86 protein-coding genes and 1 tRNA gene (2 of these 87 cut by a window edge) are annotated in these 115,343 nt (G+C 40.4%); 36 read left to right on the forward strand and 51 right to left on the reverse strand.

The features are described 5' to 3' along the window. Positions 1–562, forward strand: partial view of a cytochrome c peroxidase gene (locus AAG807_RS07890; protein ID WP_341902143.1) — the 3' portion only. 509 nt of this gene lie to the left of the window's left edge; 562 of the gene's 1,071 nt are visible here — the last part of the coding sequence; its start codon lies off the left edge, out of view; it ends in the stop codon at positions 560–562. Positions 563–618: 56 nt separating this feature from the next. On the opposite strand, the gene lon is transcribed toward AAG807_RS07890, so the two are convergent. Then, complete coding sequence (gene lon, locus AAG807_RS07895; RefSeq protein WP_341902145.1) at positions 619–3,036, reverse strand: endopeptidase La; 2,418 nt, start codon at positions 3,034–3,036, stop codon at positions 619–621. A 350-nt stretch (positions 3,037–3,386) separates the two neighbouring features. Between lon and AAG807_RS07900 the strand changes: the two genes are divergently transcribed. Then, the gene (locus AAG807_RS07900; protein ID WP_341902146.1) at positions 3,387–4,508 is read left to right on the forward strand and encodes an acyl-CoA desaturase; all 1,122 of its coding nucleotides are present in this window, start codon (positions 3,387–3,389) and stop codon (positions 4,506–4,508) included. A gap of 6 nt (positions 4,509–4,514) precedes the next feature. On the opposite strand, the gene AAG807_RS07905 is transcribed toward AAG807_RS07900, so the two are convergent. Beyond that, a complete protein-coding gene (locus tag AAG807_RS07905; RefSeq protein WP_341902147.1) occupies positions 4,515–5,000 on the reverse strand; it encodes an OmpA family protein in 486 nt (161 codons plus the stop codon). A gap of 255 nt (positions 5,001–5,255) precedes the next feature. Further along, positions 5,256–8,105 carry a T9SS type A sorting domain-containing protein gene (locus tag AAG807_RS07910; protein ID WP_341902148.1) on the reverse strand — a complete coding sequence of 950 codons (2,850 nt, stop codon included), beginning with the start codon at positions 8,103–8,105 and terminating at the stop codon, positions 5,256–5,258. 194 nt (positions 8,106–8,299) lie between these two features. On the opposite strand from AAG807_RS07910, the gene AAG807_RS07915 reads away from it, so the two are divergent. Further along, a complete protein-coding gene (locus AAG807_RS07915) occupies positions 8,300–8,962 on the forward strand; it encodes an ion transporter (protein WP_341902149.1) in 663 nt (220 codons plus the stop codon). A gap of 18 nt (positions 8,963–8,980) precedes the next feature. Here the strand turns inward: AAG807_RS07915 and AAG807_RS07920 are convergent, their stop codons facing one another. The 6 genes from AAG807_RS07920 to AAG807_RS07945 all read right to left on the reverse strand — a co-directional run bounded on the left by AAG807_RS07920 (position 8,981) and on the right by AAG807_RS07945 (position 16,187). Continuing rightward, a complete protein-coding gene (locus AAG807_RS07920; RefSeq protein ID WP_341902151.1) occupies positions 8,981–10,123 on the reverse strand; it encodes a putative sugar nucleotidyl transferase in 1,143 nt (380 codons plus the stop codon). Positions 10,124–10,286: 163 nt separating this feature from the next. Then, positions 10,287–10,958 (reverse strand): HAD family phosphatase, encoded by a 672-nt coding sequence (locus tag AAG807_RS07925; protein ID WP_341902152.1) that lies wholly within the window; start codon positions 10,956–10,958, stop codon positions 10,287–10,289. A gap of 89 nt (positions 10,959–11,047) precedes the next feature. Further along, on the reverse strand, positions 11,048–12,586 hold the full coding sequence (locus tag AAG807_RS07930; RefSeq protein WP_341902153.1) for a sodium:solute symporter: 1,539 nt from the start codon (positions 12,584–12,586) through the stop codon (positions 11,048–11,050). A gap of 91 nt (positions 12,587–12,677) precedes the next feature. Next, positions 12,678–14,030 (reverse strand): trigger factor, encoded by a 1,353-nt coding sequence (tig, locus tag AAG807_RS07935; protein WP_341902155.1) that lies wholly within the window; start codon positions 14,028–14,030, stop codon positions 12,678–12,680. A 78-nt stretch (positions 14,031–14,108) separates the two neighbouring features. Further along, a tRNA-Leu gene (locus AAG807_RS07940) sits at positions 14,109–14,190 on the reverse strand. A 362-nt stretch (positions 14,191–14,552) separates the two neighbouring features. Beyond that, positions 14,553–16,187: an alkaline phosphatase family protein gene (locus AAG807_RS07945; RefSeq protein WP_341902159.1), complete on the reverse strand. Its 1,635-nt coding sequence runs from the start codon at positions 16,185–16,187 to the stop codon at positions 14,553–14,555. 152 nt (positions 16,188–16,339) lie between these two features. On the opposite strand from AAG807_RS07945, the gene AAG807_RS07950 reads away from it, so the two are divergent. Beyond that, positions 16,340–16,930 (forward strand): tRNA-(ms[2]io[6]A)-hydroxylase, encoded by a 591-nt coding sequence (locus tag AAG807_RS07950; RefSeq protein ID WP_341902160.1) that lies wholly within the window; start codon positions 16,340–16,342, stop codon positions 16,928–16,930. 85 nt (positions 16,931–17,015) lie between these two features. Here AAG807_RS07950 and AAG807_RS07955 read toward each other — a convergent pair whose 3' ends face one another. From AAG807_RS07955 to AAG807_RS07970, 4 genes are all read right to left on the reverse strand, one after another. Next, a complete protein-coding gene (locus AAG807_RS07955) occupies positions 17,016–19,913 on the reverse strand; it encodes a histidine kinase (protein ID WP_341902161.1) in 2,898 nt (965 codons plus the stop codon). A 166-nt stretch (positions 19,914–20,079) separates the two neighbouring features. After that, positions 20,080–21,168 carry a hypothetical protein gene (locus tag AAG807_RS07960; RefSeq protein WP_341902163.1) on the reverse strand — a complete coding sequence of 363 codons (1,089 nt, stop codon included), beginning with the start codon at positions 21,166–21,168 and terminating at the stop codon, positions 20,080–20,082. Continuing rightward, positions 21,165–21,419: a hypothetical protein gene (locus AAG807_RS07965; protein ID WP_341902165.1), complete on the reverse strand. Its 255-nt coding sequence runs from the start codon at positions 21,417–21,419 to the stop codon at positions 21,165–21,167. The genes AAG807_RS07960 and AAG807_RS07965 overlap by 4 nt, the downstream gene beginning before the upstream one ends. 246 nt (positions 21,420–21,665) lie before the next feature. Next, positions 21,666–22,418 carry a LytTR family DNA-binding domain-containing protein gene (locus AAG807_RS07970; protein ID WP_341902167.1) on the reverse strand — a complete coding sequence of 251 codons (753 nt, stop codon included), beginning with the start codon at positions 22,416–22,418 and terminating at the stop codon, positions 21,666–21,668. A 327-nt stretch (positions 22,419–22,745) separates the two neighbouring features. On the opposite strand from AAG807_RS07970, the gene AAG807_RS07975 reads away from it, so the two are divergent. Beyond that, the gene (locus AAG807_RS07975) at positions 22,746–23,702 is read left to right on the forward strand and encodes an alkaline phosphatase family protein (protein ID WP_341902169.1); all 957 of its coding nucleotides are present in this window, start codon (positions 22,746–22,748) and stop codon (positions 23,700–23,702) included. Between the two features lie 28 nt (positions 23,703–23,730). On the opposite strand, the gene AAG807_RS07980 is transcribed toward AAG807_RS07975, so the two are convergent. Genes AAG807_RS07980 through AAG807_RS07995 form a run of 4 tightly spaced genes read right to left on the reverse strand, consistent with a single transcriptional unit; the run spans position 23,731 to position 29,108 of the window. Further along, complete coding sequence (locus AAG807_RS07980) at positions 23,731–26,769, reverse strand: VIT domain-containing protein (protein WP_341902171.1); 3,039 nt, start codon at positions 26,767–26,769, stop codon at positions 23,731–23,733. Positions 26,770–26,824: 55 nt separating this feature from the next. Further along, positions 26,825–27,208, reverse strand: coding sequence for a YchJ family protein (locus AAG807_RS07985; RefSeq protein ID WP_341902173.1), 384 nt, complete (start codon positions 27,206–27,208; stop codon positions 26,825–26,827). Beyond that, positions 27,205–28,446: a serine hydrolase domain-containing protein gene (locus tag AAG807_RS07990; RefSeq protein WP_341902174.1), complete on the reverse strand. Its 1,242-nt coding sequence runs from the start codon at positions 28,444–28,446 to the stop codon at positions 27,205–27,207. Before AAG807_RS07990 ends, AAG807_RS07985 begins: the two co-directional genes overlap by 4 nt. 41 nt (positions 28,447–28,487) lie before the next feature. Next, on the reverse strand, positions 28,488–29,108 hold the full coding sequence (locus AAG807_RS07995) for a hypothetical protein (RefSeq protein WP_341902177.1): 621 nt from the start codon (positions 29,106–29,108) through the stop codon (positions 28,488–28,490). A 54-nt stretch (positions 29,109–29,162) separates the two neighbouring features. On the opposite strand from AAG807_RS07995, the gene AAG807_RS08000 reads away from it, so the two are divergent. Beyond that, on the forward strand, positions 29,163–29,636 hold the full coding sequence (locus AAG807_RS08000; protein ID WP_341902179.1) for a hypothetical protein: 474 nt from the start codon (positions 29,163–29,165) through the stop codon (positions 29,634–29,636). Between the two features lie 41 nt (positions 29,637–29,677). Here AAG807_RS08000 and AAG807_RS08005 read toward each other — a convergent pair whose 3' ends face one another. After that, entirely contained in the window at positions 29,678–31,501 is a 1,824-nt protein-coding gene (locus AAG807_RS08005; RefSeq protein WP_341902181.1) for a gliding motility-associated C-terminal domain-containing protein, read from the reverse strand. A gap of 146 nt (positions 31,502–31,647) precedes the next feature. Between AAG807_RS08005 and AAG807_RS08010 the strand changes: the two genes are divergently transcribed. Then, positions 31,648–32,886 carry a DEAD/DEAH box helicase gene (locus tag AAG807_RS08010; RefSeq protein WP_341902182.1) on the forward strand — a complete coding sequence of 413 codons (1,239 nt, stop codon included), beginning with the start codon at positions 31,648–31,650 and terminating at the stop codon, positions 32,884–32,886. Positions 32,887–32,918: 32 nt separating this feature from the next. Here AAG807_RS08010 and AAG807_RS08015 read toward each other — a convergent pair whose 3' ends face one another. The 3 genes from AAG807_RS08015 to dinB form a co-directional block, all read right to left on the reverse strand. Next, on the reverse strand, positions 32,919–33,446 hold the full coding sequence (locus tag AAG807_RS08015) for a hypothetical protein (RefSeq protein WP_341902183.1): 528 nt from the start codon (positions 33,444–33,446) through the stop codon (positions 32,919–32,921). 134 nt (positions 33,447–33,580) lie between these two features. Then, a complete protein-coding gene (gene dnaE / locus AAG807_RS08020) occupies positions 33,581–36,526 on the reverse strand; it encodes a DNA polymerase III subunit alpha (protein ID WP_341902184.1) in 2,946 nt (981 codons plus the stop codon). 470 nt (positions 36,527–36,996) lie between these two features. Beyond that, positions 36,997–38,217 (reverse strand): DNA polymerase IV, encoded by a 1,221-nt coding sequence (gene dinB, locus AAG807_RS08025; protein WP_341902186.1) that lies wholly within the window; start codon positions 38,215–38,217, stop codon positions 36,997–36,999. 331 nt (positions 38,218–38,548) lie between these two features. On the opposite strand from dinB, the gene AAG807_RS08030 reads away from it, so the two are divergent. Then, a complete protein-coding gene (locus tag AAG807_RS08030; protein ID WP_341902188.1) occupies positions 38,549–38,944 on the forward strand; it encodes a hypothetical protein in 396 nt (131 codons plus the stop codon). Positions 38,945–38,995: 51 nt separating this feature from the next. Continuing rightward, the gene (locus AAG807_RS08035) at positions 38,996–39,805 is read left to right on the forward strand and encodes an alpha/beta fold hydrolase (protein WP_341902190.1); all 810 of its coding nucleotides are present in this window, start codon (positions 38,996–38,998) and stop codon (positions 39,803–39,805) included. Positions 39,806–39,835: 30 nt separating this feature from the next. Here AAG807_RS08035 and AAG807_RS08040 read toward each other — a convergent pair whose 3' ends face one another. The 7 genes from AAG807_RS08040 to AAG807_RS08070 form a co-directional block, all read right to left on the reverse strand. Beyond that, entirely contained in the window at positions 39,836–41,479 is a 1,644-nt protein-coding gene (locus AAG807_RS08040; RefSeq protein WP_341902191.1) for a serine hydrolase, read from the reverse strand. A 645-nt stretch (positions 41,480–42,124) separates the two neighbouring features. Continuing rightward, entirely contained in the window at positions 42,125–42,472 is a 348-nt protein-coding gene (rplT, locus tag AAG807_RS08045; RefSeq protein WP_294859496.1) for a 50S ribosomal protein L20, read from the reverse strand. Positions 42,473–42,623: 151 nt separating this feature from the next. Then, positions 42,624–42,821: a 50S ribosomal protein L35 gene (rpmI, locus tag AAG807_RS08050; protein WP_294859497.1), complete on the reverse strand. Its 198-nt coding sequence runs from the start codon at positions 42,819–42,821 to the stop codon at positions 42,624–42,626. 106 nt (positions 42,822–42,927) lie between these two features. Next, entirely contained in the window at positions 42,928–43,473 is a 546-nt protein-coding gene (gene infC, locus AAG807_RS08055) for a translation initiation factor IF-3 (protein WP_341902195.1), read from the reverse strand. An 8-nt stretch (positions 43,474–43,481) separates the two neighbouring features. Next, complete coding sequence (gene thrS / locus AAG807_RS08060; RefSeq protein WP_341902197.1) at positions 43,482–45,425, reverse strand: threonine--tRNA ligase; 1,944 nt, start codon at positions 45,423–45,425, stop codon at positions 43,482–43,484. A 61-nt stretch (positions 45,426–45,486) separates the two neighbouring features. Continuing rightward, positions 45,487–45,990, reverse strand: a complete 504-nt coding sequence (locus tag AAG807_RS08065) for a hypothetical protein (RefSeq protein WP_341902199.1) — start codon at positions 45,988–45,990, stop codon at positions 45,487–45,489. A 6-nt stretch (positions 45,991–45,996) separates the two neighbouring features. After that, positions 45,997–46,851, reverse strand: a complete 855-nt coding sequence (locus AAG807_RS08070) for a hypothetical protein (RefSeq protein WP_341902200.1) — start codon at positions 46,849–46,851, stop codon at positions 45,997–45,999. Positions 46,852–46,964: 113 nt separating this feature from the next. On the opposite strand from AAG807_RS08070, the gene AAG807_RS08075 reads away from it, so the two are divergent. After that, positions 46,965–48,908 carry a ComEC/Rec2 family competence protein gene (locus tag AAG807_RS08075; protein WP_341902201.1) on the forward strand — a complete coding sequence of 648 codons (1,944 nt, stop codon included), beginning with the start codon at positions 46,965–46,967 and terminating at the stop codon, positions 48,906–48,908. 108 nt (positions 48,909–49,016) lie between these two features. Here the strand turns inward: AAG807_RS08075 and AAG807_RS08080 are convergent, their stop codons facing one another. After that, positions 49,017–49,901 carry a hypothetical protein gene (locus AAG807_RS08080; RefSeq protein ID WP_341902203.1) on the reverse strand — a complete coding sequence of 295 codons (885 nt, stop codon included), beginning with the start codon at positions 49,899–49,901 and terminating at the stop codon, positions 49,017–49,019. Positions 49,902–49,941: 40 nt separating this feature from the next. On the opposite strand from AAG807_RS08080, the gene AAG807_RS08085 reads away from it, so the two are divergent. Together AAG807_RS08085 and AAG807_RS08090 are read left to right on the forward strand one after the other, a co-directional pair. Then, complete coding sequence (locus AAG807_RS08085) at positions 49,942–52,395, forward strand: DUF5916 domain-containing protein (protein WP_341902205.1); 2,454 nt, start codon at positions 49,942–49,944, stop codon at positions 52,393–52,395. Between the two features lie 193 nt (positions 52,396–52,588). Beyond that, positions 52,589–52,951 (forward strand): GxxExxY protein, encoded by a 363-nt coding sequence (locus AAG807_RS08090; RefSeq protein ID WP_341902527.1) that lies wholly within the window; start codon positions 52,589–52,591, stop codon positions 52,949–52,951. 51 nt (positions 52,952–53,002) lie between these two features. Here AAG807_RS08090 and AAG807_RS08095 read toward each other — a convergent pair whose 3' ends face one another. The 5 genes from AAG807_RS08095 to AAG807_RS08115 form a co-directional block, all read right to left on the reverse strand. Next, on the reverse strand, positions 53,003–53,905 hold the full coding sequence (locus tag AAG807_RS08095; protein WP_341902207.1) for an EamA family transporter: 903 nt from the start codon (positions 53,903–53,905) through the stop codon (positions 53,003–53,005). Beyond that, positions 53,898–54,269: a hypothetical protein gene (locus AAG807_RS08100; protein ID WP_341902209.1), complete on the reverse strand. Its 372-nt coding sequence runs from the start codon at positions 54,267–54,269 to the stop codon at positions 53,898–53,900. Before AAG807_RS08100 ends, AAG807_RS08095 begins: the two co-directional genes overlap by 8 nt. 106 nt (positions 54,270–54,375) lie before the next feature. Continuing rightward, on the reverse strand, positions 54,376–55,041 hold the full coding sequence (locus tag AAG807_RS08105) for a hypothetical protein (protein ID WP_341902211.1): 666 nt from the start codon (positions 55,039–55,041) through the stop codon (positions 54,376–54,378). A 3-nt stretch (positions 55,042–55,044) separates the two neighbouring features. After that, positions 55,045–56,742: a DUF349 domain-containing protein gene (locus AAG807_RS08110; protein ID WP_341902213.1), complete on the reverse strand. Its 1,698-nt coding sequence runs from the start codon at positions 56,740–56,742 to the stop codon at positions 55,045–55,047. 36 nt (positions 56,743–56,778) lie between these two features. Beyond that, positions 56,779–57,708 carry a PfkB family carbohydrate kinase gene (locus AAG807_RS08115; protein ID WP_341902215.1) on the reverse strand — a complete coding sequence of 310 codons (930 nt, stop codon included), beginning with the start codon at positions 57,706–57,708 and terminating at the stop codon, positions 56,779–56,781. A 214-nt stretch (positions 57,709–57,922) separates the two neighbouring features. Between AAG807_RS08115 and AAG807_RS08120 the strand changes: the two genes are divergently transcribed. From AAG807_RS08120 to AAG807_RS08130, 3 genes are all read left to right on the forward strand, one after another. Further along, positions 57,923–59,767: a VWD domain-containing protein gene (locus AAG807_RS08120; protein ID WP_341902217.1), complete on the forward strand. Its 1,845-nt coding sequence runs from the start codon at positions 57,923–57,925 to the stop codon at positions 59,765–59,767. A gap of 411 nt (positions 59,768–60,178) precedes the next feature. Next, entirely contained in the window at positions 60,179–62,857 is a 2,679-nt protein-coding gene (locus AAG807_RS08125; protein ID WP_341902219.1) for an AsmA-like C-terminal region-containing protein, read from the forward strand. A 111-nt stretch (positions 62,858–62,968) separates the two neighbouring features. Next, the gene (locus AAG807_RS08130) at positions 62,969–63,640 is read left to right on the forward strand and encodes a MarC family protein (protein WP_341902220.1); all 672 of its coding nucleotides are present in this window, start codon (positions 62,969–62,971) and stop codon (positions 63,638–63,640) included. A 102-nt stretch (positions 63,641–63,742) separates the two neighbouring features. Here the strand turns inward: AAG807_RS08130 and AAG807_RS08135 are convergent, their stop codons facing one another. Beyond that, a complete protein-coding gene (locus AAG807_RS08135; RefSeq protein ID WP_341902222.1) occupies positions 63,743–67,498 on the reverse strand; it encodes a PKD domain-containing protein in 3,756 nt (1,251 codons plus the stop codon). Positions 67,499–67,818: 320 nt separating this feature from the next. On the opposite strand from AAG807_RS08135, the gene AAG807_RS08140 reads away from it, so the two are divergent. From AAG807_RS08140 to AAG807_RS08150, 3 genes are all read left to right on the forward strand, one after another. Then, positions 67,819–69,744, forward strand: a complete 1,926-nt coding sequence (locus tag AAG807_RS08140) for a T9SS type A sorting domain-containing protein (RefSeq protein WP_341902224.1) — start codon at positions 67,819–67,821, stop codon at positions 69,742–69,744. A 176-nt stretch (positions 69,745–69,920) separates the two neighbouring features. Continuing rightward, positions 69,921–70,442 (forward strand): RNA polymerase sigma factor, encoded by a 522-nt coding sequence (locus tag AAG807_RS08145; protein ID WP_341902226.1) that lies wholly within the window; start codon positions 69,921–69,923, stop codon positions 70,440–70,442. Then, positions 70,435–71,793: an SUMF1/EgtB/PvdO family nonheme iron enzyme gene (locus tag AAG807_RS08150; protein ID WP_341902228.1), complete on the forward strand. Its 1,359-nt coding sequence runs from the start codon at positions 70,435–70,437 to the stop codon at positions 71,791–71,793. The genes AAG807_RS08145 and AAG807_RS08150 overlap by 8 nt, the downstream gene beginning before the upstream one ends. Before the next feature lie 73 nt (positions 71,794–71,866). Here the strand turns inward: AAG807_RS08150 and AAG807_RS08155 are convergent, their stop codons facing one another. Then, a complete protein-coding gene (locus AAG807_RS08155) occupies positions 71,867–72,793 on the reverse strand; it encodes a lipid A deacylase LpxR family protein (protein WP_341902229.1) in 927 nt (308 codons plus the stop codon). 309 nt (positions 72,794–73,102) lie between these two features. Between AAG807_RS08155 and AAG807_RS08160 the strand changes: the two genes are divergently transcribed. From AAG807_RS08160 to AAG807_RS08170, 3 genes are all read left to right on the forward strand, one after another. After that, complete coding sequence (locus AAG807_RS08160; protein ID WP_341902231.1) at positions 73,103–74,434, forward strand: peptide-N-glycosidase F-related protein; 1,332 nt, start codon at positions 73,103–73,105, stop codon at positions 74,432–74,434. A 276-nt stretch (positions 74,435–74,710) separates the two neighbouring features. Then, positions 74,711–76,099: a class II fumarate hydratase gene (gene fumC, locus AAG807_RS08165; protein ID WP_341902233.1), complete on the forward strand. Its 1,389-nt coding sequence runs from the start codon at positions 74,711–74,713 to the stop codon at positions 76,097–76,099. 91 nt (positions 76,100–76,190) lie between these two features. Further along, on the forward strand, positions 76,191–76,730 hold the full coding sequence (locus AAG807_RS08170; protein WP_341902235.1) for a hypothetical protein: 540 nt from the start codon (positions 76,191–76,193) through the stop codon (positions 76,728–76,730). 47 nt (positions 76,731–76,777) lie between these two features. Here the strand turns inward: AAG807_RS08170 and AAG807_RS08175 are convergent, their stop codons facing one another. Together AAG807_RS08175 and AAG807_RS08180 are read right to left on the reverse strand one after the other, a co-directional pair. Continuing rightward, the gene (locus AAG807_RS08175; protein ID WP_341902236.1) at positions 76,778–76,957 is read right to left on the reverse strand and encodes a hypothetical protein; all 180 of its coding nucleotides are present in this window, start codon (positions 76,955–76,957) and stop codon (positions 76,778–76,780) included. 64 nt (positions 76,958–77,021) lie between these two features. Continuing rightward, on the reverse strand, positions 77,022–79,880 hold the full coding sequence (locus AAG807_RS08180; protein ID WP_341902238.1) for an outer membrane beta-barrel protein: 2,859 nt from the start codon (positions 79,878–79,880) through the stop codon (positions 77,022–77,024). Between the two features lie 235 nt (positions 79,881–80,115). On the opposite strand from AAG807_RS08180, the gene AAG807_RS08185 reads away from it, so the two are divergent. Next, a complete protein-coding gene (locus AAG807_RS08185) occupies positions 80,116–81,369 on the forward strand; it encodes a T9SS type A sorting domain-containing protein (protein WP_341902240.1) in 1,254 nt (417 codons plus the stop codon). A gap of 12 nt (positions 81,370–81,381) precedes the next feature. Here AAG807_RS08185 and AAG807_RS08190 read toward each other — a convergent pair whose 3' ends face one another. Continuing rightward, positions 81,382–81,906: a hypothetical protein gene (locus AAG807_RS08190; RefSeq protein ID WP_341902242.1), complete on the reverse strand. Its 525-nt coding sequence runs from the start codon at positions 81,904–81,906 to the stop codon at positions 81,382–81,384. 192 nt (positions 81,907–82,098) lie between these two features. Between AAG807_RS08190 and AAG807_RS08195 the strand changes: the two genes are divergently transcribed. The 8 genes from AAG807_RS08195 to AAG807_RS08230 all read left to right on the forward strand — a co-directional run bounded on the left by AAG807_RS08195 (position 82,099) and on the right by AAG807_RS08230 (position 93,491). After that, complete coding sequence (locus AAG807_RS08195; RefSeq protein ID WP_341902244.1) at positions 82,099–84,114, forward strand: hypothetical protein; 2,016 nt, start codon at positions 82,099–82,101, stop codon at positions 84,112–84,114. A gap of 4 nt (positions 84,115–84,118) precedes the next feature. Next, positions 84,119–87,001: a hypothetical protein gene (locus AAG807_RS08200; RefSeq protein WP_341902246.1), complete on the forward strand. Its 2,883-nt coding sequence runs from the start codon at positions 84,119–84,121 to the stop codon at positions 86,999–87,001. Between the two features lie 314 nt (positions 87,002–87,315). Then, positions 87,316–89,454, forward strand: coding sequence for an AAA family ATPase (locus AAG807_RS08205; protein ID WP_341902248.1), 2,139 nt, complete (start codon positions 87,316–87,318; stop codon positions 89,452–89,454). Further along, positions 89,451–90,398 carry a hypothetical protein gene (locus AAG807_RS08210; protein WP_341902250.1) on the forward strand — a complete coding sequence of 316 codons (948 nt, stop codon included), beginning with the start codon at positions 89,451–89,453 and terminating at the stop codon, positions 90,396–90,398. Before AAG807_RS08205 ends, AAG807_RS08210 begins: the two co-directional genes overlap by 4 nt. Positions 90,399–90,401: 3 nt before the next feature. Further along, on the forward strand, positions 90,402–90,917 hold the full coding sequence (locus tag AAG807_RS08215; RefSeq protein ID WP_341902252.1) for a hypothetical protein: 516 nt from the start codon (positions 90,402–90,404) through the stop codon (positions 90,915–90,917). Positions 90,918–91,384: 467 nt separating this feature from the next. Then, positions 91,385–92,062, forward strand: coding sequence for a hypothetical protein (locus tag AAG807_RS08220; protein WP_341902253.1), 678 nt, complete (start codon positions 91,385–91,387; stop codon positions 92,060–92,062). A gap of 201 nt (positions 92,063–92,263) precedes the next feature. Beyond that, on the forward strand, positions 92,264–92,830 hold the full coding sequence (locus AAG807_RS08225) for a hypothetical protein (protein ID WP_341902254.1): 567 nt from the start codon (positions 92,264–92,266) through the stop codon (positions 92,828–92,830). A 37-nt stretch (positions 92,831–92,867) separates the two neighbouring features. After that, on the forward strand, positions 92,868–93,491 hold the full coding sequence (locus AAG807_RS08230; RefSeq protein WP_341902256.1) for a hypothetical protein: 624 nt from the start codon (positions 92,868–92,870) through the stop codon (positions 93,489–93,491). Positions 93,492–93,513: 22 nt separating this feature from the next. Here AAG807_RS08230 and AAG807_RS08235 read toward each other — a convergent pair whose 3' ends face one another. Further along, positions 93,514–94,035 carry a hypothetical protein gene (locus AAG807_RS08235; RefSeq protein ID WP_341902258.1) on the reverse strand — a complete coding sequence of 174 codons (522 nt, stop codon included), beginning with the start codon at positions 94,033–94,035 and terminating at the stop codon, positions 93,514–93,516. A gap of 114 nt (positions 94,036–94,149) precedes the next feature. Between AAG807_RS08235 and AAG807_RS08240 the strand changes: the two genes are divergently transcribed. After that, complete coding sequence (locus AAG807_RS08240) at positions 94,150–94,662, forward strand: hypothetical protein (protein WP_341902260.1); 513 nt, start codon at positions 94,150–94,152, stop codon at positions 94,660–94,662. Positions 94,663–94,689: 27 nt separating this feature from the next. Here the strand turns inward: AAG807_RS08240 and AAG807_RS08245 are convergent, their stop codons facing one another. Together AAG807_RS08245 and AAG807_RS08250 are read right to left on the reverse strand one after the other, a co-directional pair. Beyond that, complete coding sequence (locus tag AAG807_RS08245; RefSeq protein ID WP_341902262.1) at positions 94,690–95,637, reverse strand: hypothetical protein; 948 nt, start codon at positions 95,635–95,637, stop codon at positions 94,690–94,692. 62 nt (positions 95,638–95,699) lie between these two features. Beyond that, a complete protein-coding gene (locus AAG807_RS08250; RefSeq protein WP_341902263.1) occupies positions 95,700–96,122 on the reverse strand; it encodes a hypothetical protein in 423 nt (140 codons plus the stop codon). Between the two features lie 115 nt (positions 96,123–96,237). Between AAG807_RS08250 and AAG807_RS08255 the strand changes: the two genes are divergently transcribed. Continuing rightward, the gene (locus AAG807_RS08255) at positions 96,238–97,950 is read left to right on the forward strand and encodes a T9SS type A sorting domain-containing protein (protein ID WP_341902267.1); all 1,713 of its coding nucleotides are present in this window, start codon (positions 96,238–96,240) and stop codon (positions 97,948–97,950) included. Positions 97,951–98,034: 84 nt separating this feature from the next. On the opposite strand, the gene AAG807_RS08260 is transcribed toward AAG807_RS08255, so the two are convergent. Together AAG807_RS08260 and AAG807_RS08265 are read right to left on the reverse strand one after the other, a co-directional pair. Continuing rightward, positions 98,035–98,958, reverse strand: a complete 924-nt coding sequence (locus AAG807_RS08260) for a hypothetical protein (protein WP_341902269.1) — start codon at positions 98,956–98,958, stop codon at positions 98,035–98,037. Between the two features lie 218 nt (positions 98,959–99,176). After that, complete coding sequence (locus AAG807_RS08265) at positions 99,177–100,781, reverse strand: fumarate hydratase (protein ID WP_341902270.1); 1,605 nt, start codon at positions 100,779–100,781, stop codon at positions 99,177–99,179. Between the two features lie 315 nt (positions 100,782–101,096). Between AAG807_RS08265 and AAG807_RS08270 the strand changes: the two genes are divergently transcribed. Beyond that, positions 101,097–102,659, forward strand: coding sequence for a HAMP domain-containing sensor histidine kinase (locus AAG807_RS08270; protein WP_341902272.1), 1,563 nt, complete (start codon positions 101,097–101,099; stop codon positions 102,657–102,659). Between the two features lie 135 nt (positions 102,660–102,794). Here AAG807_RS08270 and AAG807_RS08275 read toward each other — a convergent pair whose 3' ends face one another. Continuing rightward, entirely contained in the window at positions 102,795–103,760 is a 966-nt protein-coding gene (locus tag AAG807_RS08275; RefSeq protein WP_341902274.1) for a glycosyltransferase family 9 protein, read from the reverse strand. A gap of 75 nt (positions 103,761–103,835) precedes the next feature. Next, positions 103,836–104,717 (reverse strand): hypothetical protein, encoded by an 882-nt coding sequence (locus AAG807_RS08280; RefSeq protein ID WP_341902276.1) that lies wholly within the window; start codon positions 104,715–104,717, stop codon positions 103,836–103,838. 168 nt (positions 104,718–104,885) lie between these two features. Here AAG807_RS08280 and AAG807_RS08285 point away from each other — a divergent pair, with 168 nt between their 5' ends. Next, on the forward strand, positions 104,886–107,894 hold the full coding sequence (locus AAG807_RS08285) for a M1 family metallopeptidase (RefSeq protein WP_341902277.1): 3,009 nt from the start codon (positions 104,886–104,888) through the stop codon (positions 107,892–107,894). 383 nt (positions 107,895–108,277) lie between these two features. Here AAG807_RS08285 and AAG807_RS08290 read toward each other — a convergent pair whose 3' ends face one another. The 4 genes from AAG807_RS08290 to AAG807_RS08305 form a co-directional block, all read right to left on the reverse strand. After that, complete coding sequence (locus AAG807_RS08290) at positions 108,278–108,973, reverse strand: hypothetical protein (protein WP_341902279.1); 696 nt, start codon at positions 108,971–108,973, stop codon at positions 108,278–108,280. 149 nt (positions 108,974–109,122) lie between these two features. Continuing rightward, on the reverse strand, positions 109,123–110,097 hold the full coding sequence (locus tag AAG807_RS08295) for a hypothetical protein (RefSeq protein WP_341902280.1): 975 nt from the start codon (positions 110,095–110,097) through the stop codon (positions 109,123–109,125). A gap of 138 nt (positions 110,098–110,235) precedes the next feature. Then, positions 110,236–110,589 carry a hypothetical protein gene (locus tag AAG807_RS08300; protein ID WP_341902282.1) on the reverse strand — a complete coding sequence of 118 codons (354 nt, stop codon included), beginning with the start codon at positions 110,587–110,589 and terminating at the stop codon, positions 110,236–110,238. Positions 110,590–110,606: 17 nt separating this feature from the next. After that, positions 110,607–112,391, reverse strand: a complete 1,785-nt coding sequence (locus AAG807_RS08305; RefSeq protein ID WP_341902284.1) for a chloride channel protein — start codon at positions 112,389–112,391, stop codon at positions 110,607–110,609. 222 nt (positions 112,392–112,613) lie between these two features. On the opposite strand from AAG807_RS08305, the gene AAG807_RS08310 reads away from it, so the two are divergent. Together AAG807_RS08310 and AAG807_RS08315 are read left to right on the forward strand one after the other, a co-directional pair. After that, positions 112,614–114,119, forward strand: coding sequence for an aldehyde dehydrogenase family protein (locus tag AAG807_RS08310; RefSeq protein ID WP_341902286.1), 1,506 nt, complete (start codon positions 112,614–112,616; stop codon positions 114,117–114,119). A 120-nt stretch (positions 114,120–114,239) separates the two neighbouring features. Next, positions 114,240–114,614 carry a DUF779 domain-containing protein gene (locus AAG807_RS08315; protein WP_341902288.1) on the forward strand — a complete coding sequence of 125 codons (375 nt, stop codon included), beginning with the start codon at positions 114,240–114,242 and terminating at the stop codon, positions 114,612–114,614. Here the strand turns inward: AAG807_RS08315 and AAG807_RS08320 are convergent. Then, on the reverse strand, positions 114,601–115,343 hold the 3' portion of the coding sequence (locus AAG807_RS08320) for an AraC family transcriptional regulator (protein ID WP_341902289.1). The gene runs 190 nt beyond the window's last position; only the last 743 of its 933 coding nucleotides appear in the window; its start codon lies beyond the right edge, outside the window; the stop codon is at positions 114,601–114,603. The genes AAG807_RS08315 and AAG807_RS08320 overlap by 14 nt on opposite strands.

The following is a 115,343-nucleotide window of genomic DNA, read 5'->3' on the forward strand; positions in this document are numbered from 1 at the left end:
CGAACGGTACAAAAAATTGTTCAAAGAAGCTTACGGAACGGAAGAGGTAACCGACCAACGTATCTTGAAGTCCCTTGCTCAGTTTATGATGATGATTGTTTCAACCAATTCGAAATACGACCAAATGAAACGAGGTGAAGTCAGCTTTACTGCTACAGAACAAGAGGGATACAGCTTGTTTCAGCAAAAATGTAGTCAATGTCATACAGAACCTTTGTTTACCGATTACTCCTTCCGGAACAATGGACTTGACCTTACTTTTTCAGATCAAGGAAGGGCATTGATTACGCAACAATCCAGTGATTTAGGGAAATTCAAAGTGCCAACATTGAGAAATGTATTGATGACGTATCCGTACATGCACGACGGTCGTTTTTATACGATTAACCAAGTCTTGGAGCACTACAATTCAGGAGTTAAGCATACGAATACCTTGGATCCGTTATTGGACAATGGGATTCCTTTAACAGCTAGTGAAAAAACACAGATTATCGCATTCCTGCGCACGCTAAACGATGAAACTCTTTTGTCAGATTATTGGTTGTCTGAACCAAAAAACTGAGCATTAGCAGGAATTAGTTTAAACAAAAATGGTTCGTCTTCTGACGAACCATTTTTTTATTTACTTTTCTTTTCTAAAGCTAAGTCTATGACTTCCCGCATCATTTTCACATAATGGAATTTCAATCCTTTCACGTAGTCAGCAGTGATTTCCTCTACATCCTTTCGGTTGCGTTCACACAAGATGATCTCTTTGATATTTGCGCGTTTGGCAGCCAGAATTTTCTCTTTGATTCCTCCAACAGGAAGTACTTCCCCACGCAAGGTGATTTCTCCTGTCATAGCTAAATTCTTTTTCACTTTTCTTCCGGAGAATGAACTTGCCAATGAAGTCAACATGGTGATACCTGCACTTGGTCCATCTTTTGGAGTTGCTCCTTCCGGAACATGGATGTGCACATTTTTCTCTTCGAACACATCTTGCTCCAAATCCAACCAATCGCTGTGAGCTTTTAAAAACTCCAAAGCAATGACTGCAGATTCTTTCATGACATCTCCCAAGTTTCCTGTCAAAGTCAATTTTCCTTTTCCTTTTGTCAGAGAGGATTCGATAAACAAAATATCACCTCCGACACTTGTCCAGGCCAAACCAGTTACCACTCCCGGAACATCGTTGTTGTCGTATTTCGTTTTTTCACGACCTGCTCCTAAAATGGTTGCCAATTCTTCGATATCGATCTTTTCTTCGAATTTCTCTTCCAAAGCCACTTGTTTTGCTCTGTGACGAGCCAATTTCGCTAACTTTTTATCCAATCCACGTACTCCGGATTCATTGGTATAATTTTCAATGATTCGCTCCAATGTTTTGCGATCAACGACCAATTGTTTTTTGGTGATTCCGTGTGCTTCCAATTGTTTCGGTAGCAAGTGCTTTTTCGCGATTTCAATTTTTTCTTCAATCGTATATCCGTTCACTTCGATGATTTCCATCCGATCCAATAAAGGACCCTGAACGGTAGATAAGCTATTCGCAGTTGCTATGAACATGACTTTGGACAAGTCAAATTCTGTTTCTACATAATTATCGTAAAAAGCGCTGTTCTGCTCCGGATCCAAAACTTCCAATAAAGCGGAAGATGGATCTCCGTGATTACTTCTTCCCAGTTTATCAATTTCATCCAATACGAATACCGGATTGGCTGAACCTGCTTTTTTCAAATGCTGAATCACACGACCCGGCATTGCGCCAATGTAGGTTTTGCGGTGTCCACGGATTTCAGCCTCGTCATGCACACCTCCCAAAGACATGCGCACATATTTTCTTCCCAAAGCTTCTGCTACGGATTTACCTAAGGAGGTTTTACCAACTCCCGGAGGTCCGTAAAAACACAAGATCGGTGACTTCATATCGCCTTTCAGTTTCAACACTGCCAGGTACTCCAAAATACGTTCCTTCACTTTTTCCAAACCGAAATGATCGCGTTCCAGAATCTTTGCCGCGCGTTTCAAATCCAGGTTGTCGGTTGAATACTCATTCCAAGGCAAATCCAGCAAGGTATCCAGGTAATTCAATTGCACGGTGTACTCTGCTCCTTGCGGATTCATCCGTTGCAATTTTGCCAACTCTTTATAGAATAATTTCGAAACTTCTTTTGACCACAACTTTTTAGCTGCGCGATCTTCCAGATCTTTCGCATCCTGTTCCTGTGGATTATCTCCCAATTCGTCCTGAATGGTACGGATCTGCTGATGCAAGAAATATTCCCGTTGTTGACGGTCCATATCCAATCTTACTTTGGATTGAATCTCATTGCGCATTTCCAGTAATTGAGATTCCAATGTCAGATGTTCCACAACCATACGTGCACGTTTGCGGAAATCCAATTCTTCTAATAACTCTTGTTTCTTCTTCACATCGGCATTCATATTGGATGAAATGAAATTCACCATAAACGTTGGCGACTCAATATTTCCAATTGCAAATGCTGCTTCCGAAGGAATGTTCGGACTGTCTTTAATAATTTGAAGTGCCAATTCCTTTACATTCCGGAACAACAAATCCATCTCCTGATCATCTTTCTCAGGTAAAATCTCCGTCAGGAAATTCACTTTCGCCCGCATGTAGGGTTCCGTTTGATTCGGCTCCACAATTTCGAAACGTCGTTTTCCCTGAATGATCACCGTTGATGAACCATCAGGCATTTTCAACAGGCGAACAATTTGAGCAACTGTACCAACCCGATGCAAGTCATTGAACTCCGGACTTTCCTCTTCCTGGTCGATTTGAGCGACCACTCCTATGATTTTCTTTCCGCTGTTCGCATCTTGCAACAACTTCAGTGATTTATCTCTTCCTATGGTAATCGGAATCATTACCCCCGGAAACAGTACATTATTTCGCAAAGGTAAGATCGGTAAGTCTTCCGGGAATATCTCCTTATTCATATTGTCTTCATCGTCCTGAGACATCAAAGGCAAAAATTCTGCATCTTCTCCAGATGAGACAATGATTGTATTATCGAATGAATCTTTCATGTATGTGTATATTAACGCCAAAATGTCATTATTCTTATCAATCCAATTGACAAGTTTCAAATGAATGGTTGACGATAGGGATTGTCAAGTGTTGTGCCAATTAAAAATCCCTGACGAATTGACAGCAATTTCTTATTTCTAAAGAATATCTATTGTAAACCCAGAGTTAACTTCGAAGTATCTTGGAATCCCATCAAGCCCCTGTACAATTTTAATCCTTATATTCTTAGGGAAATTAGGTGAATGGAACCATTTATTTTATAATTAATCCTAAATCATTCAGTGGGCAATCCTGAATAATTGATAGAAAGCTGGTTTTTATACCTATCTTGCCAGCCTAACAGATTTGAATGAGCGAAATAGGTTCGGTGAAATGGAAGAAGAAAGATCTTGAACACTTCTTTCCCACCTTAAAAAAACGCGTTGACGGATACTTCAGCGGAAACAAGATAAAAAAACAAGGAAACCGTAAGTTGTATATCAAGGCCTTCGCTCTTCTGACTATCTATCTTACTCCTTTCATCCTGATTCTCACTATCCAACTTCCTGTTTTTGCACAATTGTTACTTTGGTCACTCATGGGATTCGCTTTGGCGGGTATCGGAATGAGCGTCATGCACGATGCAAATCACGGAGCTTTTTCGAAGAATAAGACACTCAACTATTTCATGGGACACACGCTCAACTTGTTGGGTGGCTCTGTTTGTAACTGGAAAATGCAGCACAACGTGTTACATCACACCTATACGAACATTGCGAATATGGATGAAGATATTGATGACAAGTTACTGATGCGTTTTTGTCCGCACTCCGAACGAAAAGGGTATCACCGGTTTCAATTCATCTATGTGGTGTTCTTTTATTCCATATTGACTTTATATTGGGTGACCTTTAAGGATTTTGTTCAGTTCATTCAATACCGCAAACACCAAACTTTTTGTGAAGAGAAGAAAAGCAATGTGCGCAAGTTCATTCAGATCATTTCCTTGAAAGCTGTTTACTTTTTCATTATTCTCTACTTGCCAATCGGTATCGTTGGTTTACCGGTGGGTGCAACTATCGGTGGTTTTTTGATCATGCAGGCAATTGCCGGATTTATTCTTGCATTGGTTTTCCAATTGGCTCATACAGTTGAAGGAACGAGTCATCCGCTTCCAAATTCAGAAGGAATTATTGAAAACGATTGGGCAATTCATCAGCTGCAAACGACTGCAAACTTTGCTCGCAAAAGCAGATGGATTTCCTGGTATGTCGGAGGATTGAATTTCCAGGTGGAACATCATCTATTTCCTTATATCTCACATGTCCACTATCCACACATTGCAGAAATTGTGAAAGAGACAGCAGAAGAATTTGGCGTTCCTTATTTGGAGAACCAAACGTTTATGAATGCTGTGAACTCGCACTTTACATTCCTGTACCAACTGGGAAAACCTTGTGTTGTTGAAGAAGAAGAAGCAATTCGGGCTTGAGAACCCCTATTCCATTCGAATAATTTTCAGCTCTGTTCTTCGATTCATTTGATGCAGCTTTTCGTATTGAAGTTTATTGGTCTTTTTGTATTTGTTGATTTCTTCTTCAGGAATAATCAACTGAGTTTCTCCATAGCCTTTAGCTGTCATTTGTGATTCCGGAACACCTTGTTTTACAAGATAATTTCTAACTTGTTCTGAACGCCATTGGGTCATTTTCAGATTTGACGAATCAGCGCCTCTTGAATCTGTATGGACTCCAATTTCAACAATAACCTGTCTGTTTTTATTCAAGAATTGAATGACACTATCCAGCTGAAGAATACTTGTACTATCGACTATTACACGACCTTCACTCAGTGCATAGCGAAGAGCTAACCGATGTCTCTGTCCCAAAGTAAATACGGTATCGGAGAAATTAAACGTTCCCTGAGCTTTCCCAAAGAAAGGAAGTAAAACAGAGATCAGGATTAGTGAAAAAATTATTTTCATAACAGCATATGTCCCTTTTTGAAAAAGGTAAACCTTACTTCTCTGTATTTTTCAAAAAAAGCGCAGTAAGTGTTCTTACCCAATAGCGATGAGCAGCATGGCTTTCCTGCAAGAAGGCAACCACTTCCTCACTGGTAGATCAGGTTGCCAAAGAATTACGTGTTCGTGTTTCCAAAAAAATGTATGAGTTGGAGGAATAAAAAAACCATCCGCCAGTAAGACGAATGGTTTTTAAAATTGAGGTATTTCGATTAGTTAATACTTCACGACTCTTTTTTGTTCTGTTTTTGATTCGCTTTGAATTCGAAGGATAAACAGATTTCCATCCAACTCTTTCAAATCAATCGTCTGCATTGCTTGGTAGCCCGTTACAGTCTGTAATAACTTTCCATTCATATCAAAGACCTGAACTGTTGCTCCGACCTCTGAAATTCCATTGATTCGAACCAAACCTGTTGTTGGATTCGGATACACTGTGAACAAATCTCCAGTGATTGTGCTTTCTTCGATTCCAAGACTCTCTGAAATCGGATCAAAGTTAATTCCACATGGTCCTTCGTTACTTAAAAATGCACTTCGAACTGCTGCTGCTTTGACGAACAAATCGGTTACCGGTTCAAAAAGTGTTGCTGCTGGCGCATTCTGACGTTTAATCAGATAAGCATAATCCAACTCAACCGATTCCCCATTACTCAAAGCAGTTTTCCCAAAAGAATAAGCACCACGACGATCTCCGCCAGGGTTTGAAGTAGAGCCTGATCCACATGGCTCAAATTCAGACCAGTCAAATCCAGGGGTAGTTCCTTCTGTTCCCCAATGTAAGGGATCGGAATCTGCAGGATACATATAATTGGCCTCTATACTTGTCACACATGGTGCACCAGGAAATCCTACTCCCCCATAATACATCTGATCACCCAATTGCCACAATCCATTCAATGTATTGAGCAATTGCAAGGTATTCGCAGGATCTGATTGCCCAACCGGAGCATTTGTCCCTGTAAATATGATTGAAGAATTTAACCCTGCATATTCATTATCGGTAACTCCATCGTTGAAACCATAACCATTTACAGATTGTCCAGCCTGAATTCCAATTCCATTGTCTAATCCGTCATTTGCCTGCTTGAATCCTTTCAAGACCATGATTCCCTGTACAGCAAGTGTATCGTGATAACCTTTACGTCCGGAATTGTCTTCATCCATCGAATCTCCATTGTAATTGTAAATCATTCCAAGCTCCACATGCGACCCGAAATAATCATCATTGTAATTCCCCAAATCGCCATCGAAAATTCCTCCGAAGAACAAGGAATCAATCTCTGCTCCGCGAGAAATCACTTTTACTTTCCGCATCAATACATTATCAAAAACCTCACTGGTATCACATTGTTGAACATATACATAACTGTGAAATTCAAGTGCTTTATTCGTGTTTCCATTATCTCTGTAATGTGTAATACTGAAAACACAATCAGATCCGTAGATACTTGGATAATCTCCCAAAAGTGGTTCGTATATTCCATTTGAATTGACATCTACAAATGGAGCCAAATTTGCAGCCTGTCCCAAAGCTGTATTCCCATTTGCCGGCCAATTGCTGATTTCCCAGACAGGAACATAAGCAGATGAACCAGATGCAAGAGAATCCAAATGATCCTGAATCATTTGAAGGCTCACATGATAAGGACGGTTGTATTTTGCTTCCATCAATTCATCATACATGCTGTTTGTCGTATATGGACCAGGAAGCTCATCGTATTGATCATTGTAAGTTGAAAGTGCATTTGAAATGGTGTCATTAGCTCCCGCAAACCCGACTAACCGCTCCGTTAAATTATAGACTCCCGAAAGACCGTCGTAATTTAATCCTGGCAATCCATTAGGGCTGGTAATCACTTTTGTTCCCAAACCTATTGAAGAAGTGATATGTGATCCCGGATCAAAGTTGCAAGCATATTCCGAAAAGTTCAAAGTTGGTTTTCCCGAATAGGTTTCACAGAAGACAGTCATTCCATTACTTGCCTGTCCTGAAAGATCTTCTGAAACACCTTTCTGCAATCCATTTCCAAGGATGAAATTCACTCCATTCAAGGAGAAAATCTGATAAATACCCGGAACAATTCCTTTAAGAGAATCAGTCATAGCAAAAGAAGCATTTGCTTTAAAGAAAGCTGAAGGCGAACCTGTTCCGTTGGGTTTGGTGAAAATATGATACCCATTGTCTATAAATGCGACTTGATTGATAGCGAGAATTGAATTCGTTGAGAAGGTTCCTGAAGTGCCCAAAGTTCCCGAGGCATTATAGTGCTCAACAGCCGTTCCATTGGTAACCCCGATGGTTGTCGGATTGATCAAAAATGAGCTCACAGATCTAGTTGTTGCTATTCCGGTTGCAACGGAAGAATAAGTGTTTGCCGCTGTTCTGGTGAAAAGCTTTGCAAAACTTAATCCTCCGGAATAAACGATTTTTTCAAGACCGTTTACCACCAGTAAATTTCCACTTTTGTATCCATTGATTGTATTGGAAAAACTCAAAGAAGCAGTGATTGTTGCATCTACCATTTCCTCAGCAGGAGCTGTAAAAGAAGCCGTGTTCATTGCCAAACGCACTAAGCCTCCACTACTCTTTACATGGTAGGAAACCAATTCATTTCCGATTAATTTGGTTTCGAAATATCCCATGCGATAAGTATCTGCACTTGTATAGGAACTGATCAATGCACCTGTGGTCTTGTTGACTTTAAGCCAAATGATATTCAACGAAGTATTACCTCCGACTTCCAGGACATAAAAACGCTCGTTCTGATTTTCAGCTACTCCGAGGATGTACTCATTGATTATACCGAAAGGAAACGCAAGTGTATAATTCTGATGATTCACTTCCGTCACATCTCCCTGAACACTTAACTTTTGGTCTAGTAATTGGAGTTGAGTAGAAGTACCCGGAAGTAAACTGACCAAGTGCTGCTGACTTTGATCGTCTAAAAAGGTGTAACTCGAAAAAGTGCTTCGAGTTGGTGTTGCATGCAAAAATGTTCTGCTAAATTGTGAAAAGGCTAATCCACTCAACAACAGAAAAAGACAGGTAGAAATTATCTTCATGGTGTAATAATTTAAGGGTTAAACATTATTTTTAATAACGTTTAAGATAAAGGAATGGTTGGGACGTAACTCGTTTAGTATTCCAAAATACTTTATGATTGATTCTGGTGTTGATTTAGCTAAATTAAGTGATTAATACATCTCCCTGTTTGACTTTTTAAGTAGGTTTGTTTATCCAAAATGAAATAAGCACTATGAACAATGATAACAAACTTGGCTTTTTAAACCTTGCAGTAATAATCTTAACTTTTTATGTTTTAGGTGCATTAGTCGTTGATACTTTTTGGGTGCTTTCCTCTGAAACCTCCAAACTACTCACTTATTTTGATTATGCTATCTGTATATTCTTCTTTTTTGAATTTCTATACAGATTCATTCAAGCTGAGAATAAACTCGTTTTCATGAAATGGGGATGGATTGATTTACTTGCATGTATTCCGATGATTGACTTCTTACGCGCAGGTAGGATTTTGAGATTAATCCGTTTATTTAGAATCATTCGAGCTTTTCGTTCTTCTCGACAATTACTCAATCATATTTTTGCTAATAAAGCAAAAGGAGCTTTAACATCTGTTTCTGTACTGGCTATTCTCTTAATAATATTCTCATCAATTGCTATTCTTGCAGTTGAAACAGATCCGAAAAGTAATATTAAAAATGCTGAAGATGCAATTTGGTGGACCTATACAACTATTACAACTGTTGGTTATGGAGATAAATTCCCGGTCACGACTGAAGGTAGAATCTTGGCAATGGTCTTAATGACATTTGGTGTTGGATTTTTTGGAACCTTTACTGCTTATATAGCCTCTATTTTTGTCGCTAACAATAAAGAAGGTGATCAGGAAGTCAAGTAATTTAGTTCTGATAACTGATTACCCACCGATCTTTGCCAGGTAATCAAAGAGGTAAAGATCGCCTTCTGTCAATTCCAATCCACGTCTGCTCATCATAGCATTGGCAGATTGTTTGGCTTTTGCCAGGTCAAACAATTCGGTTCCGTTTACGGCTCCCCAGGAGAATGAAGGGATGAACTTTTTAGGGAACTCTCCTCCGAAAACATTGCAGGAAACTCCCACAACTGTTGCTGTATTGAACATTGTATTGATAGCACATTTGCTGTGATCGCCCATACAGACTCCCATGAATTGCAAACCTGTCTCCACTTCCGCTCCTTGCTCATAAGACCAGGAACGGATCATCGAATAATTGTTCTTCAGATTTGAAGTGTTGGTGTCCGCTCCAAAATTACACCATTCGCCAACCATGGAATTCCCAAGGAATCCATCGTGTCCTTTATTCGAATATGCTTGAAAGACACAATTGGAGATTTCACCTCCGACCTTACAAAACGGCCCGATCGTAGTAGCTCCGTATATTTTAGAACCCATTTTCACTACGGCATGCTCCCCCAGGGAGAATGGTCCGCGAATCATGGAGCCTTCCATAATCTCAGCATCCTTAGCGATATAGATCGGTCCGGAAGTGGTATTTAAAAACGATCCTTCAACAGATGCTCCTGCTTCCAGGAAAATCAATGATGGATCACCGATAATCGTATTGGACGCAGGAATGTATTGGGATTCTCTTCCACCTGTCAATAAAAAATAATCTGCCACCAGAATCTCATCATTCTTCTGGAATAAATCCCAACGTTGTGTCAATTCCAAAGGATGTTGCTCTGTCCACTTAATCTTTTCACTTGCATTTCCTCTTCTTGCAATCCACGTATCTTCTGAAACCAGAACCTGATTATCTTCCAGAAGCACAACTGCTGCGGCAATGGCTTCATTCGGAATAATCGCAGCATTCACTTCCACTTCTCCCTTACCGGAAACCCGAGGAAACTTCTTCGAAATGTACTTTTCAGTTTGAAATGAAACTGTAGCTTCCGGAATCCATTTTTCCCATCGTTCCTTGTTGGTCAGAATTCCCACTCTCAAGTCACCCACAGGTCGTGTAAGTGTCAATGGCGCGAAGCGCAAGTGTAGTTCGTTATCGTGAAGGATGATGTTCATGGCAATACTATTTGTTTAGTGAAGATAGGGAAATTCAAAATGCAAAAGTCAAAATTCAAAAGAGTCTTAGGCTTTTTTAGTATCTACGAAATTGAAGAATCAAGATTTGGAATTACCTTACCAGAGGATTCCTGAATATTTTTGCATTTTTAATTTTGACTTTTTAATTCGTTTGAAGCAATTGCTTCAAACGTGGGTCTGTGTAATCTTCAATGAAGAATAAGACATTTGGATATTGGGCAAATTCTTCTGCGGTATGGGTTGTTGTGACAATAATCACTTTCATTCCTGCATTCAATGCTGCTTCTGCCCCTTTCGGCACATCTTCAAAAACAATACAAGATTCGGGTTCCACACCTAACAAAGTTGCGCCTTTCAGAAACACTTCCGGATTCGGCTTGCTCTCCATCACATCTTCTGCACCTACAATAGTTTGGAAGTAGGTGCGAATAGCCAAATTATCCAGTACAAAATCAATGTTGAAACGATTGGCCGCCGATCCGATTGCCATGGAAATCCCTGATCTTTGGGCAGCTTCAAAAAGTCCTCCCAAACCTGGAATCAATGCCAGATGAGGTCGATACAATTCCTGGTAGAGCTCTTCTTTTCGTTGAGAATATAGCTCAATAATTTCTTCACTCAGCGCTCCTTTTCCAAAGACACGGTCCAACAATTCGTGGTTCTTCCCATACATCTGCTGCTTTACCTGATCTAAAGTCAAACCTGCGTTTAAATCTTCATTCAAGATCTTGTTCCACACTTCCAAATGGAATCCCATGTCGTTGATCATGGTTCCGTTCAGGTCGAATAAAAATGCTTGTGGTTTTTGAATCATGAGTCAATTGTTCATAGGGTTACACTTCGACTTCGCTCAGTGTCCTTACCTCTAAAAGGTGATGAGCGGAGCCGAAGGTATCTTTAATATTATTTTAAAGTTACAGCTAAAGATTCTACTTTTTTCGAAATCAGCCAAAGACCGATAAAAGTCAACAATCCGTTCAGGATCAATAATTCGTTTCCGAAACGGTATCCGCCTGTAATTTCTTTTCCGACTCTAACTCCACCTGTCCAAAGAGGCATGTTTTGACTCACATAGTAACAGAGTATCGGAACAAGAATACACACCAGAGGTACCATCCATTCGTTCAATTTTCGTTTCAAAACAATCCCGAAAGTGAATAAGCCCAATAATGGTCCGTAAGTATATCCTGCTACGGTGAGAATCAACCCGATCAAATCTGTTTTCGGATTAGCATCTACATAGGCTTTTGTAAGCAAAATAATGATTAGGAACAGAAGTGAAAACCCGATGTGAACAAACAATTTTACACGCTGTTTTTGGGCTTCAGTTTTGCGATCGAAATGTAAGAAGTCAATACAGAATCCGGTTGTAAGTGCTGCCAGCGCACTATCTGCAGATGCGTATGACGAAGCAGTGATTCCGAGTAAGAAGAAGATTCCGGCAACCTTCCCAAAATTATTTAATGCCAAAGTAGGGAAAGTATGATCCGTTTTTACCGGTAAATCTATTTGATAATGATTCGCATAGACGTACAACGCTCCTCCTAAAAGCAAAAACAGAAAGTTCGTAATGACCAAAACAGTTGTAAATGAATACATGTTTTTTTGTGCCTCTTTAATGTTCTTACATGTCAGATTCTTCTGCATCAGATCCTGATCCAAACCGGTCATTGCAATTGCCAGGAACATTCCACCGAAAAACTGTTTGTAGAAGTATAAGGGAGAATTCGGATCGTCAAAAAAGAAGATACGGGACATGGAGTAATTTCCGGAGGTTTTAGCAGTGGTAATTTTATGATACAATCCACTCCAGTTAACTCCCAAAGCATTCGAAATAATGACCGTGCAAATAATGACCGCACTAATTAAAAAGACAGTTTGAAAAGTGTCCGTATAAACAATGGTTTTTATCCCTCCTTTGAATGTATAAACCCAAATCAATACAACGGTTGTTAAAGCCGTCACCCAATAGTCCACTCCCAAATCTTTAAACAAAAACAAATGCAGTACTTCTGTTGCCAAATACAATCGGGTTGCAGATCCGAGTGTTCGCGATAAAATGAAGAAACTGGCTCCTGTTTTATAGCTCACAAGCCCAAAACGGGTTTGCAAATACTGGTAAATGGATGTTACATTCAGTCGATAATACAATGGCATCAATACCTGAGCAATGACAATATATCCAATGACGTATCCGAGAACGATTTGAAAATAGGCCATTCCTTCACTTGCCACTTTACCTGGAACAGAAATGAAGGTCACTCCTGAAAGTGAAGCTCCGATCATCCCGAAGGCAACCAAATACCATGGGCTTTGTTTGTTTCCTGTAAAAAAGGAATCTGAATTTGCATTCCTGGAAGTTAGAAATGAAATCAGGATGAGTACCGCAAAATAAGCGATCAAAACCGTGGCAATAATCCAGGGAGCTAAAGTATTATTCATGGAATTTTCAATTCGAGTAGCTAAAATAGCCATAAATAAAAAGTCGGGGCGAAAAATTTTTCGCCCCGACTTTTTTATAATTCAAATATGCTTACTTCGCCGCCATTTCAACGAACTCATCATAAGAAATCTCTTTGGAGTTCAATTTCACGGTATCCTTGAAGTATTGTGTCAATTTTGTTTCAGCCAACATATCGTAAATACGATTTGCCTCTTCGCGATTTTGCAAAGCACCTGCTGCTTGTTTGGTTAATTCTGCATCCTCAGGAGCAGGAATTCCATACTGTGCAAACTGGTTAGCAATTAATCCTTTTGTGAACTCAATCACTTCTGCATTGTCCAATTTGATATCATTCGCTTTGAAGATATGACCTTGGATCAACTGCCATTTCAAATCTTTCGCGTAGCTATCGTAATCAGCTTCAATTTGCTCGATCGTGATCGGTTTGTCGTTCGACAATTGGATCCAACGTTTCAAGAATGTATCCGGAAGATTTACCGGTGTATTTTCTACCAAGTCACGGTAAACTTCACGTGTCAACAAACGATCGGAATCATTTGCAAACATGTTTTTCAAATCTGCCCCGATGCGCTCACGTAATTCCTTTTCAGAAGAAACTGCTCCGTCACCGAACAATTTGTCAAACAAATCCTGGTTCAATTCAGCCAACTCCATACGTTTGATGTCGTTGATTGTCATTTGGTAAGAATCGGAATGATTTGCCAATTCTTCCGGTTTGATTCCAAGCATTGCAGCTTTATCGCTATCACCTCGGGTAATTGCAGACGCAGAGATAGTTACTTTGTCTCCTACTTTTTTACCAACCAATGATTTTTTCACCTTTTTATCTTCGATAAACTCCATGGAAGTTGTTGAAGAATGCATGATTCCACCTTCCTTGATTGATCCATCCTCATTCAACTCAACGAATTGAGCCAAAATCATGTCTGTTTCACCCACCTCATCAGTAGAAGTCATTTTTCCGTAACGACGACGTAAATCATCAATTTGTTGATCCACTAATTTATCGTCGATCTTTACTTGTACGTAATCGTATTTGCTTTTATTCGTCAATTTCAACTCAATTGCCGGAGAATAACCGATTTCGTAAACGAATTCAAAATCTCCCGGATTGTCGAAATCTCCTTTAACCTCCGTTCCATCTTTCGGGATCGGATTTCCTAGAATATCTAATTTATTTTCCTGTACGTAAGCATATAAAGCATCCGAAACCAATTTGTTCATTTCTTCAGCCAATACACCTTTTCCATATTGCTTCTGAATCAAACCCATTGGAACTTTACCCGGACGGAATCCAGGGATTTTCGCTTGCTTACGATATTTATCTAAAGATGCAGCTACTTTACCTTGGTAGTCTGCCGGTGAAACCTGCACCGTTAACAATGCTGTTTGAGCATTAACTTCTTGACGTGTTACGTTCATTCCGTTTTCTTTTAAATTCTTAACTTGTATAAACAAAAAATGGTCTTCATTGACAAACAACGAGACCATTTTTTAAAGTGCGGATGGAGGGACTCGAACCCGCATACCTCTCGGCACTAGATCCTAAGTCTAGCGTGTCTACCAATTTCACCACATCCGCATATTATATATAAACACAACCGTGTTTTTATAAACTTATTTCAATTCCTAAATGATCCGATGATCATTCCTTGCGTGTCAACCATCCCGATAGCTATCGGGATCACCACATCCGCATATTATATATAAACACAACCGTGTTTTTATAAACTTATTTCAATTCCTAAATGATCCGATGATCATTCCTTAATTCCCTATTTGGGTGCACAAAATTAGTGATTATTTCAAATCTTGCAAGCGGAAGGAGCGTTTTTTCATTAAAAAATGTAAAAAAAGTGCCTTCGACTAAGCTCAGCCTACTTTTTATCTCGCTGCAACAACCCCATAAGGGTGAATGAGCGTAGTCGAATGCACCGCAGAAACCTACTTCTTCTTAAACAATTCCACCATCGGTTTGCCAACCGCAGTGTTTGGTCTCTGGACATCCAATATATGAACCAAGGTTGCCGCAATATCTACAATTTCATAAGGTGTGAAAATGTCTTGTGGGAGAATCCCTTTCCCATAAAACAAAACCGGAACGTGCGTATCGTAGTTGAATGCGGAACCGTGACTTGTTCCTTTGTGCGATCCCGGAGTATCTGCAGTTTTCGGCAAATAACCCGGCTGAAGGATGAAAATCAATTCACCACTTCGCTCTTTATCATATCCTGACGCAACCATTTGCTGCCAGTTCTCAGCAGTTCTGGATTGCAATTCTTCCTTCGTAAACACACGCTTCACCTCTGTCCACTTGGCAATTTCAGCTTTAAAGAATGATATGACTTGAGGCTCCAATTCCTTTCCCAGAATATCATTTATCAAATAAACATTGTCGTTATCGATGGTATTCAAGTAATCTTTTCCAAATTTCGCAACACATGCCGAGCGCAAACTATCCATCTTGTTTTTCAGGAATAAATATCCTCCCGGCAATTGATGATCCGTTAAAAACTGAGGAACCGGAACGACAGCGTGGTCGGCAGTCAAGAATACGACATATTGCCCTTTGCCGATTTCCTTATCCAAAGTCTGGAACAAACGCGCCAACTCCTGATCCAAGCGGAAATACATGTCTTCCATTTCCAGGGAATACGGTCCGAAAGCATGACCGGCAATATCCGGAGTGGAATAGCTAATGGTCAAAAAGTCCGTCGTTGCATGCTTCCCCAGTTGTTCTCTTGAAAGCGCCTGAATAGCAAAATCTGTCAGAAAAGTATTTGCAGCGGGCATGATCGTAAACAAGGTCAACTGGTCAGTCGGTGTCGCTTTACTGAAATCATAAGGAAAAACCGGACTTGTCTTCCCTCCTACCAATGCTTCGTAAGGTGAATTATCTTGTTTGATATAAGTGTAGCAAGCAGAATCCTTCAATAAATTCCAAGGTTGATTCACGAATTTTGACACCAATTGCAGTTCATTGAATTGATTCACCCAACCCGGCAATTGTTTCTTGTAAAAAGTGGATGTGATAAAATTTCCGGTTGCATAATCGTACCAATAAGAGCCATCAGACAAATGACCTGCAGGTAAAATCGCACTTCGATCCTTAATGGAAACTCCAATTACCCTGGAACTCGGATAAGTCAGTTTCAATTGATCCGTAATCGTATTGGAACGCAAAAAAACGGGAGAGCATTTCCCGAATGAACTGGATGAGCCTACTGTCGCAACAGTCGTATCTTCCACACAATTCACCTCTCTTCCAAAAGGTCGGTAAAACCAATCATTGGCAACAATTCCATGATTGCTTGGTGTACTTCCTGTATAGATTGATGCGTGTCCGGGCCCTGTAAAAGTAGGGACATAATTATAAGTCACATTTCTGAAATGAGCTCCCTTGTCCATCAATCGCTTGAAACCATCTTTCCCGAATTGCGGATAAAAACGATACAGATAATCGTAGCACATTTGGTCAACGACAATTCCAACAACCACTTTTGGTGTGCTCTTTTGAGAAAAGGATTGCTTGGAGCTCAACCCGAAACAAACAAGTAATACCAACGATAACAATTTCATATTCAATCTTCTTTAAACAATCTTGGAATTATTTCCCACGGAGGATCACGGAAGAACACAAAAGTTCATTTCTACTTTCCACACAAACATTATTCCAACAAAACTAGGATTTGAATTCAAGAAATTACGAAATTCGCTGTAAAATTTCAATTATGTTAGGTTTAAAATTGCCAACTGACCCGCGCTGGGTGAATATTGTAGAGAAAAACATTGAAGAAATCCTGACAGATCATGCCTTCTGCGAACAAAAAGCGGCGAGTAATGCGATTTCCATCATTGTTCAGTATCCTCAATATCCGGATATGGTCAAAGCCATGATTGAAATTTGCCAGGAAGAAATGGAACATTTCGGAATGGTGCATGATAAGATCCTGGAACGAGGCTATCAACTGGGATTCGAACGAAGAGATCCGTATGTTCATGATTTACACAGTTTTCTCAAGGTAACGCATTCCGGAAATCCGAAAAAATCCCACCTGGTGAATCAATTACTCTTTGCAGCCATGATCGAAGCACGCAGCTGTGAACGGTTTAAAATTTTGTCAGAAGAAATCAATGACGCCGATCTGCGCGGATTCTATCGCAGTCTAATGGAAAGCGAGGCACGTCATTATACCGTCTTTTTGAATTTCGCACGGAAATATGGTGAAGGAATCAATGTGGACGCGCGCTGGCAACAATTCCTGGATTTTGAAGCTTCGCTCATGGATAAATACGGAAAAGGGGAAACGATCCACGGATAAACTAATTGACGCTTCGACTGCGCTCAGCGTCCTTTAATCACTTCTATACGGTGACTGAGCGTAGTCGAAGGCACAGGATTGCATTTTAATTCGTATTGATTGGAATAGTCACGATTACACGTGTTCCCGGAAATTCAGTGTCCGAGCTATCTGCAGTATCAATTGAAACGCTGTAAGCGCTATTTTTTCCTTGCAAGGATTTCAGACGTTCTTCCGTAATTTGTGTCCCGTAGGATTTATGTTTGGAATCTTTCTTCTCTTTTTTGGACGCCGCATAGCCAATCCCATTATCTTGAATCAGGACTTTCAACAAATCGTTTTCCTGGTAAAGTTTCAGGAACAATTCACCGCCATTAGGTCGTTTCACCAAACCATGAAGAATTGCATTTTCAACATATGGCTGAATTAACATCGGAGGAATACACGGATACGAGGGCATCTGACGGGGTTCACATTCGATAGTAAAGATGAATGCATCTTTAAAACGCATCTTTTCCAGTAAAATATAATTCTTCAAAGTCTCGCATTCCTCCTCAATCGTAATAAAGGACATCCTGGAATTTGCCAGGGTCTGCCGAATCAATCTTGCAAACCGAATTAAGTATTTCTCTGCATTTTCATTTTCTTCGTACAAGAGAAAACTATGAATGGAGTTCAATGAATTAAAGATGAAATGAGGATTCATTTGTGCAGCCAAAGCCATTCTTTCCAATTCCATCATTCGGTTCAAGAGGTGGTTTTTCCTATTTACCGCACCAACCGTATACCTTAAAATAGCATAGAAAAGAATTCCCACCAAAGCGATATAAATCAGGATGAAATACCATCTGAGGAAAATGATTTTTTCAACTCTAAAACTAGCTAACACCTTAGATTCTGTCCAATCATTTTGCTCATTCAAGAAGGATACTTCCAAATCATAATTTCCATCCACCGGATTATTGATGATTATCTCACCTTTATCAGAACTTATCCAGGTTTGATCTTTTCCAAAGCGGTATTTGTAACTGGTACGCTTGGTCAACAGCTTATTTGAAAGGAAGATTTTAATCAAATCTGTTGTTGCAGGGTACACCTTGCTTTTCGGAAGTTTTTTGTTCTTGTCAAAAGCCAGAATGGAGAACACCCCAATTGGGCATCCTTTCTTTACCTTCTTTACTTTCCGAAAATCTATTTTTTGAACACCAAATTTGGTTGCCAAATAAACCACATCCTTGTAGGAGTATAAATCATTTATTTCTCCACTTGACAGCAAACACTTATTTAAAAAAGAACAAACAATTACTTTTTCTTTTTTCTTTACAAATAAGAATAATCCTTTTTGGGTAGCAATCCAAAGGCGTTTTTTTTCATCAAAGAACACATTCAAAATCTGTTTGCCAATATTAGCCTTAACAACAAGCTTCTCCAATTTATCCTTTTCAGCATTAACACTGAAAATTTCACCTGTATTTGAAATGGCTACCACACCCCATTCCTTGTTATACTCCAAAAAATTAATCCGCTTAGACAACAACTTTTGAGTACTCATCAAAACACGCCCATTTCCGATTTTGAAGGTAAACAAACCTTCATTTCGAAGAATAACCAATTTCCTTTTTGAAGTCATAAAAAACAGATTTATTCCTCCTCCAATCCCACTCGAATAAATCTCTTCTATATTTGTTGTTACAACTGATTTACCAATAATTTCCGAGATTACATCTCCGTTGTAATTGATTCCCACAACAGAAGAATCCGTTGCGTAAACAGGATTAAACGGATAAGTCGCATCCACATCTTTCCAATCGCCCCAATTCACGGTTCCCTTTTCAAAGGCGAAACCGTTCTTCACCGGTAATAAATTGTATTTAAGTACGGTTTTGCCAACTTCCTTGCAAAGAAACGGAGGATACAACTGCTGCCATTTACCTACATAACAGGTAATCACCACATTGTCCTTGTTTCCATTTATAAAGCGAATATCTTCATCCAAATTAGTTCCATTAACGAATAATTGGGAAAACGATTCATCATAAATAGCAAAAAGACCTTTTTCAAGTGTCGTAATCCATAATGTCCCATTTCGATCCTTGCAAACAGAAGTACCTGAATAATTTGACAGATAATGATTAACTAAAACAAGTGTTTTCGTTTTAGGATTAAAGCGGTACTTCTTTAGCCCGTTCTTATACAATCCAACATATAAAAATTGACCATCAGAATCCAATGAAATGACCTCTGCGTTCTCCGGAAACAGTTTAAATTGTTGCTGATAATTTAAGTACAACTTCCTGCTAGCCATCAAGAAAAGATGATTTTGATGCCTTTTGAATCTCATGGTAGTTCCAAAAATGAGCTTTCCAGCAAGAACTTTCTTATTATTTCTGATAAAGTAGGTATTATAAGAATCTAGTGGCGTTTCCCTATTCTTAAAAGCCATTACCTGATCTCCAAACTCAAAAAAATAGCCTTCTTTCCCAAGCTTATCAGATATTACACGTGCTTTTCCCTTATTGGTAACTGCTATCATTTTCTTGTCGCTAGCACCATAGATTATAGAACGATCTGCATTTACATGAAGTAATACATGAGGATTTTTTACCAGTGAAACCGCCTTTTCAAGTTTATGATTGTAGACATATGGTTTCATCTCTCCTTTTTCAAAAACACTCAACATCCCATTATAACCGATAAACCAGATTGCCCCATTTGGTGCTTCCACCAGTCTGAAATTAACATTGTCAGACAACCCGTTTTCCACTGTGTATTTGCGAAATTCAAATCCATCGTATCGAACAACTCCGCGATCTGTCAAAATCCACAAGAGTCCCGATTTATCCTGGTAAACCTGATAGCTTTCCGAACTTGGCAAGCCGTTTTCAATCCCAAAATGATCGTAATTGTATTCCCATGAGATACGATTTCCCTGAGCGGCTGCTACCGAAGTAATTCCGACAAAAAAGATTCCCCACAAAAAGTGCTTGATCAATTGAAAATGCATGATGCATGTTTAGTAAGCAAATGTAATAAAAACGGGGTCAACAATAATTCACTTACTGCTGCTGCACGATTGAATTGGACTTTCTTAGACGGATTTGCCATTTTTGCACGGGATAAACGCTTGCAGTTATCTGAAGATCTTGTACTGACAGCTCAAATGGAATTTACTAGAAACTGGTTAAAGCCATGCTATTCAACTGATGTTCAAGTGAGGCTAATGAAGAATGTTCGTAAGGCGTTAGAACACCTGATATAAATTCAATGCCCTTGACATCATCATTTATTGAATGTGATACTCCCCAATCAGTTCCATTTAGACCACCACTTGAGGCTTGATACAACTGCCATGATAAGACTTCTGTTGAAGTGAACATTTTTTGAATATCCGGACAATGTCCATCATCACAATCAGTAACAACTGGCATTACCAGATTAAAAAACTCTCCTGAGGTTTTAGTTCTGTTTTGGTCAATGTGAGTTGATGAAAATTTGATTGCCTCATGCTTTTTCTCATTTTTAACCCATTGTAAAACCATTTGAGGAATAATGTATTCCGGTTTGAATGCTGCATCAGAGTCAGGAACTTTTACAGAACAAACCGCAATTAGAGGCCAAGCAAGTAAATGCCTTAAAAGAGTCGGTTCATCCATATTACTTCGGTCAAAATTTTTCTGATAAAAAGTATTACAGAGATCCAGGTATTTGATATTTCTTTGAGTTTGAAGTCGAACCGAGTGTAACTTTGTAAGTTCTGGTCTCCTCATTTCTTCCCAAGCTACATATATTGAATTTGCAAGGTACAAACATGGGTATCCAGGAATACTGAATCTTTGAGTCTTGATTAAGTCTCTCTTATGAAACGGGATATGGAAAAGTTCTTTTTTGTTTAAGCGGTACCCTCCATTTTTATCTTGAGTTCTCAACCTATAAAGACTTCTTTTATCAAGGTCATTATCTTTTAGCAGAATTTCGATTGCAACTCCAGAAGCATTAAATGATTCGACAAGACGCTGGTAAGCCTCCATTGGACGACCATCAAGATACATATCAATACATTGCAGTATTCCAGTTACAAGAATTTTTATTTTGTCTTTATCTTTATCAGGAAAAAAAGTTGATAGCTGAAGGGAATCAACTTTTGTAATGAAATCTGAAAACAGCTTTTTAATAAAAGGTCTGAAGAAATGTTCTGAATTCCTTTCTAAGGGAAGGTTAAGAATCCCGTCCTCAAACAAGTCATTTATACTTATGCTCATGCGTGTTGGAGACCTGATAATTCTGCTTTGGAGATATTTTTAATATCTATTGTTTCTTGAAGTTGTTTTTTTTCTGCTTCAGAAGCATCTCGCCAAGTTATGAGATTCCCAACTGGAATAAATGCATACTCTGTGCCTACTCTTTTTTCACTATATGGAATAGCATCAAGAACCACACCTTTCTTGCGTTTACCTAAGTAGATAAACTCAATAAGTCTATTGTGATATGGGAAAAATTCTAAATGATCCATAATACTCAAATATATTAAATACAAATATGTTTTCCAAATATAAAAATGTTAGTATTCCTTAAGGTTACAGATGTTTAATGTAACATTAAAACCGAGAGATTATCATACGTTTTTTTAATTATTTTCTTCTGTTCTTTTTCCCAACACCTCATTATCAATAATTTTGATACGCTTCTCTTTATAGTCATTACCATAAAATTCATATTCTCTGCCTTAGGCACAACAACTTGAACCAATTAATATGTTTTACAAAAAATGTGTTTGCAGGTCGCGAATCACATCTTCTTTCTTCTGACGTGAAATCGGAATTTTCAATCCGTTTTTCATTTTGATATATCCACCTTCTTCCTTCAGGTATTCATCCACGAATTTCATATTGACAATGAATGACTTGTGTGGTCGAATGAAATTCACATTCGCTTTCAATTTATCGTCAAAAAACTTCAAAGGCTTGGAAACCAGTATTTCCTTTCCATCCTCCAGGAATACTTTACAATAAGAACTATCTGCTTCGAAAGACACAATCGCATCCAAACGCACGAAACACATTCCATCTGCTGTCGGAATAGAGATTTTGCGCTCCCCATTCCCATAAGAAATCAGGATCTGATCTGCACTCATGGAACGTTTTTCCCGAACTTTATCCAGGGCTTGATTCACTGCTTCAACAAACAATTCGGAATCAATCGGTTTCATTAAGTAATCGAGGGCATGATAACGGAATGCTTTTACTGCATATTGATCGAAGGCTGTCGTGAAAATAATCTGGGCGGCAAAAGCATCGCTGTCGTCCAACACATCAAATCCGGTTCCATCACCTAAATTGATATCGATGAAGATCAGATCAGCTTCTGTTTCATTAATTAACTGAACTGCAGATTTGAAAGAATCCGCTTCTCCAAGAATTTGAAAATTCGGAAAATAGCGCTCCAAATATTTTGAAATAACCCTCCTTGCATCAACCTCATCGTCGATAATTAACACCCTCTTAGTTTTCATAGTCATAACAGTAAATAGTTGTAATCTCCTTTAAAGTAAATGTCGTTAGTAATCTTATAAAATGAATGAGTGGATGGTTTGAAAATTTGACTTAACCTGGTAGTAATTTACGAAAAAAAAAGTTGTCCCCTTTTCTATTCACAAATAGAATTTCCTTGCAGCGGATTAAATAAATTATCCCTAAAAAGCTTACCATAGGCAGAAGTCTCTGTTTAGAATTCCAAAATTAAGAAACGTTACAAAATCGACTTTATTTTATACTGCCAATAATTCACAATGTCCCTGTTCCATTAAAAAAATGGTAACTTTAGTGCTTCAAAATGAACCATGACAAAATTGTTACTTTCGGCGGTAATTGCAGTTGGCGTAATCCTCACCTCCTCTTTCGGCTTCAATAAGACACCAGATGACCAAACTGTAAAGTACAATACGGAATATGTCATTGTGCTTGTGATCGACGGTCCCCGCTTCACGGAAACATTCGGAGATTCAACTTACAAATACATTCCGCATTTAGGTAATGAGCTAAAAAAAGAAGGTGTTCTTCTAAGTAATTTCAGAAACAACGGTCCAACCTACACGATTTCAGGACATTCGGCAATTGTTACCGGAAGGTATCAGCATATCTCGAATGCAGGAAAACAGTTCCCGAAATATCCATCTATGTTCCAATATTACCTGAAAGAAAAAGCAGTTCCAAAATCGGATGCATGGGTTATTTCGAGTAAAGGAAAATTGGAGGTTTTAGGAAATACCACTTATAAGAAATGGTCGAATGTCTTCAAACCTTGCACCTATTGCGGACTCAATGGAAACGGAGCAGATTACACCGGTGACCAGGAAACTTTCGATAAGGTAAAAGATGTTCTTTCTGCTGAAAAACCACCACATCTGATGCTGATCAATCTGCTTGCTGCTGATTCCTATGCACATTCAAAAGAATGGGACCGCTATTTAAGATCCATTCAGCAATGTGACGATTATGCATTCCATCTATGGAATTTCATTCAGTCCAACGAAAAACTGAAAGACAAAACTGCACTTATCATCACGAACGATCATGGTCGTCATTTGGATGGACATAAAGACGGATATATCAGCCACGGCGATAACTGCGAAGGATGCAGACACATCAGTCTGTTGGCAATCGGTCCTGATTTCAAACAGAATGTCGAATCCAAAGATTGTGCGGAACAATTAGATATCAGTAAAACGATCTCGGAAATACTTCATTTCTCCATGCCTACCGGAAAAGGGCGGGTTTTGAAGGAACTCTTTAAATAATTACGAGATCCGAAATCCGAATTAGTAGTTATTCAAACTCGAATTCTGCCAGATCAATGATTTCGCTTTGCTCTTCCAATCTCCGGGTGATACTTTGAGTCTTCTCATTCTTCCGACCATAATTGGTGATCAGTTTCACATGTATTGTTGTCAATCCGGATAAAGTCTGAGCACTGCTTCCATAATAATTCGCCTGAATCTGATAAGTTCCCTTCATCGCTTTTTTAATCATGAACTCTTCCGGTCCATAACCACCTGTGCAATCGAGTGAAATTCGCCCTCCGGCTTCCGTTAATTGATGTGAATAATCACATTTTTCACCTGACGGATCTGTCACCCATAAATCAATGTCGCAATTATCGGAATCCCAATCGATCACTACACGGACATCAACAGGTAGTTGCCAGATCAGTTTTTTACTCAGTTTACCGGTTGCCAATTTGTGTTTCGATACCAAGTGGTTCAACTCAACCAAACAAATATTTTCAATGTCTCTGAATCGATCGTCCCAGCTATGAGTAATTACATATTTCAGCTCGGAAAATGCTTTGGAATAGTTCCTGTTCAGTTCATAGGCCAAAGCCAAATCGCGGTATGACTGAGGTTCTTCAGGACGCATTTTTTTCACCCTTTCAAATACGGAAACTGCCAATTCGTATTCTCGCATCTGTTCGTAGCGATGAGCCAGAATGCGCAACATTTGAGGATTTTCCATTTCCAATTCCGAAATATTGGAAAGTATGCGGATCGCTTCTTTCTTCTTACCAAGTTTCAGGAAATAATCCGAGACATCCACGTAAAACGAAGGTTGGTTCTGGTATTTCTTTTTTAGAGAAAGATAGGTTGTGTAAAGTCCTGACTGGTTACTTGCCTTCAGTTTATTCAAATAGGGTGTTTCCGGATCCCAGTTTGAAAGTTCAATTTTAGCTTCCAGCTCGTTTTTATCTGAAACTTTGAAACCCGATGCATTTACATCCGTCACCTGAAATGTTAAATTAGAGGTTTCAGACCAAGAATAACTTGTTGCTCCATTTGAAGTCGCGCTAAGACTATAAGTACCAGATGAAACCGCACGATCGGAAAGAACAACTGTTTCACCTACAGCAGCATCTTGTCCCTGGCTCGTATTTGCATTCCCGCTTGATGTAACAACATCCATTGTTTCCATCGTTTTCAGTTTTTCTTCCTTCTCCACCGGTTTGGGTTCAAAGTCAGTTCTCCACCATTCGATTAATTCTTCAAAACGCGTTTGAACCATCTCCCGGTGTTCCTTGGTCTCTTTCTTCGAATCAATTTCAGGAGTTTCTTGTGCTTTCAAGCGTTTATAATACTCTTTTCTCATCTCTACCGGTGGAACGATCCGATATTGCAGGTAATCTTCCAAAGCGTCCAGGACAATGAGTGAAGTATAGCGGGAGATCAGCTTATTCTGTTTCGCCAAACGGATCATTTCGGGTTTGTTCTTTTCATTTTCCAGATCCAACTCTTTCAGGTAGTTATTGGACCAAAATTTAGAAAGCATTTCCGTCGATTTCACTTTTCTCAAGGCATCCCGCTTCAAGTTGATTTTCTTTGTCACTTTCCCTCCCGATCCGAAGAGCAATGTGAATTCTTTTGGAAGGGATTTCAATTTGGAATAGGTCCTAAAATCAGAATCGGCAAACGATCCGATTCCGGTAGTTTTTCCTTCTATCCCTTGAATTCCCAGGAACTGAAGTTGTTCGTATTTCAATTTATTCAAACTCTCAGCCAATCCGTTTTCATTCAAGTTGATGAATTCACCTCCGTTTTGTGCCGTCAATTGTGCCGAACGGGAATCAAATTCAGAACTGGAGCTGATCACATACACGCGCTTGTTCTTCAGTTTCGGAAAGGACTCTTTACCTAAATTGGATAAACAATCTGACAACAAAAGTACTTCTTCTCCTAAGATCTGATCGGCGGCAATACACCCCAACTGGGTTCCTCCATCCAATTTTTGGTAATCCAACTCTTCCAGAAAACGGGTGATGTCCGATTCACTCAGAATCGTCCTCCAGCTTGTTTCGTGTACTGCATTGCTGAATACGATCAATTGAACATCCACTTTCTTGAAGCTAGCCAGGTATTTCCGGATCAGGGCTTTTTCTTTCTCAAAATTCCGTTTTTCAGAAGAGGCGGAAACATCCAATAAAACGGATACCGATCTCAGTTTTGATTTCAGGTGTTTTTCCTGTTTTGGCTGAAGAGAGGTTTGAAAAATGTAATTGCCGTCTTCTGTAGGTGCGATAGTGGATTCCGACTCATCCAAATCCTGTTGGATCAATTGAATTCCTTTTTTCAGTTTCACTTTCTTCAAATCGGATCTCGTCACAAATTGACCTCCGACCAAGGAATAGGTATTTCGTTTATCTAAGATCTCCTGACCTAAATCATCCACAGAAATGGAGCAGGAATAATTTTCAATTTCGCCGCTGTAATTTAACGGAAGAAAGTAAGCATTCATTCCGTCTTTCGTGGTCAACTCTTCCACATAGGTAATGGAAATTTTCTTTGTTCCTTTTGCCGGAATCGGGTAAACCCGGGCTTTGAATGTATTTCCTTTTGATAACTCCAACAATCCCGGATCGACTTTTCTGCGAACAGTGGATTCAAATGCCACTCTTCCCAAATCCTTATCCACGATAACACCTTCACGCATCTTGCCATTCACTTCCAATTGAAAGTTACTGATCAATTGTTTTTCACCCAATGGGAAATAAAACTCTCCTTCCAAAATGCGGTCATTCTCATTTTCAAATTCAATTTCCAATCTGGTCTCTGCAAAGCTTCCATGAATCGCGGTCTTGATATGCAAGCTCCGTGTATTCAAAGGCATACTGATCTCCTGCTTATTCTTGACCATCAAAGCCGGACTAGACAGGCTGGTATTCAGGTTCAGTTTTTCAACTGTCCAATTCGCATGTTTCGCAGCATGTTTATGCTTTTTAGGAGTGATTGGTGCTTCTTTCGAGAAAAGTCCGTAGAATAGGAATGAAAGCCCGAATACAAGAGCCAAACCAGGAGCCAGATACTTCTTTAAGTTCATAGAGAATAGATTTCGCTTAAGAATACATCTTGCTCAAGCAAAGGTTCAATCTGCCTTATTCTCCGTCCATGAAATACCAGCGACCTGCTATTTTCTCAAATCTGGAATCTTCCGTGTGACGCGTCAATTGGTTTGTTTCATCCAGGTAGGTCGCAACGAACTTGACGCGCTTTTCCGAAGAAGAAAGAATCTCCAAACTGATCCAGGTACTGTTTGAAGCCCATTCCAGGATTGATTTCGGATTGTAGTATTTTCTGAATTTCGGTGAGGTTGTTTCCAGGATATAGGAAACATTTTTGGTCACGTATGCCGAATACCTGGAGCGCATTAATTCTTCTGCAGTTGCTGGAAAACGAGTTTCCAAAAGGAATGGTTCACAGCATTCAACGAACGGTTTTTGACTTCCGCAATGACATGCACCTACTATTTCCGAACTCATGGTTTCTTTTTCCGGATAGCTTCGTCCATATGCAACTTAGCCACATTCGGACGAATGAAGTTTTCCTTCGTATCGATCAAAGGTTCGTAAGGATAATTGCCGAACAGTGTCGATAAGCGATTGATTGCAAATACTTTTTTAGTGTAGTGATTTGAAAGGATGATCATGCAGATCGTATCTTGTCTCAAGGATGCATAACAACCTGTATTTCCGTGCCACCAACCCGTGTGAAAAAACAAAGTTGACTTCCCTTTGTCTTCCCGCATCCGGAATCCTAAACCGTAGTTACTTTTCCCTTTATGTTCGTAGCTGTAACCTTTGAAAATCTCTTTTTTGATCGCATCACTCAGGAATGCACTTGAATAAGTTCCTTTGTCCAGTTTCAGTAAGTCTCTTGCTGTTGTATACAAGTTCTTATCTCCGTAAACGCCATCCAGGTTGGTGAATGGTTCCAGTGTATTTCTTGAATCATAGGATTGAGCCAGGGAATCCGAATTTTTAGATCCGTCGTTGATAAAGGAATCGGTCATTTCCAAGGGATCAAAAACCAACTCTTCGGCAAGACGGGGAAACTTCTTGTGGGTGATTCGTTCAGCAATCAAAGCCAACAAGACATAATTGGTATTGCAATAGGAAAACTGCGAATTCGGGGGGAAGTACAGGGGCATTTTGTACGTATTCAGGAGCTGAACAATCTTTTGATTGGTCAGGGTTTTGGTTGCAGGCCAAATGGAATAGGGAAAATACCCGTAATATGGAATTCCACTTCTGTGATTCAACAACATTCTGACCGTTATTCCCTCGTACATGATCTCCGGCAAATACGAGCGGATATCTTTATCCAAAACAACCAGATTTGAATCAACCAACTTGCAGATCACAATAGCTGTAACCACCTTCGAAATAGAAGCCACGTGTAGAGGAGTGTGTTTATCAACCCGTTGTTTGAATTGATGATTCGCCATTCCTTTGTAACGTTCGTAAACGACCACTCCGTTTTTTGCCACCAGAAACATCCCATTAAAATCAGGTGCGATCCGGTCACGGTAAAAATGACTGATACTGTCGTAATAATGCGGAACAAATGATTTCGGAACCGGATTAAATTTGGGGAATCGGAATTCTTCCACGGAGGTTTCAGCATCCGTTTTTTTCGCAACCTTGACTTCCGTCTGACAGCCAAAAAGCAAAAAAAAGAACACTAAAAGGGTTGTAAACCGAGAAAATCCGAAAATCATGGCGCAAAGATAGGAAAACGCTTTATCCTTGCAAGCGACTATTAATAAGTATACTCAGCCGTCATTTTACGAATCAAACCATCACGACCTTTCACTTGTAAAGTAACGTTAAAATCAACCGGTTTTCCTTTATTGGCAGTTTTTGCTTTTGTCAATGCATCGAGCACTTCTTGTGTAATTGCTCCGCCGGTAATTAACGGAAGTGGTGCTGCAATCAAGGGTGAATTCACCTGATAGTTAACCACTTCAAAACCCGGATTCTCCAAAATTAAAGTTTCATCGTACCCGACACGTAAGTTCACTTTATCCAATGTTACAACAGGAGAACCTGCGGGAGAAACTCCCCAGAAAACAGTTGGTACAGGTAAATTCAAGACGCGAAATTGCCATGTTCCGACCACATTCTTGTCTTTGAAGTTCCGGGCAATTACAGTGATGTTTTTTGCAGAGGCATGTGGTTTCAAAATAAAACACGAATCTGTCCGGTAAATCTGAGCCTGGTCGCTTTCCAAATCAAGAAATGCTGTTTCTGCTCCCGCACCTATTTTGATTTTGTTATCATAGCCGCGATAGACCACATTGTACTCAGGAAAACCTAAGGCAACTTGAGAAAAACTAAAATGACAAATCAAACATGTAATTAAACTAATAACTATTTTCATATAACAGGTGTTAAATTTATTACTAAATATACCATTTATAATTAACTTGTTTACATGAAAAATTACAGACCAGTAGCAGCAATCCTTTTCACAACACTTCTTCTCTCTTGTGGTAACAATCAGGAGGAAAAGCAAGAAGCCGAAACTCCCGTTGAAACTCAAACATTGAATGAGGAGCCACTACCGGAACTGAAAAAAGAAGCTAAAAAACCGAAGGAAGATACCCATGTCAAAATCACCCATACGGAAGATAAACTGATCGATCTGGTTTGGCAACTTCCTGAAGTGAAAAGCTTGTCTGATAAGATCGAACGCGAATCAAAAGGGAAACGTCATCTGGTAGGACGCATCTCCTCCACTCCATCCGATGATCAGGAATATTACGGGGTTTCAGTTGCAGAAGATAACGGTGAAGCTTTGGCTACTTATTTTGAGTTCCGCATCTATCCGGATAATACGATGTATTACTACGATGTCGTGGAGGACCAGGAGTTAACCCTAAAAGAATGGCGGACCCGGAAAAAATAATCCAAGTCCGCCAAATAGCATATTAAGTGTTGCGGTTTTTTCTATTTGAATAGTTGCACAAATCCTTGTCCTTCGAACAATTCATCCTGTGCTCCTTTGGCTGTGTACTTATAGAAGTAAACACCTTCGTTCACCAAGTTTCCTCCAGAATCTTTCCCGTCCCAACTGAATGGCACTGCGCTGGAAACATAGACCGGATTTCCCCAACGGTTGACAACCGTCACGTCCAATTCCTTGATATTCAGCAATTCGAATGTAAAGAAGTCATTCACATGATCCCCATTCGGAGTAAAGATATTCGGAGCCTTGATATCAACAGGTACAATTACCGGTGGAATTGGAGGAACCGGAGGAGGAAGGACAATTACGGTAACAAATGCCGTATCTGTGCAGTTTCCATTAATTGCTACCAAAATCACATTATAGGACCCAACAGAATCGTATACCTGATTTTGTGAAGAAAGATCCGTTGTGGAGTTGGTGTTTCCATTTCCAAAATACCAATCAAAGCTATTTGAATTCGAACTTCCATTCGTGAATGTAACCGACAACGGTCCATAACCGGAAATTGGATTTGCAGAAACTTGCGCTATTGGTGGGTTCAAAGTCGTCACTAAAACTGAATCTGTTCTATGACAGCCTTGGTTTTCAACATCGATATAATACCATCCTGCACCTAAGTTTTGCCAAACAGATGCATTGATCTGATTCGGATTATTGGCTCCCGGACCATTCCACGTATAAATCGGTTGTCCTACGAATGGACCATGCACCAACGTATAAACGGCACCATCATTGACTCCACAGCTTGTAGGCTGAGCTGCAACCGTATCAAATCCCCAAGGCATTGCTGTAATGGATACATTGACAGAATCACAAAGAATACATCCGGATCCGCTCGGACTGACTGCAGACACAGTATACCAGCCAGAAGTTGCTGGTGTGATCGTCGGAGTTGTTGCACCCGTTTCCCATGTGAAATTAGGATTCTGGAAATTTGCGGTTGCAGTTATCGCTTGTGGTTCATTTTGACAAAAAGTGATATTTGCTCCGGCATCAACTGTATTTGCATCGTAAGTGACAACCAATGTATCTGATTGAAGACAAGCTGTATTGAATGTAATATTGTCAATCGCGAAATCATTGTTCCCACTGGAAACCTGGGCAACAATACTGATGGTTGCCGATGTACTCACTCCGGAATTCCAAAACTGGGAAAATTGCTGCCAATTACATGAAAGCAAAGTTGGGCTGAAAACCGGTCCGATCTGTACTCCATTGATAAAGAATTGCAATATGGCAACGTTTGACTGCGTGATATTTTCCACACTGGTTGCCCAGGCAGAGAAGGAATAATCCGTGTTCGGATCGACTGCGATCACTTGTGACCAAACAGTTGTATTAGGAACGTTTGATCCATTGACAACCAACATATTTCCCGGTCCTGTGGTTCCAAGATCACTGCATGCCCCAAAATTGTTGTGAACCAGATTCGGGCTGGTTGTGACTGCATAAGTCGATGGATTTGTTAATAAGCCAAATGAACCTCCGGTTCCGGGTCCGTATCCTGTTGTGAATCCGGTATTCCCCGCTTCAAAGTCTCCATTGACAACCAAATTAGCTGTATAATTGACCACATTCAACACAACCGAAGTGGGTGCTGTGATCGTTACATCCGTTTGGTTTCCCGGTAAAATATTCCATGTATATGCATCGTAGCCGGATGGTGCTACCAAATTCAATGATTGCCCTTGACAGAGTAATGTGTCATTTCCCAGATTCAACAACGGAAATTGGGAACATTGTGAGCTTGCTGTATTCCAGGTCAATACGACAATAAATGCACCTAATATTTTTTTCTTCATAACGCAAATCTATGAATACTAAACGGATATAGTAACTATTTAGTTGCTTGAGGAATCTTTTTTTTCTGTTTTTAACAATTTATTAAGAACCTATCTTATCATCAAAAAGCATGTATGCTTAAATAAGATTAACTAACTTTGCATCTATGAAATTCAATGAATTAGGATTAAACGATTTGGTCCTTGAAGCCATTCATCACATGGGCTTCGAAAATGCAACTCCAATCCAACAGTTTTCCATTCCAGAAATCCTTGCTAATAGCGATTTATTAGCTTGTGCACAAACCGGAACAGGGAAAACCGCTGCATTCATCCTTCCTATTTTGCATAAGCTTACAGGAAAAGAAGATGCTTCCATAAATACACTGATCCTGGTTCCTACCAGAGAACTTGCGATTCAGATAGAACAAGAAATACAAGGTCTGTCTTATTTTGTTTCGGTAGGATCCGTTGCAATTTATGGTGGTGGTGACGGTACTCGCTGGGAAGAACAAAAAAACGCATTGGTTGAAGGAACGGATATCATCGTTGCCACTCCGGGGAAATTACTGTCTCACATCATGCAAGGTTATGTTGATTTCTCTCAATTGGAACACTTGATTCTGGATGAAGCTGACAAGATGCTGGACATGGGGTTCTCGGATGATATTGAGCGGATCATTTCGCATCTTCCCAAAAAGAGACAAACTTTACTTTTCAGTGCCACGATGCCATCGAAAATTAAAAACCTGTCTTCGAAGATCCTGATCCATCCAAAAGAAATTGCCCTTTCCATTTCCAAACCGGCAGCCGGAGTTTCACAAAATGTGATTCTTTGCTTTGATGAACAAAAAAATAAGGTTCTCGATTTTATATTGAAAGAGCGCACCAACTATGATAGCATCATCATTTTCACTTCGGCTAAAAGCAAGGTTCATGAAATTGTTTATGCATTGAGAAAGGTCGGGTATAAGAATACACAAGGTGTTTCTTCGAACCTGGAGCAGGAAGAACGGGAAGAAGTGTTGAGAGGGTTCAGATCCAAACGCACACGTATTTTGGTTGCTACAGATGTAATGAGTCGTGGAATTGATATCAAGGAGATCAATCTGGTAATCAATTATGATGCTCCGAGAGATGCGGAAGATTATGTTCACCGGATCGGTAGAACAGCGCGTGCAAATACGAAAGGGGAAGCATATACCTTGATTAACCCAAAAGATATGCCCAAACTTTCCCGTATCGAACGATTGATTGAAATGGAAATTCCACGTGTTACGCTTCCTGAAGAATTAGGAGCAACTCCTGAATGGAAGACTTCCGGTTCGGGCTCCGGTCATCCTTCCGGTGGAAAAAACAAGAATCGTAATAAGAAGAAATATTTCGGGAAGAAAAAAGCAGATTGATTCAATGGTTTTTAAAGGTGGTCGTTCATTCGTTATACGAATGTCGCCACTTCTCCATTTTTCGCATTTCGAACACGTTCTGAATACCCTTTAAAGAAGTAAGGAATATTATCCTCGTCACCATTCACAATGCGGTTTTTCACTTTTCCAAAGGTCAAAAGGGAAATCTCAAAATTCGGGAGTCCTGTTTTTAATAAAGGTTGTTCCAGACTATCTTCCCAAAAGTAAACACCTCCGTAGGTTCGTCTGGCAACTTCCAGAATATATGATCCTGTCTGTGCACAAAAGTCATCAATAATCTCATTATCCGAAAGATCCGCGAAATCTGAAAAATCTTCAATCAAACTATCCAATACGTTCAGACTGCGGATTGAATAATCAAAAGCTCCGTCGTATTTGGAATTAAATGCACGTACAATTTTCTCAGCATTCGCAGTTGCCTTGCTGATAAACTCTTGCTGTATTTTATCAAAGATATCTTTCCCTAAATCGGTTGTGATTAGTGGTTCTTCGTCTTTGACCTCGGCTTTTCCGTACTTGAAAAATTGAAAAAATTTCATTTTTTGATTAGATGTGTAGCGTAGTTCTAATTCTAAGTTGCAAAAGTACAACTTTTTTAAATCATCGGTATTGTCAAAACTTATTTGTATCGAATTATTTTTCAACCCTTATTGATAACACGATCGTGTTATTCTTAATCCGTGTAACGAACGTCTTTCCGATAGGGGATTTTCTCTATTTTCCGAACCTCGATGGTTACATGTCCGAATTCTTCCGAAACCTTACCGTAAATGGCATAAACACCTTTTCCGCGGAATGGATACCTCAAGGCAATATCCTGAAATTGAACCGTATCCAACTGATCACCTTCCATATCGAACAAGGTTCCGAAATGCACAATCTGGTTTTTAGCACTCACAATTCGTTTCACTGTTATCAAATATCCATACGTTACAATCTCCCGATTCACATGATCCATCAGGTTTCTCGCCAAGACATGGTCACTTGGCTTTTCTTCCAGGATATCGAACGGATTACATAGCGGAAACTCCAACAACTCCATGTGCTCAAAAGCTTCTTCAAAATCGGTTTCTTTCAATTCCGGAAACACAAATTCGCGGCGTTCCTGTAAAAACAATTGTGGCTGAGCTGCTGATTTCACCAACACTTTCTGAAAATTCAAATGCGCATTCCACATCAGTTCCTTTTTTGGAATCCCGAATGAACGAAGTGCCCCGACCCGAATCAATAACAGCAATTGTTCCAGTGGAAGCACAATCCGTTGCAACAGATCGTTGAATCCGATGAATTCACCACCCGAATTCCGTTCCTGAACCAATCCCCGGAGATGCTTCAATTCAATCCCCGCAATATGCTGGAATCCCAGATAAATACTTGTTCCCTGAATGATCGTTTCCGCGTTACTATGATTGATACACGGAGCTTCAACGACTGCTCCTAGTTTTTTAGCTTCCAAAACATACACTTCTGTCCGGTAAAATCCTCCGAAATTATTGATTGTCGCAACCATGTACTCCAGCGGATAATATGCTTTCAGATACAAGCATTGGTAACTCTCCACAGCATAGGAAGCCGAATGTCCTTTGGAAAAAGCATACCCCGCAAAGCTTTCAATCTGGCGCCAGATTTCCAAAATATCCTTTTCAGAATGTCCCCGCTGTCTTGAATTTTCAAAAAACTTCGTCCGAACCAATAAAAATTCATCGCGGGATCTGAATTTACCGGACATTCCTCTTCTCAACACATCCGACTCCGCCAAGTCCAATCCACCAAACTGATTCGCCACCTTGATCACATCTTCCTGGTAAACCATCACCCCATAAGTATCGGGCATGATATCCAATAAAACCGGGTGTGCTTCCTTGATGCGTTCCGGGTTCCGATGCCTTAAAATATACTCCCGCATCATTCCTGAAGAAGCCACACCTGGTCGGATAATTGAACTTGCAGCAACCAATTCCAAATACGTATTGGTTCGCAACTTGATCATCAGCATGCGCATTCCCGGGGATTCGACATAAAAACAACCGATCGCTTTTGCTTCCCGCAATAGTCTGTTGATCTTGTCGTCCACAATAAATCTGCGCACATCGTGAATGTCGTGAGGAGGACAAGCAGGTTGGTTGTAGGCAATAATATCCAAAGTGTCCCGGATTTTCCCCAAGCCTCTTTGTGAAAGGATATCAAACTTATACAAGCCCACATCTTCTGCTTCAATCATGGAAAATTGAGTGGTCTTATACCCTTTCGAAGTCAGAAATGTGGAGGTAAAATAATTGATCGGTTTTTCGCTGATAATCATTCCTCCTGCGTGAACACTCAGATGAGAGGGAAGTCCGGCAATCAGTCCGCTATATTTCAAAACCAACTCCTGGATCGGGTCATTCTTCCGCAATCCGTGTTTATCCCCCGAAAGCACATCGATATCTGTCTTTGGCAAACCGAACACTTTCCCCAATTCGCGGATAGTGGCTTTGTATTGAAAAGTATTGTAAGTACAAATGAGTGCCGTATTCTCAAACCGGTCAAACATATATTGCATGACATCATCCCGATCCCGCCAGGAGAAATCAATGTCAAAATCGGGAGGGTTCTGCCGGTACAAATTGATGAAGCGTTCGAAATACAGATCCAATTCAAGCGGATCGACATCCGTAATTCCCAATAAATAGGCGACCAGACTATTCGCTCCGCTTCCCCTTCCAACGTAGTAATAACCTTTCGATTTCGCATAGGAAATAATGTCCCACGCAATCAAAAAGTAGGTGATGTAATTTTTTTCATCTATGACTTTGATTTCCTTGTCAATGCGTTGTTGGATTTCCGGCGTATTGATATCATAGCGATGCTTCAGGCCTTCTTCACAAAGCGAGCGGACAAGTTTCAGGTCATTTTCCCTGGAATCACCATAGAAAGCCAAATTCTGGGATGTTGCCTGAGGTGCGAATTCAAATTCAATGGAACATTGTTTCAGGAGCTCTTCCGAACGAAGCACCAGATCTCCAAACTCTTCATAGCTATGCAATAAGTTTGTCCGTAATAAAAACAGTGCATCTTCCCTACTTTGATCTTCAGGAGCCAATCTGGAAAGCAGTACGTTCTGATCAATTGCCCGCAGCAGACGGTGCGTATTGAAATCGCGCTTTGAACGGAATGTCATGGATGGAAGCGCCACATATTTATCCGAATTCCTAGATTTATTCATCCGAAAACGGTTTAACTGATGGGCAGCCACTCCTATAAATTCATGTGATTCCAAGCTTTCCGGCTCTTTTCCCCAAGGATAAAAAACCAGACAATTCTCAAATTTCGGGGCTTTACCCGGAAAAGGAGTTTCTTCGTGTGTGTATTTGCTCAGGAACCGGTTTATTTCCATAAATCCGTCATTGTTCTTAGCCAAAACCACGTAACAACCCGAAATTCCATTCCGAAAATCAACTCCGACAACGGGAATGCGATTGTTTTCCTTACTGTATCGCACAAAGTTCAAAACTCCGGAAGTGTTATTGATATCGGTCAAAGCAATCCGTTCATATCCGGCATTCATTCCCCATTGAACCAATTCTTCCGGATTGACCATTCCATATTTTAAGCTGTAACACGAATGATTGTTTAACATCTTTATACTAATTACGAATGCCGAATTCCTAATTACGAATTGACGGCATGTAGTTAAGGCATTTATAACTGTTTCAATAAAACCAAATTCCTGATGTCACCCTTACTGTACCTTCTCTCTTGATCCGGCAGTAGATGTGACATCAGAAATCCGATTCCAATCAAATCATTTCCCTCCATTCATCTGCGCTATAGGTGGGAGGTGTAGATGGTAGGTTAGGCACTCTGAACAGAGGGAAACGATTGATCTGATTTGTGTTTTATTCTTTTAACTATTCCTGTTTGAAAATCACCCCCTCCGCCCGGTTAGGTTCAGTGGTAGACGAAGGGAATGATTTCCGTGATCCGGGTTGGTTAGGGTTTACTCGTTAATACTATTTTTATAAAGTGCTTCTCCATGCAGCTCAAAACCTATTTGTTTTCGGATATTCGATAATTCCGTTCCCATTTTTCTTGTTTTCAGCAAAAATGTTAGACAATCCGGTTTGCAACTACTACTGGAGTTTCTCCCCTAAAAGGATTGAAATGTCCGATACTCTTCACGCGCATTCCTACAGCTCTTTGGATTGCCCGTTCTCCAAAGCGCTCCCGAATGTCGTCCATCGAATGATACAAGGTTGCCAATCGCGACCCTTCATCAAACAAACGCATCTGATAATTTCCATGAACCAACTCACTCATTCGCACTCCGACCAAACGCACCAGGAGACGTCGGTTGTGCAGTTTCTCAAACAAATCCATCACGATTGGAATAATCTCATGATCTGCCGCCGAATAGGGAATCCGATGCTGTAAGGTTTTCGTTTGAAAGTCGGAATAGCGAATCTTTACCGTCACACAAGCACATACTTTCTTCCCTTTCCGCAGCTGAAACACCAGGTTCTCCGCCAAGGCGAAAACAATGGCTCGCAACCGGACGACATCAATCGTATCCTGTTCAAAGGTGCGTTCACTGGAAATCGATTTCCGTTCGCTGTATTGGATCACCGGACTCGTATCAATTCCCTGCGCTTTTTTCCAAATGGCGATTCCATTTTGTCCGAGCACACTTTCAAGCATTTCAACCGGCATCTGCTGAATGGTTCCTATCCGTTTCACTCCCAAACTGCAGAGCATCTGGTAGGTTTTCAATCCGACCATGGGGATTTTCTGCACTGAAAGCGGGTTCAGGAACAATTTCTCCGACCCATCGATGATATTCATCTGATTATTGGGTTTCGCTTCTCCTGTCGCGATTTTCGAAACCGTTTTGTTCACTGACATTCCAAAGGAAATCGGCAATCCTGTTTCATGCATGATCTTTTGGCGCAATTCTCCTGCATATTTGTAGCATCCGAAGAAACGGTCCATTCCGGAAAGATCCATGTAGAATTCATCAATGGACGATTTTTCCACCAGCGGAACTGCTTCCTGAATAATATCCGTCACCATCCGTGAATACTTGGTATAGTTCGCCGAATTCCCACTGATAACAATGGCTTCCGGGCAGCGTTCTTTTGCTATCTTCATTGGCATGGCGGAATGGATTCCAAATCTTCGGGCTTCGTAACTGCAACTCGCAACTACTCCACGGTCGGATGATCCACCGATTAAAATCGGCAATCCGTTTAGGCGGCTATCTTCCAAGCGTTCACAGGAGACAAAAAAGGTATCTAAATCCATGTGAACGATACTGCGTTGTTGTTCGTTCATGTCTCGTATTTTTAAAATTTACGACTGCATAACGTTTCCGAACAAGATAAAGCGAAGCTTTTGATACTAATCAGCTGTAGCTGATCAGCACGAAAAGAGTCATCTCAAATTACATTCAAACTATTTTATTACTTTTAATTCCGGTTTCAAAGGTAGTATTTTGATTATATTTAAATCTAAAACTGATTAATATTTAATCAACAGTGCAAATATACTTATCAACCACGTAAAAGATTTACGAACAACTATTCTTTTCCAATTTTTATTAAAAACAAATTGAAAGATGAATCATTCGTAGATTTTCCATACCTTTTAGTGAAACAAACGCTTTATGAAACAGTTCCTTTTTTTGATGATTCTCTTATTTGGAAAATTCGCTTATGCGGACGGACTGGATGAAATCCGGATTTATGTGAATCAGAAACTGGTTGCAACCACGTACGAGGGTGCTTCTCAAACATTGGAATTGAATGTTTCCGTAGGAGACACCCTCAAGTTTGAGATTTCGACTGATTGGGGAGGAACGGAACATGCTTCCATCAGTGTATTCGAGCATCAGAGCAGTGAAAAAATCCAAGAATTGACGCGAACTGTTACCGAAGTTAATTTTTGGCAGGTGGTAACTCCGGGACTATTGGACAGTGAAATGCTGTATGTTTTCAATTTCAATCCACAGGTGAATCGAACGTGGAAATTTGCACGGATTGTTTTGAAGAGAAAGGAATAAGAGAAATATATTTACACGTTCAATTAATCAGCAATCAACCTACAAATTGTCATGAAAAAATTCCTTCTAAGGACAATAAGCATCCTTATTATACTATACGTTTTAGGAGTCATCCTTTTGTATTTCTTTCAGGAAAACCTGATCTTTTCTCCTCAAAAACTGAATAAAGCTTTTCAATTTGAATTCGACCAGAAATTCGAAGAAAAGAATATTAAAACAACAGATGGAACGATCTTAAGCGGGGTTCTATTTAAAGTTCCGGATTCAAAAGGATTGATTTTCTACTTACACGGAAACTCAGGCTCTATCAATTCATGTGGAATCGTTGCAGAGACATTCACGGCACTAAATTATGACGTTTTCATGTTAGACTATAGAGGCTACGGAAAAAGCCCCGGATCAATTATTGGAGAAGAACAAACCCATAAAGATGTTCAATCAGCTTATAATGAAATGAAGAACATCTATCCGGAAGACAAAATATGCGTTTTGGGCTACTCGATCGGAACAGGATTCGCTTCCAAGTTGGCTTCCGAAAACAATCCGAAATTACTGATCCTTCATGCACCCTATTATAATATGACAGATTTGATGCGTCATAAATATCCAATCGCCCCGACTTTCATTCTGAAATATAAATTGAAAACAAACGAGTATCTGAAGGAATGCAAAATGCCGGTGGTTATTTTTCATGGAGATAAGGACCATGGCATTTATTACGGTTCATCTCTTAAACTGAAAAAGGAATTCAAATCGCAAGACACTTTGATCACTCTCCATGGACAAGGTCATAATGGAATTATTAAGGATGAAGTGTATCAACAGTTGATTCCGAAATTGCTAAACCGAAAAAGCAAATAGACACATGTCTATCCGTCTATGGCAATCAAATTATTTGACAATAGCCGGAATCAGGTAATTCTGAATGATCGCATCCACCTGGGAATGTCCATAAGGCTTGTTATAAGCTGTTGCGGTTATCACAATAACCCAAGGCTGGTCTTTGAACACCATGATCTTATTTCCTCCGTTTCCACTGCAATAGTAAACTTCGTAATCCTTCCCATTCACCTGATAGGTCTTATTCCAAAACAGGTAACCGTAGTATTCATTTTTTGAAATGGTCATTTGATGTGAAAGGCTTTTTTCAACCCACTCTTTTGGTAAAATCTGTTGTCCATTCCAACTTCCCTGATTCTGGTAAAGCTGACCGTATTTTGCAAAATCCAAAGAGCGCAGTTGGATACCTCCAGCGGTATTGGCTACTTTTTGAGGTGTCAACTGCCATTTGTAGTTGGTAATTCCTAGTGGCTGAAACAAGTTTTTAGCGGAATATTGCTCCAAACCGTTCGGAACTGATTGATGAACAACATCTCCCAAAACAACAACTCCCGCTGTAAAATACTCCCATCTTTTCGCTGCTAATTTTGTTTCATCTACCGGAAGATTTAAAGTGAAATCGACCCAGTTTGCCGTTGGATACATGTTTTCTTCGGTTCCCGGAGATTGTGGATCTGTATCCAAACCAGTGAGGACTGAGCTCATGGTCAACAGATCCTTGAGTGAAATACTATCCTTTTCCGGTGAATAATTTTGGTACTTCTTCAAATCGTAAAATGCATTCAATTGTTTCATTTCACTTTGAATATACCCATCCCGAATGGCAATCCCCATCAAAGTCGATGCAAAAGTTTTTCCAACAGAGCGCATATCGTGAAGTGCATTTCTTTTAGCACCATTGAAGTATTCCTCCAACAACAGTTTCCCGTCCTTAATCACCACAATACTCGTAATATCCTTGTAGCTCTGTGTTCCTATTTTTTTATTGAGAGCTTCAATTTTCGCCGTATCGATGTGATCCGTTGAGATCGACCAATCTTTCAAAGGCTTGATCGCTTGAATTCGGACCAATTTTTCATCGATTTTCACTTCCGGAACCACTACCTTGATTTGTCCTTCTGCAAGGAGTTTTCCAACGACAACTTCTGTCAACTTCAAATAAGGTCTGATCTCTATTCTAAGCGCATGTTCTCCGCTAGACAATGCATCCTGACCGCCATTCATTAAAAACCGATTCCATAGAAACACTCCCCAGGAATCTTCGTTGGAAGAGCTGATTAACGGAACCCGAAAAACTGTTCTCTGATTTTTGCTTTCAGCACTCCCCGCTCCGGCATTCAGATTCTCTTCGTATATTTTGATGTTATCAACCAGGAAGGTGAATTGGTAGTTTCCATTTTTCACCAACTCATCAGCAGTCGATTCGGGTGAAAGCGTGTGTAAATAGTTCGTTAATGAATTCCCCATAAAAACCCGGATGTTCAAATCGGTTTTCTTTTTCAATTCAAAACTCGTTAGAAAGTCAGATTCCTTAAATTTTTCAATGGGAATGGTATTTCCCATAAAAGTGATCTTCCCGATGTTATTTTGATGAACCGGATAAGTGATTGAGTCACTTTTTACCAAATTTGAAAGCTGACCAAATGAAATATTACCCGTAAAAAGCAGTAATAAAAAGAATAGTTGTTTTGTCATGATTACCGCTGAGTATTTAGTGGAGGTTTAAAATTAAGTAAACGGATTGAAATAGTCGTAATTCTGCCGCTCCTGCTCTAAGAATTATTTATCTTTAATAAAACAAAACTGGAAAGCCATCACAATCAATAGAAATAAATCAGTCTATGCTAAAAAAAGTATCCCTTCTTCAACTTTTCTTTTTTGCATTACTATTAGTTGGTGTACTTCTTTTCCAAAGTCACTTAAAACTAAAACCTCAAGCTTTTCTTCTTTTCCTTGGTTGAATAACCGTTCTTTCGTTTCGCTTAAATGAACCCCAAGGGGCAACTGTCCTTTTCTATCTCCTTCTGGGAATCATATTCGCCCAAAACATTTTTATTCTATTGGAATGGCTGAGAAACTTTTTGAATCCTTCTACAACCAAGCCAGTAATGGATTTAGGAGGATTAGTCAGCGTGTTCCTAACAATCATCTTTACTCCAATAAGTATTGTTTTGTATCATAAATCTGTAAAAAGATCCGTTAATACGGAACAGGTGGTTTCTTGGGGGTATTGTTTTGTCACTTTATTCCTGTTGATCAAAGAATTCCTATAATTCATTCCAACAAAAAAGGCGACTCTTACGAATCGCCTTTCCTATTGATAAAGTGTATTTTCGATTTTTATTTTTTCACAGAGTCAACTACAGCTTTGAACGCCTCAGGGTGGTTCATTGCTAAGTCAGCTAAAACTTTACGGTTCAATTCGACACCGCTTTTGTTTACAGCTCCCATGAATTGAGAATAGCTCATTCCGTGTAAACGTGCACCAGCGTTGATACGCGTGATCCACAATGAGCGGAAGTTTCTTTTCTTTTGCTTACGACCTTCGTAAGCATAATTCAATCCTTTTTCAATAGCATTTTTTGCTACTGTCCAAACATTTTTTCTACGGCCGTAGTATCCTTTGGCCAACTTCATAAAGTTCTTTCTGCGAGCTCTTGAAGCAACGTGATTTACCGATCTTGGCATAACTTTTTCGTTTTTAACAAGGAGTGTCAGTCAGCTGACTGATCTTAGGTACTCATTATTTGGTTAACAATACCGCTCCGTAAACAAATACCTCGTATTGAATCGGAGCTTAAATTTACAAAGTGAAGCGTTCCGCGTTAGCAGACCTGCTTTACTTCATATTCAACATTAATTTAACGTTAGACAAATCTGATTGGTGAACCAAACCTGCGTGAGTCAAATTACGTTTTTGCTTCTTGGTTTTTTTCGTAAGAATGTGGCTTTTGAAAGCGTGTTTTCTCTTGATCTTACCAGACCCAGTTACAGTGAATCTCTTCTTTGCACTGGATGTTGTTTTCATTTTTGGCATTTTTCTCTTTTTTTAAAAAATGAACACTTTATCAAATCTATAATTCAAAATTCAAAAGGCAAAATTCAAAAAATCTAATCCTTTTTGCATTTTGAATTTTTAATTTTTACTTTTTCTTAGGGTTGATCATTACAATCATTCTCTTCCCTTCGAGTTTTGGCATTTGCTCCAATGTTCCCAAATCAGCTAATTCCTGAACAAATTTCAACAATAGAATTTCACCTCTATCTTTAAAGACAATTGTTCTACCACGGAAAAACACGTATGCCTTTACTTTTGAACCTTCTTCCAAGAACTTACGAGCATGTGTCAATTTGAATTGAAAATCATGATCGTCGGTATTCGGACCAAAACGAATTTCTTTCAAAATAACTTTGCTTTGCTTCGCTTTTAATTCCTTTTGTTTTCTTTTCTGGTTATATAAGAATTTACGGTAATCCATAATCTTACAAACCGGAGGAACGGCATTTGGAGAGATTTCAACCAAATCCAAGTCTTGTTCTTCAGCCAATTGCAAAGCTGCAGCTAAAGATAATACTTGTGGTTCTTCTCCCTCAACAACTAAACGAATTTCACGAGCGGTGATCTTGCCGTTTATTTTGTGTTCGTCGTTATTTTCTTTTCTTACTGGTTTTCTACTGTCTTTTCTCATTCAGTTAATTAAACATTTGTCGACAATTCTTTTTCTATCGCTTGGTTTACTATACTTGCGAAAGCATCTATTGTCATTGAACCTTTATCTCCTTCACTACGCTGTCTTACAGATACTTGCTTCTCTTCAGCTTCTTTCTCTCCAACAACTAACATGAATGGGATTTTTTTCAGTTCCGCCTCACGTATTTTCTTGCCTATCTTTTCGTTACGGTCATCAACGAAGCCGCGAATATCGGAATTATTTAGCAATTCTAAAACATCTTTCGCATATTCATTGTATTTATCACTAATCGGTAGGATTGCAACCTGGTCTGTTGCCAACCACAATGGGAAGTCTCCTGCACAATGTTCCAACAACACGGCAACAAAACGCTCCATTGATCCGAATGGTGCACGGTGAATCATCACCGGACGGTGTTTTTGATTATCTGCACCTGTGTATTCCAACTCAAAACGCTCCGGTAAATTGTAATCCACCTGAATTGTTCCCAATTGCCACTCTCTTCCCAATGCATCCTGAACCATGAAATCCAATTTCGGTCCGTAGAATGCAGCTTCTCCTAACTCAACAATTGTCGGAAGGTTTTTCTCTGCTGCAGCTTCTATGATTGCACTTTCAGCTTTCGCCCAATTCTCATCCGAACCGATGTATTTGGTAGGATTCTCAGGGTCACGCAGTGAAATCTGAGCTTTGAAATTCTGGAAATCGAGTGTTTTAAAAATATACAACACCAGATCAATCACTTTCTTGAACTCTTCCTTTACCTGATCCTGTGTACAGAAAATATGCGCATCATCCTGAGTAAATCCACGAACACGTGTCAATCCATGCAACTCACCACTTTGCTCATAGCGATACACTGTTCCGAACTCTGCAAAACGAGCCGGCAAATCCTTATAAGAACGTGGTTTGCTTTTAAAAATCTCACAGTGATGCGGACAATTCATTGGTTTCAACAAGAATTCCTCGTCCGGATCCGGAGTTTTAATTGCCTGGAACGAATCTGCTCCGTATTTCTCGTAGTGACCGGAAGTCACATACAATTCCTTATTACCGATATGCGGAGTGATTACTTGTTCGTAACCAGCTTTCTTTTGGGCTTTCTTTAGGAAATTCTCCAAACGCTCACGCAATGCAGCTCCTTTCGGCAACCACAAAGGCAAACCTTGACCTACTTTCTGCGAGAAAGTAAACAATTCCAATTCTTTCCCCAATTTACGGTGGTCACGACGTTTCGCCTCTTCCACTTTCTCCAGGTACTCAGTCAACTCAGCTTGTTTCGGGAATGTAATTCCATAAACACGCGTCAATTGCTTGTTTTTCTCGTCACCGCGCCAATAAGCACCGGCAATCGACATCAACTTCACTGCCTTGATAAATCCGGTATCCGGGATATGAGGTCCGCGACACAAATCGGTAAAATTACCTTGTGTATAGAATGTAATGGAACCGTCAGGTAAATCCTGAATCAACTCCAACTTATACGGATCTTCTTTTTCCGTGAAATAAGCCAATGCATCTGCTTTCGAAACCTCTTTACGTACGTATGGGTTCTTTAGCTTTGCAAGCTCCTTCATTTTTTGTTCGATTTTATCCAGATCTTCTTCCTTGAAAGAATAATCCATAAAATCTACATCGTAGTAATATCCGTTTGTAATCGGAGGTCCGATTGCCAACTTGATTCCCGGGTAATAAAACTCCAGTGCTTCCGCCATTAAGTGAGCTGAAGAGTGCCACATGGTCGATTTCCCTTCCACATCATTCCAGGTCAATAACTGCAATGAGCAATCACTGGTCAACGGACGGGTTGCGTCAATTACCACGTTATCCACTTTGGCCGCCAATACGTTACGTGCCAATCCTTCAGAAATGCTAAGAGCAACATCCAATGCTGTTGCTCCTGCGTCGTATTGTCTAACTGATCCATCAGGAAGAGTTACATTAATCATCACTTATAAAATTTAGTGTAAAAATAGGCTTTATCTATCAAAAAAGCCTCATTTCTACAATTTATGATTCAATTCCGTATACTAAAACTATTCCCTCGTTTGCCACTTTTCCGGAACTGATGGCATACTCGATATGAATATTTCTCAAACGGTCTGCGTCGGGGTTTTTCGCCTGATATAGGTCATTCAATTCAGAGGTGCTGAATTTCAAGTTTTTACCCTGCGCCTTTTTAAATTCCCTGATCAATATTCTTTCTTTTACATCAGGAGCCGCATCGTAGATCTTAATGGTCAAAGGAACACTGCATTTTTTAGTGCTGATTGCGAATTTATATTCATCCAAAAGGAACGTATAAACCTCAATGTTCTTGATCTGCTTCGACGAACGCACGCTGTAGTAGGTGATTTTGGAACCTTCGTAACGCGTCCCTTTGATCATTTCCTTACATTCCTGCTTCAAGGTGCTCATTTGAGCTTCCAGTTCACTTTCTCCTCCTCCGGATACCAATCCGATCCATAAAAAACAGGCAACAAGTGGAAGGGTTAACTTAAATAGCTTTATCATAAAAAATTATTTTCCTGGTTTAACAATATTCGCACGTACCATTTTCACTTCCTTTGCCAAAGCCTGGTATTCTTCTTCAGTCAATTCCGGTGTTTCAACATTGATGTTTTTTGAAACTTTCTTCACGGAAGCCATATTTTCATACGTTTTCAAAATACCTTCATATAGCTTGATCACTTCCTTCAGGCGAGCGTCTTCCTGTGCCGGGTGACTTTTGAATCCTTTAATGATGTTTTTAAGCAAACTCATCTGTTCAACCAATGATTTCCCAATGTCGCTTTTAGTAGTCGTATTATCAACTCCCAAATACAATCCTTCGATCCAGGCACCTGCAAATTGGATAGCTCCCAGATACTTCAAATCATTGTTTTCCATGTATACATCTGATTTATCCTGAATATCATAAATCAAATCCTCCAACGCTTCCACGTTTCCAAGGTCTTTATCAAATTTCGCAATCAATTCTTTATCTGAAAAAACACTCTCCAACCCCACTTTCGAACCTATTTTTTGGACAACCACCAAATATTCACGAGCTTCCTGAGTTTTTGAGTTGATGGCGCAATACGCCAAATCCGTAGAATAAACTCCCAGGTTTAATAATTGGTCCACTTTCACAGCGTACTTATCTGCATTCGTACCCGGATTTGTTTTGCCACCAACGTACTTCAAACCTGCGCTTTGAAATGCTTTTGCAAGACTTATCGGTTGAGGTAATACATAATCATCTTCAGAAGATTCATCTGACCCATCAACGGTTTCAATAGTAGCGGTCTCCATCTTTTCCGACTCACCACCTCCACATGATGCTAAGGCTAAGGAAAGTGCAATAGCAGGCACGAAATAATTCAGTTTCAACATAATTTGGTTTGTAAAGTTTTGATTGTAAAGAAACAAAGAAAAATTAATTTGAGATGTCATCTATCGAAGATTTTATTAGATTCGTCTATATTGTTAAACCCACTATACGCAAAATGCCACTATTACCAATCTCGCTGGGATTCATTCTTGGTATCCTGATTTCATTTATTTCCGACGGAAATTCGGGTTTTGTCGGACTAATCCTTACTTCCATTTTTGTCATCTGCATACTAGGTTTAATTTTCAACTCCTTATTCAGATCAAATTCTTTCCCCAAGAGCATCACCGTTGCCGCTTTTAGTTTCTTTTTCATGCTTCTGGGATTTGGCAAATTGGAGCTGGTAAAGGAATCGGTATCCAACTATCAAGATCTTTCAAATCAGGTTAATTTCGGAACAGTTTTCAAAAGTAAACTCTCCGAATCCGGATACCAGACCATTCATCTTTCTTTGGAAAAAACCAGTAATGGAAGGCAGCAAACCACAGCCTGCGGAAACATTACCCTGACACTTGACACGCTGGAAAGCCGCTATGAGATTGGTGATCTTGTCGCTTTCAAAACCGAATTGGAACCTTTCCGGAATGAAACCAACCCCGGAAGTTTCGATGCGGAATATTATTATGGAACACATCATTATGTCGGAAGAGCATTTATCGCATCCAATTGCATTTCAAAAATCGGTACACATCAAAATTTGTCCATCTTCTTTTCGAAGTGGCAAAATCAGATCGGCGACAACATGAAATCCTGGCTGCCTGAATCCGTATCAGGAATCGGAGTGGCACTCTTGCTTGGAAACAAGGCGGATATTGACCAGGAAGTCCTGGATTCTTTTTCAAACACGGGAGCAATGCACGTTTTGGCAGTTTCCGGCTTGCATGTGGGAATCATCCTGATCATTTTCCAATACATATTGGGTTTCTTCAGTAGATGGATTTCAAAAAAACAAGCTATCCTGTTTTCCGTGGTTCTCATTTGGGGATTCGGACTGCTCAGCGGCGCTTCTCCTTCGGTCATTCGGGCGGTTGTGATGTTCAGCATCCTGGCTCTCGGACAGATTCTTAGTCGGAAAAACAATGGAATGAATAACCTGATCCTTTCCGCCATTGTATTATTGATGTATGATCCTTATTACCTGTTTGATATCGGCTTTCAATTATCCTACGTTGCATTGATCGGAATCCTGTTGTTTCAAACACCTATTTACAAACTCATTCCGGTGAAACAGAAGTGGCTGGATTGGATCTGGAAAGGAAGCGCTGTCGGAATTGCAGCTACGATTGCAACAACTCCATTCATGCTCTACTGGTTCCATCAATTCCCGAATTACTTTTTACTTTCCAATGTCGTGGTGATGTTACTCGGATTTATCGTACTGCTCTTCCTGATCATTCTCATTTTCACCGCCTGGATTCCTTATTTCAACATGCTCATTATCTTTTTGACTGTCATTTCGCTTCAAGCCCTGGTCATTGGCATTCAAATCGTGGACCAAATTCCGGGAGGAGTTTCCAGCGGATTCGACCTGAACTTTTTCCAATTCCTGATCATCGGAGCGATCATGGGATATTGTTCGTACAAGCTATTCATCAAACAAACTGTTCCGAAATTTGCTTTGATCGGATTTTGTCTGTGCCTGATTTTCATCTCGTGGAAAAGGGAACTTAAATTTGAAAAAAATGAACTTCAAATCTTTTCGAGCAAATCGTTTTGCGGCATCATCCAATACAAGGGAAGAGTCCTCACTTTTTTCGAAAACACTCCGAAAAACAAGCAGATGCTGCAGACTCTCAAAAATGCCGTCCGCGATTCGGGATTGAATCTAAGTCAGTCTGTCATTCTGAAATCAAGCAATCAGATCCGGTTGGACGATCAGGAAATAGCATTTGTCAAAGAGGAAAACGGTTGGAGAGTAAATCTGGATACACTTCAATTTCATTATCAAATGAGTGGAACACCTGAGAAAAAGCATCCCAAGGAATTATTGTCCCAACGACTGCAGCATTCCTTATACAAAGACGAGAAGATCAAACCGTTTTGCATTTCGATTAATTGAAAATTGATAAATGGAGAAAGGCTGCCTTCGACTACGCTCAGTCACCTTTCACAAAAGCGAGAAGTATTAATTGAAAAGGTCATTGAGCGGAGTCGAAATGCTTTTCAATTAATTCAGCGGCATAAAGAACAAATCGTACCTTCTGGTTACCAAGACATTTTTATCGCTGATGGAAGCTGCCTCCACTATATAAACATCCTGCTTTAAGTCCGTATTGTATTCTTTCTTGAAGGAATAAGTGTAATCTGCAGTTTTGAAATTCGGGATTTCATTTTTCATTTGAAGTGCTGCCAACTTGAGAACTATTCCCTGAGCTGCTGTACTTTTGGATTCACTAGCAAAACGCATCACCAGGAATACATTATTCAGAAAACGTTCCTTTTCTTCTCCCTGCAAGCTGAATTCCTTGTTTTTCATGGTGGAGTAAAACGTCAGGTCGTCATTGGAAGTATATCCCAAATCCCGTGTCAACCATTCTTCCTTCATGTATTTCTCTGCCCAAAGCTGATTGGATATTCCTGTTTGGAATTCATCGATGAAGTCCATTTTCCGAAGAACATTCCGGTTGTTCAAAAAACATTGTGCGATAATGAACTCACAGGTTGAATCATGAACGAGTTCAAACCAATGCGTTTCCATATACAATACTTCCGTCGTATCCGAAAGCAGCATCATTTTCTGATTCTCGATCAACGGATCGATTTCCTTGGTCGAAAGTCCGCTTTTACTCATCCGGTATTTCACCTCGAAAAGTGAATCCAGTCGTTGATATGATTGCGGTTTCACAACAACCGATTCACCATAGGTCAAAGCCACGTACTTTTTGTTCACTACCGCAAAATCACTTCCCAATTGCTCTTCCAATTTTTCCTTCCGGGTTTTCGCCAAATCTTCCAGGCTCGGTCCGGGAATGTATTTCAATCCACAGGAAGTAATCAAGATAAGAACCAATGAAAAAGAGGCAAAACGACTTAGAAAGTTTATTCCTGACATATTATGAGTTTATATTACCAAAAATAACGAATTTTGACTCGTGAAATTGAGCTACTGTGTACTTCTAACTTTTATTCTGATTTCATTTTCTTTCCTAGCACAAAAAACGATCTCTGGAAAGCGAACAAATCATGCAATCACCCTGGACGGAATGATTCTGGAGGTGGCTTGGGATGAAGCAGAAACAGCAGGCGATTTCATCAATAACTACCCGAATCCTGGAGTTGCAAGCTCCTTCAAAAGTGAAGTGAAATTTTTGTACGATGACCAATACATCTACATTGGAGCGAAACTGTTCGACCAGCGGCCGGATTCCATCATTGCCTTTTTATCCGAACGTGATGATTATGGAAATGCCGATTGGTTTGGCGTTTATATCGATCCTTATGGCGCCGGACAAAATGCTTTTAGTTTCTATGTGACAGCCGCCGGAACCGAATTAGATGCTATTATCAATCAAACGAACGAGGATTTTTCCTGGAATTCTGTTTGGCGAAGTAAAGTAAATCGCATTGCTGAAGGTTGGAGTATTGAAATTCGGATTCCTTTGACTCAATTGCGTTTCCCTAAAGAATTGATTCAAAATTGGCGAATTAATTACATAAGAAATATCCGAAGAAATAGAGAAATGTCCTATTGGTCGGAAGTAGATCCGCAACAATACGGTGAAATTGCTCAGAGTGGTTACATCAAAGGAATCGAGAATCTGGGTTCACCGCTTCGACTTTCCTTTTCACCTTATTCCACCATTTATTTGGAAGATAGTTACGATGAGAATAAGCAGCGGCAAGATTGGGGTTTTAGACCTAGATTTGGAATGGATATGAAACTTGGTTTGAGTGAATCGTTCACTTTAGACGCTACTTTAATTCCCGATTTTGGACAAACAGTTTCAGACCGATTGGTTCTCAATCTTTCACCTTTTGAAGTGCGCTATCCGGAAAACAGACCTTTCTTTTTGGAAGGAATGGATTTATTTGGAATTGGAGACTTATTTTACTCGCGAAGAATCGGTGCAGAAAGCTACTTGAAATACGAAGCAATTGATTCTGCCTCGAAAGATCCAAACAATCGCATTACTTCAGTTCCGGACAGAGCCCAATTGGTCAATGCCTTAAAGATTTCAGGGCGCACAAAAGGTGGATTGGGAATCGGAGTATTCAATGCTATTGAGAACAAATCGTTTTTACATTACGAAGATTCAATGGGGAATGGCAGCAAAATCCTTGCTCATCCGGTATCCAATTACAATGTCCTTGTTTTATCTCAAAACTTGAAGAACAACGCCAATGTTTCTTTTTTAAATACGAATGTTTTTCGTCCGGAAATCAATCTCATTTCAAATGTTAGTACGCTGGAAGGACTTGTGTTTAATAAAACAAAAGTTTATAGCATTTCAGCAAATACAAAGGTTTCAATTAATTCAACAGGGAATTCAGTAACACTTGGCCGCTCATCTTATCTTAGTTTTAGTAAAGTAAAAGGCGTCAATCAGTTTAATATCGATTATTACGATTCAGACAACAATTACAATTCAAACGAATTAGGCTTTTTACCCCGAAACAATTTCCTGGGTTTTTATGGAAAATACAAATGGACAGGATACAAGGCAACCAAAAGGTTATTGCGCAGAAATTTCTCGGCAGAAAGCACACTTGAATACTTGTACAAACCCACCAAATTGGGATACTGGTCCATTAACACGGAATACATTGTCACCACCAAAAAATTCCTTTCCACAGGTGTTTCTCTAAATTATTATCCTTTGGGTGAAACCGATTTCTTTGAATCGCGCGTATTCGGAATCCCTGTTCATTTCCCTGCATCCTTCCAGTATGGCGGTTTTTATTCGAGTGATTACTCCAAACGTTTTGCATTGGATTTTTATGCCTATCACCGCATCTTCGACCGGAAAGGCATGTCGAATGTGGATCTGAATATCAGTCCGCGGATCCGGATTGCACCCAAGGTTTTCACGGTATTGAGCTCAACGGTTACCCATTATTTCCACAACTTCGGATATGTTCGTGTAACGGATACGAATTATACCGACCAGATCACCTTGGGAAATCGTGAACGCTGGATCGTCACCAACTCCATTGCTTTGGATTACACTTTCACTAAGACCTTTCGGTTAAAACTGCGATTCAACCATTATTGGCAGGAGGTTTCGTATAAATCTTTCATGAAATTGCACGACGACGGAAGCTACAGCGCCTCTTCCTACACCGGATTGGATTCTTTAGGTCGAAGTTACCACAACACCAGTTTCAATGCCTTTACAGTGGATTTTGACCTGCGTTGGGTGATTTATCCCGGAAGTGAAATCCGCTTCGTCTGGAAGTACAATATCTATGCTTCGAAAAACGGATTGGACTACGGTTACTTCAACACCTTCCGCAATCTGTTCGATAATCCCTATCTAAATTCTTTTTCAGTGAAAGGGTTGTTCTATATCGATGCGGGGAAGTGGTTCCGAAAGAAAAGCGTCTGACTTTGAAACAATCCTAAAATGCACGCAGATTAGCAGATTTTCGCTGATTTCTTGAGTTTTAGTCATAGCACTTCAAAAGAATCCACGATCATATTAATCATTCATTTACAATAAGTTAAATATAATTTTCTAAAAAATCAATAGTTCGATTTTTCTTTTTTATTCCTAGTTTCAATCTAGGACAGAAAACGAAATATCCTATAAAATTAGAGGAGCCATTTTTGAAATTTACAATACTGTTGGTCCCGGACTATTGGAAAGTGCTTATGAAGCAGCCTTATATTATGAACTTAAAGAAGCCGGATTAAAAGTTGAACACCAGTTAAAGTTGCCATTTCAATACAAGGATGTAAAACTAGAAGTTGGTTATAAACTTGACTTAATTGTAGAGGATAAAGTAATAGTTGAGATTAAATCAGTAACTGATTTTTCCGCTGTACATTTTAAACAATTAACAACTTATCTTAAATTGACAAAAGTAAAACTTGGACTATTAGTTAATTTCAATGCTTCAAATATGAGGGAAGGAATTGCTAGAGTAGCAAACAACATCTAATTACTAATTATCTGCGAAAATCTGCGAATCTGCGTGCTGAATAATATGGGATTATCTTTGGCTCTTCGAGTTCACCAAATAAACTCCTCCGACAATCACGATCATCCCTAAAAATTGGGAAATGTGAAAAGATTCATGATTTAAAAACACACCTAGAATTACCGCTACGATTGGGATCATATACGTTACCGAACTTGCAAACATAGGTGATTTCAATGCAATGATCTGATTGAATAACAACAAAGCCAGACAGGTTCCGAAAACACTCAAAATACTGATATAGCCCAAGGCTTCAAATGCATGCTCGTTGGTTTTAAGGACACTTGAGGTATCCAGGTATAGCGTTACGATCCAAGCTGGAATTGCCAAAAAGGTGAAGGATAAGGACGCAATCTCCAGCGATTTGAATTCACTGAGTTTGTATTTGATGGTATTCAAACTGGTCGCATACATGACCGTTGCCAGTAGAATCGCTCCGACATGCAGGAGGGAAATTTCAATCGGAGCATTATTCAGAATTCCGACGAGGATACAGATTCCTCCAAAAGCCACAGTCAACCCAATGACCTGTTTCAATCGGATCTGTTGCTTGAAGAACAGGTAACCTAAAATCAGTGTGAAAAACGGTGTGAAGCTATTCAGCATCCCTGCCAATCCGGAGGATAATTTGGTCTCAGCAAAGGTGAACAGAAATGCAGGAAAGAAGTTTCCGCAAGTACCAACAAGTAACAAATAAAAGACCTGTTTCCAATTCTTGATCTTTCGAAGGTTCATCAATCCGAAAGGAAGCATCACCAAACCGGCGATTGCCATCCGGAGAGCACCTACCTGGGAGTCGGAAAAAATGTGACCTCCAACCTCATCGTACATTCCCCGTTTCATCAGGATAAAGGAACTGCCCCAAATAAGGGCTAAAATCAATAAGAAAAGCCAGCTTCGTAAATCCTTACTCATTGGAAGAGCTTTCGATTTCTTGTTTATTAGATGAGGTTTCAACATAAGCTTTTCGTGCATTCCCCATTCGAAGACGGATTGCAATTAAAGAAGGCAAACCGATGTGAATCAATACGAACAAGACATACCCGATCGGTTTCAATTCAAAATGAGTGGGGAATTTGCCATTTGCTATAGTCTTGTCCAATCCAAAACCAAAATAATAGCTTAAAGCCACTTTTGATTCCACCTGGAAATGAACCAATTCATAATCGTAGTGGAAAATCCCGTCATACATCGGAATCGGAATAAAAACGCATAAAATCAGCAATAGTAATCCAACCAGAAATCCAAATAAAAGAGGTTTTTTCAATAATTTTCTCATGAATGCTATTTTGCTTGTTAACTATTCTTTTGCAGAGACAAGACTACCAGAGGCAAGAGTCAAGATGTTTTTGGTCTTGACTCTCCAAGTCTTGACTCTTTCAGGTCTATTTTAGAGCTTTAAATCCTTCTGAAAAGAATACCCTGTCGCGATTCACGCGTTCTTCCAAAACGGCTTTGAATTCTCCGTACTTTCCTTCCGGAATGCAGTTTATAGGAAAAGAAAGTTGCAAATCCTCGATATATTCGAAGTACAGGGTCTGTTGATGTGTCTCCACCCTTCTCAGTCCGGAAAAGAACAGCAAGCGAACTTCTCGGTCCGCAACAACCACTGCCTTATGTGTAATCCCAACCCGGAACCACGATTGCGCTATGGCAAGGAAAGCAAATTGGTCCAAAAACATGATTCCGTAAACAACTGCTATCGGCCAGGCTTCCATCGTAAGTAAAAGCACAGTAATCATGGAGAAAAGCGCTATTAGTCCCTCAATGACCAAAAACAAGCGAACCTGTTTTTTCCGTTCAGATGAAACAGGTGTGCTCCATAAGAACCGTTCGGGTTTTCGCGTCATCGAAACACCAACCCAACGACTTACCGATCTTCGGATAATGAGCAGCAATAAAAAGGTTGCTACTCCTACAAAAACGTGGAACCTGTATGGAAAATCCGCAATCACAAGATTTAAAAAACGGATATCAAACGCTACACAAATGATAAAGGCAAATGCAGGAAAAGAGAAGAATATCAGTAAAATGTTTATGGAGCGATTCATCTATTATTGGATCATTTTAATCTTTGCTTTCAACTCTTCGATCTTACGTTGAGCTGCAGCAATTTTCGCTTCCACGTCTTTCTTTAACAAATCTGCACCTTTTGATTTCGCGAAGAAACCAAGGTTGTTCTCAAATTGCAAAATATCCGATTTCAGCTTGTTTATTTTATCATGCAAGTCGTATTTTTCTCTTGCCATTGCTCTATCCGCATTTGGATCAGCCTTCATAGTGTCCAGACGAGCTTGGAACAAGATCTTTTCTTGCTCGGCACCTTCCAATTTCAATTTTTTATAATGCCCGTCCAAAGCTTCTTTGTATGCATTGAAAACACGGTCTTTCTCTTTCATTGGAACATGACCGATCTCATTGAATTCGGTTGCAAAACCTTTCAACAAGTTCAATGCTTCTTTTTTATCTTCCGGAATAACGGCCGCTTTTACGCGATCGATCAATTCCAATTTCTTGGTCAGGTTTCCTTCAAACTCCTTGTCTTTCGAACTGAAATGGGTTTGTTTCGCTTCAAAGAAATGGTCACAGGCAGCACGGAATTCCTTCCACAACTTCTGTTCAAATCGTTGACCGGCACTTCCCAAAGCTTTCCAGTCTTTTTGAATGGTCAGAATCTGATCTGTCGTTTTTTTCCACTCGGTTGAATCTTTGATTTCTTCCAGCTTATCAACCAATTGTTGTTTCTTCGCTGCTACCTCATCAAACTTCCCTCGAATGGAATCAAAGAACGTTTTCTTCTTTGCAAAGAACTCGTCACATGCTGCACGGAACTCTTTCCAAACGTCTTCGTTTTCCTTGCGCGGTCCAAAACCGATTTTCTTCCAATCTTCCTGCAAAGCCAAAAGGCTTGCCGTTGCAGTGTCCCACTCTTTTGTATTCTCAGAGGCGAAATCTTTCACCAATTCAATAGCCTTGTTTGCAATCTCCTTTTTCAATTCCAGGTTTGCAGCCAATTCAGTGCGTTTCTCATCATAAAAGACCTGAATACGTGCGTAAATTGCTCTCACCGCATCCCAATAAGAATTCTTCAGGGTCTCCCAAGCATCGTTTCCAACAGGACCTGTTTCGTCCCATTCGTTTTGAAGTGTCTTGATTGCCTGCTCAACGTCTTTCAGGTTTTCCACTTTGGATAATTCCTGAATTCTGCGGATTACATCCAACTTCAGTTGGTGATTGCGATGCAGGTCATGCTCGCGTAATTCACGATAAATCTTGATATGATAAAAGAAGGTTTCAAGCAATCTCGAATATTCCGATTGGATATCCTGACGCTTTTCACGGGGAATATCCCCTACTTCTTTCCAGGCATCGTGAATCTCTTTGTATGCAGTCATTGCCGCACCGATATTCTCTTCTTTCTCTACGACATCTTTCAGTCGTTCGAGAAGCGCTTTCTTACGACGCAAGTTCGATTCTTCCGCTTCCTTTTTCGCTTTTTGCAAACCACTTTTGCGATCACGGAATTCATTGTACAGTTGATAAAACTCTTCTCGTATGGCATCATCCGTTTTTTCCGCAACCGGCTCACCCTTTTCCTGGGCTTCCAGTTGTTTAATTTGGAACTGACGATCCTCCTCCAGAACTACATCTTCAAATTGATTACGTAATTCACTCACTTCACGCGCTACAGCCAATGCATCTTCATGCTGCACGAGATTTTTTAACGACTCTAATAAACTTGCCTTTTCCATGATAAAGCTTTTAGTGGTTTCTCAATTTACAAATATTTAACCAACTACAGTTGACATTTCGAAATTTGTCAGGGAGATGAAGCGTGCAATTCGAGCTTCGATCTCATCGTGTGTAATTTCCAATAAGCGTTGTGTTCCGAATTTTTCCACACAGAAAGATGCCAATGCCGAACCAGCAATAATTGCACGTTTCATGTTTTCAAAAGAAGCATCATCCGTGGATGCGATATAACCGATGAAACCACCGGCAAAAGTATCACCCGCTCCAGTCGGATCAAACACATCTTCCAATGGCAAAGCCGGCGCAAAGAATACTTGGTCATCCTGGAACAACAATGCTCCGTGCTCTCCTTTTTTAATGATCAATGTTTTAGGACCCATCGCACGAATCACGCGACTTGCCTTAACCAATGAGTATTCTCCGGACAATTGACGCGCTTCTTCATCATTGATAATCAACACATCGATCAACTTCAGTGTTTCTTTCAAATCATCCAATGCGATATCCATCCAAAAATTCATGGTATCCATCGCAATCAATTTAGGTCTTTTCGTCAAACGCTCGATTACCTGGCGTTGTACCTGTGGGCTCAAATTCCCCAGCATCAAATATTCCGCACCTTGGTACGATTCAGGAATGACTGGATCGAAATCACCCAATACATTCAACTCAGTCACCAAAGTATCTCTTGAATTCATGTCATTGTGATAACGCCCGGACCAAAAGAAGGTTTTCTCACCTTGTTTGATTTGCAATCCTTCCAGGGCAACCCCTTTAGAACGAAGCAGATCCAATGTTTCTTGAGGGAAATCATCTCCTACTACAGAAACAATGCGTTGATCTTTTATAAAGTTAGATGCCGACAATGCAATAAATGTTCCTGCACCACCTACAATCTTATCTGTTTTTCCGAATGGCGTCTCAATTGCATCGAATGCAACACTACCAACTGTCAATAGACTCATTTTCTTAATTTATTTGGGCAAATGTACGTAATTATTTAGGTTTAAAACGTTTGAAATTCATTAACTATTTGAGTAAAATGAGTGTTTGTTGTCCTTAATTATTTTAAATTTCAAGAACATTCGGAATTAATTTGTTTTTATTTTAACAAATTTTAATCTATTCAGTTTTCGGTACGTTTATTGTTTAGGTGGATTTCGAATTAAACCAACTGTTATGAAAAAACATGTTACATTCTTTGGATTATTCGCTCTTGTAGCGCTAGGAACAGTAAACGCACAAGAAAGATCAAACTTCGGGACAGATTTCCAACCAATCAGAAAAGATTTAGTTGCTTGGGATGCCGTTCGAGGTGAATGGTTGGCTTCCTCAATGGAAGCAATGGCGAATAAAAAACCAACTCCGGACCGTAATTTCCCGGAAGAATACACCCCCGCAGAAATGTTTGGTGCAATGCCAAGCACAACACAAGACAAAATCCGATCTCAAATTCAGCGATCGAGTACCAACACGACTGATAGTCTTTCACGTTCGCAATGGACGCGTCTGAACAGTTTCACGAGCAGAACTCCTGATTGTAAACCGGTAATGGGACGAACGTATGGTGATCCACATTTGAAATCATTTGATGGAGCGACTTATTCCTTCCAGACCGTGGGAGAGTTCACACTGGTAAGATCCGGAAGCGGAAACGTAAACGTACAAGTACGCCAACGCAATCAATCGGATGATTTTTCCTTGAACACAGCAGTTGCAATGAATGTCGGTGGAGACCGCGTTTGTTTCTATGCCAATGAAAAACCGGATGGAAATACTTCCACTCCAATTCGTATTGATGGAGAAGCTGCTTATGTAGAAGGCGAAAATTACTACCTGGAGCACGGTGGAACAATCAGTCGTTCAAGCAAAAACGATTATGTCATCACTTGGCCAACGGGTGAACGTGTAAAACTGGATGCTTCCCAAACGGGCGGCATGAGCTTTTACAACATCGCAGTTGAAATCTATCCTTGTGCAGATTCATACGATGGAATTCTGGGAAATGCAAACGGAAGAAGTTCTGATGATTTTGATGTCCGCAACCCACAAGGAGGAATTGCTTCTTCCAATTGGAACATGGGAGTTTTCGGTTCAACCAATCAACGCGATCAAGTATTGGAAAAGGAATACCTGGCATTCCTGGCAAAGGATTTCGCAAGACAATACCGCATTACACCGGAAACATCCTTATTCGATTACGGTTTCAACCAAAGCACCTATGCTTTCACAGACGAGTCTTTCCCACGTGTTCATAGAACTTTGGGCGACCTGAATGATGATGACCGCAGAAGAGCTCAACGGGAATGTGAACGAAGAGGATTCACAGGAAGCGATTTGAGTGCTTGTATCTACGATAATGGTTTCTTACGCATTGAGCCAACTCCAAAACCAACCATTCCGAACCGAACAGTCGGAAGACAATTGGACCCTGTGAGAACTCCTACTCCAAATGTAAATCCGGGTCAGAGACCTTATAGAGAGCGTTATCCTGAGGTTCGATCAGAAGGAACTCCTGGAGGTGGAAATCAAGGCGGCGGTGTTCCAAGAGGAGAGAATACTTCCGGAGTTGGAACTTCTGCACCGGCAACTTCTGACAAACCACTTGTTCGTGAGTCAACAAAACCGACTCCACAAAACCCGGAATCTACGGTAGGTGGATCAACAACAAGACCGGTTTACAGAGAAACGACAACAAGCACACCGGTAGAAACGAAAAATCCAGGTTCGTCTACAACAAGTGATCCCGTGAAACCTGTTAAAACTCCGGAGCCTGTAAAAGAACCTGAGGTTGTCAGACCCAAACCGGTTTATACGGAACCCGTTAAAACACAACCTGTATACACAGAGCCGGTCAGAACACAACCGATCAAGACAGAGCCGATTAAGGTAGAACCAAAATATACACCCCCACCAAGTAATCCCGTGTCGACACCAGTGCAGCGACCAGCAAGCACGCCAGTTTCGACACCCGTTTCAACACCATCGAAACCAATAACCACCCCTGTAAGAAGAGGCGGTTAACATCGAAAGGAGTCTTAACAGGCTCCTTTTTTTAATCCCGCAAATTACGCTGATTGCGCAGATTCTGTTTTGTTCATTGTCACCCATTCTTATTCTATCCTAATATTTGGAGTTATCCATCAGCAGACGCATAACTCTTTCATGATGATTACTTTGAACTTAACAAGAGTTCAAGTTCGCTTCTCCCAACACTATCAGGACCAAGTATCAATGAAGAAAACAAGAATATAGTGTGTTTCTACGAGTCCTTTTAGTGCAAAGAATATAGTATACAATGTTGCCATCTGCGCAATTTGCGGGATCCGCGGGAAACAATTCTTTTCTGAAATCTGAAACAAATTAAGAATCGAACGTTAATTACTATTTGAGGACCGACCATTTTAACCGTTGGTTTAGACGTACATTTGATTTATGAAGTGGAAGAAGTGGCTGGTGAGATCGTTGAAGTGGTTCTTTGGAATCCTTTTGACCCTTGTCTTGTCCATCACTTTCCTACTATATATCTTGAAGGATGACATCATTGACTATGCCATTTCAGAGATCAACAAGACGCTAAAGACAGAAGTTCATGTGGATGAGATCGATGTCACCTTCTGGGGAACTTTTCCTAATCTCAGCCTGGACTTCAACAAGGTTTTCATTCAGGACCCATTTTCCTATGCAACAAGAAGCGACACTTTGCTCTATACGGAACAGATCCGTCTGAAGTTCAACCCCATGGACATCTGGAACGAAAAGTACCATGTCAAGAAAATCGATATCAAGCCCGGAACACTTCAATTGAAAGTCGACAAAACAGGTGCCGTCAATTACGACATCTTTAAAGAATCTGATTCGAAGGAAAAAACAAATTTCAACTTGAAACTGAAAGCGATCCACGCTACCGGAATGCGCTTTTCCTATTCGAATAAGGTGAATGATAACAGTTACAAGACCAAAGTTCAGGATATTCATCTGGTTGGAAATTTCACCCAGGACAAATTTGATATTGCAACAGAAGCCAGCTTTTACATCCAACGCATTCAAAATGGTTTGGTGCCATTCATTATCAACCAACAGGCTTCCACTGAAGTGGCTATTCATATCGACCAGGTTTCGGAAACTTTTTCCATAAACGGTGGTAAATTACTCCTCTCCGGAATCCCGTTTGATTTTGATGTAAAGGTGGACACCAATGAAGTCAAACTGCGCATCGACGCAAACAAGATCCCATTGGCTGATCTGGCAAATAAATTGGCTGTGAAAGAAGTGAAAACGGTTTCACAACTGAAAGGGTCAGGAACCGGAACATTCCATCTTTCCTTTGAGAATAAATTACTGAAGGACTCGTATCCGAAAGTAGATTGCCAATTCTCCATTGACAATGGTCGTTTGACAGAACCAACCAAAGGACTGACTCTCCGCAACATTGATTTGAAGGGATACTACTCCACTTTGAAAGGAAGAGACAAGGAAGAATTGACCATTAAGAACGTTTCTTTCCAAACCATCAGCGGTCCTTTTTCCGGGAATTTGGCTATTCGTAGATTCTCAAAACCAAGTTATCTCGGTTCTGCGAAAGGCTCACTGGATCTGGAAGTCATCCATGCCTTATTTAAAATCCCAAAGATCGAGGAGCTTACCGGAAGAGTCAAAGTCAACACCAACTTCCACCTGGAAACAGTTATCGAGAATAATGAACCTGTTGTTGAAATTGTAGATGGAAATGGAACCGCATTGATGGACAACGTGGATTTCAGTCTTGAGAACGATTCACGGAAGTTCAATGATATTTATGGAAACCTGATTCTGAACAGAAGCGAAGCAGTCCTGGAAGGGTTGAAAGTACATATCGGCGAATCCGACATGGAGCTGAACGGAACTTTTAACTACATCGACCAATTCCTTCAGGACAAACACACTTTGGACGTATCCGTCATTGCGGAAAGTAAGAAGATCAACCTGAAGGATTTCACCAACACCATCGCCGGAGATCCAAAAACCACTACCACGAACAGGGAATGGATGTTGCCAACCATGATCAATGGAAATGTGAAACTGAATGTGGATGCGATTCATATGGAGAAACACATTTTCACACAAATCAACGGAGAAATGAACGTTGGAAACAGAAGCATCTCCATTCAAAAACTGCATGGAATAACCGGAAATGCAACCGTTCGGGGAACATTGGCAGTTGTCGAAACTTCACCGGAATATTTTCAATTGGCAACCAATTTAAGTTCGAAAGACATTTATTTCAAACCGATATTCCGGGAATGGAATAATTTTGATCAGACGGTCATTCAGGAAGACAATATCAGCGGTCGCGCCGAAGCCATTTTGGATCTGAAAGCTCCCTTCGACTTGCAATACGGTGTTCTGAAAGATGAAATCGAAGCACAAATCCAAATGAAGATCATCGGAGGACAACTGAAAAACGTCAGTACATTCACCGCACTTACGAAAGACCTGAAAACGACCAAAACCAAAATGATTTTGAAATCGCGGGAAATCGATGCTCTTGGGGACAAACTGAACAACATCCAATTTGAAACATTGGAGAATACAATCTTCATCAAAAATAGTGTGATCGTCATCCCGAAAATGGAAATCAAGTCCAGCGCCATAGATATTACGGTGGATGGAAAACACAAATTCAATAACGACATCGACTACAAATTCGCATTCCGTTTCCGCGAATTGAAACAAAAAAAGGATGAATCCGAATTCGGGATTGTAGAAGACGACGGGACAGGGATCAAGGTGTTCGTTCGCATGTATGGAAACCTGGATAACCCGATTATCGAATGGGATAAAACTTCACGCAAGGAAGACGCCAAACAAAATCGGGAGGAAGCCAAAACTGAAGCCATTTCCATCCTGAAATCAGAATTGGGGCTATTCAAAAAAGACACGACCATCAAAAAATACCAACCTCCTAAAAAGGATTACGAAGTCTTGAAGATCGAATTCGGGAAGGAAGAAGAAGTGAATCCGTTCGAGGAAAAGAAAAAGATTGAAAAGGAGAAAAAAGGACTCAAGAAATTCGGCGAAAAGCTGAAGGAGAAGACGAAACCTGATGAGAAGGAAGAATTCACGGTGGATTAATTCAACAGAAACTAGTAGGGGTGGAAAATTTTCCGCCCCTACTAGTTTAATCCAATTAGGAATTAGTTATTCATAATTATATGTATTATTATCAAATTAAAAAATAATCGCATGACCGCAATCCAATCTTTCATCGACATGCTTTTCATAGGAGTAATCACACTATTTCCCGTTGTGAATCCAGTTGGATCTGCATTTATTGTAAATCCATATCTATCGAATTTAGAGATCTCCGAAAAAAGAAAAGCCGTAAAAAAAATTGCGCTTTACGCATTCATTTTATGTACAATCGCACTTTTCGCAGGTCATTGGATTTTAGAAATCTTTGGTATTACTATCCCGGTAGTTCAGCTTGCCGGAGGTATCATGATCTGCAAGATTGGATGGGAATTTCTTTCCTCAGATAAAAAAGAGGAAAAACCACTCACAGATGAATCCGGAAACAGTTCGGATTCGAATTATGCCTTGGTTCAGGATAAATTGTTTTACCCCATTACATTTCCAATAACAACAGGAGCTGGATCCATTTCCGTTCTTTTCACATTAAGTGCTCATAGCGCGAATGCCCATATCAATTTGTACCTCATCAATACCGGCGCAATTCTTTTAGCAATTATCGTAATCTGTTCCTTGATTTACTTTTTCTATCTGAACACCAAAAAAATCATCCGTGTAATCGGTAAGGAAGGAGAACAAATCCTCAATCGCATCATGGCATTCCTTATTTTTTGTGTCGGACTGCAGATTGGGATAACGGGGATTAAATCACTTATTGAGAATTAAATAGACAACAAGATTTTAAGGAGGGCTAATCAACAGATTAATGCAAACAAAAAAGAGTCAGCCGCAGCTGACTCTCTCGTCGTTAATAAGTTGAAGAACCGATTAATGCATGATCATCAATTTTTCAGTGAAGAAATAATCTCCTGACTGTACTTCCACAAAAACAAATCCGCTGGAAACAGTTTGAGGAATATCAATATTCATCTCCTGCTCTTCCATTCCGTAAGTGTAGCGTCCTAAGATTTTACCATCTGCGGTTTTCAAGGTTACAACCGTTGAGCTTTGCGTCTGGAAAAAGAGCTTGATTTGAACCGATTCGCTTGCAGGATTCGGATACAGCTGCCATTGTGGAGCAGTAGGAACATTGGACGATTTCGTTTTTATATGAGCCGGATAACAGTCCGTGTAGAAATATTCCTGGCAGTAACGCTCTTTGCATTCCACCTGACCATTGTTTCCTGTAACTGTCAGACAGATCTGGTACGACGTGTTTACCTGGAATTGAATAGGCAGATATTGTCCGTAATAAGGTCCTGAACCGTTTACAGTCCATTCCATCTGAGTAATATTTGCACAGGACGAACCAGAGAAACCGGTAAAGAGCATGTTGCAGTCTCCGGAATTAACCATGTCAAATCCAGGCTTTAACTTACAATCACATCTGCCACCACAACGAGCATAGATCTTCTCGCAATACCTGTCGGTGCAAAGAATATCTCCCTTTTCGTTTCTGATAACAACTGTAAGACAAACCTCATACGATCCCGCAGCAGGGAAAACATGCCCTGTGATCTGACCGATCGACGTGGTACCATCGCCAAAATCCCAGTAGTACTCTGCAAATTTCAGGCATTCGTCTCCTCCGTGAAAACCTTCAAACGTATAGATACAGTCCTTCTCATCGAAACTAACTTTGAATACCGGACGAAGTTTGCATTCGCATGGTGGCGTACAGCGCGTCTCTATTGTTTTACAAGCTTGTACCGTACATTCCTCAGAGCCGTTGATTGCCGTTATGGTCAGACAAATCGTGTGTGATCCGGCAGTTGCGAAAACATGATCAACATCGACACCGGAAGCTGTTGTACCGTCACCGAAATCCCAGGTATATTCCACATTATCCAGACAAGGGTCAGCAACATAATTTGCATGGAACTTAACGTAACACGATTCTTCGTCAATTGTATACCCGAACGATGCATCCGAAGGACAAACGCAAGGCTCGCAGTTCTGAGGTACAACAATGGTGTAATGAAGCGTTATGCCGTTTCCGGAAACAACCACGTCATAGGTACCCGGACCTGAAAAAATATGGGTCGATGAAGCACCGGAAGCTGTGTTGGCAGAACCGGAAGCCGGATCACCGAAATTCCACGAATAGGAAGTCGCACAGATATTCGAGCCAAATGTATAGGTATCACAGCGCACTTCGGTAGCATAAACTTCATCACCGGTGAATACCTGAACGTTATTGGCATCGACGATATTCGGCAAGCCACACCCTGAAGGAAGTACATCCAGGTAAGGACCATTATTGGTAAACAAACACAGGTTCGGCTGACTGATTGTCGATTGCGTATTCGGATCATGAATCGCTCCCATCTGCGTCATATTTCTGGAAATATAGATCTTGTCGTCAGGGCCGCATTGCATTCCCAGTCGTTTTACGAAGTAAGGTGCAATTAAATTGCCGACCTTCACTTCTGAAAGAGAGACATTCGATGCGGTTGCATCGTACTGGAACAAATCGCCTGTCGATTCCTGAACAGCATAGAATAATTTAGAATCGGGGCTAAAAGAAGTACCGTAGACACGCTCCCTGCCAATCATTTCGACACCAGTTACAAGACCGGTTGCCGGGTTAAAATCGCACAGAAACATACTGTTACCTGTAAATTCAGCTACCAGGATCTTCGTTCCGTCAGGAGAAGCTTCCATGGTGGTAAAAGTACCCTCGAAGGTATTCAGAAAATAATCAGAATGGAAAGTAATTCCGGAGGCAGAAACTTTATACACCATCAGGAAATGATCAGATTCGTTCTTTTTACCGTGAACGATGAGCCAGTAATAATCGCAGGCTTTAATAGTCGTTACACCTTCACCGCTCCAAAGCGTTCCACTTTCCTGAACATATCCTGCAGGAACCGGAACCGGGTTGTTATTACTCACGATAGCAGCCTGAGTACCCATCATTGAAATAACACTGTATCGCAATCCATAGTTAAGGCTGGTATTGAACTGCAAGTACTGGTTGGCATTCGCCGGATTCGGTACTGCTATTGATCCTGTCGCACTGCTGTTATCGGCGCTAAGCGCGGATGCGATCGTGCTGTGGTTCTGATCCCAAATCCTGTCTCCATTGCTGTAAAAGAGCAGATTTCCACTGGCATCACATTGAGAAACAACATCTTCGATATTTCCAGCCATGGTATTGTTTACGTCGGCTGAATTGTCGTAGACAGGAACACCTGATGAGAAATCCAGTCCTGCTTGGTTGCTGAACATCCATTGGCTTTCAGTATTGTTGATCGTTGTGCAGTTTGTAGGAAAAAAAAGTTCTTCCTTTTCAGCGAAATCACTCAAATTAATTCCGTCAGTAACGGTGAGTTTTACGATTGCAGGTGAATATGCTGCGGTGTATGTGTGTGTAGTAACTTGTCCGCTTCCTGTAGAACCATCTCCGAAATCCCAGGAATAGGTAGCTCCTGCTACGGGATTCGCCGTAAATGTAACAGAAGTCCCTGTACAAGGTGCATAATTATCTGCTGTAAAATACGCTATTACCTGCCCGTTGCAATTAATACCGGTATACACCATGTTACTGGAGCTAACCAGAGTTGCGCGATACAAAGAAATAGTGGCATCCATGCGGTCGTTCTGTCCGGGAGTGAAGCCAGTCATACAACCTTCGTCCACATAATCCATGTAATTGTGAATATCGTCCGGTAGGTTCGGAGTTTCATTACAAGTATTCCATCCCGGAGCCGGACAACCGGTGTTTCCGGGTGTTGCAACAGGAGGCGTATCACAAACCCGATCGCCCTGAGACGCACAATTTGAAGAGCTCATTCCTGCGCAGCCATCTTGAAATGTATGGTACAATCCGAGGTAGTGACCGATTTCATGAACGGCTATCCTGCCTAGTTGGCTGTAAGATGCGAGTGTTGTACATCCACAACTGGCGATATCTCCGAAAGCCCGGTAGTCCATTACGACTCCATCTGTGGAACTATACCCTCCCGGAAAGGAAGAATACCCTTGAATAATGGAGCCCGGCGGAACGGAAGCAGAAGTAATACTTTTAACCACCCAGATACGCAGGTAATTTTCTGCAGGTAATGAAGCCCCCACAACAGCCAACGAATTTATTTGGCTTACATCGTGATTGGTCAGCGTTGGACTATAATAATGAAAAATACCCGGAGTGGAACTAGTGATACCTGAAGGCGTATTGATCGTCGTCAGATTTACCGTTCCTTTTTTCGTGGCCAGGCAAAACTGGACACCATAATTGTCATAATAGGTATTCAACGCATTGATTTGGCTGATTACCTGCATGTCGGTAATGTTTTCGGGACCGTTCTGGTGCACCACATTGACCACAACCGGGATGAGCAGTTTATTGCCCAAACTTTTGGTTACTTCGCCGCTGCCTTTTGTCTTGGCTGCTTTGAAACGCTCAATTTCCTGATCCATCGATTCCAGTCTGTTCCGGAGCGAGGGATCATTTTTAAATTGTTCGAAGAGTAATTCGTCAAAATAGCATGGAGCTACTTTCTCATGCGGCACCTGCTGTGCGAAGGACGAAAAAATGGTTAATAACAGGAAGGTTATCCCCAGTGAATAGTGTCTTTTCATATTAAAAAGTGTGAATTATACTCAAATCTAATCAAATGAACGGGTACTTGCAATAAAAAAATCGACAAAAGTCAAGCTTCATTTTTGAACTGCTTGTTTTTAAACTTAGTAATGGTTAGCATCCTGAACTTCCTCATTTTTTGTATTGGATCACTTATTTAGATGATAGACTGTAGACTTTAGACAGAATCTGTCTTTTGTCTTGCGTCTTCAGTCTTTGAGTCTAAATCTTTGCAATTCCCAATTTTCAATTCTCTTTATGGAATTTTGAACCCAAACGCATCTTAGGTGTAACCAGTAATAATTCTAAACTGCATGTTATGAGATTCGTTACCATCCTTTGCATCCTTTTAACCGGAACGGGCGCTGCCTTTTCCCAATCCATTTCCGGAAACATGAATTCAGAAGCTCACAGTGAAGCACTTCGCTATGGGAATGTGGATATTTATAAAGGAGATAAACTTGTTGCTTCTGTCCTGACAGATAAACTCGGAAATTTTGCCGTTGCGCTCGACACAGGAACCTATGTGTGTGTCATGAACTATGCAGGCTTCTCACCTATCACCAAAGAAATCAAGGTAACCGGTGATGAGGTTGCCAACTTCAAGATGAAGGAAGACCCAAGTGCTCCAAAACGCGCAGCGAAATCAGAAGATGGCGACATGCGCGATGAATTCAGAACACTCAGTGAAGTTGCGATCAGTAGTGATAAATCGCGAACAAAAAGTGTTTCCTCATCCAGAGTTGCAAAAAGTGAAGCCTATTACTCTGCCCCCCCTGTTGGCGGAACTGTCATGGCCATTCCTCCGGGTTCTAAAAGCGGCGAACTCGGTGCTGCCGGTTACGCAGCTACTGCAAGTTCAAAACAGTTGACTGCCGGAGAAATAAACGATTTTTCGAAGTGGCTTATGTGGCAGGACCTTTCCAAAGGAGAATTGGCAAACTATCAGAAAATGTGGCAAATCGCTCCATCCGGAAGATATACCGTGATGTTGCAATCCGAAAGTGGAATTCCGGTTGTAGATGCTATTGTTCAATTGCTTTTGAATCGCGACGTGGTTTTCACCACCCGAACAGACAATACAGGAAAAGCCGAATGTTGGCTGACAATCAAGAACGAAACACCTGTTGTGAACGGAAAACTGTCCATCCAAATCAATTATAACGGAAAAACTTCCACCATCAATAAAGTAACTGCTTTTGAAAACGGATTGAATCACCAGAAATTGACAATCTCTTGTCAGGAAGTGGAAAATGTGGATGTTGCTTTCGTAGTGGATGCCACGGGATCCATGGGAGATGAAATCAACTTCTTGCAGGCAGAAATGAGTGATATTATTTTTCAATCAAAACAAATTAGTAACAAATTGAATTTCCGGTTCGCGAATGTCTATTACCGAGATGAAGGGGATTCATATGTTACTAAAAGCATGAATTTTAATCGCATTTTGTCCGAATCCGATGCCTTCATCAACGAGCAAGCTGCCGGTGGAGGCGGTGATTTCCCTGAAGCGATGGATGTAGGTTTGGATTCTGCAATCAACAACCTGAGCTGGAGTGAAAGTGCTCGGGCACGTATCCTCTTTCTGATCCTGGATGCTCCTCCACATCAAGGTTCTGCTGTGAATGAAAGACTACAACGCCTGATCCTTCAAGCAGCTGAAAAAGGAATCCGTATCGTACCTATCGGAGCAAGCGGGATCGATAAAAGCACCGAATACCTCATGCGCGCTTTGGCTTTGGGAACGAATGGAACTTATACCTTCCTTACCGATCACAGCGGAATTGGAAACAGCCACATCAAACCATCGACGGATACCTATGAAGTGGAAACATTGAACGCCATTCTCGTACGTATTATGAAAAGCTATACTTACATGCCGGATTGCCAACAGAACATCCCTGATTTGGCATTGAACATTCCGGATTCCATTGTCTCAACGATTCCAGCTAAAGATTCCAGTGATACCAATGCAACGACCGATCCGAAAACTTTGAACATCACTTGGAGCTATTATCCCAATCCGACGAATGGAATGATTACCATCCTTCCGAACACCAATATCAAGGAACTGTATGTTTCCGATCTAAGTGGAAAAGTATTGCAAGTGATCCCGAAATTGAGAAAAGACGAACGAATCCAGGTCGATCTGTCCGGATACGCAACCGGAATCTACCTCATCCGATATCTGGATGAAAACAACCATTGGTTGAGCGGGAAAGTCGTTCTTCAGAGAACAAGTTAGAATCATTATTAGATCGAATAATTATCCGTTAAAAAAACGTAGGCATGCGATTAATCGCGTACCTACGTTTTTTTGGATTAAGCAGTTACAGTAAGGGCGAAAAATTTTTCGCCCTTACTGTAACTTTTTTCACCTTTGTCAAACATACAGTTGTACCCAAACTGCAATCAACACGAATGAAGGACAAGCAAGATGCATTTCTCAAACTCTACGAGCCGGTTCATGAACGGTTTGAACGCTTCTGCAGAGCACGGGTTTACAATGAAATGGATTTCAGGGATTTGATGAACGACAGCCTGCTAGTGGCCTACGAAAAGTTTGATTCACTGAGGTCAAAGGAAGCTTTCCTCTCGTTCCTGTTTAGCATTTGTGTACGTGTTTTAGGGAATTATCACCAAAAGAAGCGCGAAAATCGAATTCCGGAAGGAAATGCCCACTTGGAAATTTGGGACAAGAGTACCAATCCACAATCGCATGCAGACGTTCATTACCTGTATGAAGCATTGGCTCAATTACCCCATGAACAAAGAGAAAGCATTATCCTGTTTGAGATTTCGGGATTCAGTATTCAGGAGATCACTGTCATTCAGAACGCGTCCGAATCAGCTGTGAAACAACGGTTGAAACGCGGACGCGAAAAACTGATGGAAATTCTCACCTATGAATCTTCTTTAAAAACAGTACAACGTCATGGATAAGCAACAAAATTTAGAACAACTCTTCCTGCTTGCGAAACAAGACCAAGTGGTGCAGTCTTTTGAACAGACAAAAGAACGATTCATTGCTTCTGCTTCCGCTCCATCGGTGAATAAAACCAAAACAAAGCAAGTATTCACTAAAAAATGGATGATCATGTTAGCAACTGTAAGTACCATAAGCCTTTCCTTATTCCTATTATTGAACAAAGGAGAAACTAGTCAATCAGACCTAAAGTCTAATGAAACCAATACAAAACAAGCAATTTCAGAATATAAAAACACCCAACCCAAAAAAATCAAATCTGAAACGACCAAACAAGGGAGTATTCCTTCTGCCAAAGTTGGCGCTCCCTTTTTGGAATCGATTCAGGAGTTGGTGACCGAACTACCTTTCATTTCAGAGAACAAAGTGATTGAAGACAGATTGGGAGCTCAAGCAAATTGGAACCCCAAACCTCCAAAAGGAATGGACGATCTTCCCTACCAATTCCCGAAACTGACTGAGGAAGAAATCGTCCTTACGAAAAAGAAGAAGAAAGCGATGTTGAAAGCATTGGTGAAGCACGACAAGGATTTCTACACTTTTATTCCGAGTGGATCCTTTGATTACAATGGAACACAAACATCTGTTCAGGCATACTATATCGGAACCTGCGAAGTAACCAACTTCGAGTACCGCACCTTCCTGTTCGATCTGTTGATTCAAGGACGGAATGATGAATTCCTGAAAGCAAAACCGGATCAAAGTCAATGGAGTAAAATGGAGAATCTACCACTCAACACCTTTGAAGAACATTATTTTTCACATAAAGCCTACAATGAATATCCAGTTGTCAATGTCTCACGCGAAGGAGCTGAACTCTATTGCCTTTGGCTTTCACAGGAAGTTCGGAAATATGTGGGTGATGAAAAGGAAGCACAATACAATGATGTGCGTTTACCTTTACGTGCAGAATGGGTCAAAGCAGCGAGTAATGAAGGGAAATTCCTTCCGTATCCTTGGGGAGGACCATTCACCAGAAACTCGAAAGGTTATATCCTTGCAAATTACTTAAGACTTGATGAAGAGGCACTTCAAACAACGCAAGGAACCAAAGCTACGGACGTCACTGCTCCTTCTAAATCCTATTGGCCTAACGAATCAGGTTTATACAACATGAGTGGAAATGTAGCAGAAATGGTTTACGAAGGAATGAACAAATCGGAACCGGGAACTTCGGGTGGAAGTTGGAGAAATACCGAAGAAGAGATTAAGATCTATGCTCCCGATCCAAACAAAGGAGTCATTGATGCCAAACCAACCATCGGTTTCCGGGTGGTGAGTACCTATTTGATAGTTTATAAAAAATAAAATAGTAGGGACGCGAAGCATCGCGTTCCCACATTTTATTTTTTGCATCGCGTCCCCACATTTTTATATCCAATCAAAAATAATAACTCAACCCAATTCCTCCCCAAGCATGATTGCCGGCATTTTTAAACAGTTTGGATTGAAAATGACCATAGGCTGAACAACCAAATTTTCGGTATTGGATCTTAAACCCAAACTCCTGTTCGGAAACCAAACGGGAAATCTGCGAACCCGGAACACGGGCTTCACTTGGTTTCGCAAGGAGTGATCCCTGAAGCGTTCCATCGGTTGCAACTGCGCGCACTTCCGGATTGTAATAAAGAAAGTAGTGTTTTTCATTGGTGATATAACCCACTTTCAGCATCCCGGATAAACGTGTTTCATTCGTTAAACTTCCTATGGTGGTAAAACTGCTCGCCTCTGCCCTCAACCAGTTGGTTTTGGTGAACCACGTTTTCGTAAATCCAAATCCCAGGTTGATACTCAAACCTGTATTCAACTGATACTGCCAACCCAAGGGCTTGTTATTGTTTGTCCAACGGTGAATGGCTGTTTGCGTTTCCTTACCGAATGCAGGTTTTCCAATCCAACCGGTATGCAAACTCCAACTCAAGGTATAATTCTTCGATTTACTTCTCGAACTGAATTTCGCCGTATAACCATAAGTTGCCGCATAAGGTCTATCACCCATAAGCAAACTGTCCGTTGTGATTGTAGAAGGAGTATATACTTTTTGAGCAACTCCGGTTTGCAGACTTCGCTGAACATCGGGAACATTAAAAAAGAACTTGTTCAACCATTTCAGGTTGATATCCAGATGGTCGTACTGCAAAAAGATTCCTTGCGAGTAATATTGGTCCGTTCCTGCAAACAAATCATTCTCGTATCGAATGGTATAGGATTCTTTCAACAAAAGGCTGTCTTGAGCCAGAAAGTTCGAACCAATCAAAAGAAATAAGCACATCAAAAGTAAACGCATGAAAGAAGTACGAATATTCATTGGTAATGGATTTTTCTATTGAAAACAGATCTTATTAGACGGTGTTTCAGTTAAAAACACATCCTGTTCTTCTTGTTTCCGGAATGGAAGTCGAGACAAAACCACGACAATTATGCGACAATGCGACAAGAGACAGCAGTCAATAGCTGAATAGAAAACAATTCAAACAATTGATTATAAGCGCATTAGAAATGATCGTCGATTTTCAAAAAGTGTCTCAAAATTTCAGTCAACTCATGGACCGGACCCCAATCATTACAGACCTAAGCTTAGTGGAGGTAAATTTGGATATCGTCAAATCGTAAGAATATGAAAAAAATAATCATCGCTTTTGCTGCGATTCTTTCAACGCTTTATTCAACTGCACAATCTACCGTTAACATCATGAATGGAGTCGTCTTTTTCGATGGATATGCATCCGTTGTTAGCGACCCAACTCCAGCAGGTGTCATTCGATTCCGAAATGATTTACTGACAAAACAAATCAGTTCCCAACAATTGGATTCGATCGGAGATCAATTAACCATCAAAGTGACTATTTCAGCACTTTGCGATAATTACGACCGCATCGGAGGAGTGAATTTAGCAATGGTTCCTAAAGGAAGTACCACTTACAACACGGAAACTGTTCCGAAAATTGAAATCGGTCGTTTTATTACACCTTTCATGAATAAGAACGTACAGCCAACTTCGGTACCGTATACTTTTGTAGTCAATAACATTGCCCAAATTCTCAATTCATCCGAATTAAATGCACTGTATGATTTTTGGTTGGAGTTGGAAGTCTTTGGTGTTCCTTATGCTGCAAATACGCAAGTTTCGGGATGTTCCGGAAGAAACGATGTGTTCCAGGGGCGAGTTGACTTCATCACAAACAATTCCAATTCGAATTATGATCCGAGTGTTGCGATTATGCCTTTGTCTTTCAAAGCAAATTTTAATAACTATCAAGCCGGGGCATCAGATGCTGTCGGAACAACTGTTAAAACGATCAATTTCACGACTACACAAACCATTTACGATGCAAAATTCTATTTGATTACATCCAATCATGGAGCTGGAAATAATGGCGAAGAATATGTGAGAAGAGTGCACAACGTAAGCTTCGACGGAAATCCAATCTTAACTTATACTCCGGGAGGAAAATCTTGCGAACCATATCGTCAATACAATACTCAGGGAAATGGAATTTACGGCTCTACTCCGCAATCAACTTCCTGGTGGACGAACTGGAACAACTGGTGTCCGGGAGATACAATCGCTATTCGAAAAATCAGCTTGGGAACCTTAACAGCCGGAAATCATTCTTTTCAAATCGCAGTACCTGCAGCTCAGTTTTCAGGACAGGATGGAAACTTCCCGCTTTCACTTTATTTACAAGGAAGTAAAATAGAAGTATTGGGGTTGGAAGAATTGAATCACTCATCCTTTACGCTATTTCCAAATCCGGCAAAAGATGCGGTGCAAATTCAAACCGAGAAAGAATTTTCTGCCATTGAATTAATCGACGCTTCCGGAAAAAGAATGCTTACAGAAACTAAAAACACGCTCAATCTTATCGGATTGGATTCAGGAATTTACATCATTCAAGTTCATTTTACGGACGGAATGAAAAGTAGCCAGCGCTTCATAAAGCAGTAGTTTATATTCAGTTTACGTTTAAAAAAGAGAAGTATTTTAAAGTACTTCTCTTTTTTGTTTTACCCCATTACCTGCTTGAATGTAAATTTCCGGTCAAAGAACAATCTGAAAACGGGAATATTCCTTAACTTAATCATCGGTAACTTTACTCTTGCTTAAATGCACACGAGGCTATCCCGCTGATTGCGCAGATTTACTCTAAACATGTGAAAAACATCCGTGTACATCTGTGTTCCTCTGTGGGAAATAAAACACCGATTATTTAAATAAAACACCATGGAATACCGCATTGAAAAAGATACGATGGGCGAAGTAAAAGTCCCGGCTGAAGCCTATTGGGGAGCCCAAACAGAGCGCAGCATTGAAAACTTCAAAATTGCACAGGATATCAGCAAAATGCCCAAAGAAATCATTCGTGCCTTTGCTTACCTCAAGAAAGCCGCAGCACTGACGAATCTGGATGCAGGAATTCTTCCCAAAGAAAAATCAGACCTCATCGGACAAGTAGCAGACGAAATCCTGGCGGGAAAACTGGACGATCAATTTCCATTAGTTGTTTGGCAAACAGGAAGCGGAACCCAAAGCAATATGAACGTCAACGAAGTGATCGCTTACCGTGCCCATGTGCTGAACGGCGGAGCTTTGACCGACAAAGAGAAGGTGCTTCACCCGAATGACGATGTGAACAAATCGCAATCTTCAAACGACACCTTCCCTACTGCGATGCACATAGCTGCATACCAAATTCTCATGGAGGTGACCATTCCGGGAATCGAGAAACTGCGTGATACCTTGGCTCAAAAAAGCACCGATTACATGAAAGTCGTGAAAATCGGTCGGACGCATTTCATGGATGCCACTCCCTTGACCTTAGGCCAGGAAATCAGCGGATATGTCAGTCAGTTGAATCACGGATTGAAAGCCATCAAAAACACATTGACTCACCTGAGCGAATTGGCTTTGGGTGGAACTGCTGTCGGAACGGGAATCAACACACCTCCGGGATATTCCGAGAATGTAGCAAAACACATTGCAACGTTGACAGGCTTGCCTTTCATCACCGCAGAAAACAAGTTCGAAGCATTGGCAGCACATGATGCGATCGTGGAAGCGCATGGAGCATTGAAAACAGTAGCCGTTAGTCTGATGAAAATCGCGAACGACATCCGCATGCTTTCTTCCGGTCCACGAAGCGGAATCGGAGAAATCCACATTCCCGACAACGAACCGGGTTCTTCCATCATGCCCGGAAAAGTCAATCCAACCCAGTGCGAAGCCTTGACAATGATTGCTGCACAAGTGATGGGAAATGATGTGACAATAGGGATCGGAGGTTCAAACGGACATTTCGAACTGAATGTATTCAAACCCGTCATGATTGCCAACTTCCTGCATTCTGCGCGATTGATCGGAGACGGATGTGTTTCCTTCAACGACAAATGCGCAGTAGGAATCGAACCGATCACTGCAAACATCAAGAAACACCTCGACAACAGTTTGATGCTCGTAACGGCATTGAACCCCAAGATCGGTTATTACAAAGCTGCGGAGATTGCACAAAAAGCCCATGCAGAAGGAACAACTTTGAAAGAAATGGCGGTGAAACTGGGTTATCTGACAGCAGAAGAATTTGATCAATGGGTGATTCCGGAGAAAATGGTATAGAGAATTACGAATTGAAAAAAATCTGTAGACACGCGATTAATCGCGTGTCTACAGATTTTTTCATTTATCTTTAAGCATTCAACCGAAAGAAATGGAACCGATCAAAATCTTAACTCCACAGAAGAAAATCCCTTTCACCCTTGCAATTGCAATACGACTTCTGGTTCTAATTCCAGTTTTCGGAATATCCATTCTCATGATGGTAACTGGTTATCAAGGTGTTCAGAAAGGGGATATCGTTGAAGTTCCTACGCTGTTGGGAGGAATTCTATTCTTTATGGTTTCAGGATCCTTACTGATAAAAATCTTCATTCTGGAGAAGATTCGGCTTTCGCAGCTTCAATACCTATTTTACATAGATCGATTGGTGATTTACAATCATTCAAAAAACAAAATTCTTCACGAATTATTCTTCAACAATTTTCCTTCGTTTACCTTTCATGAGAACTTAACCAATTTCGGCTTTATTGTTATCGGAAAGAACGAGCCAATTATGGCACGAGGAGGAATATTTGGTCAAAAAATTGGCGTGAATATGACAGATCCTGAAATCATGCTCGAGAACTTACCCGAAGTGAAAAAGGAGTACTTGTTTCTGAAAGAATTAATCGCAGATACCCAATCAAAATGACACATCCCGCACGTGCGGGATTTGCCCAGTGGTAGTGAGGGATCCAGTTAATCTCCGTAAGCCATCAACCCGCTCTGTTTAGAAAGTGCCGAATCAATCAATTCAAGGAGTTTCTTTACATCCGTATCGGAATACCATTGCTTATCCTCAATCGTTTGAAGCATTTGTTTCAACAAGGTTTCACCCCATCGAAAATCGGAGTAGTAATCAAATCGACCGTCAATCATTCCTTTTTGGATCAGATTATCAAAAGTCTCTGTGTTCCTCCGTGGGAAATTATTTCATTCGTAATTAATGCGGTGGCGGTCCAAATGGTCCATGCTCTTCTGGCTTCGTTTCCCTCGTCTCAGGAGCCTTTCCGAAATTGCGTAAGTTATACGTCACCGTGAACATGTAGTAACGGTTCAATACGTTCGACTTCACGTCTTCGATATAGGATTCCGTCACGTTGCGCGTAATGCTGTTGTTGTTATTCAGGATATCGAATACCGAAACACGCAATTCCAATTGTTTCTTCTTCAATAATTTGTAACCGATTCCACCGTTCCACAACATGATCGTCTGGTTGTATCCCGAACCCAAACCTGCATAGGCATTCACCGAATAAGTACTGTTGATCACCAGGCGTTCCTTGATAATCCAATTGAAGCGGGCATTGATATTGTGCAGGAAATACTGGTTCTGTGACACATTTTGGCTCGTGTTCACCACATTGTTGAAGTTGAGTGTATAACCGACCGTGAAATCAATATTCTCACTGATGTTGCTCGAAACCGTCAATCCTCCGTTCGCATTGGCCGTTTTTGCCTTGTTAACCACATTGTTGATCAGACCCGGAGCAACGGTATACGCACCACCCAGGTACAAATTCATATTCAGTTTCAACTTCGTGAGGGCGAAACCATAGGAAACCGTTGAGCGTGCATTCCAGCTTCCATCCAGGTTCACCGGCTGACGGAACTGCGCTCCGCGTTGCAACACCACATTTCCATTCACCACCGTATCACTCGTTGCAATGATGGTTCCATTCGAAATGTAATTTTGGTTCATTTCCCCTCCGAAGAACACATTGAAGTTCGTTGCCTTCTGCACATTCGTGGCATTGAAACGCCCGAAAACGCGGTGATTGTACTGCTGCTTCAGATCGGGGTTCCCGGAAGATAAGGACAGCGGATTGGAGTTGTCAATCGCATTTTGTAATTGGTCGATGGTAGGATTTCTAGTTCCGGCGCGGTAGGCGAACATCAAGCTTTTCGACTTCGTGAAATCGTATTTGAAACGCATGTTCGGCAAGATTGAGTTGAAAGACAGATTCACATCGCGGTCAGTTGGGAACTCTTGTACGTTCATCAACAAGGAATTCTGATAACTGACTCCCAATTGAAATCCCACTTTTTTCTTCTGGTAACGGAAATTGGTTCCTCCTTCTTGCACAATCGTTTGGTTTTCGAAGACATTCGAAAGTGTCGTATCCATGAACGAATAGGAATTCGTGATCGAATCAAAATCGTAGGTACGTTTGTCCGCATTGCTCACCAGGTAGGAAGGCGCATAGAAAAATTCGCTCGACCAGGCAACGCTCAAAGGTTCCGTGAACGAAAAACGCCCGTTCACACCATAGCCGTTCGTTTGATTATCTGTTTGCTGATTGAGTGACGCCAAGGAATCCTGGTTCAGTTCATTGTAGTAATGCGATTCCGATTCCTGACCGCTATTTCCTTCTTTCAAGGTGTAAGTTCCGGTAATGTTTGCCGAAAACGTTCGTCTGGGTTTTACAAAACGGTGACGCCACAAAACACTCGTACTCGCATTCAATCCTTTGCTGTCGCTGAAAGTCTGGTTGTTGATCCGATTGATCAGTCCGCCATCGCTGTCTGTAGTCGTTCCATCCGTTCCTTGTGTTTTATTATTCCCCTGGTAACTCAATTTGGGATTAATCACCAAGGAATTCATCGAATCCAATGCAATATCGAACTTGAAATTCAAGCGGTGATTCGCATTCTTCATCAGGGCAGTAAAGTCTTCCTGGTAATTCTGACCTGCCGTAGTCGACAAGACATAGTTTCTATTCGTCACTTGTGAGTTATCGGTATTCGATGCGTTGAAGAAGTAGCTTCCACTGACCTTCGTCTGTTTCTTCGCTCCCCATTTATCGGAATAATTTAATCCCAATCCATGCGAGGTACTTACTCCACTTTGCTGCGACACGAGGTAATTTTCGTTATCGCTTGCACCCGGTCCACCACGACCGCCGGGTCCGCCTCTACTTTGAGTACTTGCCGTTGAACCGGTCACTCCCAAAATATCATCCGTGGAGAAATTTTGCTGGTTCACATTATTAGACATCCCAACCACTGAAAAGCGACGTGTTCCCTTGAAAAAGTTCACATTCGCACCCGCCATGTACAAGTCGTTCGGAGTTCCGTAACCCGCATAGAGTTTCCCAAACTGTCCGTTGCTCTTCCCCGATTTCGTAACAATATTCAAAGCCTTCGCCTCATTTCCATCTGAAATCCCGGTAAACTTCGCCTGGTCACTCGCCTGGTCGTACACCTGGATCTTCGAAACGATCTCTGCAGGTAAATTCTTCAAGGCTGCCGCAGCATCATCCCCGAAAAACTCCTGTCCGTCGATCATCACCTTCGTGATTTGTTCACCTTGTGCCTTCACCACCCCATTCTCCAGGGTAATTCCCGGCATTTTCGTGATGAGGTCCTGCACGGTCGCATCGGGATTGGTCTTATAGGAATCCGCATTGTATTGCGTGGTATCGCCTTTTTGTTCTACCCGAACAGCATTTGCTTCCACCGTCACACCATCGATCAGCTTCGCATCGGTCTTCATCAGGAAATCCAGCACCGTCTTCCCTTTCGGAAGTTCGATGAGCTTGACTTGATCCGCATATTCGAAGACGCTGACCTTCAGGAAATAGGTTCCGGGCTTGAGATCCATCAGCGTATAAACCCCATTCTCATCCGAAGCCGTGACCTTTACCACCGCGGAATCCGGCACGGAAAGCAACTCCACGCGCGCATCCATCAGAGAAGTCTGTTTGTCGGTGATCTTACCGGAAAGTTGGGTTTGTGAGTAGCTGCTAAAAGCAAAAAGAAAGGAAATGACAATTGTAACAAGTCTGGAACGAATCTGCATAAAATGGGTTTGTGTATCTCTTGGATGGTTTCCGGAGCGAAAGGTTTATTCATTCATCAGAAAAAATCGGTGGAAGCAAGCAAAAATCGTGCCCTGAGGAATTCTCTAAGCTCTTTTTTACCGCAAAGAATTTAAGAGCGCAAAGTAATGCCATCCAACCTTTGCGCCTCCGCGTCCTTTGCGGTTAAATTAAAAGCTTTACTTTTGTATGTAACGTACTTCGGACAATCAATCCATGAAAACAGCCATCCTCATTCTATTTCTCTTCACAGGACTTTCCCGTGCCAATGCACAATTCGACGTGCTTACCTATACCAATTATGTGATCCGGGACATGATCACCTTTGACAACAAACTCTTTATCGGCGGGCACTTCACGAGCTTTCAGGACACAATTGAAAGTTATTGGACGGCTTATTACGACGACGGGCTCATTGTACCTCACACCAACCCTATCGGCGGCGGCGGCGCAATCGAGTTTGCAGTTTTTGATAACGAACTATATGCTGTGGGAGACTGGATTTTTCCCGGTGGTATCCATACCGGAGTTGTCAAATGGAACGGCACAACCTGGGTAATGGAAGGCGAATCAAGTTTGGTGCACGGTAATATTCACGTGATCGGAAACTATTTATATGTCGTCGATATTTACGGGCTCATCCGTAGGAAAGCAGCGGGAGGGACCTTCGAAGTGTTCAAAGACTTATCTGCAGAGCCAGACGCCTACTTTGATGAAGTCAGCAGTTACCAGGGGAAGCTTTGCATCATGGGCTCGTTCGTAGAATTAGAAGGCGTTCCGGTTCGCAACATTGCTCTTTGGAACGGTACTACCTGGGAATCCCTCGGCACAGGCATGAGTCCGAGTATATTTAAAGCATTGGTTTACCAGAATGAGCTCTATGTAGCTGGCATAATCTACGAAGTGGATGGTCAGCCTATAAAACATATCTCCAAATGGAACGGCACTTCCTGGTCGGACGTTGGAATGAGCGTTACCGGGAATGGCGGGAATGGAATACGTAACCTGGTTATTTGGGGAAATAAGCTTTTTGCATTCGGTGAATTCGACGAAATAGGTAACCAACCTGCTGACGGTATTGCCAGCTGGAACGGACAACAGTGGACAACTTACGTCGTTCCCCACCCTGAATTGGTGCTGTGCGCAGGAGCAGTTTATAACGGCCGCCTTTACTTCGCAGGAATGGATCCGTTTATGGACCGCGTCAACGTTTACGGTTACTCAGGTGATTTACTAAACCTGGATGAACCTGAAACAATGACACCTGCCATTTATCCCAACCCATCAAATGGGATCTTTACTTTATCGGAAGATTACCAGGGGAACGACTACGAAGTACTGAATGCCTTGGGACAACGGATCATGACAGGAAACACTTCTGTTGTCGACCTTTCCGAGCAAGAAAAAGGTGTTTACTTTCTGCGTTTTGTAGATGAAGATTCCGAGGTTATTCGGTTGGTGAAGGAGTAATAAACAGGAATTTTATCTCCCCAACATCTTCTCCCGGATCACCATCGGATCATAATCGAAATATTCCATGTTCATGCGGTGGGACAATTCTTTTGCCAGGTCTTCACTCTGCGACTTTTGCGGAAGTTTCGTCAGCTCTCTTTTACCGCGGTAATTACTCCCAAGCAGACAAACGGCAAACAGATAATCCGTATAACTGGTTGATTGTGTAGAACGGGTATAAGCCGTGGTAGTTTGTTTCACCGGAACCACCGTCAAAATTCCATACTTCCGGTAATTAATCGTTTTCCCGATCTTGATAAAACCCAAATAAGCTGTATACTCCCGAATCGTCTCCCTTTCCAGATCAACTACCACATGATTGCTCGTAAACGTGATAAACACCCCGACCAAAAACAAGCCAATCCCTATATACATATTCCCAAAGAAGGACAGCGGCGATAATCCTAAGAAGATATAACCCAGGATTAAAACGTTCGAAGGGAATACTTTCCCGTTTCTAAAATGAAGATCCATTGGTTGGTCAAGCGTGTCCATGTTGATTTTTTTGCGAAGGTAGGAAATTACTTAAGAAGAGAAACCCGTTTCGGTAAACCACATTTATTTTCTTCTCAAAATGTGGTAAATACTGAAAATGAGGGTGAAGCGTGAAAGTTTCAACTAAAAACACTTGTGAAGTGTAAGAGAATTTGCATGTTTGTTGCCTACTAAACACGAAAACTGAAACTAATGAATGCATCCGGTAACGAATTCAAAAAGAATCCGACACTAATCACTGAATCCAGAATTAAAATCGAAAAACCCGCAGAATTTGAAGAATCCATTTTCAACGAAGTTTACCGATCAGCCAAACAAATTGTTCTGAGAACCCTAAAGCGTCATGAAAACTACGACGATCTGGATCATCCTTACAATAACATTATTGCTTTTACAGGTGAACGGGGAAAAGGAAAATCCTCAGCAATGATTTCTTTCCACCGTGCATTGAAATCTATTCAAAAAGGGATGCCCGGAAAGACTTTTTTTGAAAAATTCTTTCATGACGACGAACCGAAATACCGATTTATCAGCTTAGGAGAAATCGATCCGTCTCTCTTCCGTGGAAAGGAAAGTTTATTCGAAATTGTTTTAGCAAAGATGTTCGGCTTGTTCAAAGAATCCCTGGAAAGCAATAACTCATCCAGTTACTCTGATGAAGATCGCAGGGAATTAGTCAAGCACTTCCAAAACGTGTTCGAAAACTTAAAGTACACTACGGGAAATCACAAGGATGAATTGTACAAACAAGAAGCATTGGATTCCCTGATCAAGCTATCTACCAGCAGTAACTTGTATGAGAGTTTTCAAAAACTCGTCAATTGTTATTTAAGGGTACTCGGAACACATCAAAGCAACTATAAAAATTTTTTGGTCATCGCCATTGATGATTTCGACCTGAAAATCGAAGGGGTTTATGAAATGCTGGAGGATCTTAGGCAATTTCTGATCTCCAGGAATGTTATCATACTGATTTCCTGTAAGATGGAGCAAATACAGGAAACGGTACTGACCAGTATCTATTCCTCTTTCTTTTCACAATTGGGTCAAAACAAGGAATTACTGGAAAGCATTATCAACGAGAGCGAACTAAACGGAAAAGCGGAAAAGTATGTCTCCAAACTCGTTCCTTTATCCAGGAGGATCGTTTTACCGGATATTGACAGTATTGTTTATAAGAAAAGACCCTTGTTAAATGAAATCCCGAAACAAGTATTGGAACAGCTCAAAATCTATGTCAACCCGGATTTATTCAATGCCTTTTACCCGGAGACCCTGAGGGAATTCAATTCCTTCGAAAAAATTGCTGGGGAGGATTTGAAAGATCAAGACGATCGACTGGATTATTTCAAACATTACCTGGCCGAGAAGCTCTTAAGCATCAAGTTAAACCGCAATCTCTCCGAATTGCTCATCGGTTCAAGTTCGAAGAATTACATGACTCACTTCAAACGAATTCTTCAGAAACTACTCTCGGATCTGAATCCACCAACTAAAAACAGTACTAAAAATGAGAAGGACACTTCCGCTTCTTACCCGGAAATTATCAGGTTGTACCGGCAACTGCTAACCGAGATCCCGAAGTATGAAACTAATTTGCAAAAACTTGTCAGTCTCTATCGTACTTACTTTAATATCTTGTATTTTGAAGCGATAGAAAACGAAAAAAATCCCTATTTCAAAATATACGACGAGGGACCACTATTTCCGATCCCTCTTCCAGATAATCGGAGAATAAAAGAATTAACTGCCTCCAAAGCAGTGATTTATTCTTTTGGAGAACCAAAAACCGAATTTCCTTTGCAGGACAGCGAATCAGATACCGAAGAAAACCAACTGGAGCTTTCTCCTCCCAATTGGATTTTATATCATAATGCCGAATTAGCACAGTTCTTTAATCTCGATTTAGCAATGAAGTATTTCGACTATTATGAATCCGCTAAAAAACAAATTGCTCCCAGGAAATCTAAAAATGCTTCTGATACACTCTCAATTCAACTTTCAGCAAGCAAAGACGCAGCTGATATCCTGATATCAAACCTTTCTTTCAGCAAGGAACCTACTAAAAAAGGAACGAGCAGTGGTAGTCAAGAGAACCACGAAGAGAATGAGAGCTTGGAGAAAATCAAAAAGTCAATCCGTGATTCTAAATTTTATGCGAAATTTTCCGATATCGAAAACTTCTTGAAATCAACCAAAAACGGATGACCCAATGGACAACCTCAGAAACAGCATCAAACTCTATTTCAGTGAACTGGACCCGGACAAGGTATTGTCAAAAAATAGCGGTGGGTTTCAGAAAATAACCAAAAATGAGTTTATTCACTCCTCCTTTTCCCTGAGTGCTTTTGATAACCGTACACACGACGAATTGGACAATCTTTACCAGAAAGTGACGGAAGACTGGATGTATGCTCCGGGGCAACAACACGCCGAAAGAGGCTGTTCTTCCCCTTTTTATCTCCTGACGCATTTCAATGAACAAGTATTAAAAGAAGTCGAAACAGAACCCTTTGTTCGTTTCCATCACCTCCTCAAATGGCGGGATTTGACCTTTCATCTGGGAGAAGATGCTTTCACCACTTCGTTCCTTGCTTACCGGGATACTGTTGCAAACAAATCACGCAGATATTTTTCCTGGCGACCAGTATTATTTTCCGATAACAGGCGCCTGCACGAATTGCTTCAGAAAGGGGTTGCAGAAAATCACTCTCACCTTTGGGCTTCTAGCTTAACCTTTGATTTAAGCTGGATTGCATTGGTGAATCACTTTCCCAGTTTACGTGAAAAATTGCGGGATTTTCAAAAAAAATACCGCCTCAATGGAAAAACTTCACATCAGTTCAATACGGAAACCGTTGAATTTGAAACCTTAGTGAAAAAAGCCATTGCTTTGCGGCTGGTTTTATGGAAAAGTGTTGATTTTTTTGAAAAACGACTCGATGTTGATGGTTATACTCCCCGTCCGACCGATTACACGATTGAAAACCAATCAAAACCGGTCGTTATCAAGAACCTTCGCGCCTATCTATTGTGCAACGAAATACTTGGTTTTGATATCGAGGATTTATTTCATCCGTCCAATAATATCGACTCGCATGCACTCAAAATGAATTTCGAATCGATTTTAAGCAACATTTCAATACTTGCGCAAGAATCCGGATTAAAATTGCCTCACAAAGGGAAGAAAAAAGTAGTGGACTACGCTTTAACCGATGACATTCATCCTCAAAATTTTAACGGATGCTATTTTGTTTCAGGTGAACGAAGACTCTTATACCGGGCTTTTAGCGCCATATACACCAGCTTAGGAAGCAAACGCGAAGTAGAAACACTGGAAAAATTGCTCCAGGCCTATTTACTCATCAAAAATATCTTCCGAAAAGAAATCATTCAACTCAATGAACGCTACGGCTTTTCCAATTTCAAGGAATTCCAGGACCGAAAATTCCTCTTCCTAAGCAGTAATTCATTGTATACCACTATTTTTCTGGACATTACCTTGAATTACAACAGACAATTGATGCACATCACTTCCAATGAGATGCGTATTGGCACGGAAGATAATGTTTACACACTGAAAGAAACCATCCGAAATGTTTTACGCATACGGGAGTACCACGAATCCGAATACGATTGGGAAAAACAATTATTGGGAGTCAGCAATCCGCTAAAAATTATCACGGAAGAAAGCATCCGGCTGAAGGAAAACAAGCCGAATGAATTGTATTTTGTTATTCATTTTTTCAAAAGAATCGATCAACTGTTTTATTCCAACAGTACAAAGAATCACAGACACAAACGGGAAATTGAAATCAAACAGGCCGTGACCTCGAGGGATGCGATTCTTCGAAAAATCGTCCGGCAACAAGCTAACGCGTTACGCGAACTTCGCGAGAGACATCCTGATTTCGCCCAATGGATTCGGGGAATTGATGCTGCATCCGTTGAAATTGCCGCCAGACCTGAAGTTTTTGCTCAAGCATTCCGCATGTTGAAATACCATCAATTACGCCACAACGATGCAGATATCAAAGGAAAATTGGTTAACAACCGACTGAACATCACTTTTCATGCCGGAGAAGATTTTTTCGACATTGTAGACGGGATGCGCTACATGGATGAATGCATCCGCTTTTTAGGGATGGAACGAGGTGACCGCTTTGGTCATGGAGTCGCCATTGGCATAGATGTATCGAAATATTATGAACTCAAAAAACAGAAAATCCTGTTATCCAAACAAATGCTTCTGGACAACATTGCCTGGCTATTGTCCAAAGTACGTAAATTCGGTTTATCACATCACCTGAACGAGGTCTATCGCTTGGAAAATCTCTATAAAAGCCTATTCAGCGAAATTTTCATCAATTCATCAACCGGTGAATCGCAGCAACAAATCAACTACCCGCAGTATTACGATGCCTGGAAATTGCGCGGAGACGATCCAGCTATTTACTACGACTATTTTGGCTACCGGCATGTTTCGGAACACCGTTCGATCCATGATTATTTTGAACGCATGACGGCTATTTCCTACTGGGACAGGTGTGGCTTAAACCAAACCAATAGCAAACTGGACTCCATTCGGAAGCGAAAAGAAATTTCCCGGATCTATTTTGAGTATCATTACAATCCGGATGTTCAAAATAAAGGAGCAGAAATCAAGCAATTTGAAATCACTCCCGAATACCGGAAATTAGTAGAGGACGTACAACTCAAAATGGCCGAACACATCGGGTATCTGAATATTGCCATAGAAACGAATCCGACATCCAATTACCTGATCGGTCCGATACACCGCTATGTTGAACATCCGATTACACGCTGGTATAATCTGGGATTGGAAACCGATCACGAAAAAATTCAGAAATCACCTCAACTTTCCGTTTCCATCAATACAGACGATGCCGGAATTTTTGCAACTTCACTGGAAAATGAATACGCACTTCTTGCTATCGCACTTGAAAAAGAAAAAGATGAGTTTGGCAAACCGAAATACAAACCTGCCATGATTTACGATTGGCTGGACCGGATAAGAGAAATGGGACTTCAGCAAAGTTTTCTCGGAAGTCAACACAAAAAAACAAACACTTAATTTTCAGTCCTGCTATAAAGTTAGAAGATTGAAAAAAAATGGAAGAACTAAAAATAAAGAATTTCGGTAAACCACATTTACTCCACGTTTAAAATGTGGTAAATACTGAAAATGAGGGAGAATGAATTCATTTTCAACTAAAAACGATTGTGGGTTTGTGGGGAATTTGCATGTTTGTTTTCTACAACTGAAAATATGGAAATTGAAAAACTAGATCTTAACGAAGAAAAATCGTTTTTAAAAATTGAAAATCACTTTGAAGATTCACTAATTATCAACGTAGCTATTAAATTTAATTTTTAATAAGATCGATTATGAGTGAATTTAAATTAATCGCCATTCGCCCACTTCTAGATTGTGATCAAAGATTCAGAAAAAACTTAAAGGAGGGAATGCCCTATAAATTCTACCAAGATTATAAACTGAAAGTCAAGGCAAAAAAAGATGATTTAAACCAAGACTTTAATAAATTAGTTGAATTAACTAAAGAGAATTACTTGGACTATTCATCTTCCGAAATAGAGTTAATCGAAACCCCATCAAACGAATTGAATTTATATTCCGATGAAGATCAATTACAAATCAATATTTCAGCAATCGTTGGTAAAAATGGAAGTGGAAAGAGTTCTCTAATTGAACTGTTCTTTGCATCAGTTTTCAACATTGGAATTCAATGTGAAATCCTATATAACACAGATACAGATCAGTTATTTAGTCAGGATTCCAAACATAAGGATTTAAACGTAGAAATAATCTATAAACTCGATGATAGAATTTACAAGTTAATAGTTTCTGATTCTGTCTCAATCAAAACTTTTAAATCTGATGGGAAAGTAGAGAGTGGAAAATCCCATATTCTCAAAAAAAAGGATGTTAATAAATTATTCTATTCCATTTCTATTAATTATTCTATTTATGGACTAAATAGTTCCGAATTTGGAATGGATTGGATTAGACATCTTTTTCATAAAAATGATGGTTATCAAACACCTTTGGTTATTAATCCAATGCGGATAGATGGAAATATTAGAATTGAAACAGAAAACTATCTTGCAAAGACTCGATTAATTTCTAATTTGATTGATCCCAATCAAGATATATATAATATTGGGGAGGGTAAGATTGTTGATAGTGTTGGGTTCAATCTGAATTATGAAAAAATAAAAATTCTAGACAAATTTCAACCAAATGATTTTCATTTCTCAGATGGACAGATATCAATTGATCAGTTCATTGAAAACAATAAATTAGTTGGAATAGATATTCTTAATGAAGTTTACGAATTTTTTAAAATATCAAAATCAACAAATGCAAAATTTAAAAATGAAGTTGATAAATATCTGGTGAAAAAACTTTATTCCATCTGTAAAACATACGAAGATTATACTCCCTTTTTGGAAGCTCATATTGAAACAAAATCGTATAATGGATTACCCTATATAAGACCACATTTTAAAGATTTTAGTTCTTTATTGGATAAGGTCGAAAAAGATGGAAGCCATATTACACTTAAAATCAAACAAGTTATAAACTATTTAATATTCGAACCACTTAAAGAATCCGAGGAAATAAAATGGGAAAAACAATCAATCACTTTTCCATTAGATAAATTGAAAGTCCGGATAAAAACTATTTTGAAAAAAAATCCAGAGCTTCAAGTAATTGAATTAATTCCACCATCATTATTTTTCTATGATATGACCTTTGAAAAAGAGGGTTTAAGAGATAGTCCGAGTAAATCAACATTCAACTTATTAAGTTCCGGTGAACAACAATATATTCATTCTTTGCAATCGATTATCTACCATGTTATTAATCTCTCTTCTATTTCTAATAAACCTGTTACAAGTAGTAGACAATCATATCACAATATTAATTTAATTCTTGATGAAGTAGAACTTTATTTTCATCCGGAATTTCAGAGAACATTCATTAATAATCTGCATAAAGCATTAAATAAATTGAATCTTAAGAATAAAAAAAATAGTCTTGGAATTAATGCAATAAACATTCTTTTTTCAACCCACTCTCCCTTTATTCTTTCAGACATTCCCGCTTCCAATATTTTAAAATTAATTGAAGGAGTACCGCAACCACAAACAAATCAAACGTTTGCAGCGAACATATATGATATCTTGAAAGATGATTTCTTTTTAAGCAAAGGTGTAATTGGCGAATTTGCCAAGGGAACAATCAATAAAATACTTTTCAAACTTAACAACTTAATTGAACTAAGAGATGAAAAAACCAGGAATTCAGAATTAATTGAATCACAAACAATTGAGTTAGAACAATCAAACACATTAAATATTATTCAACAACTTGGGGATATTATAATAAAAAAGAAAATGTTAGAAATGTATGATTTAGCTATCGGCTCGAAGAATAATCGTAAAGAAATTATAGAACAAGAGATTAATCGTTTACAACAAGAATTAAACAGACTAAAATGATCAATTTATCTTTGAATCGCGATTTAAAAACAATGAGTGAAAACTTCTATAAATTAATAGAATCAGAGCTCGTTAACCGTTTAGATGACCAAAAAACTTATTTTAATTCTTTCCAAACAAAATCTAAGGAACATTTGGGAGACTATCTCGAGAAGAATTTAAAAACTATTATTATTGGTGAACTTGATTTTCTAATTAAAAACATCAAGCCAGAATTAGACGAAATCTTTAAAACTAATTACAAAACAATTGCAAAAAAACCAACTCCTTTTAAATCAAAAATAGACCGTCTCCTTTTCTTTGAAGAGCATGACAAATGGAATGCATATAGTTTTACCCAGCAATTCAAATTGAGTTGCTGTCCCTATTGTAATCGTACTTATATAACTACACTTGGAGAAACAAAAAACAAATTTTTCAGACCAGACATTGACCACTTTTTAGCGAAAAGCAAATATGGCTACCTCCGGTTTTCATTTTTTAATTTGATCCCCAGTTGCGTAATATGCAATCGTAATGCTAAAGGACGAAAAGAAACAAGTTTAACAAAAAATGCTTACCCCTATAAAGAAGGTTTTGGTAACTTGGCAAAGTTTAATTACTTGCCTTCACCTGTTGGTTTGCATACTATTTACTTCGATTTTTTCTGCTCCAAAGCAGAAATTAAAAAATTAAATAGCAATATCGATTTGTTTAAATTAAAAGAACAGTATTCAACTCATTACCTTGAAATAGACCACTTGAAATTTTTACACGATAAATTTAATGATACTTATATTGAAGACTTAATGACAAATTATCCTGGAATTATTAAGGACAAAAAAGAAGCTTATCTTATTGCATTTGGTAAAGAGTATGATTTAATTAATGATGAAAAAAGACCTTTATCCAAATTTACTAGAGATATCGCAGAAAATATGGGCCTTCTAAAATACATGAAATAGTATATGACAAAAGGAAATGTGCATTACTTAGCACTTTATTTCAACGGAGAAATAAAACTTATTGAAGATCTTCATAAAGAACATTGTTTAAACATAGTTCTTTTATTAAAAAGGACTTTTGAAAGTAAAACCGGAGGTAAAGGACATTATTCTTATTTCAAAACAGAGATCATTAATCCAAACATCCATATTGATCCTATTAGTGAACTTATTGTTGGAAAAGTAAAAGTTAAAATTATTAGAGATCAATATTGGGGAGAAGTAAGAATCGGCTATGCTCACAAAAGTATGATAATCGATTTTGAACTCACCGATTTACTTGATAGAAATGACATATTCAAAATTAATTTCAGCAATGAACTAACAGGATTTAACGAATTAACTCAAACTGTAGAAACTATTAATCGAGTTGGTACAATTCAAGGCACTAAAGAAATTCAAGCTATGAAAAAGCATATCACATTACTCGAAGAAAAAATCACCCATTTTAATCAACAAATTAGAACAATAAAAGAATAACTTCATAATACTTATAATTAGTGTTATCCAACAAGTAAGACCATTCTACCCCACAAGTAACGGAAAGACGTCCTACAAGTGGTTGAAAATAACCTACAAATACTTGCGTGTGATCCCACAAATGCTTCCATCCTACCCCACAACCAACCAAAGACAACTCAACAAATAAACATAGACCACCCAGCAAGCACCTATTTGCGAACCCACAAGTAAACCTAACTCACCCACTAAGTACTATCAAGCAACCCCACAAGTAAGAGCATCCCACCCCACAACCACCTTTGAATCACCCCACAACCACCTCCGAAAACTCAAAATACTCGCTCATCCAAACCGCCCCTTTGAAAAAAAACAGCACCACTTCGCTCAACAAAACCCCGGTTTTAACGCCCGTTAACAACTGAACTACAGTGCTTTGGCACGGAATTTTAATGCGCTTTTTCAATATTCACATAAATGGAATAGCCATGAAAAAGACCACATTAAGCCACCTGGCGATGTATCAGAATGTACTCGCAGTGGTAAAGGATCATCAAAGCACCTGGAGCGGGGTTTCAGGAATGGTAAGTGCAGTAGACCAGTTTGAAAACTCACTGAACCTGCTCAGCAGCAAACTGAACATCCAAAATACTCTTACGCAAGGGATTTGGAAAGACAAGGAAGTTTACATGAAAGAACTCATCGAAAGCATGAGCATCCTCAAAAAAGGATTGTTCCTCCTGGCAACTCAGACAGACAATCGCATCCTGCTCGAACGCAACCGGGAATCGCTCACCAAACTCAAAAGCATGGGAGCCGAACGTTTGAAAATTGCGAGTATCGCACTCCTCGAAGATGTTAACGACTACGAAAGTTCCTTAGCAACAGTGGGAATCGATGCACCCCGCATTCAGGACTTCCGCGACAAGGTAGCATTACTCGAAGAACGCAAGAACTCCGTACGACAAGCGATCATTGAACGCACCATCGAAACCAAAAGCATCCGTGAGCTGGAAAAACGACTGAATGAATTGCTCATAGGTCAGCTAGACCGGTTCATCAGCTTCTTCCAAACCACAAACAGTGCATTCGTTGCGAGCTACAAAGCCGCACGAAGGATTATCGGGAATGGCGGAGGCAGCAAGAATAACCTGACCAAATCGTGAGTTAGGGATTATTAACCGAACGGAAAGGATCGTCCATAAAAGATGATCCTTTTTTCATTTAAATAATCATCCTTTCCCTTCAAATAATCACCAAAATACAGCACTTAATCAAAGCCGATTTTCTTTAAGATATTTTGGCAAAACACTGGATGCAACAATCTGAAATCCAATTACATTCGATCTGTATTTAAACCTTAAAAAATGACTGAAAACACAGGGAATGTTGAAAACATGATTTCCAGCATAACGGATTCTTTGATTCAAAACAAAGCACTTGAAATAAGTGAAACAGAAAACACGAAAAAATTAAATTTATGGATTATCGGGCTTTCGACTGGAGTGGAAATGTTCATGCTAAACAAAATTTCATATTCGGAAACATACGGTTTTGAAACTTTCCTATTCATTGTAGCCGGAGCTTTCTTTATGTACAATGCCTTTACAGGACTCTATATGAACAAGACAATAGTAACTGTCAATAACATCGACATAGCAGATCAACGCAAATTGATCTATCAAAAAATGATGATGATTGGTTTATTAAAATCAAATAGTAATTCAAATTACGCCCAGGAAATGTTAGATGACTTTCATTCTGGTGAGATGACATTGAAAATGACTAATTTAAATTACTTCTCATCTATGAAAAAGGAAGGTGAAATAATTCTCCGAGTTGCTAAAAACTTAAATAGTTTATCAGAAAAATATACAACCATTGCATTGATTATTCAATTTTCAGCAACTATTATCTTATTCTTTATAAATTAACCAACCACCACACATTCAAATTTAAAAATCAGAAATCATGTCACTCCTTAGCGACTTTGAAAATGCCAAATTTTCCACAAAAACAATTCTATTGTTTTACGTGTTAATCATGCCATTGTTTTTCATCAGTATCTATCTATTCAAACCAGACATGATCTGGTTGATACAAGGAAATCCCCTTGTAAATCTACACTTCTACTTTTTGGTTTCGGTGTGTTTGGTACTTAGTACTTTGTGGCTTTCGATGATCTATGTTCTTTCAGATTATACTATCAAGCATTTGAAAATCATAGAAGATGATAAGACCAAACAATTGAAACGAGAAGCAATTTCTAAATCATTGAATGAACTAAGAAAAGGAGATAATGAAGCTAAATTGAATGAAATGACGAAGATTATTGCAATGAGTTTACAGGAAAAACTGAATAAAAAATTCAAACCACCTCAACCAAAATTTTCTTCTAATTCCAATGAGCATTATCGGATCACACTTATCTACTCTATTCTCTATTTATCCGCAGCTATCGCTATCAATCACTTTTGGCTAAATTGGAAAATTCAATATTTTTTAGTCTGCCTTCCTCTCTTCGTTATTTTTCGAATTGTTTTTGTGAAATTGCGGCTCAACCAAAAAAGCAACCGTTCGGATCCTGTTAAGTAAACTTTCCAGCAATTCAATAATACTAAAACACCCGCCCCGTCCCCTCTCTCTTCATCCGTCTTTTCACTTCTATTGGAGATCCCGACATTTGTTTAACACCTTGAGAAAAAAGAGTCGTCAGATCCGAATACAAAAAAGTCAATCCCTCGGCTGATATGAAATAAGCATCTGTACCGTTATTCCGGAAATAATACGCTGTACCTCCTTTAAACCAATAACGGTACACCTCCGTCCATTCATCGGGGCGGATAATCAGCTTGTAATCCTTCTTTCGAAACAGAATACTGTATTTCCGAAGCGGTTTTCTGAACTCCAGTTCTCCCTTATGATAGGTTACCCGGATATACGAAAAAAGTATCCACTCATAGATCAAATAGAAAAGAACGATCCCGATAATTAACAAGACCTGATTTGTCGGATTGCGGACAAATCCGGAAATAAATCCGATAGGAAATATCAGGAAAAGGAGTGCGTAATATCCAATCATCCTGGCATTGTTCCATACCCACACTTTATTATCATTGACCCAGTCAGGTTCTTTCATCCGGTAAAAATAAACGAATAATATTCGTCTAAAACGAAAAAAGCATCCTCAGATATTCTCTTAGAAGTGTCCAAATAACTAATTTCAGCTAAAATTCTATTAGAATCCCAAATAATGAGTGAAAAGCTACATCTTACCAATCATGTTCCATATTCTTTCATGCTCATAGTTACCGGCATATTTCCAGTTACATGCGTAATCGTTTTGTTCGTTGCCGGTTTGGAAACTATGTGGTTAACCGTACCTTTTTTTCTTGCTTCGTTGATCTTTTATCATGATTTGATTACAGACCATTTCATAGTTATTGAAATAGAAAACCAGGTTATCACCATTAAAAAGCCATTACTCAAATACCATCTTTGGAAGAAGAAAAGAAATTCCGAGTTAGTGATCATTCCAGATAATTGGGACGAATTATCAATCGGGTTCATGAAAAACACAAGATTCTACTATTTTAAGAAAGAAAATGAAATCACTTACTTTTTCTATGCCATTGGATTGGAAACTTTTGAAAAGGTTATCCGTAAGTATTTCAGTAATAAAAAGGTCTGTATCTATGCTAATGCAAAGCCAATTGATGAGCTTGACAAACTAAAAAAAAGAAATCCGGACAGCATATTGAATTGAAAAACACCATTTCCATCCTGTAAGAAACTAATACTCCTCCAACCTCAGCGGTATCAAAAAATAAACACTAAACTGATGCCTATTGATCCGGTTCCCGAAAACATCCGGACCAAAACGGATCGCGTACTCGTAAGAAAAATTCACCCAAGGTATTCCGGGGTTCATACCGATTCGGGGTTTCAGGCAAAAGGAACCCTGCGTGAAATCCGTGTAATAGACAGCGCTCAAACCCAGATTCACATAGCGCGTCGTAATCTGGAAACCGATCTTGGGTCCTAGAATAAACGCGTTCTTGCGCCAAAGGAAATTGAACTCCGCTCCGTAAACCGGTCCACGGATCCATCCGGGTTCGGTATACCTGCTAAAAAGACTAGTAGGAACTTCTTCATAACGGGCATTACTGAACAAGATTTCACCATACGGACGATTTCCCTGGTAAAAATTGGCGTAGATAAAATACGACTTCCAATCCGTCATGAATTCCGTGAACCCTTCTCCCCGATGTTCTTTATTGAAAGCTTTATGTTTCGCTTTTAAAATAGAATCAATCGTTGCTTCGTCAGGTAGTTCCGGGATTGTGAATGAAACAGAATCCGATTTAAAAACGACCGGCATCCGATTAACATATTCCCCATAGTATTTAAACATTTTGACCGAAAACCGAATATAAACCAGGGTGTCTATGAATTTTCCATCATAATCCGATCTCATATCACAACGAACGATCTCGCCTCCTGATTTCAAAAAATGGAACTGACAACCATGGTGTATGTCTGAATACCCCGGATAGTCCACTGTAAGTTCGTAGTCGTATTTCTTGAAATCCAACTGTACAGGAATCTGGATATACAGGGAACGAGTCTTGTGTTGAGCAAAGCCATCAAAGGAATGCAGGAACATCCAGAGGAAACAAAGTAATAAGCCGATTCGGTTTTTCACGGTTCTAAAATAATCTTTCTTTATGATCCACTGCATTTATTTTTAACCACGAGGAGCACGAGTTTTTTTTCGAAGAGGGTAAGAAATTTCACCACATATCATTTCATCTCTTTTTTGCGCTCAATCATTTTAAAAATAGAAGCAAACAAGATCACCACCATGCTTCCCAACCAAAGCCAATAACCAATCCTGATCTGAGTCAGATACCCATAATGAAGCGAACCTAATACCAATAAAATCTTGCCTCCTTTCAAAAAACACAATGCTGTCAGGATGGCAAAAGCAGCAAAGAAAACACTCGTAACGGGGAACTTCTTCGTGGTGCAAAGCGCAATGATAAAAAACGGATTAGCGAACCAAGATAGTACTGCTCCGTTTTCAGAGAAAGCTTCCATCCAACCCAAGACAAACATAAACAGCCCTTGACCAAACTCAGCAGGTCCTTGTGATGTTCCGTAAACCGGTAAAAAGCAAGCCAGTACAAACAAACTCAAAGAACTGATCCAAAGGTATTTTTTCATCGTGTCGGTTTCTTCAAATATAAAGATTGAACGAATACCCAACCGAATTGCGTAGATAAAAAACAGCACGGCATGATTATTGCACAATTCGCATCAAAATCTAACATAAATCCTTATGAAAAAATCGTTACACATTCTATTTTTGCTGACTTTTCAGATCGGCACCACCATTGCTCAAACTCCCGAATTCGAATGGGTTCACACCCACGGATCAACCTTAGACGACATGGGCGGAGCAATTACCACAGATGCACAGAACAACGTATACATTAGCGGCTATTTTACCGGGGATGTCGATTTCGATCCCGGAGCAGGTATAACAACCCTCTCTTCCGGTTCGAGTAGTATTGGATTTATCCAAAAAATGAACGCCAACGGAGACCTGGTCTGGGCAAAACCATTCCCTCAAGGCGGATATTCAAGTATTGGATCCATTGTGACAGATCAGTCGGGGAACCTCATCCTTGCAGGATTTTTTTCTGGAAATTTGACCTTTTCGACAAGCAATGGCACGCAAACGATTGAATCCATAGGGTATCAGGATGCTTTTATTGCGAAAATGGATGGAAGCGGAAACTTTGTTTGGGTTAAATCTTTCGGCTATGTCAACCAGGATGATGCTATTTCCAAGATTCAGCTGGATGAAGTGGGAAATATCTATTCAACCGGTTATTTTTATGGTACTTGCGATTTCGATCCGGGACCGGGAACAGCTAATCTCTCTTCTGCCGGAGGAAGCATGGATATTTTCGTGCAGAAATTAACTGCGGCAGGAGATTATATCTGGGCAAAAAAGATCGGGGCAGGCGGATTTGATATGGGACTTGCTCTGGATGTTAAAGGAAGTACCATCGCACTAACTGGCTGGTTCCAAAACAATGTAGACTTTGATCCTTCACCAACGACCTACAGCATCATCAATACCCAGGGATATGGAGATATTTATTTGCTTTCGCTGACTACCGACGGAGATTTTAATTGGGTAAAAAGCTTTGGTTCTTCCATGGGAGATAAGGGGATTGATGTAGCCATTGCGAACAACGGACAAATTTACCTGACAGGGACATTTGATGCAGTAATTGACCTGGATCCGGGAACAGGAACCAGCCTGTTCACTCCTGTTAATAGCAGTGCTTTTTTTGTTCTTCAACTAACTGATTCAGGTGATTTGAACTGGGCAAAAGCATTTACCGGAGCAAATTGGCAAGGAAGTAATGCTCTGGCACTTCATCCAACAAACGGAGTAGTCATTGCTGCGGGTTTTAGCGGAACATGTGATTTTGATCCGGGAAATGGTGTCAGTAATCTAACCGCAGTGGGAGGAGGTGATGCAGCCTTGGTTTACCTGGATCAGAATGGAAATTACATCTGGGCAGGTTCCTATGGCAATAACGATCCAAACACTTTATTGGGGGATGGTGTACCTGATATCAGTATAGACAACCTGGGAAATTTTTATGCTACCGGCTTCTTTTATGATACCGTTGATTTTGATTGCGGTACCGGCATAGCAGAAGCTGTTACGGCCGGATCTTATGATATTTACATTCTAAAATTGAATTCCAGTACCCTATCTGTGAGCGAAAATGCGTTAAATGACTTCAAACTCTACCCGAATCCGGCAAATGAACAGCTTTCTATTTCGGTAACAGGTCTGAATAACTGTCACGTAACAATCTGCAATTCGCTCGGGACAATCGTATTGGAAAAAGACATATCGGATGCAGAAACTCAGTTGGATATCCGCTCCCTTTCGGCTGGAAGCTACGTGGTTCAACTGACCAACGAATTGGATTCATCCTACCAAACGTTTGTGAAGATCAATTGATTTATTTGATCAAAGTAGAAAAGGATTATCCGTAAAAAGGTGATCCTTTTTTTGGGGGATCGAAACAAGTAATCCTCTCCCCTCTTAAGATGTCTCCAACACCTTCTTCAATGACCGCAACAAATTCTGTTCAAAGTCATTCACGATCGAAGTGCTCCACATCTTCCCGTAAAACGGAATATTGGAATGAATGAAGTAAGATGTTGTTAGCTTTAAAACTGTCCGTCCATCATCCAGGCGCTTCAGTTCATAGCCGATATACCGGAACTCCAGGCTCTTGTTTTTCAAGACGTGCTCAACTGTCGGGCTGACGTTCAACCTGGATTTATCCACATCAATCGCGAAGCTGAGTTTCCGGTTCGTTTTGCGCTCAATCACTGATTCATGCAATACAATCCCGTTTTCAAAATACCCCAAACGCGTATTGGTCTTCGGATTATAAGTGGAGTGTGTTGGTTGCGGAACTCCGAATGCATGCAGGTTGCCCGGAGTATTCACCTTTCTCAGATCAGGAACAGCAAACAGGTTCTTCCAAACCACGGAATCCGATTGATTGATGATGATCTCGTTACTGATCCGATGCTCAGTCGTGTATTTTGGAAGTTGTTTTTCGACCATTCCTAAAACAAGCGGAATTGATAAGACCGACCAGGCGTTCTTCTTAACATCCTCTTTTTTCTCTCTTGTAAGGATATATAAACCCACACTAACCAGTATCGAAAACGCGATATACGGCGCCCCGATTATGATCAGGCAAACCAAGTCTTCCAGTTTTGTGATGACCGCGATGATCAGAAACACCAAAACAGAGATCAATGGAAATAAAACCGCTTTCCACCAGCTTCTGCGGTATCCTTCCCCTGAAAAATAAAAGGGTATAAATCCGAGTGCCATGGGTGCGATGATCAAAAAGGAAATGGAGTTGATCTCAATAATATCCCAACCTCCCAACAATCGAATAACGAGCGCATAAACTGCTGAAAGAAGAATCCCGAGGTATTGTTTCATGTCATTTAGGTTTCTTCAAATATACGCATCGAATTTAATTAACCACCAGGTACACGAAGAGCACAAAGTTGTTATTTGATAAAAAGTAAAAAGGGACTATCCGTTAAAAGACAATCCCTTTTCTATATCTAATTAAAACCTTTTCCTCGTGTGCTTTGTGCTCCTCGTGGTTCCCTTTGCGCCTTGGCGTCCTTTGCGGTTAAAGCTATGTGGTTGTATCAAAGATTCGCGAAGAAATCATTCCCTTTATCGTCCGTAATGATAAACGCCGGGAAATCCTTAATGGTAATCTTTCTTACTGCTTCCATTCCCATTTCTTCAAAGTCAACGACCTCTACTGAAAGGATGTTCTCTTTCGCCAGGATTGCAGCCGGACCACCGATCGATCCCAAATAGAATCCACCGTATTTGTTACAGGCATTCGTTACGTCTTTCGAGCGGTTTCCTTTTGCCAACATGATCATGCTTCCTCCCATACTTTGGAACAAGTCCACGTAGGAATCCATGCGACCTGCCGTTGTAGGACCGAAACTTCCCGAAGCCATCCCTTCCGGAGTTTTCGCAGGACCGGCATAATACACCGGGTGATTCTTGAAATAATCCGGCATTGGTTCACCTGCATCCAGCATTTCTTTGATACGTGCATGAGCTGCGTCGCGGGCAACGATCAAGGTTCCGTTCAGTTTCAAACGTGTCTTGATCGGATATTTCGACAATTCAGCCAATACTTCAGCCATTGGCTTGTCCAAATCGATCGTTACAGGCGGTTCCAAATGTGGAGGAACTTCAGGCAACAAACGACGTGGATTTTTCTCCAATTGCTCTACGAACAACCCGTCCTTGGTGATCTTCGCTTTGATGTTCCGGTCTGCCGAACAAGAAACCCCCAATCCAACCGGACAAGAAGCAGCATGACGTGGAAGACGGATCACGCGGACATCGTGTGTGAAGTATTTTCCTCCGAACTGAGCACCGATTGTACTTTCCTGGCAAATCTTATGAATGCGTTTCTCCCACTCGATATCACGGAAAGCCTGACCTCCCATGTTTCCTTCTGTAGGAAGATGATCGTAATATCCTGCCGATGCTTTTTTCACAGCAGCCAGGTTCGCTTCTGCAGATGTTCCTCCCACCACGAACGCCAAGTGATACGGCGGACAAGCAGAAGTACCCAAATCTTTTATTTTCTCTTTGATGAACTCCTCCAGCGAAGCATCGTTCAACAAGGATTTCGTTTTCTGATACAAAAAGGTTTTGTTGGCTGAACCTCCACCTTTCGCTAAAAACAGGAATTCATACTTCGACCCTTGGTTCGCATAAATATCGATCTGAGCAGGAAGATTGGAACCGGAATTCTTCTCTTCAAACATGTCCAAAGCAACGATCTGGGAATAACGCAAGTTCTTTTCCTGGTAGGTATTGAAAATTCCTTTGGAAAGGTATTCGGCATCATTCGCACCGGTGTAGACACCCTCTCCTTTTTTACCGACCACAATCGCAGTTCCGGTATCCTGACAGGATGGAAGCTGACCTTCCGCAGCGACGGTTGCATTTTGCAATAAGTTGTAAGCCACAAACCGGTCGTTATCCGTTGCTTCCGGATCATCCAGAATAGCACGCAATTTTTCCAAGTGAGAAGTTCTCAGATAAAAGGATACATCACTCAATGCCTCCTGTGCTAAAAACTCCAACCCTTTCGGATCGATATTCAACACTTCCCTGTCCCCGATTTTCTCAACGGTTACATAGTCAGAAGAAACTTTGCGGTATTCAGTCGTGTCCTTTTGGATCGGATACGGTTCCTGGTAAAAAAAGTCAGCCATAATTTTGTTTTTGCAAGTGCAAAATTAATGAAAAAGCGTTTTTCTCAACTCAAAGGAGTAATTCATAATGAAGATAAATAGTAAATAGCACAAGTCCTCCCCCTTTATCCCCCTCCGAAGGGGGAGATTTTAAAACACCTCTTAAAAGACAATTGTATTTCAAAATTAATTTACACCTACCAGAAGAATCTTTCAAGTCGAAGACCGATTTGGTTTCCCCCTTCGGAGGGGGACTAAGGGGGAGGAAGAAGGAGGAAAGTTTTCTGCTAAACAATTTCTCCACCAAAACCACGTTTTTAATTACATTCGTAACACATGAATTTATACTCGAACAAACAAACATGGAAAATTGTGCTGCTCATCGTGGCATTGATAACCGTAGCTGCTTCACTTTGGGTATCGAATTCAACCGTACAAAAAGTATCCGACCGCGAGCGTTTGCGTGCCAAGCAATGGGCGGATGCCATCAAGAAAAAAGCGGAATTGGTTGAATTTACCAATCGTGCATTTCAACAATTACGTGGATACGAACGTCGGAAGATCAAGTTGTACCTCGATGCTACGATGGAAATTTCCAAAGTTCCGCTCGATCTCAATTGTTTCCCCGATTACAGTTTTCCTACCGGTATCATTGAAGAGAACACGGATATTCCAGTCATTCTCGTGGATGATCAGAACCAGATTTCCAGCTATACGAATATCGATTTCGATACGGCTGATTTGCGCGCACTCTATCCGGGGGCAAGCAAAAAGGAATTAAACAAAAAATACGAAGATAGTTTATTGGTCCTGACGACTGTTTGGGAGAAAAAGAATCAACCCTTCCGGATCGAAGTAGTTGAGGGATTGACCATGACTTCCTTTTACACCGACACCAAACGCACCATTCAACTGGAACGCGAACGCGATTCCCTGATCACAGCTTTCAATAATGAGTTGATCAATGACTCCAAACTGATTCCGGTAGTTTTGATGGCTAAACAGAAGGACTCCTTAATTGCAAGCAACTTACCGAAGGACAGGACTACGGAAAAAAATCTCAAGAAAACACTGCACTCATTGGAATTGGTGAATGAACCGATCAAGATCTCCTTTGGCGGCGATGAGGTGAACCTGCTCTATTTCGATAACTCGGACGAGTTGAAGCAGCTGCAGTTTTTTCCATACATCCAGTTCCTGATCATCGGGCTCTTCATCTTTATAGGTTACCTGCTCTTCAGCACCTTCCGGAAAGCGGAACAAAACCAGGTTTGGGCAGGAATGGCTAAGGAAACAGCTCATCAATTAGGAACACCACTCTCTTCCCTGATGGCTTGGATCGCCTTATTGGAAACACAGGATATCGACCAGAACATCATTGCGGAAATGCAAAAGGATATTGAACGCCTGGATACCGTTTCCCAACGTTTTTCAAAGATCGGATCCGAAACACAATTGATCCAAAGTGATATCCGTGTCACCATCCAGGGAGTGATGGATTATTTGCGTCCACGCATTTCACAAAAAGTGGAAATGACCACCCATTTTGAAGAAGAAGCGATCCTGGTAAGTCACAACAAATCGTTGATGGAATGGGTGATGGAAAACATTATCCGCAACGCTGTGGATGCAATGGAATCGAAAGGAAAATTGGACGTGACGGTCAAAACCGTTCCTGAACGCGTGTATATTGAGATTACCGATACCGGAAAAGGATTGTTACCCAAACAATTCAAATCGATCTTTGAACCGGGTTACACCACCAAGAAACGTGGCTGGGGATTGGGGCTTTCCCTGGTGAAACGAATTGTAAAGGAATACCACAAAGGAAAAGTGTACGTGGTGCATTCGGAAATTGGAAAAGGAACCACAATCCGGGTGAGTTTGCCATTGAAGTGACTTCGACTACGCTCAGCCACCTTCAACACTTTCTCCAACAGATAATTGTTACCCGAAAATTGCACACATTTGTAAATCGACAAATTTTAAAGTATTTTTCCATAGAAACAATAAGGTGGCTGAGCGTAGTCGAAGTCACACATTCACATCTATATCCCCGCATTTGAAATGTCCTTCCGGACAAACCTTCCCTCCGTGTAAACCACAAGGTCTGCAGGTTAATGCTTCTTTTGTTTCACGGATTTCACTATCATCTGAAAGCGGTCCGAAACCAAAACGGGGAACGGTTGCGCAGAAAAATGCAGTTACCGGAGCATTTACAGCCGTAGCCATGTGCAAAGGACCAGAATCGTTTACAAAACAACGTGCAGCCTTTTCAAATAATGCACAGGATTCCAACAAATTCAGTTTTCCGGCCAGGTTATTTTCAGAAGGCAGATCTGCTGCTTCCAATATGCGTTGACAGAGATCAAAATCAGGCGGTCCGCCCACCAGATAAACTGCTCCTTTCCGTTTCAGGTTATTCGCCAATTCAATCCACTTGGCTTCCGGCAATTGTTTCGTAAACCAAACGGAAGCTGGTGCAAGCGTGTAAAATGGCGTGTTCGTATACGGGGCAACTTTCGATCGGTCTTCATCAGATGGAAAAACAGCAGGACGAACCAATTTCCCGGCCCCATGGTGAGCAATACATTCCAGGTTTCGTTCCACTTCGTGCTTCCCCGTTCCTATTTCGTGTTTGATCTTGATATCGTAACAAAAGGAAAAGGGATTCTTGTCGAAACCAACCTTCTTCTTTGCTTTCGAAAGAAACGTGATGATCCCGGAACTTCCGAATCGCTGCAGGTTGATCACCTCATCGTACTTCTTCGTTCGGAAAACACCAATCAGTCGGCGCATCTCTTTCCATTTTCCCTCTTTCTTGTTAAAGGAAAACACTTCGTGAATAGCCGGGTGATTTTTCAAAATGGCTTCATTTCCTTTCCGGACCAAGACATCCACTTCCGCTTCCGGATACAAACGTTTCAGTTCACTGATCACCGGAGTAGCCAGAATGACGTCCCCTAAAAAAGCTGTTTGAATGACTAAAAAACGTTGCATGGGGTAAAAGTAAGCAAAAAACAAAACAAGTCGGGGCGAATCCCGTACATACGGGACGCCCCGACTCGTTTTTCATTAAAACTTTGGCAGCGAGAAGTCCACATCCACCAAGCCAATCTCAAAACGGTTCTTACTGATTTCTTTCAATTCACTCTCCGTAAAATCATTCTTAAATCCAACTTGTGTATTGTACATCGTTGGTAATTTCTTGTAAAAGTGATATTGATCCACCCAGCTGGCATACATCCACGGAGACATATTTCCGATCTTAACTTCATTCAGGAAAACAGGCTTCATCCGTTGATAAAACTCTTCATTTCCTGCACTGTGAACCAATACGTACCAAATACAAAACTCTCCGAGTTGTAATCTCTTTTCTCCCGGAAAACCAATCCGACGAACCATGTCTTCCAATAATTTCTCATTGACACGATTCATCGAATCCAATTGATCCTGAAACTGTTTATTATCCGGATTGGTATGCCATTGATTCCGGTAAAACTTATCCCAATACGTCAGACTATCAATCACAGCTATCAATGAATCCGCATTTTTAGGACGAATTTTCGCTGAATTCTCAAATCCTTCGTTGACCAATTGATTCTCCTGTTCATTAAACCCTTCCATCAATTTATCTGGCTGAAGCTCTTCCACATACCAAAGTGTGCGCATGTCAAAAGACGGAACGGACCAACAGGTTTTCAAGGATATCGCAGCAAGCGAATCATTTCCGAGTTTCTTATAACAATAACTTTGGAGACGGTAGTCTTCACCGTAGAGCATTCCGTATTTTTTTTTGACGGCTTCCAGTTTCTGCAAACTTTCTGTATACTTTGCATCTTTGACAGCTAACATGTATGCCTGATTGACCTCTTGCTTGTAAACAATGTGATCAAAAGATTGTGCCTGAACAAAGGAGATGCACAGTACAAATAAAAATGTGGTTAGTCTTTTCATAAGGAGTTTTTTCTGATAATGTATGGACTCTTAATTGGTTACAAGATAATCATTCATTCTTCTTTCCTTGCAGTGCAGCGAAAACAAGTCGGGGCGAATCCCGTACATACGGGACGCCCCGACTTGTTAATTCATTATTCCTTAACTTTGTATCCTTATTCCCATTTAATGAAAATTCGTTTACTCCTACTAATTGTCCTTTTGGGGACAATCCTATTCCAATCCAACGCACAATCTTATTGGCAGCAAAAGGTCGATTACACCATTACTGTAAAATTGGATGATGTAAAACATTCGTTGAGTGGTTACGAGAGCTTTGTCTACCACAATAATTCGCCCCAAACACTGGATTTCATCTACATTCATTTGTGGCCCAATGCTTATACCAGTGGAAAAACAGCTCTGGGGAAACAATTGTACGAAAGTGGTGAAACGCTGCTCTCTTTCGGGAAAGATTCCATTCGCGGGGGAATTGATTCACTTCATTTTCAGGTCAACGGACAGGATGCTTCCTTTTCGTTCGAACCAAAGAACCCGGATATTGCCAAATTGCAATTGAATACTCCTTTAAAACCCGGTGAATCCATAACGGTTACCACTCCTTTCCATGTCAAAATCCCTTCCGGAGAAGTTTCCCGTTTGGGACATGTCGGACAATCCTACCAAATCACCCAATGGTATCCGAAACCTGCTGTTTACGACAAGAATGGCTGGAACCAGATTCCTTATCTGACCCAAGGAGAATTTTATTCGGAATACGGAACATTCGATGTTTCGATCACGCTTCCCAAAAATTACGTGGTCGGGGCAACCGGAGATTTGCAAACAGCATCCGAAATTGGGTTTATGGATGAAAAGGCAGCTTACACAAAAGATAACTTTCAATCGCTCCTACAAAAGGAGAATCGCAACAATAAATTCCCAACTTCTTCCACTGAATGGAAAACGATTCGCTACACACAGAAAGATGTCCATGATTTTGCCTGGTTTGCTGATAAACGTTACGCGGTTCTGAAAGGAGAAGTGGAATTGCCGCATTCCAAACGCAAAGTGACGACCTGGGCTTTATTCACTCCGAAAAATGCCGGTTTGTGGAAACGTTCATCGGAATACATTCACGACGGAACGTATTACTATTCGCTTTGGAATGGAGATTATCCATACAATCAAGTGACTGCGGTCGACGGAACGATTTCTGCCGGAGGAGGAATGGAATACCCGAACGTAACGGTGATCGGGAATGCAAGTTCGGATACGGAACTGGAGGTGGTTATCGTCCACGAAGTGGGACACAACTGGTTTTATGGAATTCTGGGAAGCAACGAACGCATTCACGGATGGATGGATGAGGGAATGAATACCCTGAACGAAATGCGTTACATGTACACCAAATACCCGAATAACACCTATTTATCGAATCAGATCCTGGATGGTAAATTTCACTTCGACCACCTGAGTCATTACAATTCCGGAGATTTCATTTATCGGATAGTAGCCGGTCTTGGTGAGGATCAGCCGATTGAAACACATTCCGCCCAATTTGCGGATATCAATTATGGCGCGGTGATGTATATGAAAACGGGATTAGTCTTCAACTATCTGAAACAATACCTGGGGGATTCCTTGTTCGACCAATGCATGCAAACTTATTATACCGAATGGAGTTTCAAACATCCGCAACCGGAAGATATGCGGGCAACTTTGGAACGCGTTTCGGGAAGAGATTTGTCGTGGTTGTTCACGGATCTGATCCAAACAACGAATCATATAGATTACAAGATCACGAAAGTCAAATCATTTGGAGGAAAAACTACGGTTACTGTGAAAAATGCCGGACAGGTTGACGGACCAATCGAAGTCACAGGTTTTCGCGATGGCAAAAAAATCCAGACACTGTGGGTCGAAACCGGAGTAAACAAATCGGAAATCACTTTTGATTCTGAAATGGATGCTGTGCAGATCAATGCAAGTGGAAGAGCTCCTGAAATCAACCAATCGAATAATTATTGGCATCAAAAAGGATTGTTCGGAAAAATAGAAGCTCCTCGTCTGCAATTATTCACAGGAAAGAACGAACCTACACGAAGCAACTTGTTCTGGAGCCCGATTCTGGGTGGAAACGAATACGACAAATTCATGTTGGGATTGGCTCTTCATAACTTCAGCATTCCGAATAACCGCTTTCAATTTCTTTTGGCTCCGATGTATTCATTCGGTGGAAAACGGGTTTCGGGAATTGCCGAAGCGAGCATCACCTGCTTGCCGAAAAAGAACCTCAAACTTTCCCGATTCGGGGTTTCGCTTCGTTCATTCAAGAATGACACTTTGGGTAGAAATGATGGTTATTACGTAGCGGTTTTACCTTATTGGACAGCCAAAATCGGAAATCGCATCGGAGGACCGATCAGTCAGAACATCCGCATCCAATCCATGTACCGTTTGGATGTCTTCCGACCGAAACAACGCGAACTAATTGGCGGTTACCTGCAATATGATTTCAATTATTCAAAAGCGGATCACATCGTGGATTTACAGGTCCGCTCAGACTATGCAGCAAATCCGGTGAACAGTGATAACTTATCGCGTTCATCGATTGCAGCAACCTACAAATACCGGTACATCAAAAACAAGCGTTCACGCTGGGTCGAACTACGTTTGTTTGCCGGGAATTACTGGAACTTCAACATGTACAATTCCGGGAATGTGTCAAACTATGCGTTTGCTTTAAGCGGTGCAAGCGGAGGTCAGGACTTATTTGTGGAAGATTATTTCTTCGGTCGTTCTGCGCAAAGTGGAATCTGGTCGCAGCAACGTCTGGACAATATGGGAGGATTCCGTTCGACGGTTGGGAATGGAAAATCCGGATATTTCGGTACAACGACAACCTGGATGACCACTGCAAACTTTTATATGGAAACACCGATCGGTCCGAAAATCTTTGGAATCTATGCGGATTTCGGAGTGTTTGACCAGGCATACAAATCAAAACCTACCCAGGCTTATGATGTAGGATTGGCTATGCGTTTGGGAACTGTTTTCGGGATTTACTTCCCTGTCCTTCAATCTAAAAACATTACTGACGCTTATTTGACTAAGAATTATGCGGAGCGAATCCGTTTCACGGTGAAATTCAACTTGACGAATAAGCCTTTGAATTTCCTGAAGTTGTTGCCTTGATTGTTTCCCGCAGACGAGCACAGAAGAACACGGAAGTTTTGAATTGCTAATAGGGCTAAACACTTCATAACACCCTGATTCTACTGGGCAAATAGACAGATGTCTATGCATATTAGCACGTAGATTTCGCTGATTTACTGTGTTTATTTTGTGGATTGGGAGTGAAATAAGTCGCAAACCAGTCAGATTTACGCAGATAAAAACAGGTATTTGTCTACGAAGTCGAATCATATAGATTTTAATTCCATACCAACATAAAACATTCTCACCCTCTTTGATTTCACTGGGCAAATAGACACATGTCTATGAGTCATTTCGAGTTAGGATTTCCCTGAGTTTGGAACACGCAGATTTGATCGATTTGCGTATATAAACAGTTTGTTCTAAACTTCATCCACCCCTAACTTTTTATTCTCCATTATTCTTTCTACCAAATCCCTGAATGTTTCCAGGTCTCGGATCTTCAGAGTACATTTGTTAATCCAATGGGGAAATATCCTATCAATCCAATATTTGAGTCGTTTTTCCAAATATGAATCGGTTTCCAATTTATGAAAGGTCTTAACACCCGTTAACGTCGCTTCCTCGATAAGTGGAGAAAAATTTTCATTAACATATAGAAACTCCTCGATTTTGGTTGAAGGTTTTAAATTAGTAACATCAACCCCTTTGTCCTTTAAATTTATCTTTAATGTTAAAAACACAGCAGCCGATAAACATTCCGATCCAAATCCTTTCATGGGCTGAATTATTTCTCTTTCTGCAACCGTAGATAAAAAATCACAAAGATCTCCAAGCGTTTGTTTCTTATCAGGTGTCAAAATTTGTTTCCAATCATTTAATGGAACTTCAATTCTGAATTCCTGATTTAAAAACTCGGCATACTCCTTCCAAGGAAGTAAATCATTCGCATCACGAAGTTCAGAAATGGTAGTGTCACGATTTAAAATCGCATAGGGATCAGCGTTCGGATCCAATGGACTGCAAAGCCGGTGTTGCTCTTTGAAAATTTCAAGAAGTTCATCTGATGTGTAAAACACTTTTTTATTCATTTCGCTGTTTCGTAATGATACAATCATTTAGAAAATTGTCACGGGATCAAACCCCAACGCTTCAATAGCAGGAGCCAATTCATCCGCCATAAATTCCCGTTCTTCCGTATCCAATTCATCCCATGGAAGATTATCAAGCTATTCATACAATTGACATCCATTTAGTTACTTAAAAATTAGTCATAATCTTCTAATCCAATTAAATAAGTATGGATTCTCTTTTCCCACTTTTGTTGTTGTACTCTATTTTCTCCCAAGTTTGTTTCCATCATATATAGCGCATTCATTTCTTCTTTTTGACTGATGATTTCCTCTATTAAACGATTCGCATTCGTTATGTCAGAATCAGCTTCCGCGAAATAAAGCCCCATTTCTTCAAATATCCTTTTATAATCTACCCGACTGATTGTTTTCCACCTAAAATACTTCCGGATCCTGCGAGCGTGGTATTCACAAATATCAACATACAAGCGCTCATGCTCCAATTGCTCATTTGTTTTAAACTCATCGCGGATAAAAGAGCCTTCAGAATCCATGAATGCCTCTACTACAACCGAAGGGATATTCCCCATTTCATTTACTTTATACTTAATGGCATTTCCGGTTATAGCTCGAATGTTATCCGAATTCAATTCAAAGTCATCGATTAAATAATATGACTCGTTTTTGTGGTTGCTATAAGAATCTTCATAATCATTCCATTCAAATCCTTCTTCTGACCAGGCAACTTTGTTGGAATTAAAATAACGCAAGAGCATTCTATCGGAAATTAAAACAACAATTAGATTGCAACTCAATAACAAAATAAAGAAAAGCTTCAAATCGGGTCTTTTTCGTAATTTGAATATGACCCAGCCTAAAAGAATGACTAAAATGAGATGAACAAACACATTGTAATCCTCAAATATTATCTTGTGAAGGATTACAAAGATGGTAAATCCAAGACTTAGGTATCCAATTCCGTTCCATGGTTTTCTTTTTACGAAATGGTAAATAGAAGTGATCAGAAATGCTATACTTGAAAGACCGCTTAACCAAGCTATAAAAAAAGGAATTGCGTTCCAGCCATTACCATTATTATAAGAAGGATACAAGATCAATAGCGTAATTAACGCTAGTAAATAAATAACCAATGCTACGATTAACTTCATGGGTGGTGTTTTTTGCTAAGATAAGGAGGAATTTAAATCAGTTTCGTTCTTTTTGAATCATCCGCATGAGATTATCCAATTCATTCGAATTCACAATATAATCAGTAACGTATAGGTGATTTTTCTTTAATTGATTAATTAATCCTGATTTACTTTACCTTTTCTCCAAAGATCAACAGATTTAATTTCTTCGATCTTAATCGAAACGGGCTTTACCATTGGTTGTGAATAATTAATGAGCTCCCCATTTTCAAATACAATCACATATTCCCTTTGTTTTTTCAAACGGTAATAAAATCTTGCAAGCATTCCGAAAAAGAGAAAAAACAGCAATAAAAATAAGAGCAATACTATTTTCTGCAAGTTAAACTCTCTCGATTCAACGATACTCACACCAATGACAATAATCATTATATGTAATGAAAAAGCCGTCAAAATCAAAAATGAAATCATCCGCTTCTTGTATTTCCGATGGTCAATTTTTAGTTTCATGGTTTAGTTGTTTGTCCCTACTCCACAATATTCTCCATCACTCGTTTCCTATAAGCTTCCAGCAATCTATGTTTGGAGTAATATCCCAGTACCTGGTCGTTGTCAATCACTGGCAGATAATTCAATTTGGAGGTTTCGAACATCTCCATCACCTGCTCCATGGTGTTTCGTGGATTAAGGGAATAACGGATCGGTTCCATGAGCAGCTCCAACGGCGTATTCGGTTCGGAAGAATAAACGGGTAAAATGGTTGGCAGGTCGTCGAGGTAAATCATACCGAGGAGCATTCCGTTATCCGAAACGATCGGGATCAGCGCCTGATGCGAATATTGAATGGTCAGGAACAAGGTCGAAACGGTATCTATCGGATTCAGGACCACGAGTGTTTCTTCCAGAATATCTTCGCTATCAATGGACGACAAAATATGCCGGTCTTTATCGGCGCGAACCACATGTCCTTCATCTGCCAACTTCACGATGTCCATCGAATGATTCAGATAACGCTTCGAAATGGCGAAACTGATGGAGGAAACAATCATCAGTGGAATCATCAGACCATAACCTCCTGTGATTTCGGCAATGAGGAAGATGGAAGTCAGAGGAGCGTGAAACAATCCACTGAGTAGACCAGCCATTCCGACCATGGTGAAATTGGTGATCGGAAGCGCAAATCCTAAACCGGTCAGGTTCCATCCATAAGCAAAGGCAAAACCGGTGTAACTTCCAACAAAAAGAGATGGTGCGAAATTTCCTCCGTTTCCTCCCGAGCCAAGAGTTAGTCCCGTAGCGATTGCTTTCAGGAATACAACAGCTCCAATGAATATTAAGGGAAACCAGGATTGCTTGAAGGATTCGAACAAGGTTCCGTCCAATAACCCGAAAACCTTTTCAGTGGAAAGCGAACGGATGCTGTCGTATCCTTCACCAAACAAAGACGGAAAAATAAAGATGAGTGTCGACAATAACAATGCCCCCACAATTCCTTTCTGATAGGCTTTCAGTTTCCAGTGTTCGATCCAGGTTTCGATCCGGTTGAATACCCGATTATGGTAAACGGAGATAAAACCCGTCAGAAGTCCCAGAATGATGTAAAAAGGCACATTTCGCAGTTCGAAAGCCGCCATGTTTTTAAACGACAGTAAAATACTCTCATTTAAAATTGCTCCTGAAAGCAGAGCTCCCGAAGCGGAGGCCAGCATCAAGGGAATAAAAGCCGTGATCCCGACATCTGCCAGCAATACTTCCATCGTAAACAACACTCCGGCGATGGGTGCGTTAAATGCCGCTGCAATTCCGGCTGCAACACCGCAAGCCAATAATAAGGTTCGCTCCTTAGTGGAAAGTTTGTAAACACGTGCATAATTGGATCCGAATGCTGCACCTGTTATGGTTACCGGGGATTCCAATCCGGCAGAACCACCAAAACCAACGGTGACGGATGCGGTGATGACTTGTGCATACATCTGCTTACGTGGCATGATGCTCGATTTCTTGTTGATTGCATAAATGATGCGCCAGGTTCCCTTCTCCAGTTTGCCATTCAAGAGTCTCTTGGTAATGAAAATCGTCAGGACAATTCCGAAAACGGGTAAAATGAAATCGACGTACTTGAAATGCAATTGTTGATTGAGTTCCTTGGCGAAAACCAATACCATGTGGGCAAATGATTTGAGCACCACCACTGCCAAAGCAGAAGATAGTCCAACGATCACGCTTGAAATGAGTAAGAATTGCCGGGGAGTTAAACTATTTCTGAGAAAGAAAATTCCACCGTTCAGTTTTCGCAAAAATCGAGTAAACATGGCCTAAAAATACAACATATAATTGCGAATACCGAATTGAATAAAGAGTCAAGACTTTTAGAGACAAGAGTCAGGACAAATTTGTTTTTAATTCAATTTTTTGTCTTGACTCTTGTCTCTTGACTCTTAATAAAGAAACAATTGTGCTATTATTTGAATGAATAGTGCTATCAAACTTTTCACTTTCCGAGTTCATTTGTAATTCTATAAAATCGATAAACTATGAGCTCAACAGCACAAAGACCAAATTTCAAGCCCCAGTATGATAATTTCATCGGAGGGAAATTTGTAGCTCCTGTTTCAGGAGAATATTTTGATAATATTTCTCCAATAGACGGGAAAGTTTTCACCAAAGCAGCAAGATCAACGAAGGAAGATATTGAACTGGCTTTAGATGCAGCGCACGCAGCATTTCCAACTTGGTCAAAAACATCCGTTACGAATCGTTCCAATCTGTTATTGAAAATTGCAGATATCATGGAAGCAAACCTGGAGTTACTTGCAACCGTTGAAACCATTGACAATGGAAAGGCAATTCGCGAAACACGCGCAGCAGATTTACCTTTATGTATCGATCATTTCCGTTATTTTGCCGGAGTCATTCGTTCGGAAGAGGGAACAATCTCGGAACACGACGAATTTACCGTAAGCATCAATCTGCACGAACCTTTGGGAGTTGTCGGTCAGATCATCCCCTGGAATTTCCCCTTGTTGATGGCGACCTGGAAAATTGCACCTGCACTGGCTGCCGGAAATTGTGTGATTGTAAAACCTGCAGAACAAACTCCTACTTCCATTATAGTTTTGATGGAATTGATTCAGGATATCTTGCCTGCCGGAGTTCTGAATGTAGTGACAGGTTTTGGTCCTGAAGCCGGAAAACCATTGGCTACATCTCCACGTATTCAAAAAGTAGCTTTTACAGGTGAAACTACAACCGGAAGATTGATCATGCAGTATGCATCCGAAAATCTGATTCCTGTGACCATGGAATTGGGTGGAAAATCTCCAAACATCTTCTTCCCTTCCGTGGCAGATCACGACGATGCATTTTTTGACAAAGCCATTGAAGGTGCCGTATTATTTGCACTGAATCAAGGGGAAGTTTGTACTTGTCCTTCCCGAATTCTCGTGCATGAATCCATTTACGACAAATTCATGAAACGTGTGATTGAGCGCACCAATGCCATTGTTACCGGAAATCCATTGGATGGAAATGTAATGATGGGTGCTCAAGCTTCAAACGACCAATACGAAAAGATCCAATCTTATTTGAAAATCGGAATTGAAGAAGGTGCTGAAGTTCTTGCAGGAGGAGGCGCAAATAAACTTCCAGGAGATTTGGGTGGCGGATATTACATTCAACCGACCATCTTAAAAGGACACAACAAAATGCGCGTTTTCCAGGAGGAAATTTTTGGACCGGTGGTTTGTGTGACCACATTCAAAACGACAGAAGAAGCATTGGAAATTGCGAACGATACCTTGTATGGTCTGGGAGCTGGAGTCTGGACGCGAGATGCACACGAATTGTATCAGGTTCCGAGAGCCATTCAGGCAGGACGTGTTTGGGTGAACAGTTATCACGCTTATCCCGCTCATGCTCCATTCGGAGGATACAAAAAGTCCGGATTCGGGCGTGAAACACACAAGATGATGTTGGCTCATTACCGCCAAACCAAAAACATGCTGATTTCTTACGACAAAAATAAACTAGGCTTCTTTTAATAAAGGAAGTTCAAAGGATGTTCGGGGTGAGAGACTGCGGTCTTTCAATCAAGTCCGCGGAGCAGTTTGTTTCGCGGACTTTTTCTAAATATTACAACTTTGCATTAATACTCAGAAACCATGCACAAACGAATTGATATCACGCCAGAAGCGATTGAAGTAATCAATCAGCTCAAAAAACGTTTTGGAGAACTGATGTTTCATCAAAGTGGCGGTTGCTGCGATGGTTCACAACCGATGTGCTTTGAAAAAGGGGATTTCAAAGTTGGAGGGAGTGATGTTTGTTTGGGAGAAATAGAAGGTTGTGATTTTTGGATGAGTAAGGATCAATTTGAATACTGGAAGTTCACGCATCTGACATTGGATGTTACACCAGGAAGAGGATCCAGTTTTTCGCTTGAAATTCCAATGGGAATCCGGTTTATGATCAAAAGCCGATTATTTACGGAGGAAGAATCTGCGGATCTTACACCTTTAAGATTTACAGAAGAGTGATTTTCTGGCATTGTTGAAATTGTTTAGGAGTAATCCCTTCAATTTTCTTGAATGCACGAATGAAATAATTGCAATCATCAAACCCTGATTCGAAACAGACCTGATTCACCTGAATATCTTGGTTTTTCAACAAGGACTTTGCGTACTTGATGCGCTCTTTCAACACAAACTCATTCGGACTCATTCCTAATTCCCGTTTGAAATACCGGTAAAAGGAAGTTTTGCTCATACACGCTTCGTTTGTCAAGTCTGACACTGTCAGTTTATCATTGATGTGTTCCCGAATAAATTGAACAATGTGTTTCAACAAAGAGGAATGATCCTGAAAACTGTTTCCCTGAATGGCATTCCTGGTTTGCAGTTGGATCATGTGAATCAATAGTTCCTGCAATGCAATATCGGCAAGCACATCTTTTGCCTGATTCGCACTCATACAAATCTTGATGAGTTTGTTGATGGTTGTCGCCATCTCTTCGTTGTTGTAAAAGAAATAATCGGAATGATTCAATTTCCAAAAATGAGTCGATTGTTCCTTCGGATAACGCTCATTCAAAAAATGCAAGGTGTCTTCGATCTTCTGACGATCAATTGCTAAAGCCAGACATTGTGTGGGGTTATCAAAACTTGCTTCCGGGAAATCAATTTTCATTTCAACCTGGGAGGGAACAATGACTGTTTCGCCCGGAAAATAATCAAACTCCGGATCATCAAACAAATGCATCACTTTCT

It is taken from the genome of Fluviicola taffensis DSM 16823 (assembly GCF_943372375.1).
GTDB classification, from domain to species: Bacteria; Bacteroidota; Bacteroidia; order Flavobacteriales_D; family Crocinitomicaceae; genus Fluviicola; species Fluviicola taffensis_A.

Excerpts from the sequence above, each read along its gene's own strand:
- AAG807_RS07985 (WP_341902173.1), bottom strand. The coding sequence starts at position 27,208 with ATGAGTTCGGAAATAGTAGGTGCATGTCATTGCGGAAGTCAAAAACCG.
- AAG807_RS08235 (WP_341902258.1), bottom strand. The coding sequence starts at position 94,035 with ATGAAAGAACCTGACTGGGTCAATGATAATAAAGTGTGGGTATGGAAC.
- lon (WP_341902145.1), bottom strand. The coding sequence starts at position 3,036 with ATGAAAGATTCATTCGATAATACAATCATTGTCTCATCTGGAGAAGAT.
- AAG807_RS08310 (WP_341902286.1), top strand. The coding sequence starts at position 112,614 with ATGAGCTCAACAGCACAAAGACCAAATTTCAAGCCCCAGTATGATAAT.
- AAG807_RS08220 (WP_341902253.1), top strand. The coding sequence starts at position 91,385 with ATGAAAAAGACCACATTAAGCCACCTGGCGATGTATCAGAATGTACTC.
- dinB (WP_341902186.1), bottom strand. The coding sequence starts at position 38,217 with ATGAACGAACAACAACGCAGTATCGTTCACATGGATTTAGATACCTTT.
- AAG807_RS07915 (WP_341902149.1), top strand. The coding sequence starts at position 8,300 with ATGAACAATGATAACAAACTTGGCTTTTTAAACCTTGCAGTAATAATC.
- AAG807_RS08300 (WP_341902282.1), bottom strand. The coding sequence starts at position 110,589 with ATGAAACTAAAAATTGACCATCGGAAATACAAGAAGCGGATGATTTCA.
- AAG807_RS08265 (WP_341902270.1), bottom strand. The coding sequence starts at position 100,781 with ATGGCTGACTTTTTTTACCAGGAACCGTATCCGATCCAAAAGGACACG.
- AAG807_RS08125 (WP_341902219.1), top strand. The coding sequence starts at position 60,179 with ATGAAGTGGAAGAAGTGGCTGGTGAGATCGTTGAAGTGGTTCTTTGGA.
- AAG807_RS08270 (WP_341902272.1), top strand. The coding sequence starts at position 101,097 with ATGAATTTATACTCGAACAAACAAACATGGAAAATTGTGCTGCTCATC.
- AAG807_RS07925 (WP_341902152.1), bottom strand. The coding sequence starts at position 10,958 with ATGATTCAAAAACCACAAGCATTTTTATTCGACCTGAACGGAACCATG.
- AAG807_RS08275 (WP_341902274.1), bottom strand. The coding sequence starts at position 103,760 with ATGCAACGTTTTTTAGTCATTCAAACAGCTTTTTTAGGGGACGTCATT.
- AAG807_RS08100 (WP_341902209.1), bottom strand. The coding sequence starts at position 54,269 with ATGAGAAAATTATTGAAAAAACCTCTTTTATTTGGATTTCTGGTTGGA.
- AAG807_RS08155 (WP_341902229.1), bottom strand. The coding sequence starts at position 72,793 with ATGAATATTCGTACTTCTTTCATGCGTTTACTTTTGATGTGCTTATTT.
- tig (WP_341902155.1), bottom strand. The coding sequence starts at position 14,030 with ATGAACGTAACACGTCAAGAAGTTAATGCTCAAACAGCATTGTTAACG.
- AAG807_RS08110 (WP_341902213.1), bottom strand. The coding sequence starts at position 56,742 with ATGGAAAAGGCAAGTTTATTAGAGTCGTTAAAAAATCTCGTGCAGCAT.
- AAG807_RS07970 (WP_341902167.1), bottom strand. The coding sequence starts at position 22,418 with ATGAAAACTAAGAGGGTGTTAATTATCGACGATGAGGTTGATGCAAGG.
- infC (WP_341902195.1), bottom strand. The coding sequence starts at position 43,473 with ATGAGAAAAGACAGTAGAAAACCAGTAAGAAAAGAAAATAACGACGAA.
- AAG807_RS08240 (WP_341902260.1), top strand. The coding sequence starts at position 94,150 with ATGAGTGAAAAGCTACATCTTACCAATCATGTTCCATATTCTTTCATG.
- AAG807_RS07900 (WP_341902146.1), top strand. The coding sequence starts at position 3,387 with ATGAGCGAAATAGGTTCGGTGAAATGGAAGAAGAAAGATCTTGAACAC.
- thrS (WP_341902197.1), bottom strand. The coding sequence starts at position 45,425 with ATGATTAATGTAACTCTTCCTGATGGATCAGTTAGACAATACGACGCA.
- AAG807_RS08210 (WP_341902250.1), top strand. The coding sequence starts at position 89,451 with ATGATCAATTTATCTTTGAATCGCGATTTAAAAACAATGAGTGAAAAC.
- AAG807_RS07910 (WP_341902148.1), bottom strand. The coding sequence starts at position 8,105 with ATGAAGATAATTTCTACCTGTCTTTTTCTGTTGTTGAGTGGATTAGCC.
- AAG807_RS07920 (WP_341902151.1), bottom strand. The coding sequence starts at position 10,123 with ATGAACATCATCCTTCACGATAACGAACTACACTTGCGCTTCGCGCCA.
- AAG807_RS08070 (WP_341902200.1), bottom strand. The coding sequence starts at position 46,851 with ATGTTGAAACTGAATTATTTCGTGCCTGCTATTGCACTTTCCTTAGCC.
- AAG807_RS08315 (WP_341902288.1), top strand. The coding sequence starts at position 114,240 with ATGCACAAACGAATTGATATCACGCCAGAAGCGATTGAAGTAATCAAT.
- AAG807_RS07930 (WP_341902153.1), bottom strand. The coding sequence starts at position 12,586 with ATGAATAATACTTTAGCTCCCTGGATTATTGCCACGGTTTTGATCGCT.
- AAG807_RS08065 (WP_341902199.1), bottom strand. The coding sequence starts at position 45,990 with ATGATAAAGCTATTTAAGTTAACCCTTCCACTTGTTGCCTGTTTTTTA.
- AAG807_RS08150 (WP_341902228.1), top strand. The coding sequence starts at position 70,435 with ATGGATAAGCAACAAAATTTAGAACAACTCTTCCTGCTTGCGAAACAA.
- rplT (WP_294859496.1), bottom strand. The coding sequence starts at position 42,472 with ATGCCAAGATCGGTAAATCACGTTGCTTCAAGAGCTCGCAGAAAGAAC.
- AAG807_RS07975 (WP_341902169.1), top strand. The coding sequence starts at position 22,746 with ATGACAAAATTGTTACTTTCGGCGGTAATTGCAGTTGGCGTAATCCTC.
- AAG807_RS08180 (WP_341902238.1), bottom strand. The coding sequence starts at position 79,880 with ATGCAGATTCGTTCCAGACTTGTTACAATTGTCATTTCCTTTCTTTTT.
- AAG807_RS08120 (WP_341902217.1), top strand. The coding sequence starts at position 57,923 with ATGAAAAAACATGTTACATTCTTTGGATTATTCGCTCTTGTAGCGCTA.
- dnaE (WP_341902184.1), bottom strand. The coding sequence starts at position 36,526 with ATGTTAAACAATCATTCGTGTTACAGCTTAAAATATGGAATGGTCAAT.
- AAG807_RS07955 (WP_341902161.1), bottom strand. The coding sequence starts at position 19,913 with ATGCATTTTCAATTGATCAAGCACTTTTTGTGGGGAATCTTTTTTGTC.
- AAG807_RS07980 (WP_341902171.1), bottom strand. The coding sequence starts at position 26,769 with ATGAACTTAAAGAAGTATCTGGCTCCTGGTTTGGCTCTTGTATTCGGG.
- AAG807_RS08000 (WP_341902179.1), top strand. The coding sequence starts at position 29,163 with ATGAAAAATTACAGACCAGTAGCAGCAATCCTTTTCACAACACTTCTT.
- AAG807_RS08225 (WP_341902254.1), top strand. The coding sequence starts at position 92,264 with ATGACTGAAAACACAGGGAATGTTGAAAACATGATTTCCAGCATAACG.
- AAG807_RS08285 (WP_341902277.1), top strand. The coding sequence starts at position 104,886 with ATGAAAATTCGTTTACTCCTACTAATTGTCCTTTTGGGGACAATCCTA.
- AAG807_RS08105 (WP_341902211.1), bottom strand. The coding sequence starts at position 55,041 with ATGAATCGCTCCATAAACATTTTACTGATATTCTTCTCTTTTCCTGCA.
- AAG807_RS08010 (WP_341902182.1), top strand. The coding sequence starts at position 31,648 with ATGAAATTCAATGAATTAGGATTAAACGATTTGGTCCTTGAAGCCATT.
- AAG807_RS08145 (WP_341902226.1), top strand. The coding sequence starts at position 69,921 with ATGAAGGACAAGCAAGATGCATTTCTCAAACTCTACGAGCCGGTTCAT.
- AAG807_RS08075 (WP_341902201.1), top strand. The coding sequence starts at position 46,965 with ATGCCACTATTACCAATCTCGCTGGGATTCATTCTTGGTATCCTGATT.
- AAG807_RS08170 (WP_341902235.1), top strand. The coding sequence starts at position 76,191 with ATGGAACCGATCAAAATCTTAACTCCACAGAAGAAAATCCCTTTCACC.
- AAG807_RS08140 (WP_341902224.1), top strand. The coding sequence starts at position 67,819 with ATGAGATTCGTTACCATCCTTTGCATCCTTTTAACCGGAACGGGCGCT.
- AAG807_RS08115 (WP_341902215.1), bottom strand. The coding sequence starts at position 57,708 with ATGAGTCTATTGACAGTTGGTAGTGTTGCATTCGATGCAATTGAGACG.
- AAG807_RS08160 (WP_341902231.1), top strand. The coding sequence starts at position 73,103 with ATGAAAAAAATAATCATCGCTTTTGCTGCGATTCTTTCAACGCTTTAT.
- AAG807_RS08005 (WP_341902181.1), bottom strand. The coding sequence starts at position 31,501 with ATGAAGAAAAAAATATTAGGTGCATTTATTGTCGTATTGACCTGGAAT.
- AAG807_RS08175 (WP_341902236.1), bottom strand. The coding sequence starts at position 76,957 with ATGATTGACGGTCGATTTGATTACTACTCCGATTTTCGATGGGGTGAA.
- AAG807_RS08305 (WP_341902284.1), bottom strand. The coding sequence starts at position 112,391 with ATGTTTACTCGATTTTTGCGAAAACTGAACGGTGGAATTTTCTTTCTC.
- AAG807_RS08185 (WP_341902240.1), top strand. The coding sequence starts at position 80,116 with ATGAAAACAGCCATCCTCATTCTATTTCTCTTCACAGGACTTTCCCGT.
- AAG807_RS07950 (WP_341902160.1), top strand. The coding sequence starts at position 16,340 with ATGTTAGGTTTAAAATTGCCAACTGACCCGCGCTGGGTGAATATTGTA.
- AAG807_RS07995 (WP_341902177.1), bottom strand. The coding sequence starts at position 29,108 with ATGAAAATAGTTATTAGTTTAATTACATGTTTGATTTGTCATTTTAGT.
- AAG807_RS08195 (WP_341902244.1), top strand. The coding sequence starts at position 82,099 with ATGAATGCATCCGGTAACGAATTCAAAAAGAATCCGACACTAATCACT.
- AAG807_RS08200 (WP_341902246.1), top strand. The coding sequence starts at position 84,119 with ATGGACAACCTCAGAAACAGCATCAAACTCTATTTCAGTGAACTGGAC.
- AAG807_RS08295 (WP_341902280.1), bottom strand. The coding sequence starts at position 110,097 with ATGAAGTTAATCGTAGCATTGGTTATTTATTTACTAGCGTTAATTACG.
- AAG807_RS08245 (WP_341902262.1), bottom strand. The coding sequence starts at position 95,637 with ATGCAGTGGATCATAAAGAAAGATTATTTTAGAACCGTGAAAAACCGA.
- AAG807_RS08280 (WP_341902276.1), bottom strand. The coding sequence starts at position 104,717 with ATGAAAAGACTAACCACATTTTTATTTGTACTGTGCATCTCCTTTGTT.
- AAG807_RS08260 (WP_341902269.1), bottom strand. The coding sequence starts at position 98,958 with ATGAAACAATACCTCGGGATTCTTCTTTCAGCAGTTTATGCGCTCGTT.
- AAG807_RS07965 (WP_341902165.1), bottom strand. The coding sequence starts at position 21,419 with ATGGATCATTTAGAATTTTTCCCATATCACAATAGACTTATTGAGTTT.
- AAG807_RS08255 (WP_341902267.1), top strand. The coding sequence starts at position 96,238 with ATGAAAAAATCGTTACACATTCTATTTTTGCTGACTTTTCAGATCGGC.
- AAG807_RS08250 (WP_341902263.1), bottom strand. The coding sequence starts at position 96,122 with ATGAAAAAATACCTTTGGATCAGTTCTTTGAGTTTGTTTGTACTGGCT.
- AAG807_RS08230 (WP_341902256.1), top strand. The coding sequence starts at position 92,868 with ATGTCACTCCTTAGCGACTTTGAAAATGCCAAATTTTCCACAAAAACA.
- AAG807_RS07945 (WP_341902159.1), bottom strand. The coding sequence starts at position 16,187 with ATGAAATTGTTATCGTTGGTATTACTTGTTTGTTTCGGGTTGAGCTCC.
- AAG807_RS08290 (WP_341902279.1), bottom strand. The coding sequence starts at position 108,973 with ATGATTGTATCATTACGAAACAGCGAAATGAATAAAAAAGTGTTTTAC.
- AAG807_RS08030 (WP_341902188.1), top strand. The coding sequence starts at position 38,549 with ATGAAACAGTTCCTTTTTTTGATGATTCTCTTATTTGGAAAATTCGCT.
- AAG807_RS08205 (WP_341902248.1), top strand. The coding sequence starts at position 87,316 with ATGAGTGAATTTAAATTAATCGCCATTCGCCCACTTCTAGATTGTGAT.
- AAG807_RS08040 (WP_341902191.1), bottom strand. The coding sequence starts at position 41,479 with ATGACAAAACAACTATTCTTTTTATTACTGCTTTTTACGGGTAATATT.
- AAG807_RS08095 (WP_341902207.1), bottom strand. The coding sequence starts at position 53,905 with ATGAGTAAGGATTTACGAAGCTGGCTTTTCTTATTGATTTTAGCCCTT.
- AAG807_RS08190 (WP_341902242.1), bottom strand. The coding sequence starts at position 81,906 with ATGGACACGCTTGACCAACCAATGGATCTTCATTTTAGAAACGGGAAA.
- AAG807_RS07990 (WP_341902174.1), bottom strand. The coding sequence starts at position 28,446 with ATGATTTTCGGATTTTCTCGGTTTACAACCCTTTTAGTGTTCTTTTTT.
- AAG807_RS08035 (WP_341902190.1), top strand. The coding sequence starts at position 38,996 with ATGAAAAAATTCCTTCTAAGGACAATAAGCATCCTTATTATACTATAC.
- fumC (WP_341902233.1), top strand. The coding sequence starts at position 74,711 with ATGGAATACCGCATTGAAAAAGATACGATGGGCGAAGTAAAAGTCCCG.
- AAG807_RS08130 (WP_341902220.1), top strand. The coding sequence starts at position 62,969 with ATGACCGCAATCCAATCTTTCATCGACATGCTTTTCATAGGAGTAATC.
- AAG807_RS07905 (WP_341902147.1), bottom strand. The coding sequence starts at position 5,000 with ATGAAAATAATTTTTTCACTAATCCTGATCTCTGTTTTACTTCCTTTC.
- rpmI (WP_294859497.1), bottom strand. The coding sequence starts at position 42,821 with ATGCCAAAAATGAAAACAACATCCAGTGCAAAGAAGAGATTCACTGTA.
- AAG807_RS08215 (WP_341902252.1), top strand. The coding sequence starts at position 90,402 with ATGACAAAAGGAAATGTGCATTACTTAGCACTTTATTTCAACGGAGAA.
- AAG807_RS08015 (WP_341902183.1), bottom strand. The coding sequence starts at position 33,446 with ATGAAATTTTTTCAATTTTTCAAGTACGGAAAAGCCGAGGTCAAAGAC.
- AAG807_RS08135 (WP_341902222.1), bottom strand. The coding sequence starts at position 67,498 with ATGAAAAGACACTATTCACTGGGGATAACCTTCCTGTTATTAACCATT.
- AAG807_RS07960 (WP_341902163.1), bottom strand. The coding sequence starts at position 21,168 with ATGAGCATAAGTATAAATGACTTGTTTGAGGACGGGATTCTTAACCTT.
- AAG807_RS08080 (WP_341902203.1), bottom strand. The coding sequence starts at position 49,901 with ATGTCAGGAATAAACTTTCTAAGTCGTTTTGCCTCTTTTTCATTGGTT.